Genomic DNA, 112,802 nt, shown 5'->3' with positions numbered 1-112,802 from the left:
AAGCGTGTTTTGATCCCTTATAACCCGATCTGGATAATACCAGCGTGGGGAAGTGCAGATTGACCGGAGCGCAGGGTTTTTCCCCATGCGTTTTCGTTCTGCTGCTGCATATTCCCTCGGATATGCAGTTTTTTATTTTTCATTAAAAAACGGGGGAGGACACCGCAATATGAAACTTACGATCAATCGTCTTTCGTAAAATCAACTCTTTCATACAAACAACTATCCGATAAGAAAGCAGGAGATCACAATGAAAAATTGGAAAATGAGAGAAATTGTCGTCATGTCCGTCATCAGTGTTGTATTTGCTGTCATTTATTTAGTATCAACTCATGCAAGCAATATAGCGGCAGGATTTTTCGGCCGGATGAGTTATGAACCGATTTACGGTATCTGGTTTATCGTCTCGGTGATTGCCGCGTACATTATTCAAAAACCGGGAGCGGCTCTCGTTTCTGAAATCATCGCCGCGTTTGTGGAGTGCTTACTCGGAAATCCGTCAGGACCGATGGTGATTCTGATCGGGATCGCACAGGGAATCGGTGCGGAAGCGGTCTTTTTAGCGACACGCTGGGGGGTGTATACCCTGCCCGTGCTTCTTTTATCCGGTATGGGGTCTTCTGTGACAAGCTTCATTTATGACTTGTTCGTTTCCGGATACTCTGTTTTGAATCCGGGTTTATTAGCCGTCATGCTTCTCATCCGTCTGGTCTCAGGTGCGCTTCTTGCCGGCCTTCTCGGCAAAGCAATCAGTGATGCGCTGGCTTACACAGGAGTGCTGAACGGCATGGCGCTCGGAAAACAATTCAAGAAGAAAAAGAAACAGGTGAACCAAGATGCAGGCATCTGAACCCCTTCTATCGGCCAGCTGTCTTACCTTTTCTTATGATCAGGATGAAAAGCCGATTTTTCAAAACGTGTCCTTTCAGCTCCGCAAAGGAGAGCGGGCTTTATTGCTCGGGCCGAGCGGATGCGGCAAAAGCTCGCTCGCTCTCTGTTTAAACGGTCTGTACCCGGAAGCATGCGATGGGGTTCAATCGGGAACCGTTTCTTTATACGGAACACCTCTTTCACATCTGACAGAACCCGCCGCCAGATCCATCGGCGTCGTGTTTCAAGATCCGGACCAGCAGTTTTGCATGCTGTCGGTTGAAGATGAAATCGCCTTCGGTCTGGAAAATTTGCAATATACAAAAGAAGATATGGACGCGATTATCGATGACGTTTTAGAAAAATTAGAGATCACTCATCTGAAAACGCGAGCGATCGCTTCGCTGTCAGGCGGTTCAAAACAAAAAGTGGCGCTTGCCTGTATTATTGCGATGGAACCGGAACTCATTATTTTGGACGAACCGACGGCACAGCTTGATCCATATTCTGCACGTGAATTAGTGCGGCTGATCAAAGATCTTCAAGCAAAAAAAGGCTTCGGCCTTCTCGTTATCGAACATCAGCTTGATCACTGGGCGCCGTGGATGGACAGGACGATTGTCCTTGACGAAACGGGTCAGAAGGTGATGGACGGAGAGACGGACGTTATCTTTGAAACAAAGATTGAAGAGCTGATGCAGCTCGGCATTGCGATTCCGCGTGTAATCTCATTGCAGGAGCACGTCAGCATTCCTTTTACCTTGTGTAAAGAAAATTTGTTTCACGAACCTGTACCATCACTGCCCCAACCCAGGCCCGTTGCGCTTTCAGCAGAAGACGCGCTGAACGTTCACGGGCTGTCATTCTCAAGAGGAGCTGACGTCATTTTTCAGGATGTGAGCTTTTCCGTAAAAAAAGGGTCAATCACCGCGATTGTCGGCCCTAACGGAACAGGAAAATCCACGCTCCTTTCTGCCGCGGCCAAGCTCATCCGTCCGCTGGGCGGAGACATCAAAATAGGCGGCAGACCGATTGATTCCTATTCTGAAAAAGAGCTGCGGCGACAGATCGGATATGTTTTCCAAAATCCTGAACACCAGTTTGTCACAGATTCCGTCATTCAAGAGCTGATGTTCGGTTTTGAAAGCAACAGAGCCGCAAAGGAGAAAGCTCTTCAGCTGTTAACCCGATTCGGCTTGAGACGCCATGCCTCACAGCATCCGTTTTCTTTAAGCCAAGGACAAAAACGCCGGCTCAGCGTCGCGACGATGCTTATGCACAATGTGAACGTTTTGATGCTTGATGAACCGACTTTCGGACAGGATGCCAAAACGGCGCGGGAGTGTATGCAAATGCTCCGTGAGATTCAAAAGGAAGGAACGGCTGTTTTGATGGTGACACACGATATGGAACTCGTCTCGGATTATGCCGACACGATCCTTGTGCTCTGCGGCACGAAACTGGTATTCCGGGGAACTCCCGACGCTTTGTTTTCTGATAACATCGGGATCGCCGAGCAGGCACATTTGGCTTTGCCGCTGCGGTATGAATGGATGAAACACGACAGGAGGCGGAGAAATGAACTTGCGGCTGGAGGCTGTTAACCCGTCAATAAAGGCGGCGGCTGTATTGTTATGCGTCATTATGCTGTCGTTTATTTATAATCCGTACACCCCTGCTTTGTTTTATATCATCATTGCGGGAGGCGTCCTCTCAGCGGGGCGTGTGCCGCTGAAAAAATGGCTGCTGTTCACGATTCCGTTTGTCATTCTGGCCTTCGGTTCTTTATGGACAGCCGCCGTATTCGGAAACGTCCCGACAACCGGAAGCAATCTGCTGTTTAAGCTCGGGCCGATTGCCGTCAACAGTGATAATGCGGCGCTCGGGATTTCTATCGCGTTTCGTATTTTATGTTTTTCTGCTTTGTCGATGATGTTTCTTTTTACAACCGATCCGATTCTGTTCATGCTCAGTCTGATTCAGCAGTGTAAGCTGCCGCCCAAGCTTGCATACGGCGTTATCGCGGGATTCCGGTTTCTCCCTCTTCTGAAAGATGAAATCCTGATCATCCGGCAGGCGCACAGAATCAGGGGTGCGGCGTCTGATTCCGGGCTGAAAGAAAAGCTCTCCGCCTTCAGGCGCTTCACCATTCCGCTATTGGCAGGCGCAATCAGAAAGGCGGAACGCACGGCGATCGCGATGGAATCTAAAGGCTTTACGGGGAGCCGAAACCGCACGTTTTACAGAACTGTTACTGTGCGCCGCGCCGACTGGTGCTTTTTCCTGCTCGTGCTTCTGTTATTCGGCGCAAGCTGGCTCATTTCATTGTTGTTTGTATAAAAACAGGCCGCCGGAGTGATTCGGCAGCCTGTTTTGTTATGTATGTTATTGATGATAATTGAGAGCCTGAGCGAGATTGGACTTGACCGTAATATCTGAGAAATTAATGCCGAGCTGTACGGCGGTTTGAGCGATTTCCGGCCTGATTCCGGATAAAGTGGACGTGACGCCGATCAATTTCAGCGCCTCAATTAATTTAAAAATCTGATGCGCCACCATCGTATCGACAACCACTACACCCGACAGGTCAATTAACAGATGTTCAATCAGCCGTTTTGCACATGTGCTCAGCGTATTCTCAAGAATGAATTTGGCGCGCTCCGTGTCAATATCGCCGACAAGCGGCAGCAGCGCCGTCCGTTTGCTCAGCGTGATAACCGGCGAGCTTAACTCCAAAATCATTTCTCTTTGCGCATTCAGCTGCATTTTTGAGTTATGCTCAGCATGATCGACAAACGTGTAAATCGTAAAATCAAATACTTGTGCAATTAAATTCTCCCATTTCTTCCTTTCTCCCTGAGCAAACGAAGATTCATGTTTATCGGCAAACGCATCATAATAACTGATGTATAGTCTCCGGTTTCTCATGAATTCACGGACCACATACTGGACGGGAGTATCCAGATGCTTCTGGTCTTTCGCAAGCTCAATCACCCACCGCTCGAACTCTTCTAAAAATTCTTTTTCCGGCATGATATACATTTTATTAATATGCCGGTAAAATTCTTTATCCTGCTCCGTCAGTTCTTCTGTGATGACGGGATTTGTCAAAGAATAAATCGAATTAGGATCCGAATCTTCCATCGTTTCGATCCACTCTTTCGCAATTTGATCCACTTGTTCTGAAAAATAGCTGTATAATGCTTCACTTATCTTCATATCTCTTCTCCTTTCCCATTTCCAATTATAGCGTCAGCGGGTCATGAATGAAAATGAAAGCTGTTAAACTATCCATTTATTTGAAATTTTTTAGTACGATAGATTACGCCTTTTTTATGAAAATGCTTCAAATGACTCTTTCCGGCCGGCATGCTCTGCCATAAAATAGTAGCAACACCCTTGTATCCACTCGCAAGCATAAAAAAGGAGGGCTTTTTTATGAATGGTGAAATGCATTTGATTCCTTATGTCACGGATGAACAGATCATGGATGTGAACGAGCTTCCTGAGGGGATTAAAGTGATTAAGGCGCCAAAGTTGTGGGCAAAAGGGTTTAAAGGCAAGGATATTAAAATCGCGGTGCTTGACACAGGCTGCGACATCAATCATCCTGATTTGAAAGACCGGATTGTCGGCGGGAAAAACTTCACCGATGATGACGGAGGCAAAGAAGACGTGATTTCCGATTACAACGGACACGGGACACACGTTTCCGGAACGATTGCCGCCAATGATTCAAACGGCGGAATTTCGGGTGTCGCGCCGGAAGCAAGCCTTTTAATCGTTAAAGTTCTCGGCGGTCAAAACGGCAGCGGCAAATACGAATGGATCATTAACGGCATCAACTACGCCGTTGAACAAAAGGCGGACATTATTTCCATGTCACTCGGCGGGCCGAACGATGTGCCTGAATTGAAAGAAGCCGTCACAAATGCGGTAAACAGCGGTGTTCTGGTCGTTTGCGCGGCAGGAAACGAAGGCGACGGAGACGAGCGTACAGAGGAACTGTCATATCCGGCCGCTTACAACGAAGTAATCGCAGTCGGATCAGTCTCAATCGCCCGTAAATCGTCTGAATTTTCAAACGCTAATAAAGAGATTGACCTGGTGGCTCCGGGAGAAAATATTCTCTCCACCCTTCCCAACCATAAATACGGGAAGCTGACGGGCACTTCAATGGCCGCCCCGCATGTGAGCGGTGCGCTTGCCTTAATAAAAGGGCTTGAACAGGACGCGTTTCAGCGGACGCTTTCTGAGGCTGAAGTCTACGCCCAGCTCGTGCGGCGGACCCTTCCTTTGGACATCGCCAAAACATTGGCCGGGAACGGATTTCTGTATTTAGACGCACCTGAAGTGCTGATGGAAAGAGCCGAACAGGCACAGCTGCTGTCTTTCTGATATTTTTCTCGTATAATGATTGATCAGTTTGTCACATCACCAATTTTTAAATTGTGAGATTTTCTATTGACAGTGATCTGAATAAGCTGATAAGATAACCAACAAATGATGTAACTTTTCAAAAAAATTGAAATACTTTCTCTTATCGAGAGTTGGGCGAGGGATTGGCCTTTTGACCCCAACAGCAACCGACCGTAATTCCATTGTGAAATGGGGCGCGTGATTTTTGCGCCGAGACAATTGTCTCATAAGGCACGGTGCTAATTCCATCAGACGTGATCTGAGAGATAAGAGAGGCTTGCATTTTGAAGTTAAAGCCTCTTTCTCTCATGAGAAAGAGGCTTTTTTGTTACATCTCACTTAAAGGAGGAGACTTAATGACAACAATCAAAACTTCGAACCTCGGTTTTCCGAGAATCGGCTTGAACAGAGAATGGAAAAAAGCACTTGAGGCTTATTGGAAAGGAAACACTGATAAAGAAACGTTTCTTAAAGAGCTTGACGGCTTATTCTTATCAGCTGTCAAAACCCAGCTTGACCAACATATCGATATCGTGCCGGTCTCTGATTTCACCCATTATGACCATGTGCTTGATACCGCCGTCAGCTTTAACTGGATTCCGGAGAGATTCCGCAGCATCACGGATCCCGTTGATACATATTTCGCGATTGCCCGCGGTGTAAAAGACGCCGTTTCCAGTGAAATGACGAAATGGTTCAATACCAACTACCATTACATCGTTCCTGAATATGACGAAAGCATTGAATTCCGTCTGACGAGAAACAAACAGCTTGACGACTACCGCCGGATCAAAGAAGAATTCGGAGCGGAAACGAAACCTGTCATCGTCGGTCCGTATACATTCGTCACGCTTGCGAAAGGATACGAAGAATCAGAAGCGAAAGCGATTCAAAAGCGCCTTGTTCCTCTTTATGTGCAGCTGCTGAAAGAGCTTGAAGCAGAAGGCGTCAAATGGGTTCAGATTGATGAGCCTGCCCTTGTGACAGCTTCTTCTGAAGATGTCCGCGCCGCCAAAGACCTCTATGAAGCGATCACAAAAGAGCTTTCAGGACTGAATGTCCTCCTGCAGACATACTTCGATTCGGTTGATGCATATGAAGAACTCGTTTCTTATCCTGTACAAGGAATCGGACTTGATTTCGTGCATGATAAAGGCAGAAACCTTGAGCAATTGAAAAAGCACGGCTTCCCGAAAGATAAAGTGCTGGCAGCCGGTGTGGTCGACGGCCGGAACATTTGGAAAATCGATGTTGAAGAACGCCTTGATGCAGCTTTGGATATCCTCAGCCACGCTGATGTTGAGGAGTTATGGATTCAGCCTTCAAGCAGTCTTCTGCACGTGCCGGTGGCGAAACACCCTGACGAGCATCTTGAAAAGGATTTGCTGAACGGCCTGTCATACGCTAAAGAAAAACTGGCGGAACTCGGCGTCTTAAAAGAAGGGCTTCTGTCCGGCAAAGCGGCCGTCAATGAGCAGATCGAAGAATCAAAAGCGGCACTTAAGGCTTTAAAAGCATTCGCAACAGGAGCGAACTCAGCTCAAAAAGAAGAGCTGAATCAGCTGACGGAAAAAGACTTCTCCCGTCCGGCAAGCTTTGAAGAACGATTGGCGCTGCAGAATGAATCACTCGGTCTTCCTCTTCTGCCGACGACGACAATCGGAAGCTTCCCTCAATCTGCCGAGGTGCGGAGCGCACGGCAAAAATGGCGGAAAAAAGATTGGACGGATGAACAGTACCAAGCCTTTATTAATGCGGAAACGAAGCGCTGGGTTGACATTCAGGAAGAAATCGGCTTAGACGTGCTCGTTCACGGAGAATTTGAGCGGACGGATATGGTCGAATACTTCGGTGAAAAACTGGCCGGATTCGCCTTTACGAAATATGCATGGGTGCAGTCTTACGGTTCACGCTGCGTACGTCCGCCTGTCATTTTCGGAGATGTCGAATTTATCGAACCGATGACGGTAAAAGATACGGTCTACGCCCAATCGCTGACGGAAAAACACATGAAAGGCATGCTGACGGGACCTGTCACCATCTTAAACTGGTCATTCCCGCGTGTGGATATTTCAAGAAAAGAAATCGCCTTCCAGATCGGGCTTGCCCTCAGAAAAGAAGTAAAAGCGCTTGAAGATGCCGGTATTCAGATTATCCAAGTGGATGAACCCGCGCTCCGCGAAGGACTGCCGTTAAAAACGCAGGATTGGGATGAATATTTAACTTGGGCCGCAGAAGCATTCCGGTTAACGACATCTTCTGTGCGAAACGAGACGCAGATTCATACGCATATGTGTTACAGCAACTTTGAAGATATCGTAGATACGATCAATGATCTTGACGCGGATGTCATTACAATCGAACACAGCAGAAGCCACGGAGGATTTTTAGAGTACCTGAAAGAACATCCTTACGTGAAAGGCCTCGGACTCGGTGTATACGACATTCACAGCCCGCGTGTGCCGGCAACTGAAGAAATCTATCAAATTATTGATGACGCGCTTGAAGTGTGTCCGACTGACCGCTTCTGGGTAAACCCGGACTGCGGACTGAAAACAAGACAGCAGGAAGAAACCGTTGCGGCATTAAAAAATATGGTCGACGCCGCGAAACAGGCACGAAAAAAACAAGCTCAGCTTGTATAATGAAAACAGCCATCCGTAATTTGCGGATGGCTGTTTTTTCTGGGCGTGCTACTTATTCTGCAGCGCTTCTGCAAGTTCGTACAATGAATCATACTGCTTCATTTGATAGCCCCGCCCTTCTTTTTGCAAATACCCTTTTTGGCAGAATTGCGTCAGCACATGCAAGAGATGACGGTAAGATACACCCAAATAATCACAGACCGTTACGTGCTTCTCTTTATAAACCCCTTTATAAGCCGTCTGCAAAATAAAATCAGCAAGCCGGTTTTCAAGCGGGAACGCCAGACTTTGTGAATATTTCGAAGCCATAAGCGTTGCCTTAGCACTTAAAAACTTAGCCAGCTCACGCAGGAATTTCGCATCCTGCAGCAATTGCGCGCGGCAGTGGTAAATAGGCAGAGCAAAACAAACAGTCTTCGCTGAGGCTTGAATTCCTTTTGTGTAATACCCTTCATGTAATAGTTCCATCTCTCCGATGTAATCATTTTTGTTGATAAAATTAATTAAAGAAACTTTCCCGTTTTGGTGGGTTACATATATTTTCGCTTTTCCTTCAATCACGTAAAACAGGAAGTCAGGTCTCCTGCCCTCTTGAATAATCCATTCGTCCCGCTCATATTCGCGCACTTCCATAAACTCTTCAGCGGGGAAAGAGAATAAATGCGCGATTGAGTGTTTTTCTAACTGATGCCGCTTTTTCTCGCCTTTATAAATTTCCATCGTCCACCCCAAAAATATGAGATATCTCATATTGTCTTTATGTCCTTACATGATAACATGCCAATGAAAGGAGGAACGGGAATGAAAGCATATCGCTGGATGAGTCTGCATTTTTTTAGTTTTTTTATGACATGGGGTGTTTTTCTGCCCTATTGGACGGGATGGATGGTGCATATAAAAGGGGTTTCCGTATCCGAAGCCAGTTTCATTATGAGTCTGGGCCTGGCGGCAAGAGGGATTTCCACATTATTTTTCTTCCCTTATTTATCAGGAAAATTCAGCAGCAAAGCCTTATTAAACGGCGCCAGAATCGGGACGCTTCTCGCACTTTTATGTTATATTCCCGCTGATTCTTTTCAAAGCCTGCTTCTTGTCACATTAGTGCTGCATGTGTTTTACCCGGCTTTAATGCCTGCTTTAGACAGCGCTTGCGGCGTCCTTGTACAGCATAACGAATTAAAGGCTTATGGGACAAGCCGACAGTGGGGTTCTGCGGGTTTTGTTTCAGCCGGCGTCATCCTGTCCGTCTTTACAGGTATATTCGGAGATCAAGCGATTTTATGGGCACTGCTTTTGGGCGCCCTGATATTCGCATGCCTCAGCTTTATGCATGCGCCAGCTGTTCTTTCAAAACGGCCGGAAACAGACCGTGCAAGAAAAGAGGGCATGTTTGCCTTATTTCGCATCAAATATTTCGGTCTGGTGCTCGCAATCGTTATCTTACTGCAGGCGGCACATGCATCTTACTACAATTACGGTTATCTCTTTTTGCAGGAAATCGATGCACCCGCATATGCCATCGGAATCATCATCAACATCGCCGTTATCGCGGAGATTATCTTCTTTGCAATCGCTGACCGATACTTTCATCAATTTACGGCAGGCTCTTTGCTCGCCCTGGCGGCGCTTGGTGCTACCGTACGCTGGATACTCGTATTTGCCTTCCCGCATGTCATCATTTTCTGTATTGCGCAGACGCTGCATGCCTGTTCATTCGCGATGGGACACTATGCATTTATGAAATACTTAATTAAAAATATTTCACCCGCGCAAATCCCGAAAGCCCAAGGCATATATTCAGCGCTTGCTCTCAGCTGGAGCACTGCGGTATTTACTATTTTCGGAGGTTTTTTATATGAAATTGAACCCCGGTATGCCTTTATCGGAATGATTGTTTGTACGATACCGTCCATGCTTCTCGCCCTTTTATACAGAAAACTTGAAATGAAAAAGAGCGTTTTTGCAGGAAACGCACAAGATATATAGCCATCGCTTTATAGACGATCACATGCCCCGCTGTCATTTTGACCGATTTGCGAATGCTGTACGATGTATTTTCTCTATATTTAAAGTATTTCCTTCATATATGATGAAATCAAAAACAGTGGTATAACCTGCTCAATTGCAGGTTTATTTTTGTATGCTTAATTGGTTTATTAAGGGAATCCATTCAGAAACTTGGACAGAATCAGTGAATATAATGATACAGTACTGCTTACGCTCATTTGGGGGAACTTTGTTCGTAATAAAATGATTTTCAGCCAACTCATAAGGAGGGACATTGTGTCACAGCCTAATTTGCCCAATATCACCCCTGTCGTTACACTTTCCAGAGACGATACCATTAACCTTCTTCTTTCGTCAATTGCCATGGAAGAGCTGGGAATGGCACATATTCTGAATGCGGAAGGGGAAAAAATCCAGTACGCGCTCGGAACGATTCCCGGATTAACAGGACCCCCGTCAAGTCTTGCGGATATTCTTAATCTGAATGAGAGCGTCCGGGATACGCTTGACAGCTTAATGAAACAGGAGCTTCTTCTCGGTTCAAAATTGGACAGTATCTCAAATATCCCTACACTGGCGGGGCCGACTGGTGCCACGGGGCCGACGGGAGCAATCGGCCCGGCCGGAGCGACGGGGCCAACCGGACCGATCGGGCCGACAGGGGTCACCGGTGCGGGTCTTCAAGGGATTGTTGCTTTTAATCCGCTGACCGCCCCTACTTACACGACCGGACAGGTTGTCTTGTATAACGGCAGCTCTTATGTCGCAAACGTAAACAGCCCGTCGGGAACCCCTGAAACCTCAGCTGACTATACACTTTTAGCTGCGGCGGGAAGCACCGGCGCTACTGGCTCCACAGGACCTACCGGAGTCACCGGGGTTACTGGCGGTACTGGATCAACTGGAATTACTGGCGTTACAGGACCGACCGGTGTTACCGGGGCTACCGGCATTACAGGGCCTCCGGGAAGCACCGGAACAAGTCTGACAGCCACTTCCGGCTATGCGAGCAATACGGGCGGCGGTGTTGTCGCAGTTATTAACGGCGGCACGGCCATTTCCTTACCGAATGAACAAAACCTCTCAGCGGATATTACCGCTAATGCCGCAAATACTGTATTCACCGTTGCTCCGGCAGGACGGTACTATATTTCCTACCATATTAATTTAACGGCCGGCCTGCTAGTAAGTTCGCGCATCTTAATCAACGGCACTCCGGCTGCAAGTTCGATTATTGCCCCGGTCGCGTCTTTGGCAAACTTCAATAACTCCTTTATTGTGACTTTGACAGCAGGCAGCACCATTCAGCTCCAGCTGTTCGGATTATTGGGTGCGGCCACATTGCTTGGAGGAAGTGCCGGCGCAGCTTTAAACATTATTCGATTATCTTAATGGAACATGCAAAAAAAGGATCAGGCGTTTGTCCGCTGATCCTTTTTTAATTGAGACAGAAGTTCTTGCGCGGGTTTAAATTGCGGATTGAACTTCACGGATTTTTTGGCGTAAGCGATGGCCGTCATATCATGGTTTAATGCAGCATGGCATTTCGCCATATAATAAAAAGCTCTGAAATCGCCGGCACCTTTTAAAATGAAGTGATCAGCGTTTTCTCCTTCAACCTGCGTTCCGGCTTCAAATGCTTTGATTGCGGCTCTGTACTTTTCCAAATGATATAATACAAGGCCTTTATAATAATGAAGATTGCTGTAATCAGGATAAAGCTTGAGCACTTTTTCAATCCCTTGTTCGGCTTCTTCATATCGCTTGAGCTCAAGCAATATTGTATATTTTAGAAAATACAGAAGAGACGGAGGCATTCGTTTCTCACTTAAAAATTGAAATATCGAGCCGTTGACAAGATGTAATGCTTTTTCATAGTCTTTTATTCTGTAACATTCACTTGCCAAATGATAGACTAGCCACGGATCAGGATTTTCCTCTGAAAGTTCTTCATTTAATATGCTGATATTCCGTTTATGTTTTTGCTTGATTTTTTCTTCCTGCTCCAAGTAGCCGTAGTGATGAATCACACATGGGAGCGTGAAAAAAGCATTGTTTTCTTCCTCATTGGGAGCCGAGATATTCTCGTGAATTCTGCCTTGATACAGAAGGCCTTTATGATTGCGGAACAGTCTCGGCTGCATGCTTTCAAACGCTTCGTTTTCATCGAGCTGCTTCCCCGTATAATTGATGATTTTCAAAAGTCCCCGGCTCGGTAATCCGTCATGAAGCAGCGAAGTTAAAAAACGGCCCGTCTCCTGATCGAGCTCTTCATCCGCGTCAAGCACTAAAATCCAATCCCCTTCGGCATGCTGAAGGGCGTAATTTCTGGCCTTTGCGAAATCATTCTCCCATTCGAAATCAAACACTCTTGCCTGAAAGCTTTTGCATATATCTTTTGTATTATCTTGTGATCCGGTGTCTGCGATGACGATCTCATCAGCGATGTCTTGTACACTTGATAAACAACGGGAGATGTATCTCTCCTCGTTTTTCACAATCATGCAAAGAGTCAGCTTACATTCAGCATTTCCGCTCATTTTCTCACCTTTCCCGATTTTGGAGTTGTTGATTGAACCAAGGCCGTTCAGGAGTGCCGTTCATCGTTATGATGACAGGCCGCACCCATCTGACGGCAGGTTCGGCAGTTGATTCTGCATCCCATTCCTGAAGCTGCCTGACAGCCCGCTTCGTAATGGGATGCGCCCGAAATTCGCGCGGGCTTTCACAAATGAATTTTTTCGTTCGTTCCGTCACTGTCTTCATTTCATGAAAGTGCCGCTCATACATCTGCTTCTGTTCTTCTTCCAAGCTGATCATTAAAAACAGCCGGCCGCCTGTTTCCATCTGCCAGCGGCACAATGCGGAGAACAGCCTGATTTCTTCTTTGTAATTTGAACCCCTTCTTTTATCCACGGTCACAGATAATATATTTAACAGCGCCATCGTGAGACAATGCAAGGCTTCAAAAGATGTCTGTTTCGCTTTTGAGATGCTTTGATACGGCATATGCTTCACCCGTCTTTTTTTATGAACGCTCCCCGCCTTTTTTCTTCCAATCGCATTCCTCACAATCCCCGCACTCACAGCAGCCAATGCGGCCGTAAAACAGGTCGTCACACGGATCTTCCGGATCACTGGGATCGTCCGGATTCCACGGGTCATCAGGATCGCCCGGATCACTCGGATTACTTGGGTCGTCCGGATTCCACGGGTCATCAGGATCACCCGGACCACTCGGATTACTTGGATCATCCGGATTCCACGGGTCATCAGGATCGCCTGGATCACTCGGATTACTTGGATCGTCCGGGTCTATACAGGCTTCAGCATCCTGTAAGTAGATAATGTCTTCAAGCTTCGTCTGCAAAAGGAGTTGTGATTTCATGACGGTGCGCAGGAGCCGTTCAGTGCTTCTATTGATTGATGATAATTCCCCTAAGGAGGGATCGCCGGAAGCGCTGAGAAACATTTGAATCCTTTCCGCTTCCGCCTGCAAAATATGGGATAGTCCGATTTCTTCCATAGCCACGGATGAAAGAAGGAGGTTCAGGGTCTCACATCTGGAGAGTGTAATGTCGGGGGTGATGTTCGGTATGTTTGGAAGAGACATCGATTTCTCCCTCTTTTCTCTTGGTGTCATTATGCAAAAGTGCTATATCGTATTCTTATTCCGGGAGGGAAGAGATCATTACTGATGTTTTCGTTAATAAAATATCCCGGATATGAAATCCGGGATATTCGTTCGTTTCTTTATTTCAATTCAAGTTTGACGTCTACATTTCCTCTTGTTGCTTTTGAATACGGACAGAACTCGTGAGCGGCGTGCACAAGTTTCTCCGCCGTTTCTTTATCAAGATCTTTTGTATCAATGACGAGCGTTACACCGATTTTGTAACCTCCGTCACTCTCATCTTTTAAAAGGCTGACCTGTCCTTCAATTTCAGAGGTCATGTCGATTTTTTGTTTTTGGGCGGCGAGCTCAAGCGCTCCCCCGAAGCAGGCGGCATATCCTGCCGCAAAGAGCTGTTCAGGGTTTGTGCCGGTTTCTCCGTCTTTTTTTGCATTCGGCATGATGATGTCAAAATCCAGCACCCCGTCTTCGGATTTAATATGTCCTGCTCGTCCGCCGACTGCGGTCGCTTTTGAAGTAAATAATGCCATTATTATCAGCCTCCTCATTGTACTTACTGTATATATTGCCCCTGCTCATATTTTTAAACATGATTGCAATAGGAAATGGGCCGTTTTTCGGCTACAATAGGGGTAACGTTAACAAAAAAGAGTTGGTGAAAGAAGTAATGGCAGAAAAAGATTTTGAACATATGAAACTGGAGAATCAGCTATGTTTTTTGCTGTACGCAAGCTCAAGGGAAATGACGAAACGGTACAAACCGCTGCTTGATAAGCTCAACGTAACTTATCCCCAGTATTTGGCGCTGCTTTTATTATGGGAGCACGAAGAACTGAATGTGAAACGGATGGGTGAGCTTTTGCACCTGGATTCCGGAACGCTGACACCGATGCTGAAACGGATGGAGCAGCACGGAATCATCATGAGAAAGCGGTCGGCTGAAGACGAGCGATCCGTGACGATCAGGCTCACAGATGAAGGACGGGCCTTGCAGAATACAGCGGCGGATATCCCCATTGCCATGCTGGAACAGACGGGACTGTCAAAAGAGGAATTAAAGCAGGTAAAACAGTCGCTTTATGAGGTGTTGAAAACGCTGCACGGCAAAAAATAAGGATGCCCCGAATGGGCATCCTTATTTTTATTCTGCTGCCAGAAGCTTCACTTCAATATTTCCCGCTGTCGCTTTTGAATACGGGCACACACCGTGCGCTTTTTGGATAAGGGCTTCAAGCTCCTGTTTCTCAATGCCGGATGCTTTGACCTCAAGGGTGACGCCGAGTTTATATCCTTGGTCGCTTTCATCTTTCAGCAGACTGACATGCGCAGTGACCTCTGTTTCAATACTCAGACGCTCTTTTCTTGCTACGAGTTGAAGAGCGCTGTCAAAGCAGGCTGAATATCCTGCGGCAAACAGCTGTTCAGGGTTTGTGGCTTGTTCGAGCTTTTTTGCTCTTGGCGTTCCCGGCATGGCAACATCAAGATTCAGCACCCCGTCAGAAGACGTGACTTTCCCTTCACGTCCGCCTGCGGCTGAAACGGTTGCAGTAAATAATGGTTTTGTCATATAAATTCACCTCTATTATATTGTGTACAATCTAATTTTACGAAATATAATGGAAACCGTCAATCTTTCCGCATAAAAAAAGCTTACCCTTTTTGAAGGATAAGCTTAAAAGATTATACCCGGATTTGTCCGTTTCCTTTGATGATGATTTTTGTAGATGTTAACGCCGGAAGTCCCATCGGCCCTCTCGCGTGAAGCTTTTGCGTGCTGATGCCGATCTCGGCTCCGTATCCGAATTCAAAACCGTCCGTAAACCGGGTTGAAGCATTATGATACACGGCGGCGGCGTCAACGGCGGTCTGGAAGTAAGCCGCATGCTCGGCGTTCTCCGTCAGAATGGCTTCTGAATGGTTTGTGCCGTACTGCTGAATGTGGCGGATCGCCTCCTGTACGTCCTGCACCGTTTTTACACTGAGAATCGGCGCCAGGTACTCCGCTCCCCAATCGGCTTCTTCTGCTTGTTTCGCTTGGGGCTCCAGTCCGCAAATCACCTGGTCTCCTCGGAGCTCCACCCCTTTTTCTGTCAGCTGATTCAGCAGCTTTCGTCCGTGTTCTTCGGCCCATTTTTCATGAATCAGAAGAGATTCAATCGCGTTGCAGACCGAAGGACGCTGTGTTTTGGCGTTGATGACGACCTCGCTTGCCATAAAGGGATCTGCTGACTCATCTATGTACACGTGGCAATTGCCCGCTCCGGTTTCTAAAACGGGTACGGTTGATTCCCTGACCACAAGGTCAATTAAATTTTTACCGCCGCGCGGGATCAATACATCCAGCCCATCATTTAATGTAAAGAGCTGTTTGGCGGTTTCTTTGCTTGTATCTTCGATGAGCTGAACGGCATCAATCGGAAGCTTTGACAGCCCAAGTGCGCGTTTCATCACACTGACAAGCGCTATGTTGCTGTGGATGGCGGAAGAACTTCCTCTGAGCACAACCGCGTTTCCGGTTTTCAGACAGAGTGTGGCCGCGTCTACGGTAACGTTCGGTCTGGCCTCATAGATCATGCCCACTACTCCGAGGGGCACGCGGATCTTTTCAATAGATAATCCATTCTCTTTTTGAATGGTCTCCAATGATTCACCGACGGGATCTTCAAGACCGATTAGCAGTTCCACGGCGTCCGCGATATCGAGCAGGCGTTTTTCATCAAGCGTCAGCCTGTCAATAATGTCAGGTGTCAATCCTCTTTTCTGTCCTGCTTCAATATCTTTCTGATTCTCTGTTAAAATCAGCTGCCGTTCATTTCTGAGGCCGTCTGCAATACATTGGAGCGCTTCGTTTTTTTCAGCCGTCGTTTTCATGACCATTTCGGCAGCCGCTTCTTTTGCCAAAGCTGCTTTTTGCAATACTTCACTCATTTGTGTTCCCCCTCGTCAAATAAATTCACCCAATCATCTCTGTGAATCACTTCCACCTGCTTCGTTCCTGAAAGCTGGTCGCTCCGCTTCCCTTTGGCTTCTAAAATTTCATCGGATGAGTACTGCGTCTGCCCTTTGCCGATAATGCCGCCGGGCCCTCTGACTTCCACTACGGCTCCTTTCGGAAAACTGCCGCAGACATCGGCGACGCCGGCCGGGAGTAGACTTGACCCGTTATGGATCATCGCCTGCTCCGCTCCCCCGTCAATGATGATTTCCCCTGATATCGGAGAATGAAACATGATCCATTGCCGTGTATTATTCACTGAGGACAGATCTTTATCGCCGATATAAGTGCCGTCGCCTTTTCCGTCTAAAATCACCATCAGTTTTTCACGTCCGGAGCCGGTTCCGATAAACACCTTCACCCCGAGCGACAATGCGGTCTGAGCGGCGAGAAGTTTTGACTTCATGCCTCCGGTGCCGACCTTTGAGCCTGCTGACCCGGCATATCCGAGCAATTCAGGTGTGATGTCATTCAGATAGTCAAACCGCTTTGCGTCCGGGTTTTCATTCGGATTGGCATCGTACAGCCCGTTAATGTCTGTGAGAATCATTAATTGGTCTGCATGAATCAAACCGCTTACAAGCGCCGACAGCATATCGTTATCACCGAACGTCAGCTCTTCGACTGATGTGGAATCATTCTCATTAATAATCGGCACGACGCCGCGCTCCAACAGTTCCATTACGGTGGCATAGGCATTTCTGTACCGCTCTCTTTTTGAGAAATCATTTCTTGTTAATAAAATTTGTGCCGGCGTCAGACCGTATCTTTTTAAATGATCCATATATTCCTGCATTAAAAGCGTCTGGCCGACTGCGGCAGCTGCCTGCTTTCCTTTTATCGTAACGGGTCGCGACGGATAGCCGAGAGCGGAAAAACCCGCTGCCACCGCGCCTGAGGTAATGAGGATCACTTCATGCCCGTTTTCTTTTAATAAAGAAATGGCTTCCGTATGTTCCTTGATTTTTGCTTCATCAATACTTCCGTTACTGTTGGTGAGCGAGCTGCTCCCGATTTTCACAACAATTCTTTGTTTTTTCATCGTTTCTCCTCCGTGGCAATCAATCCAAACCGGCTCTCGTCAATAAAAAAAGCCCATTCCGTCCTGAAAAATAAGGACGAAATGGGCTTTCCGTGGTACCACCTTGTTTGAACGCGTTTTTCACGCGTCCCGCTTTCCTGTAACGCCAGGTATCGCGCCTGAGTTTTCCCCTCAGGACTCCAAGGCAGGTTCGGCAGGTTTCATGCGGCAAAATGTTTCAGCGGGCCATTTTGCTCTCTGTCACAGAAAGTTCTGCGTACTGATCCTCTTCAACGCTCAATGATTTTTTTATATTATGCAAAGAAAACAGGTTCTTGTCAAGACATTTTCATCCATAAAAAACAGCCCGCCTCCCCGGCGGACCGTCATTAATTAAATACGATCGTTTTGTTTCCGTGAACGATGACGCGGTCTTCCAGATGCCATTTTACGGCTCTTGCCAACACGCTCCGCTCAATCGTTCTGCCGATATTCTTCAGATCCTCTGCGTGATCTCTGTGATCGACGCGTTCAATATCCTGTTCAATAATCGGCCCTTCGTCAAGATCGTCCGTCACATAGTGAGAGGTCGCGCCGATTAATTTCACTCCGCGCTCATAAGCCCGTTTATACGGATTAGCGCCGATAAAGGCCGGCAGAAATGAATGGTGGATGTTAATAATCCGATTCGGATGGGCAGATACAAATTCAGACGTCAAAATCTGCATGTAGCGGGCCAGAACGATCACATCAATCTTATACCGCTCCAGCAGCTCAAGCTGGCGCCGCTCCACTTCGGCGCGGATGTCTTTGTTAGCTTTCATGTAATGGAACGGAATATTCAGCGGCTCGACCACTTCTTTCGCCTCTTCGTGGTTGCTGATGACGACCGCAATTTCGGCCATCATATTGCCGCTTTGCCATTCCCAAATGAGTTCATGAAGGCAGTGCAGCTCTTTGGATACAAAGATCGCCACTCGCTTCAGCTCACTTGCCAGAGAGAGGCTCCATGTCATGCCGAATGTCTGGGCGATTGAGGCGAACGCCTGCTTTAAATCCTCTTTTTTCTCACGAATGCCCTTGCAGTCGAATTCGATCCTGAGAAAAAAACGTCCGCCTTCAGGGTCAGTCGTATATTGATTTGATTCAATAATATTCGCGCCGTGTTCAAACAAAAACGCGGACACAGCCGATACAATTCCCGGCTGATCGGGGCAGCTGACAAGCAGGCGCCCTTTTTCCTCATTCCCGCGGCGGTATTCTTTCAGCCGCTGTGTCATATATGAATTCATCTGTTTTAATCCCTCGTATCTTCATAATTCGTAACTTATTATAGATTATACTGAAAATTTGATAAAAATCAATTTACGAAAGAATTTTCAGCCCTACGGCTGCGCACAAAATAAGCGCAATGAAAAAGATGCGCTTCGCATCCTTCTGCTCGCCGTAGAAAAGAATGCCGGCTAAAGCGCCGCCCGCCGTGCCGATACCGGTCCAGATCGCATAGGCCGTGCCCATCGCAATCGTCTCCATCGCATAAGAAAGCAGGGAAAAAGAAGCCGCAAATCCGACGATTATGAAGAGAATCCACTTGAATTTCTTTTCTTTTTGAAATTGATTCATTAAAATGACCCCGAGCATTTCACAAAGACCCGCGGCTATCAGGCTGATCCAATGCATTACGCCTTCTCCTCCTTCGTCTCAGGCTTATCCTGTGTGACCAGCTTTAATCCGATGACACCGATCAGCAAAACGCCGATCAGCAAGATTTTCACCGGATCGGCCTGTTCTTTGAAAAGCAGGATTTCACTGAGCACGGTGCCCGCTGTCCCGAGTCCGGTAAAGACCGCATATACCGTTCCTACGGGCAGGCTGTCCGTCGCCTTGATTAATAGATAAAAACTGATGATGATTCCCGTAATCGTACCGCTCCACGTCAGTGCTGAATCAGCATGTTTCAGGCCGGTGACCCATACCACTTCAAATACGGCCGCTATGACCACTAAACCCCATTTCATGTTCTTCATCCTTTCTGTTTCCGGACAATACAAAAAGCCCGGAATAGTCGTCTCACATGAGATTGACTCTCCCGGGCTTTTTTCCCTCCGTGTGCATATGCGGGATATGTCCGCATATGTGTTTTCTCTCGGACCAGGCCATGTATGAACATGCGGAACCCTAGAAAACATGTCTGTTCGTATCATACTACATTTCGCCGAAACGTTCAACGTCAGATGTGATGTCAAATACCGTTAGCCGCCTCCCCCATTTGGTAACGGTCTCACCGGGCACCATGCCGATTTTTTCCGCGACGCGGACGGAGGCAGCGTTTTCCGGATCAATCAGCGCCGCTATGCGTCCGTATTGCTGCGTATGAAAACCGTAGTCCAGACAGGCGTTCGCCGCCTCTGTCGCATAGCCGCAGCCCCAGCGGCGGCGGGCAAACATATAGCCGATTTCCATCAAAGTGTTTCCGCTTATCGTCTGCGGAACGATTCCGCATTGACCGAGAAATGCGCCCGTCTCTTTATCCTCTGCGATCCAAAGACTGACGCCGTATCCTGCTGACAATCGTTTGTTCCAGGCAATCCATTCCTTCGTTTCCCGTCTGCTTTTAAGAGAAGGATAATATTTCATGACCTCTCTGTCGGTAAACAGCCCGTACAAATTGTCTTCATCGTCATCCCGCATAGTCCGCAGACGGATACGCCCGGTTGTCAGGATGGTGCCGGAAGACTTATGTTTCATCATGCACGCCACGTCTCCTTTCCCTGTAATAAATTATGGACCCGGCAGGAAAAGTCCTTTTTCAGCATAAAAAAACCGCTTTTTAAAAAAGCGGTTTGACGATTACCAAGGCTTATCTGTTCCGAGCGCCTCGGCCAGGGCCTTGCTGTGTTTTAAGCGGTTTTTTCGTTCTCCGGCGCGCTGTACGGCCGTATTGTGAAGCATGATTTCTTCCTCGGTTTCCGGCACGATTCGCGGAACGGGCACCGATTTCCCATTTGAATCGAGCGCGACGAATGTCAGAAACGACGTTGCCGCAAGCTCGCGTTCACCCGTCATCAGATGTTCTTTAATGACTTTGACAAACACTTCCATAGACGATGTGCCGACCCACGTGACGTAAGATTCAAGACATACGGAATCCTGTTGGCCGATCGGGCGCAAAAAATCTACAGAATCCATTGAGGCCGTGACTGTTTCACACCGGCAGTGGCGGGCCGCGGAAATTGAAGCGATATCATCAATATAGCTCATCAGCTTTCCGCCAAACAGCGTATTGTGATTATTCGTATCAAGCGGAAAAACCCTGCTTGTCTTGACAACCCTTGTTTCTTTGCAAAATCTTGATTCTGGCAACTTCATATTATTTAAACTCCCCTTTGGTGTCTGGTCGTTTTGACATTTCATCTGTACCCTATTAAACAATACTTTGATCGTTTTGTCTAAAATTTTAAATATTAAGTTGGTTAGATATTCTATCAGAAATGTTTCATTATTCATCACATCCGGGAATAATAAACGCACATTGAATACCGATAGGAGGATATCACATGGACGTATCCATTCCCAAATCCACGCGGAAACCGGCTTGCCGCAGTGAGTTTGATGCTTTGCAGACAGTCATCTTATGCCGGCCGGAACACATGACCATCAAGGATATTATTAACGGAACGCAGAAACATTTCAAACAAGAAAATATTAACATACCCGTTGCCCTCAAACAGCATAGTGAGTTTATTGACATTTTAAGATCTCATCAGATTGAAGTCGTCCTGCTGCCTGCCGATCCCGCATTGCCTGAGCAGGTATTCACCCGGGATATCGGATTTGTCTTAGGCGAGACGGCGTTTATTTCAAACATGGCGGCTTCAGTCCGGCAGGGAGAAGAAAAAGTGTTTCAAGACCTGCTTGACAATAAGAAAATCCCTTATACGCGACTGAAAAAAGCGAACATTGAAGGCGGCGACATCTTGATCGCAGACGGCACCGTTTACGCCGGGCTGAGCAAGCGCACGGATAAAACGGCTGTCCGGGAGCTGCGGGAGGCGCTGCCGGAGATGAATGTTGTGCCGATCCCTCTCAAGGAGGATTTCTTACATTTGGACTGTGTATTTAATATGATCTCGGAAACGGAAGCGCTATACTGCAAAAATGGCTTGCGGCAGAAAGAAATTGATCTTCTCGCCGAACGTTTTGAGATGATAGAAGTGCCTGAAGAAGAGCAATTCACGCTCGGCCCGAATATCCTGTCTATCGGGAATCAGACAATCATCAGCCTGCCGCAGCACCGTCATACGAACCGCGAGCTCAGAAAAAGAGGTTATACGGTCATCGAAACCGAGTTTTCCGAAATTATCAAATCAGGCGGTTCCTTCCGCTGCTGCACCTTGCCGCTTGTCAGAACATCTTAAACATTTACAAGGCAGTTTCCTTCAAGATACGTTAATATAGAGAAGACAAGACTCTAAAGGGGGAAACCGAATGGCTAAGTACATAGGATACGCGGGAACATATACAAAAGGCGGAAGCGAAGGCATTTATTGTTTTGAACTTGATACAGAAGCGAAAAGGCTCAGCCGGCCGAAGCTGGCAGCAAAGCTCGGCAACCCGACATACGTCACTCCGAATTCTGATAACAGCATGCTGTATTCCATTGAAAAGGCAGACGGAAAAGGCGGCGTCGCAGCCTATCAGATTCATCAGAACAGCGGGGAATTAACGTTTGTAAACCACCAGCTGATTGAAGGCCCTTCTCCATGCCACGTCAGCATTGATGATAAACATGAATATGTGTTAACCGCTAATTACCACAGCGGAAAAGTGCACGCCTTTCCCGTCAATGAGGATGGAAGTCTGCAGGAGCCGGCTGCCGAAGCCGCTCATACGGGAACAGGTCCTCATGAAAGACAAGAGAAACCGCATACCCATTTCGCAGGCTATACACCAGAGCATAACTACATTGCAGCCGTCGATTTAGGGACGGATACGCTGTATACGTACCAAATGAAAAACGGTTCGCTCACAGAGGTGAAAACTCACTCTTTCGCACCGGGTTCAGGGCCGCGCCACATCGTTTTCCATCCGGCGGAAAAATACGCCTATGTCATGACGGAAATCAGCAATGAAGTCATCGCGCTTGAATACAACCCGACCTTAGGTGAATTCAGAGAGCTGCAGGTCATTTCCGCTTTGCCTGAAGGCTTTACGGACAAATCGCAAGGCAGCGCAATCCGCATATCTAAAGACGGCAGATTTCTTTATGCCGCCAACCGCGGACATGACAGCATCGCCATCTTTAAGATCAACCAATATTCCGGTGAATTGTCTCTTATTGAATGGGTGCCGACAGAAGGCAACTGGCCGCGTGATTTCGCGTTTGACCCTTCCGAGACATTCCTTGTCGCGTCAAACGAAGAAACGGGAAATCTGGTTTTGTTTGAACGCGATCCGGAAACAGGCAAATTGACTCTGCTTCAATCTGACATTCCGGTTCCGTATCCGGTCTGCGTGTCATTTCTGCATCAGGTTTAATCAAAAAGAAAGCTGACATTATATTGTCAGCTTTCTTTTTTGTATAAATGGCAGGCGACAAAACGCCCCGCCTTCACTTCTTCAAGCTCAGGCGTTATCTTACCGCAGAGCTCCATCGCTTCAGGACACCGCGTCCTGAATACACAGCCGCTCGGCGGGTTAAGGGGGCTCGGCAGCTCCCCTTTCAGAATAATCCGTTCACGCTTGTCCTCAAGAAGCGGATCAGGAATCGGGATTGAGGATAAAAGCGCCTTCGTATAAGGGTGAAGCGGTTCCCGGTAAAGCGCAGCGCTTTCTGTAATTTCCATCATGCGGCCCAAATACATCACGCCGATCCGGTCGCTGATATGCTTGACCATTGATAAATCGTGGGCGATGAATAAAAATGTCAGCCCTTTCTCTTTCTGAAGCCTTTTTAATAGGTTGACGACCTGAGCCTGTACCGACACATCCAGCGCGGAAATCGGCTCATCCGCCACGATAAATTCGGGATGCAGAGAGAGCGCTCTGGCAATTCCGATTCTCTGCCTCTGTCCGCCGCTGAATTCGTGGGGATACCGGCTGCCGAAATCCGGGTGGAGCCCGACAGCTTCAAGCAGTTCATCCGCCATCATCAGACGGGCTTTTCTTGTATTGTAAAGATTGTGGATTTCCATCGGCTCTAAAATAATTTCCCTTACGGTCAGGCGCGGATTTAACGAGGCGTAAGGGTCTTGGAAAATCATCTGCAGCTTGCGGAAGAAGACCGACCGCTGTTCTGCCGCGGCACGGTGTATATCCGTCCCTTCATATGATACCGAACCGGCCGTCGGGTCATACAGACGGAGAATAACTCTTCCGAGCGTCGATTTACCGCATCCCGATTCTCCGACAAGTCCGAATGTTTCCCCTCTTTTAATGTGAAAACTGACACCGTCGACTGCTTTTACGGCTTTCTTTCTTCCTGCGTCAAAATGCATTTTCAACCCGCTGACTTCAAGGAGCGGAGATGCCGTCATTTTCTATTCCCCCTTTTCGCTTATACAGCGGCGTACGGTGCATAATTCTTTTTCATAGACGGTTCCTTCCAAAGACAGCACTTCGATTGTTTTTCCCGTTTTCGGGGAGTGCAGCATTCGGCCGTCTCCCAGCGCCAATCCGACATGGTGAATCGCGCCTTTTCCTTCTCCATAGGCGAAAAACAAAAGGTCAGCCGGCCGGATATCGTTTACCGCCGCGCCGCACCCGGCTTTTGCTTGGTCCTTTGCATCACGGGGAAGGGTATAGCCGTTTGCTTTAAATATCGAATACATAAACCCGGAACAGTCAAACCCGAAACCGCTCAGTCCTCCCCATAAATACGGAAGCCCGAGAAACATCATGCCCGTTTCGATGACATCGGCTGCCCGTCCTTCCGTATGCCGGCACTCGTCTGCGTCAGCTTCATTTACGAACCGTTCTCCGAGAGGCGTCACAACCCGTAAAAAGCCTTTCTCACGTCCTGATGCCGGAAGACGCGTTAAGAAACTTACTTCCAAGTCCGGTTCGCCGTTTGTGTGATATAAAAAAGCTGTCGGTTTGGTCATCCATACGGCGGGGGAAGATGTATAAAAGCCGTCTTTTGAAAGCTGGCTTTTTTTCATCCAGCCCGGATATCCGCGCGCATCCTTGTTTGAAGGCTGGCCGGGAACGGCAACAAAAACCCATTCCCCTTCCTCTTTGAGAATGATCACCTCTTCCCCGAAAAGCGCTTGCGTTTGGACAAGGTTGTCTGTACATAATTGCAGCCGCTCTTCATATCCCATAGACGCTAACCATTTTCTGATCTGCGGCGGGTTTTCAAGCATCGGCGCATCATACGAACGGGGAGATGACGGCAGCGTCCATACGTTGGCTGCCGCCGCTGTAACGGCTGCTCTCATCTTTTCGCCTCCTCTTGTTTCGACACCCCGGTAATGCCGAGACCCGGTTCATCGGGAATCGTAATCTGACTGCCGCTGTATGTGATGCCGCCTTTAATCAAATCATCTTTCAGCATAAGCGGCGCATCAAAATCAAACCTTGTCACATTCCGTTTGCCCGCGGCAAAATGAGCCGCGGCGGTGATGCCGAGCTTGGTCTCAATCATGCTGCCGACCATGCATTCCACGCCGCATGTTTCGGCCATCGCATTGATTGTTTCCGCCTGCTTTATGCCGCCCGCTTTCATCAGCTTAATATTGATTAAATCGGCGCTTCTCGTCTGCAGCACGCAAAAGGCCTGACGGGGGGTAAAGACGCTCTCATCCGCCATAATCGGCGTGTCTACGGCATCGGTGACCTGCTTCAGCCCGGCGATATCGTCTTTATGAACAGGCTGCTCGACCAGCTCAATGCCGAGGCCGGCGTCTTCCATCTTTCGGATCGCAGTCACGGCTTCTTTCGGCGTCCAGCCTTGGTTGGCGTCCAATCTCAGTTTGACGTTTCCGCCGACACGTGATCTGATCGCCTGAATCCGGGCAACATCGTCCGATATGTCACCTATGCCGACTTTTATCTTTAAAATATGAAATCCTTTTTTCACATAACGGTCTGCATCCCCCGCCATCTCCTCAGGAGAATTGACGCTGACGGTAAAATCTGTTTCCAGTGTATTCCGATAGCCGCCGAGAAGCCGGTAAAGCGGCTGTCCGTGCATTTGCGCCCATCCGTCATATACAGCCATATCCACCGCGGCTTTTGCGCTTTGATTTCTTTCCAACAGCCGGCTGATATCATACAAAACAGCTTCCATGCCGGAAAGGCTCCGCCCCAAGAGAGCGGGCTTCAGCACATCGCGGACGGCGCTTTCAATACCGTCCGTGCTGTCGCCTGTAATGACAACCGTCGGCGGCGCCTCGCCCCAGCCGGTCAGACCGTTGTCAAAAGTGAGCTTCACAATGACCGATTCAGCATTGTAAACCGTGCGCAACGCAGTCTTAAACGGCTTTTTCAGCGGCACGGACATCCGTCCCGTTTGAATATCTGTAATCCTCACGCCTGATCACTCCCTTCCGGAAACCCCCGATTCAATCGTTACCGCTTTGGCCGCCGTATCCATAACTGCGCGGGCTCCGATCGGAACGGCGAAGCTCGGTGAACAATGGCCGATTTTAAAGCCTTTAAGCGCGGGCTTCCCTGATTTGACAATGTAATCGTTCAGCACTTGCTCTAAAGTAAGCGACTTTTCTTTATGCTTCGGTTCGCATTGGTGAAAATCACAGACCAGTATTCCGGCTGCGTCTGACAGTTTTCCGGCCATCTTTAATTGATTCAGCATCCTGTCGATTTGGTACGGCTCCTCATCAATATCCTCGATAAACAGCAATTTGTCTTTCGTATCAATTTCAAACGGCGTGCCGAGTGTGGATGTAATGAGCGACAGATTGCCGCCCGCAAGCTCTCCCTCGGCCCTTCCGCCTGTCAGCACCTCCAGCGGAGAAATGTCCTCCGTATAGGTGAATTCCGTTTCTGTAAAAAGCTGATGATACGATGCTTTTGTCAGGGGATCAGCATCTTCAAGCCCGACATCCGTGCTCAGCATCGGGCCGTGAAATGTGACGAGCCCCGTATTTTGATGAATGGCGGTATGTAAAAACGTAATATCGCTGTATCCCCAGAAAATTTTCGGATTGCGGCGGATTAAGCCGAAATCGATGTCGGCGGCAATGCGGCCCGTGCCGAATCCTCCGCACGCGCATATCACCGCTTTGACATTCTGATCACTAAACATGTCATGGAGATCATCGAGGCGCGCCCGATCTTCTCCCGCCAAATAGCCGTGACGGGTCTTCAGCGCCTGGCCGAGTTTCACTTGAAGGCCAAGCTCATTCTCTAAAAACAGCAGCGCGGTTTGCAGCGTCCCGCTCTCAGGCGGGCTTGCGGGCGCAATCACACCGACCGTGTCGCCTTTTTGCAGTGCTTTCGGTTTATGGTTCATGACTTTTTCAATCTCCTTTCCGGATTGAAAAGTGAAACACGCCGCTCCTTTAACGGCAAAAGAGCGGCATATGTTTCCGCTGTAAGATCAAGACTTTTCCGCCCATTTCAGATCAATGTACCCGACGGGGTGCCGGACAATGCCCTTCACGCCGCTGTTCTGCAGATGCACCTGATTGTAAAAGTAAATCGGAATGATCGGAACCTCGTTCATGAGCAGCTTTTCCGCTTTATGCATGAGCGCAAAACGTTTTTTGGCATCGGCTTCCTGTTTTGCCTGCTTGATGCAGCCGTCGTATGCCGCGCTGCCCCAGCCGGTGCGGTTCATGGAATTATCCGTTTGGAAAGCCTCAAGAAAACTGATCGGATCTGCGTAATCCGGCAAAAATGAGCTTTGAGAGAACTGGAACTTCAGTCCTTTCTGCTCTTCTAAAAAGACGTTCCATTCCATATTGGCGAGCTTAACGTCTATACCGAGCACACTTTTGAGCTTCTGCTGAATCGCTTCCGCTATTTTCTTATGCTCCGGTTTTGTGCTGTATGTCAATGTAACGGCGGGCAGCTTGTCATAATGCTCTTCTGCCATGCCTTTTTCCAGCAGTTTTTTGGCTTCTGATTCATCCGGAGTTAGTAAACTGCCGCCCGCTTCGCGGAAATCTTTCCCGTCAGGCTGAGTAAATCCCGGGGATACAAAGGCATGTGCCGGCTTTTCACTGTTTTTGGTCACATAATCCGTGATTTCTTTCTGATCAATCGCTGCAGCGAACGCTTTTCTGATCTTTTCATTTTGAAACGGCTCCATTTTAACGTTAAAACGATAGAAATAGAGTCCGGCCTGATCCCACGTGCGGACATTTTTTCCTCCCATCAGCTGCTCGCTCAGCTCTGCCGGCACAAAGGCGGTATCCAAATCCCCCGACTGGAACATCTGATAGTCGGTATTCCGGTCACTGACCATCGCCCATGTCACTTTATCCAGTTTCACCGTCTTTTTATCCCAATACGTCTCGTTTTTGACCATCGTCATGTTGTCGTCATGCTTCCATTCCGTCAGTTTGAACGGCCCGTTGCCGACAAAAGTTTTTGCTTCAGTGAACCATTTCGGATCAGCCTTGGCGACCTTCTCATTAATCGGGAAATACGCCGGATTGGACACGACGCTCAAAAAATAATCCTGCGGGGCCGCCAATGTGACGACAAGCGTTTTTTTATCCTTTGCCGTGACTTTCACGTCTTCTCGTTTGCCTTTTCCGCTGTTAAATTCTTCTCCGCCTTTGATCATGTAGCCGAGAAAAGCGGAAGATGCGCCCGTTTTCGGATCGAGCATCCGCTTCCAGGCGTACACGAAGTCTTCCGCCGTGACGGGATCGCCATTTGTCCATTCGGCGTTATCACGGATATTGAAGGTATATGTCAGCTTATCAGCGGACACCTCCCAGCTTTCCGCCATGGCCGGTTCAGGCTTATTATCTTTTCCGAGCCTCGTCAATCCTTCCATGATGTTATTCAGCGGCTGCCAGGAAACATTATTAAATCCGATCGGCGGATCAAGTGAGGTCGGCTCATTTTCGTTATTGAGCCGCAGCACCGTCTCACCCTCCTGTTCTTTTGCTTTGCCGGGTTCTGTCCCCGCCTGTTCATTGGCTGTACAGCCCATCAGAGCAAACGAAACAACAGCAATCACACCGATCGCCCATCTCTTTTTCATTTCAATCCCCCTTTTTCCTCTGTTGCCGTCAGCTGCTGCTTCAGCCGCTCTGCACGGTGATCCTGAAGCCAGCAGTTGACGATATGGCTTTTGGATTTCACGGTTGTTGCCGGGTATACCTTTTCACAGACGATCATCCTGTCCGGGCAGCGGGCGGCAAACGGGCAGCCCGCCGGCGGATCGAATAAATCAGGCGGCGTCCCGTCAATCGGCGAAAGCTCACTATCCTCCATATCCAGCCGCGGCACTGAACGAAGCAGCCCCTTTGTGTATGGATGAGCCGGACGGTAAAAAATATCATGCCTCGTGCCGATTTCGGCGATTTTCCCCGCATACATGACGGCAACTCTGTCGGCGGTCTGAGCGACGACGCCGAGATCATGGGTGATCAGAATAATAGACACGCCTGTTTTTCTTTGAATCTTCTTAAATAATTCAAGGATTTGTGCTTGAATTGTCACATCAAGAGCCGTTGTCGGTTCATCCGCGATCATAATTTCCGGCTCGCAGATCAGAGCCATCGCGATCACGATCCGCTGCCGCATGCCCCCGCTTAATTGGTGGGGGTACTGCTTCAGGCGGGATTTCGAGTCCGGGATACCGACCAGATCCAACATGGCGAGAACCTCGGATTCAGCTTGTTTTCTTGTCATGGCGCGGTGTTCCAACAGCGCTTCTGAAAGCTGATCCCCTATGGTCAAAGTCGGATTGAGCGCCGTCATCGGGTCCTGAAAAATCATAGAAATATCGCGCCCCCGGATTCCCCGCATTTCCCGATCCGACATTCGGCAAAGGTCTTTCTGTTTAAATTGTATGCTTCCGGATTCAATCTTTGCCGAATGTTTCGGAAGAAGACCCATCACGGCTTGTGACGTCACGCTTTTTCCGCATCCCGATTCACCGACGATCGCAAACGTTTCACCTTTATATAAATCGAAGCTGACGCCTCTTACGGCTTTTACAGTGCCTCCGTATGTTGAAAAAGTAACATGCAGATTTTGAACGGAAAGAACTTGCTGCGCCATTTTTCCTACCTCCTCAGTTTCGGGTCTAACGCGTCCTGCAAGCCGTCTCCAAGCACGTTAAACGCGTACATCGTTAAGGAAATGAAAAAAGCGGGAAAAAACAGCCGCCACCAATGGCCTGATAAAATCGCCGGCAGCCCGTCATTTGCCATAACTCCCCAGCTTGCAAACGGCGCCTGAATCCCGAGTCCGAGAAAACTTAAAAATGATTCCGCAAAAATCGCCGCCGGCACCGTCAGCGTCATTTGGACAATAATGGCTCCCATCGTATTCGGCAGCAGATTTTTCTTAATGATCCGAAATGTTTTCGCTCCAAATGTTTTCGATGCCAATACGTGTTCATCATGCTTCATCCTCAGCACCTGCCCTCTCACAATCCGCGCCATGCCGACCCATCCCGTCACTGTCAGAGCGACGATAATGGAACTGAGCCCCGGCCCCATCAGCACCATTAACAAAATGACAACGAGCAGATAAGGCAAACCGTAGAGAACCTCGATGATTCTCATCATGGCGCTGTCTGTCCGGCCCCCTTTGTAGCCGGCGACGCCTCCGTAGATAACGCCGATCAAAAAGTCGATCAGTGCCGCCATCACACCGACAAATAAAGAGATTCTCGCTCCGTACCACGTTCTTGTAAACACGTCCCGGCCAAGTTCATCGGTTCCGAACCAGTGTGAAAAAGACGGCGGAAGATTCTGCTCGGCGAGCGTCTGCCTTGTCACGCTGTGCGGTGATATCAGCGGGCCGAACACAGCCGCTAGAAACAGGCAGCATAATATCACAAGTCCGGCCATCGCCAATTTGTTCTTTTTAAGCCGCCGCCACGCATCCTGACTGTAAGACAGGCTCGGACGCTTGACCGACTCGGTTTCACCCTTTCTTTCCGCGCCCGGCTGAAACCAGTCATCAGGCACTTCTGTGTGTTTTACCGTTTCTTGCGGGAGATTCATCAGGATCACCCTTTCTTATGAAGTTTTATGCGCGGGTCTAACAGGCCGTATGCTAAATCAACCAGAAACAGCAGGACGATCAGAATCACACTGTAAAATACGGTCGTTCCCATGATGACCGGGTAATCACGCTGATTGATGCTTTCTACGAAATATTTGCCCATTCCCGGTATGGCAAAAATTTTCTCGATGACGAAACTGCCCGTTAAAATACTTGCGGCAAGCGTCCCGAGCACTGTCACAACAGGCATAAGAGCGTTTTTCAATGCGTGTTTGATCACAATTTTGACGGGAGAAAGCCCCTTTGCTTTTGCCGTGCGGATGTAATCCTGAGTCAGCACTTCGGCCATGCTTGATCTTGTCAGCCGCGCGATAATGGCCATGGGACCGACGGCAAGCGCAACAGTCGGCAGAACCATGTGAACGGGACTCGTCCAGGTAGCTGCCGGAAACCACTTCAGATGAACCGCAAATTGCTGAATCAGCAGCGTAGCCATAATAAAATTCGGAATGGAAATCCCGAGCACCGCAAGGCTCATGGCCGCATAATCGAGAAAGCCGCCGCGCCTGAGAGCGGCCGTTATGCCGAGCGCGAGTCCGGAAATCACAGCGATGATGATCGCCGTTATCCCAAGCTCGAAGGAGACGGGAAATCCGCGTTCAAGCATGGCGTTTACACTGTCTGACGGTTTTTTGATTGAAGGACCGAAATCAAAGGTAAGAATGGATTTTAGATAGATGGCGTATTGAGTGATAAGAGGTTCGTTCAGATGGTAGTAGGATTCGAGATTTCGCTGGACCGCTTCGTTTGTGCCCCGCTCTTCGTTAAAAGGCGAGCCGGGTATCACTTTCATCATGACAAATGTCAGAGTGGTGATGACGAGGACGGTCATAATCATGGCGATAAAACGTTTGATAAAATACCGCAGCAATGCCGTTCACCCCTTTAAGAGAATGTTGTTCTCATGGCGAGTTCTGTCATGACGAGCATGGCCTGATAGGCTTCCGGCATGTCTTTTGCCTGAAATTGAACGATTGTCGTTCCCGGGATGATTTCTGTGCCCGGCATTAAATGGGCCCATTCAGCCTGTCCGTAATTGGCAAATTCAATGCCTAATACAGGTCTTTCAGGCGGAGTCAGCGGTTTGACCTTATCTTTATTTTTGAGCGCATAGGCTGTTTTTTCCGCCAGGAGCCGTCCGGCTTTTTGAGGAGACAGGCATTTGACCGCAGTTCTTGAAATGGTTTGTTTGACGGCGGCAGTCGTCACATTTGGGATCAGCTCCTCCGCCTCTTTTGCGGCGCAATCATCTCCGGCAGCCATGATGACCGGGACATCGTAAAATCCGGCGAGATAGGCATTTAACCCCAGTTCACCGACCGGCTTATCATTTATGTAAAAGTGGCGGACGCCGAATATCATGCTGTGCGACATGACGCCCGGCATCGACGCTCTCGCATGATAGCCGATAAACATCACACCTGAATACGATTCATCAAGCCCCTGCATCATGGAAAACGGCTTGACATCCCCCGTAATCAGCTCTGCCTCAGGGTGAAGTTTTTCCGCGAGCAGATTATTCATCTTTGAGTGGCTGTCATTCACGGTCACTTCCGTGCATCCGTTATTAAACGCTTCTGCGATGCACCAGTTTGCTTCTTCGGTCATCAGAACCCTGCCGCGCTCATAATTGTGCATGCGGGAATTGACAAATGTTTCATCAGGCAGTCCGGAAATCCCTTCCATATCCACAGATAGATACAGTTTCATGTAATGCCTCCTTTTTTACTTAAAATTTCGATATTAAATTATGAATATTCTAACAAATTATATTAAAAAAGGATGAAACATGCAATATACCATTCTGCCATTATAGGAAAAAACAAACCCTTTTCACCGGGAAAAGGGTTTGCTGATAGAAAAAGTTACATACCGTTTTTGTTGATAGGGTGACCCCGAAACTGTCTGACCGCACTTCTGTATTCGCGATCGGGAATGACCTGATGCCTGATCGGTCCAGGAGCCTGCGGCGAAGGCTCTTCAGCCGCCTGCTTACGGACGGCATGCGGTTTATGCGCCAGCTTATGTCCCATGCCGGTCGCATTCATGACAAATGATAAACACACTAAAAGCAAGCTTAAGATGAAAGCAATAAGAAACAAATCGCTGTATGTCCCCATCAGCAGGTCATGCGGCGATTGTGTGCCGCGCGCGCCCCGAAGCATGCCGGAAGCATCTCTTTTCGTAAAATACCCTATTAAAACAGGTGCGCCCATATAAATGAACAGCCTCAAAAACTGAACGGCCGTCATGCGTTTCACCAGTTCCGGAAGCGGTCCGCCCAACGCGGCTCCCATCAGTCCGGCTGCCACGATAAGCCCTGTCCCGGCCGCCAGCATCACGAAAAGCCCCGCAAATAGAATAAGGGGTATATGATGATCCGCCGTCATCCATTGGAAATTCACGAACACCAGTATAACAGAGCCTGTTATGCCGAGCATGCCCGGACCGACTTTATCATATGCTAATGCACTGATAACAGCGGCGATGGCCACGCCTCCCAAAAGGCTCGCATAAAGGAATATCTGTTGAGTTTGTGACATGTGATATGCGGTCTGAAGCTCCCCGTGAAATGCAGAAAGACTGACCGCTATGGAAATACTGCCCGCAGCGATCATGAAAACACCCAAAATCGGCTTTGGAATCAGCATAAGTTTAATCGAAATCAGCGCATGTTCGTTTCTGTACTGCATAATCAGCAAGATCAGAAGAATGACGATGCTTCCTCCAAATCCCGCCAATGTCTGCCATGATGAAAAGCCCCATTTCGGCAGATGAATAAATGTATAGGCGGTCAGCACAGCTGATACACCCGCTAACAGAAAACCGATGCCGTCAAATGGAGATTTTTCAGCATTTTTATGAACGTCATCCCTCAGCCACATATAACTGAAAATGAGGCCGAAAAAAGACAGCAGGCCAAAAATGCCGAACAGCCAATGCCAATGGCCGGCGCTTGCCGCCGCCGTGCCTAAAACGGTCCCCATAATGACGGACCCGTAAAATCCGCCGATTAACACAAATAATGCGTAATTCCGGCGTTCAATCGGAAACGAAAGCACCAGCATCGGAATCATAATCATCAGCATAGTGCCCGCCGCAGCTCCCTGTAAAAAACGGCCCGCGGCGAGCGGATAAATATCATTTGTCACAGCAGCAAGCAGCGCTCCGATGACACCCGCGGCCATCGAAATCATATAGACAGGCCGGGAGCCGAATCTTTTTCTTAAATACGGCCCCGCCGGCACGAATAAGGCAAATGCCATATTACCGATAATAATCGGATGAAGAGAGTCAAAGTTTTCCCCGCCGACCGTCTGCCGGACAAGGCTTTGGACAGCCGAAAGAGCGGTATTCGACATCAGCCCCGGCCCGACCGCCAGCACAGCAAGCAGAGAAATGATCCAGTGATGTTTTTCTTTCATTTGACAGCTCCTTTCTTACTATTTGACAAAGTGAAAAAGCTAACAGATTTCCCCCATTAGCTTAACAGAATTTTTCATATCTTTTCATGTGAAGGATTGAACATAATATCTCATTTATTATTTCAAATCCGATGGAAATTGTCAATATAAAGCGCCGCCGTCCGATTTCGTCTTTTTCACAATTTCCCACAATCTTTTCATTATTATCCCACACTTTTTGTTTAAGATGGAGTCAGTAATAATAGGCAAATCATGCTATGATGAAATAGAGAAACGGAGTGAACATGATGGATAACTATCGTGATGAAAATCGGACAGACCAAAAAGAACAGGAAGTCCTTTTAGTAAAAGAAAACCCGCAGCCGGCCGGATATTCCGCGCCGGACGAGGACAAGAAAAAACGAAGCTTCGGCTGGTTCAGACCGCTTCTCGGTGGAGTGATCGGCGGAGGGCTCGCCCTCGGCATCTATACATTTACGCCGCTTGGAGACCATCAGACTCAAGATACTTCCAATCCGGCTCCCGCTCAGGAAACGTCATCGGTAACCGCTAAGCAGACATCTTCTGAATCCGGCAGCGGCAAATCGGCAAACAGCTCATCGGCAAATTCAAGCAGCATTTCGAATATGGTGGAAGACATTTCACCGGCGATCGTCGGAATCACTAATCTGCAAAAGCAGCAAAGCAGTTCCGATTTATTCGGATTCGGATCAAGCTCAGATTCAAACTCTAATTCATCGGGTGATGATGCGGAAACGGGATCGGGTTCAGGCGTTATTTTTAAGAAAGCAAACGGCAAAGCGTATATCATTACGAATAACCACGTGGTCGAAGGCGCCTCTTCCCTTAAAGTGTCATTATATGACGGCACCGATGTAACAGCTAAACTCGTCGGCAGCGACTCTCTGACAGACTTGGCCGTTTTAGAAATCAGTGATAAACACGTAACAAAAACGGCAAGCTTCGGCAGCTCATCCGCTCTCAGAACGGGTGAATCCGTCATCGCCATAGGTGATCCGCTCGGAAAAGACCTTTCCCGCACCGTCACACAGGGCATCGTGAGCGGCTTAAACAGAACCGTCTCGATCTCCACGTCAGCCGGTGAGTCAAGCATCAACGTCATCCAAACCGATGCCGCCATCAATCCCGGAAACAGCGGCGGACCGCTCTTGAATACAGACGGCAAAATCATCGGCATCAACAGCATGAAAATCAGCGAAAATGATGTAGAAGGCATCGGCTTTGCCATTCCGAGCAACGATGTAAAACCGATCGCCGAAGAGCTTCTCACGAAAGGACAGGTGGAGCGCCCTTATATCGGCGTGAGCATGATCGACTTGGAACAAGTGCCGCAAAACTATCAGGAAGGCACACTCGGCCTCTTCGGCAAACAGCTGAATAAAGGGGTTTACATTCGCGAAGTGGCGCAGGGATCCCCTGCTGCCAAAGCCGGATTAAAAGCAGAAGACATCATTATCAGCTTAAAAGGGAAAGAAACTGACACGGGCAGCGAACTTCGCAATATTCTCTACAAGAATACGAAAGTCGGCAGCACCGTTGACGTGAAGATTATCAGAAACGGCAAGGAAATGACGAAAAAAATGAAACTGACTCAAAAAGAAGAAACATCTTCTTAACAAAAATCCAAGGCAGCCGCCTTGGATTTTTTTATATACAGCTGAAACTTTAGGCCTGGATCAGCCGTATGACTCAGTGTACAAAGGAGGATACATACACATGAAACAAACCGGACTTTTGCTGGTCGTTACCGGCCTGATCTTGCTGCAGCTGAGCATTCAGCTTCCTCAGCAAAACGCTGCTTGGGGAATGACGCTTGGTGCAAGCATTTTACTGAACCTTTCGGGAACCGGACTGATCATGCGCTCTCTGCACACGCAGACCGGCCGCAGATGAATGAAAAAAGCCGCGGGACATTCTGTCATCCCGCGGCTTTTATTTTACATAAAAGCACCCTGTCCGCCGGCCGGACAGGGTGTTTGTTAAGACATATGCTGGTCCCGATAAATCTTTTCGTTTTTCATACCGTACGCTTTTTGCACGATATAGAGCGGACGGTCTTTTGCTTCGTCATAAATCCTTCCGATATATTCGCCGATCATTCCGAGCATTAATAGAACGATGCCGCTGAATAACAGCTGTATCACAATCAGAGAGGACCAGCCCGTAATGGTGCTGTCTGTAAAAAGCTTCATGTATAAAACGATAAACATATAGAGAAAACCCGCTCCGGACATGAGCATTCCCGCATAGCTTGCCGCCTTGAGCGGTTTATGAGAGAACGTTGTGATCCCGTCCATGGAAAGCTTCAGCATTTTTTTAAGCGGGTATTTCGTTTCCCCCGCAAGCCGCTCATCTCGTTCATATTCTACAGCAGTCTGCTTAAAGCCGACCCAGCTGACGAGTCCTCTGACAAAAGGGTTTTTTTCTTTTAATCTTTTCATCTCATCACAGACTTTTCTGTCCAGCAGGCGGAAATCTCCGGTGTCGAGCGGAATATCAATATCAGTCACGCTCCGCAGCAGCCGGTAAAACAGAGAAGCCGTCTGTTTCTTGAAAAAGGTTTCTCCCTTTCGTTTCGTTCTGACGGCGTACACCACATCGTAGCCTTCTTTCCACTGCTCAATCATATCAAGGATTAATTCCGGAGGATCCTGCAAATCGGCGTCAATGACGGCGATTGCATTCCCCTCTGCATAATCCATGCCCGCTGTGATCGCGATCTGATGTCCGAAGTTTCTGGAAAAATCAATAATTTTCACTCTCGGATCAATCAGACTTTGCTCTCTTAAAATCTCAATACTGCGGTCTTTGCTCCCATCATTGACAAAGATCAATTCATAATGCTCTTTTGTTTGATCCATGACTTCTTTCAGGCGCTGATAGGTTGTCTGAATGACGAGTTCCTCGTTATAAACCGGGACGACTATTGAATATTGAATATGTCTGCTCATGTTTTTTCCTCCTATTCATCAGATTGCAGTTCGTATAGTGAAGCTGACTGATTCATTCCGCCCGGCCCGCCGCTCATCCGGCTGTTTTTACCCGCAGCCTTGCTGCTTTTTGTATCAGCTGCATCATGATTTTTCGTTTTCTGATCTGTGCTTGATTGCCATTTGTCTGAAGATACTTTCTTTCCGTTTTTCTCAACCCATTCAACAATATCGTTGTTTCCGCCTTTGCCCATTCCGGATGTTAAGAAGTATTTTACTTTCCCTTCTTTTACGAGCTTTTTAAATTGAGTCAGCGTAATGGCCGGGTCAGACCCGCTGAATCCGCCGATCGCCATGACCGCTTTTTTCGTTTTTATAATGTAAGGCGCCGCTGTGTTGGAATCGGTTGTAGCAAATAGATAGTCTGCTCCGGCGTTATGTTTCTCTAAATAGTTGATCAGTTTTGTATTGACAGATGCGTTATCCATTCCCATGCCTTTTCCGCTTGCTGACGCAAGCTGAGGGCCTGTTTCAGGCAATGAGCTGTTGCCTCCGTACAGAAGCGGTGTGCTCGCCCAATAAATCGGCATCACCATCAAGACGAGAAGGGCTGCAAGTGAAACATAGTAACTGAGCGGTTTTTGACGCTGTTTGAACACGAACAGGGCGATTGCAGCCACTGCGCCGATAACACCTGCTCCGATGCTCCAGCCCGCGCCGATTTGATCATTGTAGTTTCTGAGGATAAACAGCTCAAATCCGGTTGTCACAAAAATAGCGGCCGGCAGAAGCCAAGTTTTCCAGCCTGTCTGCTCGCGGTACAGATGAACGAGGGCGACCCATCCCGCACCGGTAAGAGCAGCAATCGGAGGCGCCAGCATAATGAGATAATAATGGTGGAAAAATTCCGCCACACTGAAGAATCCGGCAATCGGCACAAGCCACGCTGCCCAAAAGATCGTTTCCTTCTGTTCTGCTGATAATCTTCTTCTTTCTCTCGCCCCGGCGATCAATAAACCGGCCAATCCAAAAATCGCAAACGGCAGGAGCCAGCTGATCTGATCTGATAATTCTTGTTGGAAGAGTCTCAGCGGACCGGGTGTTCCCGTACCGAACATTCCTGAACCTGACTGCATTTTCGAGCCGGTGCCTGTACCGCTTTTTCCTCCGCCAGGACCGCCATTGCCGCCATCTCCGCCGCTTGGAGGGCCTCCTTGACCGCCGCTTGGCATTTGGCCGTTAGATGGAGGTGCCGTCATACTGCCGGTTTGTGATTTGTCTCCGCTTGCTGACTGGCCGGGCGGTTTTTGCATTTGTGAAGAACCGCCGGAAGAAGACATCTCTTTCGATGCGTTTCCGTCGGGCCCGCCCTGGCCGCCGGAACTTTGCCCCGTCAGCCGCTGAATCCCGTTATATCCGAAAGCCAATTCCAATACGGAGTTTGTCTGGCTGCTTCCGACATATGGCCTTTTGTCTGTAGGAATATTGTCAACAATGAGCGGCCATGACAATGAAACGGCTGCTAATACGGCCAGCGCGCTTACCAGTGAAATGATTTTTTTCTTAATCGTGGTATTTGCCGCCATCATATAGAACAGCAAGAAGGCCGGTAAGATCATATAAGCCTGAAGCATTTTTGTGTTAAAGCCTACTCCGACGACAAAAAATGCCGCCAAAAGCCAGATCAGTTTTCCTTTTCGAATCGCTTTAAAGAGAAGCCATGTGGCGAACAAGAGGAAAAAGACCAGTAACGCATCGACATTGTTTGTGCGCGCTACGGCTACAGCAATCGGCGTACACGCCATGACAAACGAAGCGATGCGCGCCGCCGTTTTTCCGAACGTCGGCTTTATTAATAAGTACATGAATAGAACTGAACCTACCCCCGCCAATGCCTGAGGCAGGATGACGCTCCACCCGTGCATACCGAATATCAGCGCGCTGATCGTTTGAATCTGGTATGTAACAGGCGGTTTATCTACCGTGATAAATCCGGCTGCGTCAAATGAAGCGTAAAAGAAATTATGAAAGCTTTGAAGCATACTCGTTACCGCTGCGGTGTAATAAGGATTCACCGTATCGTCATTCCAGATGTTGTACATATTCAAGAATGCGGAAGCGAGTAAAATGAGGATTAAGACCGCGTCTATCTCGCGTTTTTTCATTTTCACCTGTGTTTTCACTCCTTTTGTTTAACTTTGAACAAGTGTAACAACCAAATGTGAAAAATTTATTAATAAACAAAGACAATTATTTTGCCGTTTACAAATAGGTAAAAAGAATGACAAAACGGGTAAAAAAGCAAAAAAAAGATGCCCCCGTCAAGCCGGAAGGCATCTTTCATTATTTCTGATTTACTGAATCGGTTTCAGCCGCGCTTCTATTTCAGAACGGCGGTGTTCGAGATAAGGCGGGAGCGCAACCGTTTTGCCTAGCTCTTCAGGTTTTTCATCAACCATAAATCCCGGACCGTCCGTTGACAATTCAAACAGAATTCCATTCGGTTCCCGGAAGTACAGCGCTTTGAAATAATAACGCTCTACAATGCCTGAGTTGCTGAAACCTTCTTTCGTAATGATGCGGTGCCATAAAGCAAGCTCCTCCTCATTCTGAACACGGAAGGCCACATGGTGCACGCTGCCTTTTCCCGGACGCTCGCGCGGAAGATCGTTTCTTTCAATGAGATGGACTTCTGTACGCGCGCCACCGTTTCCGGATTCGAGCACCGTAACCGTGCCCCGGTCTTCATGTGTTTCTTTCCCGATTTCAGTGAAGCCCAGCACATCGGTTAACACACGCAGCGTCGGTTCTGCGTACGGGACGGTTAATTCAACGGGACCAAGACCGCGGAAAGAATATTCTTCCGGTATGCCGCTTTGCTTCACCGCTTCACCGATGTCTTTTCCTTTTTCGTCAGCTGTCAGCACAAGCCGCTGTCCTTCATGATCCTGAAAAGCGAGTGTGTCCCTGCCCGCTATTTTCACGATCTCACTGTGAGAGACCTGATGCTCTTCAAATCGTTTTTTCCAATATTGAAGCGCTTGTGCATCCGGAACACGCAGGCCGATTGAAGAAATACTGTTTGTCCCCGCATGGAACGGCGCGATCCGCGGAATCTCGAAAAACGTCAATTCCGATCCCGGATTGGCTGATTCATCACCGTAAAATAAGTGATACATCGTCGGTTCATCCTGGTTTACCGATTTTTTCACAAGCTTCAGCCCCAGGATATTTCGATAAAAATCTAAATTTTTCTGCGCATCAGCCGTCAATGCTGATACATGGTGTATTCCATTAACTTTCATTATATTATCCTCCAGTCAATTATCTCGATTTCGAGATATTTTATATATACAATTTATGTTATCCGGATCGTAAAGTCAACCCATCTGCTTCACAGACGGTCTGCAGACTGCCGCTCTCAAAATAACGAACTTTTGAAATTAAAAAACCATTAATGTTCGCTTTTAAAACCGGATTTTTTCCTTCTCAAAAGCAGAAACCTCTCTCTTTTAGGCAAAAAACTAAAATCAGAAAATTTATTTTATTCGTGTTTCAGCAATTAGGGTTTACAATATGGAAAATAGTTTTTTCAGCATGACGATTTTACATCTGGAGGGAAAGGATATGCAGATTGAAGAGAACGGACTTAAAAAAGAGATCGGCCTTACCATCGCCCTCTCACTTGTTATCGGCACCATCATCGGTTCCGGCGTATTTATGAAACCAGGCGCCGTGCTTGCCTACTCCGGTGATGCGAAAACCGCGCTTATCGCGTGGCTGTTAGGAGGCATTTTGACGCTTGCCGGCGGCTTGACCGTTGCGGAAATCGGCACTCAGATTCCGAAAACGGGCGGACTTTATACATATCTCGAAGAAGTGTACGGCGAATTTTGGGGCTTTTTGTGCGGATGGGTTCAAATTATCATTTACGGCCCCGCCATTATCGGAGCAATCGGCTTGTATTTCGGCTCTTTGATGGCGCACTTGTTCAATTGGGATTCCGGCTGGTCTAAATTGATCGGGATTTCAGCCGTTTTGTTTTTAAGCATCATTAACATTATCGGAACGAAATATGGCGGCATCGTACAAGGAATTACGACTGTCGGCAAATTGATTCCGATTATCTGCATGATTGTGTTCGGCCTTTGGAAAGGCGATCAGCATATTTTCACAGCTGTCACAAGCAGCATGTCGGAAATGAATTTCGGCGCTGCCATACTGGCCACCTTGTTTGCTTATGACGGATGGATTCTGCTTGCGGCACTCGGCGGCGAAATGAAAAATCCGGAAAAGCTGCTCCCGAGAGCGATGACGGGCGGACTTTTGGTCGTCACCGCCATTTATCTTTTCATTAACTTTGCGCTGCTGCACATTCTTCCTGCGACCGACATCGTCAAACTCGGTGAAAATGCGACCGGCACCGCTGCCGGAATGCTGTTTGGCGACATCGGGGGAAAATTGATCAGCGTCGGAATCATCGTCAGCATCTTCGGCTGTTTAAACGGAAAGATTCTCGCTTTTCCGCGTGTCTCGTTTGCAATGGCGGAACGGAAACAGCTGCCGTTTGCCGGACAGATTTCGCGGGTGCATCCGACGTTCCGCACTCCGTGGATTGCCGTGTCATTTCAGATCGCGCTGGCCATTATTTTCATGATCGCCAGCAATCCCGATAAGCTGTCTGAAATCTCTATTTTCATGATTTATATTTTTTACGTCATGGCTTTTTTCGCCGTGTTTATTCTCAGAAAAAAAAGCGGCGGAAAACCGCGCGCCTACAGCGTGCCTTTGTATCCGATCATTCCTGTTTTGGCCATCGCGGGTTCACTGTTTGTGCTGATCAGTACGATCATTACAGATACACTCAGCTGCGCGCTGTCCCTCTTGATCGGCCTCGCCGGGCTGCCGCTTTATTTTTGGCTGAAAAACGGCAGAAAAAACTGATAAAAACGGTTCCTTTTACGGGAGCCGTTTTTTTTCTGGCAAAATCACGTGCAAAAGTTGACAGCAAATTCACATCTTTTGTTATACTTTTTAAGCAAGATGTCTGAATTCGAAGTATGTTACGTTTTTTTGGCGAAGTGGGTAACATAAGAAAAACAGGATGAGACACGTTTTTACGAAAAAATCAAGAGGCGTTTTTTTCGACTTTATCTGTTTTTTTTCGACAAAAGGCTATATAATAATTTGATGTGTGCATTGTCTCATTCAAACAATGGAGGGTTTTTAATGATAAAAAGAAAAAAAGATAAGTTCTCACTCCTTTTAACAGAAATCGCAAAAAACATAGACGAAACCGCAGAATACTTTGTCAACTTTAAAGTGACGAACCAGACGACTTTAAAGGAATTTGCCGATACGTTAAAAGAGTTTGAAACAAAAGGAGATAATCATGTTCATGTCATGATTAAAGAGCTGAACAAAGCTTTTATCACTCCCATTGAACGTGAAGACATCCTTGAGCTGACAAACAGCCTCGATGACGTGCTTGACGGAATCGAACATTTTTCTGCAATGATGGAGATTTTCTCGATCACTTCTTCAGATGAGCATATCGATAAGTTCAGCGGATACATCAGAGAGTGCGCGAAGGAAATTTTAATCACGATTGAGCTGCTTGCAGAAAACCGATTGAAGGACATTCACCCTCACGCCATTAAAATTAAGGAATACGAGCACAGCTGTGATAACCTGCACCGTAAATCATTAAAAAATCTGTTCGGCACAGAAACCGATCCGATTAAAGTGATTCAGTACCGCGAGATTTACGAAACGCTTGAGGAAATTGCCGACTCTTGCCAAAGCGTTGCCAATAACCTTGAAACCATTATTATGAAAAACGCGTAACGAGGGGTTATAATGGATACTCTATTACTTTTAACGATATTAATTGTCATATGCGCTTTGGTATTTGACTTCATTAACGGATTTCACGATACCGCAAACGCAATCGCCACCTCAGTTTCGACAAAAGCGCTGAAGCCGCGGCACGCAATCGTCATGGCCGCCATCATGAACTTTCTCGGAGCGATGACATTTACCGGTGTGGCGAAAACCATTACGAAGGACATTGTGAATCCTTATACATTAGACAACGGGTCAGTTGTCATTCTGGCGGCTCTACTCGCCGCAATCGCCTGGAACTTGATCACATGGTATTTCGGCATTCCGAGCAGCTCTTCACATGCGATTATCGGAGCGATCGCCGGAGCGGCCATTGCAGCGTCAGGTTTTGCGACGCTTAATTATAAAGGGTTCATTAAGATTATCGAAGCACTTATTTTATCGCCGATTATCGCCTTTGTTCTCGGCTTTATCGTATATTCGATCGTGAAGCTGATTTTTAAAGACAGCAATCTGGCGAAAACAAATAAACGCTTCCGCAGAGTGCAGATTTTGACGGCTGCCATTCAGTCCTATACACACGGAACGAACGACGCGCAAAAAGCGATGGGTATCATTACGATGGCGCTTATGACGGCCAATTTACATAAAAGTGATGCCATTCCTTTTTGGGTGCAGCTCTCTTGTGCCCTGGCAATGGGTCTCGGCACATCCATCGGCGGCTGGAAAATCATTAAAACCGTCGGCGGAAAAATTATGAAAATCCGTCCGGTAAACGGCGTATCTGCCGACTTAACCGGCGCAGCCATTATTTTCGGGGCCACGTTTATTCATCTCCCTGTCAGCACGACGCACGTCATTTCGTCTTCCATTCTCGGTGTGGGCGCTTCCCACCGCGTAAAAGGCGTAAACTGGGGAACGGCTAAACGGATGCTCATTACATGGGTCATCACCCTGCCGATTGCAGGTACACTCGGCGCCATCGCCTTTTTCATCTTAGATCTCTTTTTCTGATGACATCCGCTTCTTTACAGAAGCGGTTTTTTTTGTGACAGGAAAATGATGTCATGACATAGAATGAACATAGCAGACCATTTTTCGAATTGTGAGGGATGCTCATGCTTTTGTTTTTTCAGATCATGGTGTGGACGATGGCGGCCGCACTCATTTTATATGTGTACGCATCCTGGCGGTATGAGGCAAAGGTAAAAGAAAAAATGTTTGCCATCCGTAAAACGTGGTATTTACTATTTGTAGTAGGCGCCATGGTCTATTGGACATATGATCCCGAATCGCTCTTTGCCGCATGGAGACAATATTTGATTGTTGCCGTCTGCTTTGCCCTTATTGATGCGTTTATCTTTTTGAGCGCGTATATCAAAAAGCTCGCCGGCAATGAATTAGAGACGGATACGCGGGAAATTTTAGAAGAAAATAACGAAATGCTTCACTCCTATCTTGAAAAACTGAAAACCTATCAATATCTGTTGAAAAATGAACCGATCCATGTATATTATGGAAGTACAGAAGCTTATGCGGAAGGCATCAGCAGACTGCTGGCCGCTTATGGAGAAAAAATGAATGTCACGGCTTCCTTGTGCGACTATTCCGCACAATCGGATAAGGACCGCTTGACGGAGCATATGCCTGATGCGGCGGACGTTCAGTCCCGTCTTAACCGTAAAGACGTCTACTATGATCAAAAAGGCAGGCTTGTGCTTATTCCGTTTACAGTCCAGAACCGCCATTACGTGATCAAACTCACGTCGGAAAACCTGTTGACGGAATTCGATTATTTGCTTTTCACATCGCTAACGAGCATTTATGATTTAATGCTGCCAATAGAAGAGGAAGGTGACGGTTAAATGGAGCAGGCATTTCAAAACGGGCAGCCGGAACAAAGAGCGAAACCGTTCAAAATGTTTAAAAAACGTTCAATGACAAGTATCGCAAGTTACCAGGTCAGCCCTCATACCGCCAGAATTTTCAAAGAAAACGAGCGGCTGATTGACAAGTATAAACAAAAAAAAGCTTGATTACACTAAGGACAGGAGACACGGCTCTTGTCCTTATTCCTTTTTTCCTTATCTTTCATATAATAAAACCAACAAAGAGATGCGACAGGTGATGATGTGAAGAAAATTGTCAGGCGTGTAAAGTTTGTGGATTACGGACGCTTCGGGCTTTCCGCTTATTCGCTGAGGATGCGGGCGAGGAATCTCGGGCTATTGAACCGGTTAAAAAAGAAAAAAGGCTGAATCCCGCAATGTGAACGGGTCTCAGCCTTTTTTGTTAAAGCTGCATCAGAATTTTCGCTTTTACAGCGGGACCGTAGACGCCGTCAGACGTCAGTCCGTTTACAGATTGGAAGCGGGCCACGGCATCTGCCGTTTTCGGACCGTAGATACCGTCAATGCCGTTATTGACAGCTCCTTTTTCAGGATAGAAATAAAGCGCTGCGAGCGCGTTTTGCACCTGGTATACCTTTTCACCGGACGTGTACGGCTCTGTCAGCTTGATCACCTCGTCCGGAAGAGAATACAGTGCTTCAACCGGCGGGCTGACGATCAGCACTTGTCCGACTTTAATCAAGTTCGGGTCAGCGATGTTATTCCATTTCTGCAGATCGGCCACGCTGACGCCGAATTTCCGCGCGATCGCCGACAGCGTATCTCCTTTTTGGACGGTATACGTCTGTCTTTCCTCAGAACCGATTCCCGCTTTAAACTCATCCCATGTATCCAGCAGTCTTCTCGGACAAAGCTTTCCTGACCAATGCTTGTGCGCAACGACATTCGCAAGCGGGATGCCGTGCGACGTCATTAATGTGCGGATGAGCCATTGGGCGTTTGCCACGGCCTGTGAAAAGTTGCCGTCTGCGTTTTCACAAATTTCAATACCGATGGATTTACGGTTGCCGTCCCCGTTTCCGTCACCGGCATGCCAGCCGTTTTCGTTCAGCGGAAGATGCTGATAAATTTCCGTATCATCGACTGTGAAATGCCAGCTTGTCGGTGTATCGGGATTTTTCACATAGCTTGCGTGACTTTTGGCGTTAGCTCCGACTGCGGTATTGGCTGTATTGTGCACCGTAATGTAAATCGGTGTCATTGCATAGCCTGGGCGGTTATTGTTTCCTGCCGGGATAAAATCCTGTGTGATTTTTACCATATTCTCATCTCTCCTATTTCGATAAATTGTTTATTTTTAATAAAGCCTGCTGTTTTTTCCCTTTTGCTGTAACATAATTGTTTTTAAACCAGGCGGCGGCAGTCGTTATGATTGTAAAAACGGCCGACCCGGCGGCATACAGCGTATCTGCAAGCTGGCTGACCTGGTCCTCCTGAATATTCAGCGGCGATTTGCCGAACATCAGCAAAGTTTGATTCAATAAAGCAAGCAAAAGAAGCACCGTCCTGACGACCGTGCCTTTGTCCGCGAATTTCATATCGGTTTCCCCCTTACTTTTGCAGCAGATTGTACATGATGGCGATGGCTCCGCCAATGACGCCCGTGCAGATTGCTGTCACGATCGCTCCTGTAATGGTCCGCTTAATCCATGTTGTGTTTTCGTCAATTTTGTTCAGTTTTTCATTCAGCGTCATGATTTGCTGACCCTGCCGGTCTGATACCCGCTCTAATACGGCTACCCGCTGTTCAAGCACCTTTTGTTCACCTTTGATGCCTGCGAATTCTTTTTGCACCGCTTGTTCATCCAGAAGCACTTCCGCTCCCCCCTCTTACATTGTTCTCACCTCCCTTCGGAAGCTTCATTCTTAAGAAAATGCCGTGCCTTTGACAGAAAGGCTCCCGCCGGAAATGCTTTTGATTTCCATGAGGATTTCCTTAAAGCCGGCAATATCAAATGACCACACTTCTTCTGTGCCTGACGTACCGGCGGCTGATGTCCCGTCATCAGACCTGATTCCTCTGATCGGCACATTTTTTCCCGAGATGGATCTCCCCCAAAACGCGACATGGCCCGACTCAGCCGTGCCGGTGATTTCGACGAGAAGTTTTTTCCAAGCGCCCGCTGAGAAGATGCTTCCCTCGCCCGCCTCTGCTGCATTTTCATGAAAAATCACGTCTGTATATGAAAACGCCATATCACCGCCCGAACCGACAGATTGGTATAAAACAAATTCGGACTGTTTTTGATTTCCATTTTCAAAACGGAACCGGTAATATCTTTTTGTCAGGCAGACCCACCCCGAAGCGGTCAGCACTCCGCCTTTTACTGCGACAGAATGTGAAGCTGTCCACGAATTGTTATCCTCGCTCTCTTCGATAAAAAGAGTTCCGCTGCGGTCCGAATAAGCCCACCCCTGTGCTCTGTCTATTAAGACGGCTCCTAAACGGTCTTGTCCGAATTGGCTGTAGACTTCAATCGCTTCTAGCGGCGTATTGGTAAGAAGCTCTGCCATTCCGGACAAATCAGCAATCGGTGTGACATAATCGTTTTTGTTACCGCGATAAGCTTTTACGGCGCCGGGCCTGCCAAGTTGATCGGCGGGAAATTCAAATGAATGCTTTTTCATCGGCCGTCCTCCTTTTCTCATTTATTAAAAATGACAAATAAAAAAAGCCGTTTGGCTTATGACACAGCATTTTTATAGTTTTCGTATGTTTCACCCGTTATTTCTTGAAATTCCTCAGGCGTGATATACTTCGCGGCCACACCTTCAGCCAGATCTTCGGCAGAGCAGTCATCATAGCCCATAGCCTGTTTTACCATTTCTGTTGAGGCCCACTCATAAAACAAGGCGTAAACCCAAAAGTTAAGCTTTTTCATTTTTTCATTCTCCTTTTACGTGTAAGAGTTCCAGTTTTAAAGACGCTAATTGCCTGCCGAGTGACTGCTGCGCTTGTTCGGCTGCTTTTCTGGCCAATTTCTCATTCGCCAGCTGTCCGCCGAGGCCCGCAAGCTGGTTTGAATCGGGAGCCGTATCTTTTTTTAAGCTCTCTTTATATGCTTCGTCAGCGGTTTCCACCCATTCATGTTTCTCTTCATCAAAAAATGGGCGCCACATGCCTTCGCCGTTTATTTCCGGCGGAAAGTCCGCAGCGTTAGGCGGCATCATATAATCTCCTGTCTCAGAATCCGGATAAAGCTCAACCGGAGTGCCTGTATAAATGTTGTCATTGTCATACGGAAATATTAATTTCATATTCTCGCTCCTTTACGTGAGTGCCAAAACAAGGTCAATATAATAGCCGTTCACGTTATTTTCTATATTGGCCATAATTCCCGTCAGCTTCATATCTCCATTAGAATAGATAATAAATTTGCTGTAACCGGTGGTGCCGCTGGCTGCAACCATAGTCACAACGCCTTTGGCCGGCGCACAAGAGGACGGCACACTCCCGAACACCACTTCTCTGTCCGTAAGAACGTGTCCGTTCAGGTGAAGGGTGTTTCCCACTTTGCGGTATTGAAGCGGCCTGTCTCCTGATTTAGCCCCATTTTTATAAGGAACATTTATCCAAGGTACATTCTCAGTATCAAGTTCGGTAACGAGGCGACGCCAGCCCTGCCAGCCCAAGTTCAAATCCAAATAGTTCGTGAACATATTATTTTTATAATCGACGGCAAGGACATACCCAAACGTTCCTTTCCCCTCACTGTCAAGAGAGGTAAAATGAAACATGCCGCGGGTTGAAGCGTTGCTCGGACTGTTTGCCGCTTTGCCGGTTGAATAAAAGGTGCCGAACGCCCTGCCGTTTTTAACGATTTTTTCAAGAAAGTTATCATCATCACCAATTGTCAGAAGATAGCCGCCGTTATCGTTTGTTATTTTCGAAAGCTGTGCGCCGTTCCACATATCTTTATCCGCCTGTGTGACATGAATATCTTTTTTATTGGCGTGAGCGTCTACTTTTGCTTGAGAGCCTGAATCTGTTTCTTGTTGGCTCCATTCCGACCATACGCCTTTAGTGCTGAAACTTCGGACGTATATGGGATTTCCGGCGGCCACTGTGTCTATAAACATTTGGACAAAAGTCGGTGATGCTCCGCGGGTTCTTTGCATGACAATTAATTGTCCGTATTCCGCAGGCTTATTTTCCGTATGCTGAACTGATATATAGTAGATGCCGGACGTTTTTATATTGTCTAAGTTTGTTTCCGTTACCGTTTTAGCATTCCCGTCATTGTCAGTCAGATTGAATAACTGCCCTGCATTCCATTTGTCTTTGTCAGATTTGGTTACATGAAGATCTGTTTTGTCGGCATGCTCATTTACTTTTGCTTGTGCTCCGGCAGCTGTTTCAAATGGCATCCATTCCGTCCAGATGCCGTTTTTCAGCGTTTTTCTCCAAAATCCCCCGTCATCTGAGAAAGCGACCGCCTCTCCGTTATTCTTTGAAGAATAAAGGTATATACCCTCTGACGGTTTAGGCGGGGTATTTATTCCAGTTGCAGCTGCCGAGAAAGTAAAGGTCTTATTCTGGCTGGCAGCGGTCTGATGAAAATCCTGTCCGTCAGAGATATTAATAAAAGCGGAGCCATTATCTTTTGTGATTTTAGAAAGCTGAGCACCGTTCCAAACAGCCCGCTCTTCTTTCGTCACATGCCGGTCCAGATCTTGATTGTGCTGGTCGAAATCTTTTTTTGCTGCCTGCTGGACGTTGTCCACGTTTCCGAGGCCGATTTGCGCCTTTGTCGTTTTGTGCGGGTTGTTCATGTCGTTTTTATGGGCCGCCAGATCCGTGTGGGCGTCTTTTATGCCTTTTTCCCAGCGGTTGACATCATCTTCATTAATCGGATCGTCCGGAAGCCAGTCTGTTTTTTCTTCGTAAGCCATCGTTACACCACCTCAAAGGTAAATCTTAAATCAAGCGTTCTGTTATTGCTGAGATCTAAATTTGTTTTTCGTTCTGTAATGACGCTTCCTGTTTCGTCAAGCATCTGCACGGTTTCAATGTGTTTGACGTCTTCTTCCCTGCGTGTGAGAACGGTGACTGCGGCATCTTTTACGGAAATGTCCGCAATCGGAGTTTCTTTGCCGTTTAACAGCACTTTTGTGATCCTGTTTTTCAGATCGGCTGCGGCACGCTGTCTGTAAGCGGCTGATATCATGGTAAGACCACCTCGTTATTGTTGAGTGTGACGGAATAACCGACCTTCAGTTCACTGACTTTTCGGTATCTCCGATTGTTGAGAATGACCCGGTCTTTGATTTCCAGTGTTTCGTTTAATGCGGCTCTCAGTGTATACGCCAAATGAGCGGGTTTGATTTTTTCAAGCGTTTCAATCAGCTCGTTCATGTGCTGCAGGTCATCAAGCCCGATATCGGCATAAAAACGATACTGCCCCGGGAACATCCGAACATAAGCTGACGGATGTTTTAAAAAACGGTTTAGCGCCTGCTCGATCGCTTGATGGGTGATGGGCGGAATATTCGACATCTTCGAAATCAGCCTGAGCCGTCTCATATCCTCCGTGTCACCTGATTCCCGCGGTATTTTTAATATTTTTTCCCAGCGGTCAAGCCCCCATGTCGCCGTCGTGATAAAGAGCTGATCGGTCAAATCGAAAATATCGTTATTCTGCCGCTCAAACTCAGGAGCTTCCGCCTCAAGCAGTTGTGCCATCTCTTTTAATCGGGTTAAAAACGGCGGGAGGTACGCCGTCATCTCATCGAGTCTGCTCAAGGATTCTCACCTCTTTGAGTTTAGGAATTTCCACGTCACTGAGCACGAGGTTTTCCGCCGCACCGTTCATTTTGATATCGGCGTAGTCACTGACGGATGCCGAGTTATAAACGATGTTGTTAATTTGTGATAAACGGACGGTGTTTTCTTCGAAGGCCATTTTCTTAAATAAATTCAGGACGCCTTTTTCAATCTCCGCTTTTACGTCATCGATCGAGCTGTTCAGCTCAGGCAGCACGGAAGCGGAGATTTCGATTTCTTTCCATACGGCGCTTTCCACCGTTACTGCCGCTCCGATCGGCGCCTGTCCTTCTCCCTGCCCTTCGTCCGGATCAATATAATCCTTTACTTTTTTGATCAGAATATCTGATGCCGGTTCCAAATTCGCATTTGTGATGACAACTTTCACCGTTCCGTCTCCGTTCCAAAGCGGGAAGATTTTCGCCCTGCCGACGCCGTCAACCTCTTCGGCCCATTGTTTATAATGCTGTTTATTTGCGCTGACTGCTTCCCGGCGGACACGGGTAAAATAGCGCGCCCTTAAGCTGTTGTCGTCTTCTTCCTCACGGCCGGGAATCAATATATCGCGCACGACTGCTTTCTCAAGCCCGGGTATCGTATCAAGCGGCAGCAGGTTTTGCCCTGAAATGCCGGCATTGCCCGCTTCACCGGCTGTTTCACATTCAAGCGTTCCATCCCCCGTATATTGAAAATACAGGTTATCAACGAAGAAACGGGAGCCTGGCGGAATGGTGATGCCCGCTGTGAATTCTCCGGCTCTGACCGCTTTTGTGGCAGGTGTTCGTTCAATTCCCGCTTCAGCAGCACGCCTGTCCAGAAATTCTCCCTGAGCCGTATCGGAAAACACGAGCTCCAGCACGGTATCCAGCCAAATATAAGACTTTGCGAGCTCAGCGGCCGCAGGCGCGAGCGCATTGTAAATGACGCTGCCTTCTCTCGTATCAATGTCCGCCGTAACGCGCGCCAGCATTCTGTCCATAATGTCGTCAAACGTCTGAGCTTCAAACATCCTCACCCAGCACCTCCTCTATCTCAAGCATGCCCTCATCAGTTTCAACGGTAAAAGAGACGGTGAAGGCATCATCTTTTTTCTCAATCTCAAAATTGGTAACGGCCAAAATCCGGTCATCATACAGCAAGGCTTCTTCTATCAGTCTTGGAATCTCCATTTTTTTATAAGCATCCGTCGTGTTCTGATCTGAAAGCACTTCCTGAAGTTCGTTTCCGATATCATGGCTGAAAACCGAATATGAATACCGTTCTGTGTGAAGAGCGATATAGACGAATTGTCTGATTGCGTCCAGTCCGTTAATCAGTTCATTGGTAATCCGGTTGTTTTCAAAATCAATTCGGTAGGTTTGTGAAGTCTCAACGGCCTCACTCGCATCCTCCAAATCTTCAAATTCGATTTCCGGTGTCAGGGCCATTGCACCCGCTCCTTTTAGATTTGTTCATGTAAAAAAGCCCTCTTCGGCAGATGAAGCGGCTTTAATAGGCTGATATTCTCGTATATCTCCGTCCGGATGACGGTTAAATTTTGTCCAGTACAAAGAAAGACTGTCCTCCTGTTAAAGCGGCGGTCATCACCCGATCACCCGCCTGGAGCTGATCCTCTCCCCCGGCTCTCAGCCGCTTCGGCACAATGAGTGCATCAGACGGAATCAAAAGTTTGTCGTGATCTTTCAGTTTCAGCTCGAGCGGCGAAACGGAGGTCACTTCGGCCGGCATCAGCTCCACCGGCGCTTCAGCGTCAACCGCTCCGACGGCTAAATGTTTAATGGCATCACTTAATCTCATCAGGCTGTCCCCTCCGGAAGTGAATTTTTCTCCGTGACGTCAATCGTCATGGTATGTTTTGTTCCTTGGAATTCATGGCGGTCCGTATCTACATAATAGGTTTTCTTCAGCCCGATTTCCGGAATTGAAATATAGACGGGCAATCCGCTTTCCAACCCAGGAATACCGATCGCCTGTATATTTTTCAGCTCTTTCTTAATGCCTTTTTTCTCAGCCTGCTTCACTTTTGCGCGCTGTTTCAGCTGGGCTTCGTTAATGTCGTCAGAAACTGTTTCGGTATACTGCAAAACGCCGAATGTTTTCATGCCGGCGCTGTCTGAGGCAGAAGCCTTTATCGTTTTATTGTCTTTTTGCAGCCGCATGACGACACGGGTTGCGGTGTCATCAATTGAGGTGCTGTATTGATACCCTGTAATATTAACTCCTGTTTCCAGCACCCATATGTCAGACGGCTCCGGCCATTCACGCAAGCCGAGCCTGCCTTTTTCTGAATAGAGCTGATAATTGCGCCCCGTCTGGCTTTTTGTCTGCTTTAACGCTTTTATCATCATATCGTAAAGGCTTGTATCATTTTTAAAAACGAGTGATTTAATGGTATGGCCTGTGTTGGCAATGGATGTGACGGGAATTTGAAAATCGCTGGCGATCCTTTTTAATATTTGATCGGCGCGCTTGTTGGAAAACACGTAAACGTCCTGGTTTTTCACAAGGTATTGGAGCATATCGTATGCGGTGAAGGCGACGGTATGCTCATCGGGCGTTCTTGCAAAAACAATGCCGCGGAACAGCTCTTTTCCGTTCCATTTGAACAAAACCGTATCCCCTTCTGATACGCCGTAATACGTCTGGCTGCCCTGCTTTACGACAATCGTCGCTTCGATGGAGCGGGGCGCCTGATATCTGTGTCCTTCCAGCGTTACGCTTTCTGTGACAAGCTCAAGCCACTCCGTTTCTTTTATGACAAATAGTTCAATCATCTTTTCACCCGTTTCATTGCGGTATCTTCAGCTTCTGCCCCGGGAAGATCCAATGCCCAGGCTGCCGGATATTCCGTTTGCTGCGCTTAATCATGGCGGTTTTATTCGCGTTCCAGATTTTCCGCCACTCTGTGTGTTTTCCGTAAAACCTGCCGGCGATGTCCCAAAGCGTATCCCCTTTTTTGACGGTATATGTTTTGGGTGAAGCTTTGGACGGGCGCTTCGCTTTCGTTTTTTTCTTTTGTTTGATTTTTCTTGGCGAAGCGGTTTTATATTCTTTCAGTACGATATCAAAATTCCGGTCGCCGATTGCATTGTCACCTTCGCTGTAATTAAAGCTTTCAATACTGCATGTGACATTGATTTTTGTCCCTGTAATCAAAAACTGAACGGGTTTTTTCGCTTTCATCCATGCTTCAATGGCTGAAATGGCTTTTTCCGGTGAAGGAATGCTTTGATATTCGACAATCGGGCTGTACCGTTTCGGAAAAAAAGAAGAGAACGAAATTTCTTTCGCTCCCGGTTCTTCGATAAACGTCACCTCTCCAAGTCCGGTGACTTTCACGGAATCATTCTGCACGCTGTTTGCGATATCAATCGCTTCAGGCAGAACGGGAAGCCGGAGCTTGTCCTTCCCCTGAGACAGCCAAAATTCGTAAACAGATTTAGTCAAAAGCAACGGCCCCCTTTGCTCCGGTATAAATGTCTTTTTGCAGTTCATCAATCAGCGCCTGTTTGATTTTGGCGGCGAGGCTGTCGGCGTCCTGTCCGTTATGGAAATGCTGATCGCCGCTGAATTCGATTTTAATTTCTTTTGTTCCCGTTTTTTGAACGGTTTGTCCGCCGCCTTTAACGGCTGCGGATACCGTGCCGGCTGAAAGCGCCGCCGGTTCCGTCTGGGACGGATCGGACACTTCCATGCCGAGCGCCTGAGCCGCTTTTTGCAGCAGATAACGGCCGCGGATGCCCCGCTCTTCAGGGATGATCCACTCCCGTTTGTTCCCTTCGCCGACACGGGCGATCTGCTCCTTGGTAATCAGACCCCCATTGGCATAACCGACGTACGGGCCGCCATGAGCCATACTTTTAATCCCGGGGACATTGCTGATCGAGCCGTATCGGCTTTTAATATAGCCGATAGCGGCAGCGGCGTTGTGGATTGGATTTCTGATATCATTCATGCCCGGCGCTTTGTGATCTTCAAAGGTGCTCGGAATCGTCTGCATAAGCCCCTGTGACGGGTGTCCGGCTTTGGCGTTGCTGTCCCATAGATTAATGGAATTAGGGTTGCCGCCTGACTCATGCTGTGCGATCGTCATTAATCCCGGAAGCCAGCTGATCGGCGTATTGGTTGCTTTCATTGCGGCCAAAAGCCATTCTTTGACGCTTCCTCCCGCTGCACCCATGCCGGAAAAGGCTGCTGCAAGCGAGCCTGCCTGTTTTTCGGCGTATTTTTTCACGTCAACTGAGCTGAGGCCTTTGACGACGCCGACTGAAGCAAAGCGTCCGAGACTCATCATGACACGGGAAGGAGAGTGAATATCAAGCTCTTCCCTGAATGCGTCCTCGACTTTTTTGGCCATATTTTTGGCCGCCTGTTTGACTTCGCTTCCTTTTGCAGTCATCCCTGATACGAAGTGTCCGATCAGGCCTGACCCCCAGCCGTTCGCGGAATCTCTTGATTGCACAAACGGTTCATTGATATGTGTGCTTACGTATTGCGACGTTCCCGTATCTTTTGCATTCTGTCCGGCCGAATATCCTTTCACTGTGGCGGCGCCCCATGATGACGATTGATTAACCGCCGATTGATAAGGTGTTTTCACCTTTGTTTTTAAAAATGAATCGGTGCCCGTCTGTGACGTATTCTGACCTTTGGCATAGCCCGCAGCGACTTGCTTTCCGTAATCGGGCGAAGACGAAATAAGGGCGTTAAACGGCGTACCGATGTTTTTCTCTTTCCAGCCGTCCATATCCACCGCTTTATTGCTGATTCCGCTGTCAAAGCCTTCATTAAACTGTTTGCCGAGTGATGAAGCCGTCCCGCCTAGTCCGGATGCCTCTACAGACGCTGCGGCCGATACAGATGCAGAAGAAGAAACACCGCCCGCTCCCGCCGGCACAGCGGAAGACTGAGCCGAAGCCGCACCCATATCATCGACAACACGCATGCCGAGCTTAGACGCAGCTTGTGAAAGCAGCATCTTTCCGCGTCCGCGATTGTTGTCGACGGGGATGACAAATTCTTTTCCGGCTTCACCGATCCAGGAAATGGTCGGCTTTGTAATGTAGCCGCCCGTGGCGTTTTTGTCCGGTTTTTTCTTTTTATCTCCGCCGCCTGTGACGAAGTCCATTACGCCTGAAATCAATTTGCCGCCGGTTTTATCCCAAATCTTTTTCACCCAGTCGAATGCTGCAGAAAAAGCATCTGATATGGCTGTTCCCACTTTGACAAGAGGTTCTTTTATATGTTTCTCAAACCAGCCGCTTAACCCTTTCCATATATCCTTTACCGTATCTAAAGCAGTCGTGAAAGCGTCTGATATTCCTTTTCCGACTTTTTCCACCATGTTTTTCACCGGGTTCCAGACAATATCCATGAACCAGCCGGATACCGTACTGAAAACAGATTTAATTTTATCCCAAGCTCCTGTGATTTTACTCCAAATGGACGTCGCCACTCCGACGACAGCCGATTTTACGGGCTCCCAGACAGTGCTCATAAACCAGCCGGATACTGTGCTGAAGACACCTTGAATCGTCGTCCACGCATTCACGATATTTGACCAGATGCTTGTCGCCGCTCCGACGACAGCCGTTGAAACCGGCGTCCATACATTCTCCATGAACCAGGATGACACCGTGCTGAAAATCCCTTGAATCGTCGTCCACGCATTCACGATATTTGACCAGATGCTTGTCGCCACTCCGGCGACAGCCGATGAAACCGGCGTCCATACATTTTCCATGAACCAGGATGAAACGCTTCCCCAAGTATCTTGTATTGTTGTCCAAGCACTTTGCGCCGCTTCGGAAATATCATTCCATGTGTCTTTCAAAGCCCCTGAATCAAAGGCCTCTCCCAAGCTGGAACCGCCTAGACTGCCGGCGATGCTGCCTACCGCGCCGCCGATTAATGTGCCCACTCCGGGAACAACGCTGCCGATTGCCGCTCCGGCCGCGGCTCCTGCAAGACCGCCGCCTGCTGAGCCGACCTTCTCTCCTGCATTATCTTTATTGATGCCGGCTAAATCAGTAAGTGATAACAATTCACCTATGCCGGGAATTCCTTTAGCGGCACCTTTTAACCCTTTCATACCGCCTTTCAGCGCCTTTGAATTCCCTAAGCCTTTCAAAAGCCCGCCGATGCCTTTACCTGCCCCTTTTGTTTTCGGCGTGTTTACGGATGCCTGTTTGCTTTCCTTTACGGAGGAACCTCTTTTCGAAGATTTATTCCGCCCTTCGACTTTACTGCTTTTGCCCCTCGTCACTCCGGTACAGCAGCAGCCGCCCCCCAAAGCCCCGCCTGTTTTTTTGGCTGACCTTCCTGAAGATTTCGGTGATGGTCCCGTGCGCTGCGGACCCTTTGTCAGATCAGGACGCTTCGGGCTGTTGGTGCCGCCGGCAGAAAGGCTCCCCTTACTCTTTTCTTTTTTCGTGCCGCCTCCTAATAATCCGCCGACATTGAGTTTGCCTAATTTTTCAGCGATTCCTGAAAATATTTTTTCTATTAATTCCCCGGCTTTTTCGATGATTTTGTCCGGGCTGAATTTCTCAAATTTCTTGGCAATCTTGCTGACAATTTTATCAACAAATGCCTCAGCTTTTTCGATGATCGCATCAGGACTGAATTTGCCGAACTTTTTATCAATGCCTCCGAACAGTGAGGAAGTAAACTGCTCCACTTTTTCCAAAATCTTATCCGGATTGAGAAAATCGAATTTCTCAGAAATTCGGTCAATCGTGTCATTTACAAATTGTTCAGCACGGTCGATTAGCTTATCAGGACTGAATTTACCGACAACGTCGTCGACTTTCTTCATAAACGAATCAGTAAAATGATCCAGCTCTTTCAATATGGTCTCCGGACTGAATTTGCTGACAACGTCATCAACCTTTTTCATAAATGAATCAGTGAATTTATCCAGTTCTTTCAATATGGCTTCCGGACTGAATTTACTCACGACCCCGTCTACCTTTTTCATAAATGAATCAGTGAATTTATCCAGTTCTTTCAATATGGCTTCCGGACTGAATTTACTCACGACCCCGTCTACCTTTTTCATAAACGAATCAGCGAATTTGTCCAGCTCTGCTAATATCGTCTCCGGGCTGAATTTGCTCGCAATCTCGTCCACTTTTCCCATGAATGAGGTCGTGAACTTATCCAGCTCTGCTAATATCGTCTCCGGGCTGAATTTGCTTGCGATTTCATCCACTTTCCCCATGAATGAGGTCGTGAACTTGTCCAGTTCGGCTAATATCGTTGCCGGGCTGAATTTGCTTGCAATCTCGTCCACTTTTCCCATGAATGAGGTTGTGAACTTGTCCAGCTCGGCTAATATCGTTGCCGGGCTGAATTTGCTCGCGATTTCATCCACTTTCCCCATGAATGAGGTCGTGAACTTGTCCAGTTCGGCTAATATCGTTGCCGGGCTGAATTTGCTTGCAATCTCGTCCACTTTCCCCATGAATGACGTCGTGAACTTGTCCAGCTCGGCTAATATCGTCTCCGGGCTGAATTTGCTTGCAATTTCGTCCGCTTTTCCCATGAATGAGGTCGTGAACTTGTCCAGCTCGGCTAATATCGTTGCCGGGCTGAATTTGCTCGCAATCTCGTCCACTTTTCCCATGAATGAGGTCGTGAACTTATCCAGCTCTGCTAATATCGTCTCCGGGCTGAATTTGCTTGCGATTTCATCCACTTTCCCCATGAATGAGGTCGTGAACTTGTCCAGTTCGGCTAATATCGTTGCCGGGCTGAATTTGCTTGCAATCTCGTCCACTTTTCCCATGAATGAGGTTGTGAACTTGTCCAGCTCGGCTAATATCGTTGCCGGGCTGAATTTGCTCGCGATTTCATCCACTTTCCCCATGAATGAGGTCGTGAACTTGTCCAGTTCGGCTAATATCGTTGCCGGGCTGAATTTGCTTGCAATCTCGTCCACTTTCCCCATGAATGACGTCGTGAACTTGTCCAGCTCGGCTAATATCGTCTCCGGGCTGAATTTGCTTGCAATCTCGTCCACTTTTCCCATGAATGACGTCGTGAACTTGTCCAGTTCGGCTAATATCGTTGCCGGGCTGAATTTGCTTGCGATTTCATCCACTTTCCCCATGAATGAGGTCGTGAACTTATCCAGCTCTGCTAATATTGTCTCCGGGCTGAATTTGCTTGCGATTTCGTCCGCTTTCTTCATAAAGCTTGCAGCGAATTTATCCAGTTCCGCTATGATTGTTTCCGGATAAAATTTGGATGCGATGTCATTGACTTTTTTCATGAAGGTGTCTGCAATGGAGTCAAGCATTGAAAAATCATTTTTCGGCGAAGCAGGAGCAGCAGATGCAGAAGCTTTTCCGACGTCCGGCATATTCTTTTGCATTGCAGCCAGCTGTGCTGTCACCTTTTCGTTTAACGATAATTGAATGACATTGTTTTTCCCCGTCAGCGAATCCATCCCCGCTGAAATTCGGCCGACTGTTTTCATGACGTGATCTATGACGCGTATAGTGACAGAGTACCCGTTCTTTAACGCAGATTGCATGTAGCGTTTGATACGTTCCATGGCAGGAGTCACTTCGTCTGACGCATACAGTGAAACGGTAAATCCTTTAAAACCGGCAGCCAGATCCCGCAATCTCTCAAATGCCGCTGTCGCGCTGTCTTTTGCTCCTATTTTAACGGTTAAAGACGCAGGCAGACCCGCTAATTGGGCTTGCACCTTTTGAATGACGGCACTGGCTCCGTCTTCAGCTGAAATAGAGATCATTTGTGCGCCCAGCTTTCTTTTCATAGAGCGCTGGATGCGGTCAATTGTTCTTAAAACAGATTTACTCTCTTTGCGTATATCAATTTCACTTTGGCGTTTTGTCATTTTCCTGTATTTCTCAAACGCTCTGAAGCCATTTTGGATTTTCCTTATTTTCTTTGAAACCCGATCTTCCAATTCAAAACGGGCGGTCAGCTTTGCCATGATGTCGCTCCCCCTTTCTTCGCTTGTTTTTCAAGAATGTCCAGCTTGTAACCGATTAAACCGTACAACAGCGCCTTAAAATGTCTCGGTGCTTCATATAACTCTTTCAGTTCTGATGGAGAATAATGAAGCTCATGCATCGCGTAATAGAGATACACGGCTTCCTTATTCCCATCTTTTATCAGTTTTTTGCTTCTTGCTCCAGATCTTCTAATTCATCTTCAAAACCGTTGATCTCAATCGCTTTATTCAGCCAATTTGCATACTCACCGCCGACTGAAAGAACGCGTTTTGCCACTTCGACCGGATCTGCCGTTTTGTAAGCGTCGCGGAGCTCCTTAGACCGGAAATCAGGGTAAATCGTAGATTCAACCGCGATCCGCGCATAGAAGCGCTGGCTGTCTAAGTCTTTTACGCGGCCTCTGCCCTTCACATTTTTATATGTCGTGCTTTCCTTCTCCAGTTCGTCAATGCGCTCAGTCGTAATGGCTTTAAAAATAAAAGGCACGATGTTTCCTTTTTTATCGACAAAACGCTTTGAAAGCGGAACCCGAATCTCCTCAGCCTCGACTGTTTTACCCGGCATAAAGAATGACAGATCATATACTTGTTCGTTTTTTTCGCTCATGATGAAAACTCCCTTACTCTTTTTTTTATAAAAAAACAGGCCTGTTAAAGGCCTGTTTCACTCATAATGATTCTGATTAAAACGTTTCAGAAAGCTTTTCCGGCACATCGAAATCTTCAAAGGTAAACGGCACTTCTTCTTCGAGGGCTTCTGAGTCTACGTCCAGTCCGGCGATTTTTGCAGAATCAAAGTTGACGTCATACAGGGTGACGCGTTCTGTTCCGCGGCCTGATGATTTGTCGTCAAGAACGGCTTGCAGCGTAAAATACGGGTCGCTGCCTTTTTTGACGTAATCCATCATAAGGACGGCGAATTTGGATGTGACCTTATAGAATGTTGCCGTGCCCGTTCCGTTGGCGCCTGTTGTTTTATGTCCCGTCATACGGCGGCCCATGATGTTTACTTCTGATTTGTTTTTTTCCACGTTTGCTTCAAAGGTTTTAATATGCGCCATCTCTTCTCCGTCGAGAAATAAACGGCCTTCTTTTCCTGAAATCGTGTTTTGCGCTTTTAATGCCATCTTAGTTTACCTCCACATTAAAGTAGAATTTTTCTGCCGCATCCACAGGCTGTACGGCGAGATCGATTAAAAAGCCGTCGCGGTCTTCATTCAGCCCGATTGTAATGTCTTTGTCTGAATCAAAGTTAGCGATGCCGCCCGCATCCTGGAGCGTTGTCAAATATTGAATAATCATCGTTTTGACGAATTGAAGGCCGTCATTTGTCGCAGGAAGATCGCTTCCGGTGCCTTTTTTCGATTTAATTAAGGCTTTCAGTTCACGTGTCAAATCGTTATTCACCGCATCAAGCACACGGACGATTTTGTTTTTCGCGAACTTTTTGTTTTTCTCTGCCGTAAATGTCACCAATGAGTTGATATCTTTTTCAACGCTGACTGACTTATCACGGGCATCGTAAGAGAAAAGGAATTCACCTTTGGAAAGACGTTCGATCACTTCATCATGAGTCAAGCGGTGCAGCACATCGACGGCGCCTTCGTATTCAACGAATGTTAAGGATTGATTAAATGCGGCGCTGGCACTTGCGCCTGCCACCCAGGCGGTCGCATCTTCAGCTTTAATCTCAGTTCCGTCTTCCAGCAGCACACCTTCAGTCACATTGATAATGCCTTCATAATCCCCGCTGTAATGGGCGGTCACCCCTTGCACTTTCTGTCCCTGCCCATCGCGAAGGCGTTTAATGAATGCGGCAAATGTCGCTTTCAGCTGATCGTTTTCCGCGACAGGAAGAGCGATGACATCGAAATTCTCCGTTTCAGCCGCAGCTAAAAAATCCGTATAGTCTGAGTTGACCGGTGCTTTATCAGTTCCTCCCGCGAGACGGATGCCTGCCTGCGGGTTTAACGTTTCCCCGGATTCTTCCTCAGTGCCTGTCAGCGGGATGGAAGCCGACAGTTCGCCCGTTCCCGTAAATGTGACATAGCCGTTTGCTTTTAATTCTTCGGCTTTTTTCACCGTTTGTTTGTCAACTTCCGCTTCATCCATGTAAGTGGTCACATCGAAAGCGGTCTGATCAAGGACGTTTTCACTGATGCGGATGATGATGTCATTTCCTTTTGAACCCCCGTACAAAGCGGTTGCTTTAACCCCTTGCGAAAGATCTGCGCTCGCTCTGATTCCCTCTGTCAGACGGTACATCAAAACGGTTTTTGCTTTCTTTTTCGCCTCACGAAGCAGAATCAGTGACGGATCTTCAATACTGAGCCCCACTTTTTTATTCAAATCTTCAATGCTTGAAATGGAAACGAATGTTTTCGCTTCCCCCCAGCCGGATGCGACGGGAAGGGCGACAATCCCGCGTTCACCGATCGATACCCGCTCCTGGGCGGTTGTTTTAAAGTTAAAATAGATTCCGGCACGTTCTTTTTCTTTTCCTTGCGTAAATGTTCCGCCGTTCATTATTGCATGACCTCCTTGGTTAAAAATGCTTCAATGTAAGACTTGGCTTGCGCTTTTGTCATTTGTTTTTGCTTCACGCCGAATAAAGCCCCCTGGAGAATCTCGGGTTTTACGCCGAAAAGCTCCTTCGCGTGCTTTGTTAAATCCGCCGTGTCATAAAGAACCGCTCGTTCCGCAGTTGCGGCGTTTTTCTTTTTATATTGTTTCACTTTTCTTTCACCCCGCTGTTAATGTCCACATCCCGCAGTGCGGGAGATGTTTGTTTCTGATAGTAGTAGCGGCTCGTCCAGCGGATGGTGATCACTGCCTCGCCTTTGTCTCCGACTCTTGTTTCGATACGGCTGATGCGGACGAAATCACCGGTATCCTCCCCTGATTCCGTAAGCAGCGGGATCAGCTGTCTTGATTCTCTCACCGCATCGGCGATCCGGTCGGCTGCATAGAGCGCCTGCACCGAGTCGGCATGGAACAGCTTCACATTCAGACTGTATGTCTTCTTAAAGGTGGAGACTGTGTCATTCTCGTCAAAAGCGTACGGGGGCGGGATGTAAAGTGACGGCACCTGAAATTGTTCAGGCAGTTCATTTTCATATACGGGCACGCCGCATTGCTGATACAAAAAAGCGGCGATTGAACCGGTTTCGCGATTCATCCGATATCTCCCCCCAACGTGTTAAGCCACTGATTGAAACACTTGTCCAGCGATTCGGCGAAGAGTGTTTCATACAAAAGAAGGGCTTTGTCCCAAAACCCATTTCCGCTGATCCACTGTTTTTTGAGCGCCATTCCCGTTGAAGCTGACGGATCATAGATGAACCGGGAGCCTTGAAAATACCCGGGCACCCATCTGACATTTTCATCTGAGACGGTCCAATGTCCGTCATTTATGAATGAGGCATACTCTACATTGGTGCCGATTTCAAGGGTCAGTCCCCCGTTTTCAATGATCCATACGTGATCCTGCGCTCCTTTTCGGAAAGAAGACAGCAGGCTTTCTGTATCAATCCCGCCCGAATGAATAAGCTCCTCCCGTACCAAGTCGAGAAAATCCTCTCCTGACTGTTCCAGCCATTCGCCTGCCTGACGGGCAAATTCTCCGGATGACGCCTTTTGCAGCGACCGATTCCATTGTTCAAGGTTTTTTATGTTCATAGTCTGTCATCTCTCACAGCAATAACCTCCCAATGGTGCTGTCTTGCTTTCTTCGGCATTTCCAGAATATACGCCTGTCCTTCCCAAATGATTTTGTCATTGACACGCACAACGGCCTCTTTCGGAAAATGAACGAGAAACCGCTGATATACCTTATGATCAGGCTCAAGCTGAATAAGCTGCTGCTGTTTTTCAACAAACAGACACGGCACGTCTTCAGCATCGGGCACTTCCGGATAAGAAAAGACAGGCTGGAGCTTTTCGGCGGGAATCCCGAAGCGTCCGGCCTTCGGAACTGACACCGTCTCATGATAAATATCGCATCTGTCAGTGAGCAGCCGTTCGTAGCTCATAAAGGTCTCACCTTTGCGTGTGCAGAAACCGGGGAATAACCCGGCGCGATATATTCACAGAGCAGATGGTGCACCGCCGGTTTTCTGATTCCGCCTTCACCTGCCACCGTATACGAGTAGTCGCCTATCTTTTCAGATTGATAGGCGGAAGCGGCTGCTTCATTCTGGTTGATCAGCGCAAAATATTGAGAAAGCTTTAATAACGCAAGCTTAATCTTTTCGGGAAGCGGTGAGTAAACAGGGTCAGTGAACGAATGCCCCGCCATTCTGGCCGCTTCCGCCTCCGCCTCCAGAATGTCCTGTATAAGAAGCTGCTCCGGCCTGTTTTTGACTTGATCATAAACTGAATATGAAACAACGTCAGACGGCTGAATTAACATAACTGCCACCCCCGTCTTATTCTTTAACGTTTACGATTTTGGCGCTTGCATCTTCTTCTTCAAATTTGCTGTCAAGTTTAGCCGTCAGTACGATAATAAATTTGCGGCTGCGAATATCTTTATCTACTTCGATTCGGATATTCCGTGAAAAACCGAGAATGATATTTTTCGGGTGAGTCAGAATGATGTCAGACGCATCGTACTGGGAATCACCTTCTCCGACTGAGTACGGCTGCAGATTGGACACTCCTTTGACCGGAACGCCGAATGCTGAAGACAAACCGCCCTGCACCGCAAGATCTCCCAGATTGGTCTGACGGTCAGCCACACGGTCTTTCCATTCAATCTCCATGCCTTGAGATGTGTAAAATCTGAATTCCTGAGGCAGGCGCAAATATTTTGCCGGAATGGCTTTTAAGCCTTTTTTAAATGTCGCTCTGGACAGCTCTTCCCCGTTTCCGTCAATGACGTGAGATACAGTCTGCTTACGGATTCCGTCAAGCTGTGCCAAGTACGGATCAGAAGAAGATGTATCGCCGTTTACGACAAGCTCCTCAATATCGACTGCCGCCCGCTCCGCCAAAATCTGCATGATCGTCTGCTGCAGGCCGTCTTTTTCAATATTGTTTTCAAGCGTGTCATAGGTGATATTAATTTCCGCAATGACTTCTTTCGTATTCAGCTGCACCGTACTTGTTGCCGGGACGGTCAGCTGATCGTCAGTTAAGGCTTTTCCTTCCTCAGCGGCACGCAGAATACGCTGGCCGAAACCGATTTTTTCAAATTTCTGCGAGTCATTTTCCATTTGAATCACACGCGATTCGCTGAAAATGGTCGGCGTGTTCTGCACCATGCGGATAAATGCTGAAGCTTGTGCGGGGTTCATTAAACCGCCGCTTTTTAAAGCGGAAAGTGACATTTCCGCCTTTCTGATGATATCTTGATTTCTCACTCTACAGTTCCTCCTTCTGACTGGGCTTAAAGCAGTCCGCTCCAAATGGATTTTTTAACAGGCTCTTGGCCGCCCGTCTCTTCTTCCGGCTGCTTTGATGCGCCTCTTACTTTTTCAAGCGCTTCAATGCGTTTAATAATCGGCGCCAGCATGTCCTCAACAAGCGTTTTCAGCTTTTCTTCATCAGACGGCGCAGCCGCCCCGTCTTTGTCTTCCGTGTTCTGGTCCAAACTGTCAAGCCGCTTTAAAAGCGGGTGCAGCGCGTGTTCAATCGATTCTCTTACGTCTTCTTTTCTCATCTTGTTCAAGTCCTCTCCCTTGCGGTTTCTTGATTTGCGGTCACGGTCGAGAAATTGCTTGACCGCGCCGAATAAGCCGGCTTGCTTTTCTGCCGGCTCTTCGTAAACGTCAGCGGTTCCCGCCATGCTGTAGCCCGTAATGATACCGGCTTTAATCTGATCCCATACTTCATCGGAAGCTTTGGTGACAAGCACCCAAGATCCTTTCCGGATCACAGCATTCCCGATTTCAAAGTCATCCGGGGCGACGTACGACTCCACCACCTCGCCGGTCCCGCCTTCAAAGTTATGATTTGTATCGATGTTGCGGGCGTCCGCCAAAAAACCGTGAGCGGCCTTTTCAATCTCTTCAGCCGTCATATAATCGCCATGTGCATCGGGGACATCCGGCTCGTAAACGATGCCGTAAACAAGCTTCTGCTCATCCGATTCGTTTTTTGTAAACACCTGCACCTTTTTTTCAAATGACGGAAGGCCTCCGGCTGATTTTGTAAAAAAGAATTCCGTTTGGTTCGCCGCCTTATCGACATAGCTCACAAAACTGATGACGGCATTTCTCAATTCTCTCGGCACGAGATGTTTTCACCCCCTTTCAGGATTGCTCCTTTTTCCCTTTCAGCACCGGCCTGCTGTAGTACTCTTCAGGCCATTCCTCAAGCGTCTTGCCGAGCACTCTTCCCGCCAGATCACGGAGGTCATTAGGAGAGACCGCGCCGGCGGAAATAAATGGCGTAAGCACCTTCGCAATTTCAAGCGGATCGCGAAAATCAGGCCCTTTTAATGTGAGCTGTACATCGTGGAGACCCAGTTCAGGCAAAAATAACGTGTTGAGCTTATTAATCAGCGTTTTCCGCTCGGGCTGAAACACCTGCTCCTCCGTGATTTTCCGTGCCGTATCGGCTGTGGCTTTGTTGTATTCCTGCGCCTCTCCCGTATAAAGCGGCGGGAGACGGAAAGCGGAACGGAGTTTATTTCTGCTTTTGTCGTCATATTCAAGAAACAGCGCATCATCCTGCAGAATTTCCGCAAGTGATTTAATTTCCACAGACACGGGCGTAATGTCTTCGCCTCCGTGAAGGTCTTTTTCCTTCGCAATGCCTTCCGCCTCAATCAGCAGAAATTTGTGGGCGTTTTCCACCCCTTCCAGGTCATTCATATAATCCTGAAGCTCTTTGTACGAGGTTTCTGACAGCATGCCGTTTTCAACCGTAATGGCGGCCGGCACATGACGGCCCTGCTTGAAATACATAAAATTCAGTTCTTCCGCTTTCCGGGCGCCGTACAGATTGACGATATTGCCGACCCAGCGCGGAATGCCGTAAGTGCCGCTGCCGATTTTTAAGTGAATGGCTTCATTTGCCCGGTATTCTTCAGACAGGGTCTTTACGTATTCGCCGGTTCTCATGTCCATCATGCGGGGATCGCCGTATTCCTTAAAAAACACTTTCCGACCGTTCAGCATCTGAACATATTTACGGAACCGTTTTTGCCTTTTAATCGTTTTGGATGCGCCGTTTTCTTCATATGAAAATGTAACTTCAACGGGATCAGTCACACCGCAGACGCGCATATGTTTTACATCCAGATATTCAATCCCCGCCGGTTTTCCCGCGCCGTCCCGAAGCACTTCGAGGAAACCGTTGCCCGTTTTTTCGCGGTCTTCTATCGCATATCCGAGGACCGTCTCGGCCGATTCATCAAAATGAAGACATTTGTAAAAGCTCTCCAGCTTCATCCAGTTTTTTTCGGCCCGGGCCTTTTTAGACGGTGAGCAATCTGGGCTATTTACATCAAAGGTATATTCCACATCGAACCCAAAACCCGTAATATTGACCCGATACGCGTCAATGCACTGCTGAAGAATCGTCGAGTATTCGGCGATTGTTTTCAGTTCAATGAGATTATAGGGCGGTGAAATGATGTCTTCGCCGTACAGATCGGCAAATTGATCTTCGTTCATCTGCCTTGCCTGCGGCGCGGCCATTTTTGATTTAAAGACGGTGGCTCTAACGTTTTGATAGTTAGGCAACGCCTATCTCCTCCTTTCCCGATTCGGACGTCTCCGTTTTTGTGATGCATCTTTCAGATCCGCCGCGTCATAGTCATCCAGCGCATACCAAATGGCTGAAAGTGTGTGGGGATCAATTGAAAACTCATCTTCCGGCAGAACGCCGTTTTTGTTTTTTGCGTACGTTAAGTTCTGCAATTCGCGGATCGTATTTTCACAGCTGTCTGAGCAATAGATATGTTTGAACCGTTTCAGCTTTTTTGTATACTGAAGTCTTGAGCCCGGAAACTTTTTGGCCGCGACCATGCAAAATCCCTGCCTGCGGAAATATTGGATGCTTTTCGGCTCAGCCGAATCCGCTTTGATCAGCTCTTTTTGATCCGCCAATTCTTGAAGCTCCTCAGCTGTCTGATCATCGGTCATTTTGTTTTTGTAATACTCCCAGAAAATATAAAGCTCTTTTTGATCCGGATCGACGGCAAGCCGGATGACCGCATTGTATGACTCTTCAAAACCGAAATCCATGCCCGTCCGAAACAGGGGGCGCCTGATGGACGCAATCCGCTCCGTTACTTCGTTGTGCTCCATGACCTGAAACTGCGGAAACACGCGGATGCCGTTGACGCCGAACTGTCCTTTGCGGGCGATCCGGTATAAATCGGGATCGTAATGCCGTAAGCTGTCCAGCTGCTTAATATAGCTTTTCGGCAAAAACAGATTATCGCACGCTGTGGAATGGTGGTAATACGTATCTCCCTTAACGACGGTGCCTTTTTCATACAGCGTCTGATCATCCAATACGAACCGTTTTTTTTGCTCATCACGAAAAAAATGCCGATACGTCCAATTGGAGGTGCCGACGGGATTTGTGGTGCATATCATATGCAGCGAAAGCTCGGGATGACGCAGACGGCCGATCAGCTCCTTAAAGCCTTCATACTTCACTTCAGAGCATTCTTCAATCCAAATCAGTGAAATATGATGAATGGATTTCAATTTGGCCGGGTTGTCCATCCCTTTAAACATAATCCGGCTTCCGTTTGAAAATCTCAGCTGCATCGGCGAAGAAACGGCCTTTACGGCATGTCCCAGCTCAAGCTCCCCGATAATGTCTTCAAACAAGGCAAAAGTAGAATCCCTGTGCGTATCGAATACTTCTCGCACGACAAGGGCCGTCCGCTTTTCACGAAGCAGCTTCAGGATGATTTTCAGCGCGGTATGATAGCTTTTTGACGAGCCGTAGCCTCCAACGAGAAATTGGTACGTTTCATTCCAATTGAACAAATAATCTTCAAAGCGCGGGTTGACCGCTTTTTCAATCATGTCCGTTCCTCTTTCCGCGTAATGACAATGTCAATCGGCTTTTGGCTGTCTTCTGTTTTTTCCATCTTCTGCTGAGCCAGCTTTAATTTTTCATTTTCGATTTTTTGTTTAAATTGATCGGGGAAAAGATCAAAGTACAAGGACAGCTTTTCAAGAGCCTTCATCTTGTCGGCAAGTTTTATTGCAATGCCTTCTTTCCCGAGTTTTGCTTCCGTGACGATGGTTCCGTCCAGAAGGTGCGAATCTTTAACGTCAACGTAGCTGATCTCCTGCATAATCGGATTATCATTTTCGTCAAAGAGCGGCCCTGATTTTCCGAAGGCCTGAACCTCTTTTTTTCCGAAGGTTACATAATCGGTAATGTCGGCGAAAGCGATTTTCACATAGACTTGAAGAACGTCCATCGCTTCGACAAACACTTTATTGACCATTTCCTTTTTCATGCGGCTGATTTCTTTAGCGACTTTTTCGTTTTTTAACAGCCTGCTTCCCGTCACATGCGCGCTTTCCGGTGAATACCCGGCTTTTATCGCAGATTGGGTGGCGTTAAAGCTTTTCACATAATAAAGACAAAACAGCCGCTGGCGTTCGTTTAACTCATCACCTTCGCCCGGGGTGTTTTTTCCGCCGCTTTCCGCGTTCTTATTAAGCGCCTCGTCCCAGCGCCCTTCTTTTTTCCATCTGCCGATCGTTCTTGCGGATACGCCTGATTTGCCGGCAAGGGCGCGATTTGTGATGCAGCCTTTATGAGACTGATAGATTGTAAATGCCTGTTCTCTTTTTGCGTTTTTCATGCTACGGCATCACCGCCACCTCCGACATGATTGTCTATAATAAAAAGCGGCTTCTAATCGGGCCGCTTTTTGTGATCGTCTGTTCACTTCTAGGTGGCAAACGTATGACAACTTATGAAGCAGGCGATTGATTTCTTTGTTCCTGCTGTTTTTGAATTTTCAGAAGCGCCCGTTTGACCGTCGTCTGTACGGTTGATTTCTTTACATTCAGCAAGGCGGCGATCCGTTCATACGAAAAGCATTCCGCTTTGTGGAGCAGCAGCATTTCTTTTTCTCTATCCGTTAAAACGGCTAATGCGTCCCACAGTCTGATTCTGTCTTCTTCAGTCACATTTGCGGACGGTTCAAACATCAGCGCCTGCGAATAGGTTTCTATGATTCTCGGATCTTTAATGAGCATTCTCTGATAAGCGTCTCTGCGGTCTATCGCTCTTCTTATGCCGGGCTGCCGGCCTTTTTCAAGCCATTCGATGACATACTCCAAATCTGTAATAATCGTTCTGATGATTTTTTTATCTTTCAGTTCTTCTGAAGTAAGCACCGTTTCATCGGCTGCCTCCAGCTGCTTGTACCACTTTTTCGTCTCTTTCAGCGTGCGTTTATATTCAAATAGTAAGTCTTCCATGTAGATCCTCCTCTTTTTCGGAACAAAAAAAGGACACCAACCAATGCGCAGCATGTGCGCGATTGATCAGTGTCCGCAGGCTTTCCGTCTTGGACGTATTCTGTTTTTTTCGATTAATTCAATTTAAAGCCGATTTCATATTCGACCCGGGCCAGATCCCCTTTTCGCGTTTCGACAAGCGTTTTGCCGTGCTCCGGCGCTTCGGCGAGCCATGCTTCCTTCTTCAGTCCGTCTACTATAATCACCCGAACCTTGCCTTCTTCCAGCTGGCTTTTTAATGTTGTATGTTCAATGTCAGTCAGTTTTTTAGGATTCATGTTTTACGTCCTCCGTCTTTTTCAAAATGTTCACTTCATGTATGAGGCTTCCGAGCTTATTTATGAACGCTTCTTTTTCTTCAGAACTTTCTCCCCGGAGCAGGCGGAGAGCCGTTTCGGCCGCCTCAAAGAGTTCCGGGGCTTTCGCCATCAATGCCGCGTTGATCTGCTGTGAGTATGAACTTAAGTTGAAAACGGCCGCGATGAGCCTTCCGTTTGAATAAGGGAACTTCTCTTTATCCGCTTCGCTGTAAGCGGAATAAATGTAAATGGGTTTTTCTTCTCCGCTGTGTACGGCCCGCCATGGAGCGGGGCTGTGTTTTTCTTGCAATGGTGATCCTCACTTTCCATCAGCCTCATGCCATGCTTCAATTTGCTTTTCTATCCGTTTCGCCCTGAACAGCAGGCAAAAAAGCCATTTGATATATTTACACACGTGCATCAAGCCTCGCTTTTGCGTCTTGAACCATTCGTTCAAGCCGTTTAATGACCGGCGTTAAATCAGTGCCTGTTTTGCAGTTCGGGCAAGGGTGAAAGACAGCGCCGAAATCCGTTTCCGTTACAATGACCTTCTTCGGCCCGCACAGCTTACACATTATCTCGCCCCCTCTAATCTGTGGTTTACGTCAAATGAATTGCCATTAATGATGACTAAATAATCGCTGCACATCTCATAAATTCTTGTGCCCAAGGCTTCATCAACCTGCACCAATCCGTCACAGGCCAGCTCGCTCGAGATAAGAACCGGCTTATGATTTAAATAGCGGTAATTCACGACGGCGTACATTTGTTCAATCTGCCAATCGGTCGCCCGGGGTTTTCCGTTCAGCGGTTTGAACAGATCGTCAATAAAAAGCACATCCGCCTGTTTCATACGGCCAAGCTTTGCATCGAGCAGATCAAAATCATTTTTTAAATCCGTAAAGCCCTCCACAAAAGGAAAATACAGCACCGGTGTCTGCTTCTGTCTCATGACATAATTGCTGAGAGCGGTCAAAAGATGGGTTTTTCCCGATCCCGGACGCCCTAAAAGGGCAATGCTGTTTTTCCGGCAGTTTTTCATCTTGTCGAAGTTCTCAACATATTCAAGGGCGCACTCATATGCGTCGACGACTGCCTGAGGCTTGCCCCGCGTGATAAATCCTTTGAAATCCAGCTTCCGAAAGGCATCTGTAATCTCACTTGCGCCGAGAATGCGTTCTACTTTCCGTTCGGCGGCGCAGCGGCACTTAACCCACACTTCCATTCCCAGCTGGTTTTTGAGATAACCGCCCTGATCTTTACAGAGCGGGCAGTCAAAGCGGCTTTTGTCTGATTCTTCCGGTCTGTCCGCCAGTAATGGACGTTTTCCGTTTTTCAGGTCTGCAAGAATCTGCTCGATCGTTCGTTTTGTCATGTATCGTATTCCTCTCTTTTTTTGTTGTGATTGTCCTTCCCGCAATTCGTGCATTCAAGCGGTCTTCCATAAACTTGGCGCAATAGCTGAAAGCCTTGATCGTTTCAGCTGAAGAGGTGCGCCGCTGTTCAAAAGCGGTAAAGCATTCGCCGAGCCATTTGATTGCTTCTTGTGCTGATGCACCGAGGGAAACAATACGGGCGATGGCCTGATAATCCCGGGGCGACGGGTATACGCTCCGCCCCTCCTGTGCAGACCTTAATCTGATAAAATGGGCGGCAATGTCGTTAATCGCTTCTTCAGCAGTATGATTTTTTGTTATATCTATTTCTCTCCGGACATTTTTGTCCCGATGATCCGCCGATATTGTCCGGTCAGTTGCTTCCGGGCGGGTCAATGTCTTTTTCGGCGTGAATCTTTTCGAGTGCTTTACGGAGACGATGAGTCCGTAAGGGGCGCGGACGGTTTTGATATACTCATGCTGTTCCAAACTCTCAAGCCACCGCCTGACGGTTTTTTCACTTACCGCGAATACATCGGCCATTTCTCTTGCTTTTACGGGCTTATGTCCGAGGACGATCCCCCACTTTACGCCGTCTTTTACATGTTCCTTTGTCGTTGAGCTGATGAACCATAAAAACAGCCAAATGGCGGACCCTATTTTGTCATAATGTTCTGAATTCAATAATCCGGAATAGATGAAAAACGGGCAGCTTTTACGATTCATAAGGGACATCTCCATTTTTCTTCAGACCTATATAGCGTTCATACTGCAATCGGTTATCAAATCGGAATACCGGTAGTCCGCAAGCGGTAAAAGATATCGAACCGCCTGCTTTTCCTAAACATCTCTGGTCAGCCGGATTGCTGCTGAAACGGATGATTATCGGCTGCATCTCTCACCCTCCTGATCAATTTCTTATCGCATTTTGATACATTTTGTATCTCTATGATGTTGATTATATACGATACATTTCGTATCATCAAGACCTTTTTGATACTTTTTTTATCATCTCTTTCTTTTGATACATTTTGTATCTATAATCATAAGTAACTTAGGGTGTTGAAAAAAGAGAGGTCATTTCGGATGATAGGCGGAAGATTAAAGAGTCTCAGAGGTAAGAAAACGCAGGAAGAAGTCGCAAATCATATCGGTGTCTCGCGCGCCAGATATTCTCATTATGAAAACGGCCGATCTGAACCCGATTACGACACGCTGCAAAAGCTTGCGGATTATTTCAAAGTGTCGACTGATTATTTGTTAACCGGAAAAGAACCTTCAGATGAAGACATGTTTGCCGATCCCGACCTGCAGATCGCATATCGGGACATGCAGGACTTTTCCCCGGAAAGCAAGCAGCAGGCCATTGAATTCATTAATTATTTAAAAGAAAAAGAGAAAAACCGCAGGCCGAAACATAAATAATCCGCTCTTTTCCTTTAAACTGCTTAACGTTCAGCCGATATAAAAGCTGAATGTTTATTTTTAAAAGAAAAGGGAATTGATTCAAAGTCCGATCAGGGCTTTTCTTTCTCGCTTAAAAAAGAACATACGTTCGAAAGGGTGTATTCAATTGGGCGATTTTTTAACACATCTTGAGGAATACGTCAAAAACTTATATTGCCGCATGGGAATGACCGCCCCTCTCCATATTGATATGCAGATGATTGCCAAGGAGCTTGACATTTGGATTCATTTTGAAGATACGCACAGTATGATGCTGAAGCGGGACGGCATGTACAGCATCGTCCTGAATCAAAAAAAGTCACCCGAAGAGCAATGGCAGGATTTTGCGCACGAACTGTGCCATGTGCTGAAGCATACCGGGAACCATTTTCATATGAACAAGCTGTTCAGGGAACTGCAGGAATTTCAGGCCAACCATTTTATGTACCACTTCTGTGTGCCGACCTTTATGCTGTTAAACATGGAGCTGCCCCAGCGGAGGAGCCACGCCGTTATTTTAATCGCAGCCGCTTTCCGGGTGACGGCATCATTTGCGGAAAAAAGGCTCGAGCTGTTTGAACGGCGTAAAGCAGGTATTCAATTTCAGAAGCGGCTCGCTTGTCTGTTATCCGACAAGCGGCCGAATGTGTATTATGGAAGCGGACAGACACACTTGCATGCCGCTGAAGAAAAAACGCCGTATTTTATTGAAAATTAGCGATTCTCCGCCGGCTTAGAACACAGCCGGCAGAATGTCATCATTTTGACATCGGAGAAAAGGTTTTTGCATCATGACGCTGTAATCACCGTGCTGCCCGCCAAGCACTTCATGCGCCGCATAGCTCCAGTGAATGTAAGAACGGGCCCCCTGTTCATTTATCATAAAAACCGGCCTTCACGGTTTCTACATACCGAAAAAACAGATCGGTTGGCGTGTATTTTTCTCCCCGGCAGCCAAAATTGCTGAACAGCGCGTGTCTCTGCGCCGTGCTCACTTCCAATTGCAGCCCCACTTTCCTTTTTGTCCGATTGACAATGTTGCCGGGATTTACACCTGCCAGCCGATCATTCTTCTCTGTCAGCTCGGCATCAAATCCCGCTTCACGCAGCAGATCACAAATCAGTCTTGCTTTTTCCAGATCCGCGCCCCCGACGAGTGTATTTGCCTTTTTCAGATCATGATACCCGTGAAAAGCCAATGCGTAATGATGGGCGGTCACTTTTTCTAAAGCCAGAGGCTCGTCAAAGCGTGTGCTTGTCAAGTGGAGAGAACGGTTATCGCACCGCTTCATCCCTTCAAATATATAAATTGAGCTTGAGTCAGAAAATGCCTGCACCAGCTCACTGACACCCGGCTCAATCCTGCCGCCGTGGGGTGCGAGGACGATACATTTACTTCCCTCTTTTTCTTCATAAATAATTCTGTATTCCGATTCAGCAGCAGAAAGGGCTGCGAAATTGTCATATCTGTCTTTCATGTGTAACATGCTCTCCTTTTCCAGTCAGCACCAGTTTACTCTACTCATCTGGGAATGGAAACCTTTTTATAGTATGATTTGATAGAATACGTATCAGGGGGAGATATTATGGGGTTCATCAACGGATTGCTGGGCAATGCGTCGACAATATCGACGGCTGAAGCAAAAGCAGAACTGGCCCGTATTTTGCTGGAAGGCGAGAATGTCAACGCCGCATTTAAGCTTGTCCGAGATATCATTGTCTTTACGGATAAGCGTCTTATTCTTGTTGATAAACAGGGACTAACGGGGAAGAAAACGGAGATTCAATCCATTCCGTACAAGAGCATTTCCAGATTCAGCGTAGAAACCGCCGGCCGCTTTGACCTTGATTCAGAGCTGAAAATTTGGATTTCAGGCGCGGAACTTCCCGCTGTCTCAAAGCAGTTTAAAAAAGATGAAAGCATTTATGATATTCAAAAGGCCCTTGCCGCAGTTTGTATGTAAGAAGAAAACGGAAGCCCGGGGAGCTTCCGTTTTCTTGATTACAGTTTTTCTTCAATTTTCGCCTTCGTTTTCGGGCCGTAAATTCCGTCTGCCGTTAATCCGCTGACGGATTGAAAACGTTTTACGGCATTTGCCGTTTTCGGGCCGTAAACGCCGTCCGCCCCATGATTTTTTGCTCCTTTATCGGGATAAAAATAAAGAGCGGATAAAGCGTTTTGCACTTGTTTTACGTTTGTCCCTTTCGTCAGCGGTTTCGTCACTTTGATCACACCGGATGGAAGCGGATAGGAAGACACAGCCTGACTTTTTGAAGAAGAACCCGTCTGAGCGAGCTTGATCACTTGTCCGACTGTAATGTGATTCGGATCGGTGATATGGTTGATGCTTTGCAGCGATTTTACGCTGACACCGTGCGATGCGGCGATTTCCGATAAGGTGTCGCCTTTTTTCACATGGTACTCAGACGCGGAAGAAGAAATAGAGGCTTTTTTCGCCGGCATACTTCCGCTTAATTTCTTTTCAATCTTCGCCTTCACTTCATCCCAGCGGCCTTCAGACAAAATGCGGTGCGGGCAGTACTTTCCGTTCCAGTCCTGATGCTTTCTGATTCTGTCAATCCCCCAGCCCCGTTCTTTCAAAAGCTGCGCCGCAAACGCAATCGCCAGTTCTTCTGCGGCTCTGTACCGTTCGCCGCCTGACTTGCTGTAACAGATTTCTATAGCAATCGACTTTCGGTTTCCGGTGCCGTTCGTGCCGTCTCCCGAATGCCAGGCATTCCGGTCCAACGGAATTCCCTGGATCACTTCTTTGTCATCAACCGCAAAATGATAGCTCGTTGATTCGCTGTTTCCCGTCATATAGCTGATTTCATTAGCGGCGGATGCGTCGTTTGCCGTGTTATGAATGGTAATATACTCCGGCGTCATCGGATTCGGACATTTTAACGCATATTTATCAGCCGATACGAGCCGTTTTTTCACTTCAATCCCCACTCTTCATCTCTCCTTATGCCTTTTTCATCAATAGGTGGCATTCGTAGGACAGATAACTGAGTATATAGACCCTGCATTCGGATAAAAATGGAATGGATACGCATGCAAAAAATAAGACCCTTCCAAAGAAGGGTCTTTATGTTATGTTTGGTTGCGCGCGGCAATATGGAATGTGCCGTCCGCTTGGTTTTCCAAATGGCTTTCATGGCCGATCACCTGTGTAAAGCTGAACCCGACAGCAACAAGCAGCAATCCTGACAATAGTTTAGATTTCATATAGACAATCTCCTCTCTGGATTTGTTTTTGGGCGTGCACCATTTTTTCATAAAACGTGAGCGCTTTTTCAGGCTGTCCGTGTTTCATGTAAAATTTGGCAGCGTCATGCGCCAATTCTTCCACATACGGATACAGCATGTGTTCTTCCAGAAAATCAAACGTGTGCCTGACGGATGCGTTATCCATTTCCTTGCCGTATAACGCATGCAAAAATTGGAACAGATTGACAAACAATTCATCATTGTATTCGCGGGCGATACTGAGCCCGAGGCGATATTGCTTCTCTGCTTCGGCTGTAGTGTTCTGTTTATAAAGAACCTGTGTTAATGAGTAAATAGAATGCGGAAGATTATCGAACTTTTCTGACCTGCAAATGGAAACGGATGTCTCAAAATATTCGGCTGCTTTAGAGAGGTCTCCCATTTTTTCGTAACAGTTTCCGAGATTATATAAGGCTGAACTGATAAGACGGGGATTGCCTTCTTGTTTTGCAAGATCTAAAGCAAGTTCTAAGTGGGGCAATGCTCTTTCTGGATACTGCATGTCATCATAATTCCCTGCAATAACGAATTCACATTGGATTCTGCGGACGTTGTACGTCTCATACGATTGGTACGTTTCAAGGGCTTGAACGGCATAACTCATGGAGACGTAGGTTTGTTTCAGGTTGTAAAAAATCTCGGCCATTTTAAAAGCAAACTCAGCTTTCTCGATGTCATCAGAAACGAGTGCAAGGTTTTTTTCAGCCCGTTTGTAATACATCATGGCGTTTAGGAACATTTTCTGTTTAAATTCGTACATTCCTCGAAAAAAATTAAAGTAGTAATCAAGCAGTCCTGTCAGTTTATACTGGTTGCCTTCAATGTCTTCCAATAATTCTGAAAACTCAGGCTGAGAAGGGTCCTCCTTTAAGGGCTTGATGTAATCCAGCATGACGCGGTGTCTGAATTCCATTAATGAATAATACAGCAGCAGATCCTGATCTTCTTCCATATCCTCAATCTCTCTCTCTACTTCACGTTTGACGCGCTCCGCCTCAAGGACGTGAAACTGCCGGATATGGGTATACCATTCATTAATTTTGAGCCCGACAAAAGAGGACGGAATAGTCTGCTTCATCCTCAATAAATCCCCCCTTTTGGAATGACCGAGATATGTCATATTTTATCATAATTGCTAGAAAAAGAAGAACGCAAAAAGACCGCAATTGTCGAATTTCGGATATCCGCAACGATTTATCTTCATCACAAGCTTATTGCTTGTTTCTTCCGTGCCGTTGATATAGCATATCCTTGCAGCTTTTATTCTGTATTAAATGGGGGTTTTCACATGACAGCACAAAATCAATTGGTCAGCCACTTTCTGTCACATCGAAACGTGACGATTGAGCTGGCGGAAAAAATCAGCCGCGAGCATTACGACTACAAGCCGGCGGAGACATCAATGTCCGCTCAGGAACTTGTAAAACACATCGTTTATTCTTTTCTTATGTTTGCAAACGTCATTAACGACGGAAACGGATCAGCTATCCAGAACAAACCGAAAGAAGAAGCGGAAACAGACCTCGTCAAACTGGCTGAAGCATGTACTGAAAAAACGACAAACATCCTGTCACAGCTGACTGAAGAGCAGCTGAACCGCGAAATTGACCTGACTGCCTCTTTCGGCAGAAAAATAACCGGCGCGGCTCTCCTTCAGCTTGCCATGGAGCATGAAATTCATCATAAAGGCAATCTTTTCGTGTATGTCAGAGAAATGGGCCACACGGAACTTCCGTTTTATCAGCAAAAATCATAATCCGGCCATCATCCGCCGATCTGCGAAATAACAGCAGGCAGGCGGATTTTTTTGTTCTGTATAAAATTTTCCGAAAATTTAATTGATTACCGCCTCTTAATCATATATAATCTGATAAAAATAGTAGGATTATTCAGGAGGCACACAGATGACTGTAAGCATTGTGTTTATGGGTTTCTTTGTCGGAACGCTGGTCGGATTGACGGGTGTGGGAGGAGCGGCGCTTTTGACTCCTTTACTGATCGTTTTAGGGATCAACCCCTCAATCGCCGTCGGCACTGACCTTTTATATAATTCCATCACCAAACTGTTCGGTGTCGTTTCTCATTGGAAACAGCGCACCGTTCAATTTAAACTTGTCGGCTACTTGGCGCTCGGGAGCATTCCCAGCGCAACAGCCGCCATCGGTATTCTTCACTTGTTTCCCGCTTTTCACCAGCATCAGGAGCAGATTATCAAACAGGCGCTCGGCTACGTGCTGACCCTTGTCGCTATTTCCATTATCGCCCGCCTTTTTTTCGATAAAAAACTGCGGCCGAACCGCTGGCAGCAAAAAACACTTGAAGAAAAGCGGACACTCATGATACTGATCGGCGTCATTTTCGGCTTCATCGTCGGCCTGACATCTATTGGGTCCGGCTCATTATTTGCGATCGCCATGTTATACCTGTTCAGAATGAAAACGGCAGAAGTGGTGGGAACGGATATCGCACATGCCTTTCTGCTCGTAACTGTTGCCGGTCTGTTAAACGCAAGCTTCGGAAGCGTCGATTACCTGCTTGTATTGAATCTGTTGATCGGCTCTGTGCCGGGTGTGCTTCTCGGCAGCTTCTTTTCGCCGAAATTCTCACCGCGCCCGCTGCAGTTTGTGATGGCGGCGATTATTTTAATCAGCGGGATAAAATTAATCTAAAAAAGGCGGTCTGTTGTCAGATCGCCTTTTCCCTTATAACGTCACACCGGACTTAAAGATTGCAAGCTCCCGAAAATCGTTTTTTTCGTTATTGACGAATTGTCCGCTTGCAACGTTAATAATGTATTGAATAAAATCTCTTACAATGTGATCTTCTGTTGTTTCGTCTTCCGCCAATCTCCCCGCGTTGTAATCAATCCAATGCGGTTTTGATTGAAATAAATCGGTATTTGTTGATACTTTCACAGTCGGGACAAATGTGCCGAACGGCGTGCCTCTTCCGGTTGTAAACAACACGATGTGACAGCCAGCCGCGGCGAGCGCTGAAGAAGCGATTAAATCATTGCCGGGCGCACTGAGCAGTGTCAATCCCTTTGTTTTCAGTGTTTCACCGTATGTCAGCACATCAGAAACCGGTGCAAGACCGGCTTTTTGGGTGCAGCCGAGCGACTTGTCTTCGAGCGTTGAAATGCCGCCTTCCTTATTCCCTGGTGACGGGTTTTCATAAATCGGCTGCTCGTGCTTCATAAAATATTGCTTGAAATCATTGATCAATCGGACTGTTTTATGAAACACTTCTTCACTCGCCGCACGCTGCATGAGAATCGTCTCAGCGCCGAACATCTCAGGCACCTCCGTTAAGACCGTGCTCCCTCCCTGTGCAATCAAGTAATCTGAAAATCTCCCTAATAAAGGGTTTGCGGTGATGCCGGAAAAACCGTCCGACCCGCCGCATTTCAATCCGATGCTCAATTCTGACAGCGGAATCTCCTCACGTTTATCTCCCTTTGCCGCAAGGTGTATCTCTTTAAGAAGCGCTGTCCCCGCTTCAATTTCATCTGTGACAGCCTGTGATTCGAGAAATTTCACCCGATCTCCGTTCACTTCAGAAAGCGTTTCCTTAATTGCCGCCAGCTCATTATTTTCACAGCCCAGCCCTAAAACCAGCACACCGCCCGCATTTGGATGGCGAATGGCGTTAATCAGTATTTGTTTCGTATTCTCATGATCATCGCCAAGCTGGGAGCAGCCGTATTGGTGTTTTAAAACCAGCACATTGTCAAAGGGGGCAATGTCTTTCGCCTCTTTTACGAAGCGCTGCAGGATTTTCTCAGCGACGCCGTTTACGCAGCCGACTGTAGGCACGATCCACAGTTCATTCCGGACGCCGGATGTACCGTTTTCTCTTTTGTAGCCTTGAAATGTCCGGTTCTCATTTGTAAAAGGATTGTCCTCGAAGCGCGGTGAATACGTGTATTCTTGCACATCGGATAAATTCGTTTGCAGATTATGGGTATGAATATGCTCGCCGGCCGAAATCCGCCTTATCGCACGCCCGATCGAAAAACCGTATTTAATGATGCTGCCGTTTTCTTCAATGGTTTGCAGCGCGATTTTATGCCCCCGCTTTACAAGGTCCTTCACTTCAATCGTCAGTCCGTCTGTATGCAGCCGCTCCCCTTTGTTAAAATGGCGCATAGCGAGAAGCACGTTATCGTTTTTATGGATTTTTATGACCTCTTTCATTTCACTTCCCCCTTATTGCCGCAGCATTCATGTAACGCATGCTTCATCCCCCGCTTATGAATGACAGAGAGAAAAAAAGCCGTTCGTTCAGTCAGCCCCGGAAGATGGTTCAGATTCTTTCCCCACAATCGCTCTTCTCCTAATATAGAAAATGCCGCTTGAAACATATCATCTTTGCAACGGGACCGCGCCATTTGAAAACGGTTCAGAACCTCCTCGCCATCTGCCGGTTTGTTCAGCCCGTTCCAGTATGAATAGATCATGGCGCTGAATGAAAATACCAGCCTCTCAGGAAGCCGGCCCTCCTGTTCGATATAAGCCTTCAGCGTCGGCAGGTTTCTTGTTTTGAATTTCGCGGCGGCGTTAAGGCTGATGCTTTGCAGATAATGTTGGATATAAGGGTTTTTAAACCGGTGTAACACATCTGCCGCATACTGGGTGACACCCTCCATTTGCAGCACGGGAAGGATTTCTTCATTGATCAGCTCTTCGATGAATCTGCCCGTCACCTCGTGCTCAGCCGCTTCCCGGACGGTTTGCAGTCCGTATAATAAAGCCACTGGCGCCAATGCCGTATGAGCGCCGTTTAAGATTCTCACCTTTTTTGTCCTGTAAGGCGTAAGGTCAGACGTGATCAGTGCGTTCAGCCCGGCATCAGCAAAAGGAAGCTCATTCTGAAGCTGTTCCGGCCCTTCTATCACCCACAAATAATAATGCTCACCGACCACAAGCAGACGGTCTTCGTATCCGAGAAAATCGGTAAGTTCTTCCGCGGTATCAACAGGAAATCCGGGAACAATCCGATCCACGAGGGTATTGCAGAAGATGTTCGCATCATGAATCCATTGAGTAAACTCAGGCTCCAGCTCCCACAGCCCGGCATATTGAAGCACGGCCGCCTTCAGTTTCCGTCCGTTTTCTTCGACCAGTTCACATGGAAGCACAATGCACCCTTTCTCGGCGTCACCCGCAAATGCCTTATAGCGGAAATAAAGGAACGCCGCTAATTTCCCAGGGAATGTTTTTTGAGGTCTATCCTCAAGCCGGTCGCCTTTCTCAAACGTAATTCCCGCTTCTGTCGTATTGGAAATGATAAATCGAATATCCTCTTGTGCTGCCAGCCGTTTAAAGGAATCATAGTCAGAAAAAAGATCAATGCCGCGGCTGATGGATTTGACGATCGTGTGTTCTTCAGCCGGTTTTCCATCCTTTATCCCCTGCAAAAAAAGCGTAAACAAACCGTCCTGTTCGTTTAAACGTTTGATTTTCTCAGAGCCTCTCGGCTGTACGGCGACAACGCTTCCGTTAAAATCCGTCAATTGATTCAATTGATCGATCTGCCAGTCAGCGAAGGCCCGCAAAAAGTTGCCTTCGCCGAACTGAAGGACTTTTTCAGGATATTGAATGTATTCACCGCACATCTTTTTATTCAGCTGCCGCAAGCTGTCCGCCTCCTTCTGCATTAATGCACACGTTAACATTTTCCCGTACGAAAACCCGGATATTCAGACTGGCTGTTATGTGAGTTTTTTAATTGAGTCTCTTATCATCACCTCGGTGTTTTCGTATATTTTTTCCGCCGCCGTATCCGGGTCGGTGATAAGCGCCAAAATCTTCTCTGCGCCGAGTATGCTGATTTTTTCAACCGGGCGTTTTACTGTCGAAAGCCTCGGCGTCATGTATTGGGAAATGCCGATGTCATCAAACCCGATAACGGATATATCTTCCGGAACGTTCAGGCCTTTGGCGAAAATGGTATTCATCGCCCCGATTGCCATATCATCGTTTGAACAAAAAACAGCCGTAGGCGGTGATTGAAGCGACAAGAGTTTTTCCATCGCCTGACTGCCGCTTTCCATATCATAGCGGCCTTTTACACTGTATTCATGCTTAATCGGGATAGAATGATCAATTAAAGATGTCAAATAGCCTTCTTTCCGCTGAGAAGTTGACCTGAATCCTTCCTTTCCCTCAATGATCGCGATATCTCTGTGTCCGTTTGCGATCAGGCAGTCGACCGCCTGTCTGGAGCCTTCTTTATCGTTTGACAGGATATTCGTGATGCTCCGGTCATCAATGTCCCGGTTCAGCACGACGAGCGGGATGTTTTTCTCGCGGATATGATAAATAAATGAATTATCACTGTCGCTTTGGCTCATTAAAATGATTCCGTCATATCTCATGGGCGTAATGGTTTCAAAGCTTTTCAGATCGTCAATCGCGCGGACGAACAAATTGTATTCCTCACTGATTGTGCGGTTTACACCTTTGATGGTATCGGAAAAAAAGCTGTGTGAGGTTCCGTTGGTGATGCTTGTAAAAAACAGTCCGATCGTATGGGACTTTTGCATGGCAAGGCTTTTTGCATTTACATTCGGTGTGTAATTCAGCTGTGAAGCGAGCTCTAATATTTTCTGTTTTGTATGCTCTTTAATGTGGGGGCTGCCGTTAAGTGCCCGGGATACGGTTGTGTGGGATACGTTGGCGAGTTTTGCGATATCTTTTATGGTTACCATCGTTTTTCCTTTCTTTCTGTATGCTGGCATTTATTTCTATTGTACCATTAACGGACAGTCCATAAAATCACTAAAGTTGAGGTTTTGCATGATGTAAGTCCTGAACGAGCTCGGCATGCTGCCGGTCCGTCAGTTTATACATTAAACCGATAATCAGCATGGCGCACGCTAAAGCGAAAGCCGGGTACAGCAGCAGAAGCCCTTTAATCCCGATTAACGTGCCTTTTGTCTGAGAGGCATTCGGGATATAGCCGATAACGCTCAGCCCGATGCCTGAAAGAAAACCTGATAAAGATTGGGCGAGTTTTCTGGAGAAGTTAAAAAGCGAATATGTCGTCGCCTCCTTCCGTTCACCCGTCTTCCACTCTCCGTAATCAATAATGTCCGACACAAGCGCCCACGTAATGCCGTTTGGTATGCTGATCCCGATAAAAGCAATGCTCGCTAACGCCGTAAAGATATATACATTTGACGGGAGACAGAAATTCAGCGCATCAGCCGCGGCGCTGACGGCAAAACCGATCATCACCGTTTGCTTTTTTCCGAAGCGTTTGACGAGTTTCGGCATAAACAACACACCTAAAAATGAAGAGCCGATGATGATAAAACTCATGTAGGACATCAGCTCCGCATTGTTGAGATTGTATTGGGCGAAGTAAACAAGCATAGCGGATTTAATGTTGTATGCCGATATTGAGAAAATCGTCATGAAAACGACAGTCAGAAGCGGTTTGTTGCCGATAAAGCATTTGAAAACCGACATGACGGACAGCTTTTCTTTCGGCGCTTCACGGACGATAATTCTTTCTATGCAGTTTCGGTAGCAGATCATAAATCCCGCGATTCCGATTACGGCCATCATTCCCATAACTGCCGGGTAGCCGATGTGAACGTTATCAAAATGAACGAGAATCGGGATGACGATGACACTTGTAATGAGCAGCGCGCCGAGAGAGCCGATCTGGCGGAATGCGGAAAGCGCCGTTCTGTCCTCCGCATCCTGTGTAATGGCTGCACCGAGGGAGCCGTACGGAATATTGACGAAAGAATAAGCGACCCCCCACAGCATGTAAGAAGCATAGGCGTACACAAGCTTCCAGGTGACACTCACGTCCGGTGACACAAAAATCAATACGGTCATGACCGCAAGAATAATACTTCCGAATAATAAGTACGGCCTGAATTTCCCCCGGGGTCCGATCTTTTTTCTGTAGTCAATGGCCGAGCCGACAATCGGATCAGTCAAAGCCGCAAACAGCTTGCTGACCAAAAAAATACTGCCGGCGAACGCTGCCGGAATGCCTGCGACATCTGTGAAAAACTTCAGCAAATAGATCTGCCCGAGATCAAACATAAATCCGTTCCCAAAATCTCCGAAACCATAGGATACTTTTTCTTTCAGACTCAGCTTATGCTCCTTCACTTTTGCGGCAGGTGCTGTCACGACAGGCACATTACTCATAGGCCACCTCTTTCATTCCATTTTTTAAAAGCGGAAATATTCCTCAGCATTCCGGTAACAAATTCCCTCGACAATCCTCCCTAAAAGCTCCATATCGCAGGGCGCTTCGCCTTGTTCCGCCCAGCCGCCGATCAGCGTGCAGACAAGCCGCCTGAAGTATTCATGGCGGGGATAGGACAGGAAACTTCTTGAATCCGTCAGCATCCCGATAAAACGGCTGAACAGGCCTGTATTTGATAACGCTTTCATTTGTTGAAGCATTCCATCTTTCGTGTCATTGAACCACCAGGCTGTGCCGAATTGAATTTTCCCCGGTGTTTTCCCATCCTGAAAGCTGTTGATCATGCTGGCGATAATATAGTTGTCATTCGGATTCAGAGAATACAAAATCGTTTTAGGCAATTGCCGCTTTTTTTCGGCGGAATCTAACAGCCGGGCAAGCGGTTTTGCGATACGTTCATCATTAATCGAGTCATATCCCGTATCAGGACCGAGGCTGCTGAACTTATTTGTATTGGTATTTCTTAACGCGTTAATATGGAACTGCATCGCCCAGTCCAGTTCGGCGTAAAGACCGCAAAGATATTGCAGCGTCCGTGTTTTGAATTTCTTTTCATCTTCAAAAGACACATGCTCTCCGCTTAATCCGGCGGCAAAAATCCGGGCCGCTTCCTCTTCGGTCGTCTCGGCATAAACCATTTGATCTAATGCGTGATCCGCCACTCTTCCCCCGGCACTGTGAAAGAAGCGGACGCGGGATTCCAACGCACCCAAATACGATTGGTAGGTGGTGACAGCCATTCCGGAAGCGCTCTCCAGCGACCGGACCCAATCGGCAAAACCCGGGCTGCTGATGTCCAGTCCTTTGTCAGGCCGAAATCCGGGCAGCACTTGAACCGGAAAATCACTTTCTTTCAACAGTTCGTGGTATGTCAGCGCATCGGCAGGATCGTCCGTTGTGCAAATGACTTTGACATTTGATTTCAGAATGAGATCCCTTGCGCCAAACCCGTCTCCCTGCAAGAGCTCATTCGTTTTTTTCCAAATTGCCGCGACCGTTTTTTCATTCAATACGTCATAAATGCCGAACCAGCGCTGCAGCTCTAAATGCGTCCAGCTGTACAGCGGATTGCCTATCGCCATCGGCACCGTTTTTGCCCAGGCGAAAAACTTCTCTTCATCTGAAGCGTTTCCGGTAATGCAGCGCTCTTCAATGCCGTTGGCCCTCATGATCCGCCACTTGTAGTGGTCACCGTAAAGCCATGCCTCCGTAATGGTTGCGAAGGTTTTATTTTCATAGATTTCCTTTGGGCTTAAGTGACAGTGATAATCAATGATCGGCGTGTTTTCAGCGTATTCCCGGTACAGCTTTACGGCCGTTTTACTATCCAGTAAAAAGTCATCACCCATAAAAGCTTTCACACTTTCATCCTCCCTCTTATAAAATGTTAACGTTAACAAAATGGTTCTTTTTTATTTTAGCTTCCTCTTTCTCACATATCAATCATTTTTATTTTATTTTTCAGAAAATTGCATCCGTTAACATTTTCATGCAAAAAAGACATTGCCGAGAAAAGTCCGGCAATGTCTTCTGTGTGATCTTAAGGATTAGTAAGCGAGGCTGAATAATCCTTTGATATGTGTTAAATAACGTACGTTACTTGCTTCTTTCATTAAAGATGCCGGAAGGCCTTTCAGCGGAGTAGAGTTCGCTCCGATGATGGCAACTGCGTCTTTACGTCCAAGGCTTGCAAGCGTACCAGAGTTTACAGGCTTGAATGTTTCAAGCGTTTTTCCTTCTAAGTAAGCGAACAGGTTGTAACCGACAAGTTCACCCATCTGCCAAGCGATTTGCGCTGTCGGCGGGTACGGACGGCCGTCCGGCGCAAAGTATACAGCGCTGTCTCCGACAACGAATACATCTTCGTGAGAAGTAGATTGTAAGAAATCGTTAACCGTCGCACGGCCGCGGTTCACTTCAAGGCCGGATTCGCCGACTAACGGGTTGCCTTGTACGCCGCCTGTCCATACAAATGTGTTGGCAACGACTTTTGAACCGTCTTTCAGATCAATAACGTTTCCTTCAACATTTGTAACAGGAAGACCTGTTAAGAACTCAACGCCGCGTTTTTCAAGGCTTTTTGTCGCGCGTTCGATAAGGTCATCAGGAAGAACAGGAAGAATTTTCGGACCTGCTTCTACTAATTTCAGTTTGATTTCTTTCGGATCTACGCCGTATTTTTTCGTAAGGTTCGGCATGATGTCAGCAAGCTCACCGACAAGCTCGACGCCTGTTAAGCCGCCGCCGCCGATAAGGATCGTTGCATCAGCTTCGTTTTTCGTTTTAGAGTATTCACGCACACGGTCTTCCACGTGTTTGTATACTTTGTTGGCATCAGCAGCAGATTTCAGCACCATGCTGTTTTCTTCAAGTCCAGGAATGCCGAAATAAGCCGTAACAGAACCAAGTCCGACAACAAGCGCGTCATAAGTCAGCTTAGAACCGTCAGAAAGGGCAACTTCTTTCTTATCAACTGAGAAAGAATTGACTTCTGCGATTTTAATGTCGACGTCTTTTCCTTTCAGAAGTTTTTCAAGCGGCATAGCAACAGCCTGTTCAGACACGTTGCCGGCTGCAAGGCGGTGCAGTTCCGTAATGATTTGGTGAGTCGGGTATTTGTTCACAACGGTTACGCGTGCTTCATCTTTACTGTAATGTTTGCGAACGGTTAAAGCAGAAAGAACTCCGCCGTAACCAGCGCCTAAAATGACAATATGTTTTGACATCGTATATCCTCCGTCCTTTATATCAATTTGAATCTGAGATTATTTTTGTTTTTCGTTCATGATTTCAAGATAGCTGTTAGCAAAACGGAACAGCTTTTGAGCTTGAGGATCTTTCAGCATGCGCAGCAGGCCGAAAAGTCCGATCGTTTCATTGCTTGCATCCGCGCGGTCTTTTGCTTCGATCGCAGTAGCCGCAACTTCTTTCGCTGTTTCTTTCACCGGCTCAAGAATTTCTGTAAGCGCACCCACTGTATCGCTCTTCAATACTTCGTCTGTCGCTACAGACTGTGCAAAATCATAAGACTTCGTTAAAATATTTACTAACTCAGTCAGTTTTGGAAGCTGATCCACTAAAACAGTCAGTGATTCTTGAACTTCAGGTTTTAGCAGCTGATCAATAAGATCGCGTTGGCCTTGGCTGACAGATGCATTTGTTTGATCGATTGTTTCTGGCATATCCGATTCTCCTTTACTATAAGCAGTATGCTGATTTTTTTTGGAAAGGGTAGCCTTTCCCCCTTCATGCAGAAAAGCATGAAAAAGCAAGATTGTGAATTCATGCACAATCATTTACAAAAATAAATGTTTACTACCCAGTTTTTCACTTTGCCATATCCAGTATTATTTTTATATCAACAAAAACAATTGAATAAGTCAAAATTTCTTTTTCCTCTCTGAAAATAGCAAACATAAAAAACCCCAATTTGATTTACTCTTATATAATAACACTTTTTGAACAAAATTTGAACGTGAATTGTTTCGTTTATGAAATTATTTATATGGCGGGGGTGTAATAACGTTTCTTTTAGGCTATTTTTTTACAGACCGTCCGCTTTTCCCCTGTCATTTTTCCCACAGTTTTAAAAGCGGGCCCGTTTTTCCCGTAAAGGGGTCACATTCCGGGAGCGGGACACGGCTGATTTCTTCTGAAGTTCTATCATTTTTCTCCGTTTTTGTATCGTACTGCCGGCCGCCCGGATAAGCTCCGATCACGGTAAAATCAGAACTGCCCGACAGTTTTTTATGTCCGGTGCCGGCCGGAATGACCGCTGCGTCTCCCGTTTGAAGAACGGCGTCCGCCCCTTGTTCCCCGCCGAACCTCAAAACCGCGGTTCCTTTTACCGCGACAAGAACTTCGTGCGTGGTGCTGTGAAAATGATGATACGGAAATACTCCGCCCGTCCAGCTGTTCGACCAATCGTGCCGGCTGAGGACGGACTCTGCTTTCTGTACCGTTTCTTCATTAAATACCGCTTTATAAATAACAAGCGGAAGATTCGGGTTATTCGGAATGCGGCCGTCATCTTCGAAATAAAGCACTTGAATATCCTCTTTCTGCATTGTGTTCACCTCCGTATATGTCTGTTTCCCATTCATCATTTATTAAAACGCTATTTTCTCATATTCCATTGCGAAGCCTGCCGGTGAATAGTATAGTATAAAAAAAATATGTGTCAAAATGAGGGATTTAATGAAAGCCATCGTGATCGGAATATTGGCATCTCTGTTTTTTGCAGTCACATTTATTTTAAACAGGGCGATGGAGCTTTCCGGCGGAAGCTGGATGTGGAGCTCTTCCCTGCGTTTTCTTTTTATGATTCCGTTTTTATTTTTGATCGTTTATGCGAAAGGAAAATGGGCGCCGCTCTGGCATGAAATCCGGAAAAAACCGTTTTTTTGGCTGAAGTGGAGTTTTACCGGGTTCGTGCTTTTTTATGCCCCGATTACGTTTGCGGCGGCATATGGGCCTGGCTGGCTGATCGCCGGCACGTGGCAGATTACAATTGTCGCGGGTGTGCTTCTGTCGCCGTTTTTCTATGAAACAAAAAATTCACCGGCGGGCCCGGTTTCCGTCAGACAAAAGATCCCGCTGATTTCGCTGGTTACTTCCGTCATCATCCTGATCGGAGCCGGGCTGATTCAGCTTCAGCATGCGGGTTCTCTGTCCGGCCGCACGATACTATTCAGCGTGGCGCCGGTCGTCATCGCGGCGTTTGCCTATCCGCTCGGCAACCGCAAAATGCTGGAACAATACGGCGGAAAACTCGATACGTTTCAGCGGGTGCTCGGCATGACGCTCGCAAGCCTTCCGTTTTGGCTTTTGATCGCCGCTTTCGGCTGGCATAGAGACGGGCTTCCCTCAATGGGACAGACATTCCAATCCTTTATCGTCGCACTCAGCTCGGGCGTTATCGCAACAGTATTATTTTTCCGCGCCACCGATATGGTGAGGAATGAGCCGCAGAAGCTCGCTGCTGTTGAAGCGACACAGTCCGGAGAGGTTCTTTTTGCACTGATCGGCGAAATCGTCTTTTTATCCGCAGCGTTTCCGTCACTTCTTTCATTTGCCGGACTGTTCATTATTATTGGGGGAATGGTCATGCATACATTCGCTTCCCGGCAGACAGACCAGAAAACGGCGGAGCAAACGTCAGCCAATCTCACCGGTTCCTGATTTTTTACGAAAGGTGTCATCCCATATGAAAGAAGAAATTCCGGCAATATCTTTTCTGTCAGCCGGCAAACGCTTTGAACAAAACAATACGTCCTTTGATGTCCTGAGCCGTGTAACCGGACATATTCAAAAAGGTTCTATCACGGCGTTGATAGGGCCTTCCGGCGCGGGAAAAAGCACGTTGCTGTCACTTTGCAATCTGATGAATACACCTGATGAAGGGGAAGTGCTTGTATTCGGAAAAGAAATAAGGCGCTGGGATATCAGGGAGCTCAGAAAAACCGCGGGCCTTGCATTTCAATCAGCTCCCGTCACGGAGGGCACGGTGCGGGACAACCTTCTGCTCGCAGAAAAACTCCACGGGGCGCAGCACTATACCCCTGAAGAGCTCGCAGATTTTACAGACCTTCCGCGCGGGCTTCTGGATCGGAATGCAAAGGAATTATCCGGAGGTCAGCGGCAGAAGCTCTCATTAGCGCGAACTCTCGCCGGACTGCCGTCCATCCTGCTGCTGGATGAAATCACCTCGGCGCTCGACCCCTCATCCGTTCTCACCATTGAGAAACTGATTACGAAACTCCATCGGCAAAAACAGCTGACAATCCTGTGGATCACCCATAACCTTGAACAAGCGGAACGATTATCCGATACGGTATGGTTTATGGCTGAGGGACGGCTTTTAGAGACCGCGGAAACGAAAACGTTCTTTAAGGAACCGAAACACGAAAAGGCCCGGGCGCTTTTACAAGGGAGCGGGTGCTGATATGAATGATCTTTCACTGTTACTAACAAGTATATTTGTCATTATCGCTTTATTCCTGTCTAAATCTTTTAAAGCCGGCGTCGAAAAGGATATGATCGTCGCAACCGTCAGGGCCGTCATTCAGCTTCTCATCATCGGCTATGTGCTGTCGCTGATTTTTCGCGGTGATCACCCGATATTTATCATATTAATGGTGCTTCTCATGCTCACGGCCGCTTCGCACAATGTCGCCAAACGGAAAAAAATGCGGATCGGCTCATTTTGGCGCGTTTTTCTGACACTGGCGATCTCGGAAACCGTGACGCAGGGACTTTTACTGACCCTTCACATCATTCCGTTCACTTCAAGATATGTCATTCCGATAAGCGGCATGGTCATCGGAAACTCCATGGTGCTCTCAAGCCTGTTTTTAAGCCGGATCAGTTCGGAAGCAGACCTGCGGAAAGAAGAAATCCTGCTGATTCTCTCTCTTGGAGGAACGCCTAAGCAGGCCGTCCGGCAGATATTGACGTCCAGTATGAAGCTCAGTATGATCCCGACGCTTGAAAGCCAGAAAACATTGGGTCTCGTTCAGCTTCCCGGCATGATGACGGGGCAGATTTTAGCGGGGGCTGATCCGATACAGGCGGTGCGCTTTCAGCTGCTGATCGTTTTTACAACGATGGCCTCCGCTCTTCTTACATGTATCATACTCAGCGCCTTGACATATCCTTCCCTTTTCACGGAACACTGGCAATTAAAAAAATTCAGCAGGGAAGCGTAAGCTTTTTCCCTGCTGAATGGTGGTTCATGACAAGGTCAGAGATTCATAGTAACGGGATAATTCAATAATCATCGCTCCCATCCGCTCAATGTCCGGAGCAAGGACCCTCTTTACCCCTTCATCCCGGATCGCTTCAGCCGTCACTTTGCCGACTGCGGCGGCAAGCACGTGTTTTTCGAATGCCTGCTGCAATTCCTTTGCGGATCCTTTTTCTTTTGCATAATCAAAGAGAGAGCGCACTTGAATGGCTGTCGTAAAACATACGGCATCGACCTCTCCGTTTAACAGCTCTCCCAGCAGTTTATCGACCGTCTCTCTTTCAGGCGGAATATGCTGATACGGCAGAACAGGGAATACCTCCGCTCCGTTTTTCTCAAGGAACTCCGTTAAAACCGGCGCTTTCTCGCCATGAAGCTGTATCATGACTTTTTTATCTTTAAAGTCAAATCGTTCCAAGGAGCGGATCAGCCCTCTTGTTGTACCGTCTTCATCTGAGGCATGCGGTGTGATGCCGAGCTTTTTTAAGGCCGCATATGTTTTATAGCCTCTGCAGCCGATTTTCGCTTCATGAACGGCCGCTAAAAATTCTTCTTTCAGACCGATTTTTTCCGATACCGACAATAACGTTTCCGTACCGATGCCTGTGGTGAATATCACCCAGTCGGCTTTTTGCTCGGCAAATGTTCTTACGTCGGGTTCCATTTGATCCTCCGCCAGGTATACGGTTCCTTGGAGGGAACGGATGACTGCCGTTCCGCCCTGCTTTTCTATTAATTTTGTGATCTCTTCTGTTTTCCTCGAACCGCCGATGGCAATCCGTTTCCCGTTCAATCCTTTTCCCATCGCTGTTTTCTTCTTCCCTTCAGATGCCGGGCGCCCTATGGCAGGCCGTCATTTATTTCTATTATTGTTACGCAATCAGCCGGGAAAATCAAGCTATGCTCCCGTTGAATCCCCCGTGCAGTTGCTGTATCATTAACCGGGCAGAACGATTTGATTCGCGGAGGGACTTTCAATCATGGAAACAAAAAAAGAGTTCGAGACAAAAGGATACGATACTTCGGTCATTTATGAGTTCAATGAATATCCTGATGTTCACAGCGGCCGATGTGACAATTGCGATTACACGCTGTTTAAAAGTTCAGTGAAGGGCGGAAAATTTTTGAGGGAATGCCGGAGATGCGGCATGAAGAAAAATATATAACAAAACAGGCAGCCGTCCGGTGCTGCCTGTTTTCCTAATCAATTTTCGACGGACGCCTTTTCCAAAAATTCTTCAATGGCGCAAACAGCCTGTTTGGGGCCGCCGGTTTCTTTTATTTTCTCCTGCATGCTTTTCACGCGGCTGAGGATGTTTTTATCGCCGTATACGTTCTGAACGTCTTTTTGCAGACGGGCCACAGTGACTTCTTTCGGGGGCAGATGCACGCCAAGCCCCAATTCATCCACACGCTTTGCGGTAACCTCTTGTTCGTGCATTTGCGGAACGACAACGAGCGGAACACCCGCATTCATCGCCTCCATTGTACTGTTCATCCCGCCGTGAGATACGAACAGCTTTGCTTTCTCCAGCACATCAAGCTGCGGAACGTGCTGGCGGATGATAAAGTGATCGGGCACATCCGAAAAACTTTCCGGATCAATTGTTGTGCCGACTGACATAATAACCCGCCAGTCCGAGTCCCGAAACGCGTCAATACACATCCGGTAAAATTCAGGCCAGGCGTTAAACGCCGTTCCCAGTGAGATGAGCATAAGCGGACGGTCATCGGCTGCATCAATTTCCAGACTTCCCGTATTTGTGCGTTCTCCAAGAGACGGACCCGCAAAACAGAATCGTTCATCAAAGGTTTCCTGTTTCGGCTGAAAGGCCCTTGGCATAAAGACGATATTCAATTTTTCAGGCATGAAAAATTCTTCCATTGTCATCCGTTTCACTTGTTCATTTTCAATTTTCTCCTGATATTCTTCTATCGCCTGTTTGGCCGCTTCCATCGTTTCTTCGTCTCTTCCTAATTGAAAATACTCATTCATTGCATAGCTTGGGCAGAACTTTACGGCCGGGATGCCGCCATTATCCGCAAACAATTTTCCGGCAAGCGCTAAAAAATCAAACAGGACGATGTCAGGAAGGTCGTCTTTGTACAGCTCTTCCAGCTGCGGAAGCACTTCAACCGCTTCTTCCAGAAACATTACAAACGCGTCACTTTTATTTACCCGTTCTTTTATCGTCTTCGGGTCCGCCTTTATGCTTGTGCGGTATAAAACGGGAATAGCACCCGTTTTGGCAACGGAAGCTTCAAATTCCTCAGTCGTAGCGAATGTCACTTTATACCCGCGATTGACAAGTTCCTCGGCCACAGGCAGCGTGGGATTGACATGACCGTGAGCGGCCACATTAATAATGGCGATGTGTGTTTTTCTCATCTTTTTTCTTCTCCTTCATTTTCGTTTATCTCCGCTTCTAAAGACTCCAGCCCGTACATGACACTGTTTCGGATCGGCTCAATCCGGACGGGCTCAAGGTGTGAAAAGGTTTTTACAATTCCTTTCAGCGCGGCTTCCGCTTCAAGTCTGGCAAGCGGAGCGCCTAAGCAGAAGTGTACGCCGAATCCGAAGGAAAGGTGCGGATTCGATTGGCGATGAATATCAAATACGCCCGCCTTCTCAAATTTGTTTTCATCACGGTTGGCAGATGCAACATAGCAGAGAACGATCTCCCCGCTTTTCAAGCGGCGTCCGCGCAGCTCAGTGTCGTGCCGGACCGTCCTTCTGACAAACGGAGCGGGAGCGCGAAAACGCAGCGTTTCTTCCACCGTTTGCGCGATGAGAGAAGGGTCCTGTCTCAGCTCTTCATAAAGGCCGGGCGTCTCTAATATGCTGTAAACCGCATTTGAAATGAGATTAGTCGTTGTTTCATTTCCCGCCACTAAAAGCAGATTGCAAAACGGGATCAGATCTTCTGGCGTGAGCTTCTCTCCCTCTTCTTCCTCTTTTATCAAAATAGAAATAATATCTTGGCCGGGCTGTTTTCGTTTGCTTTCTATTATTCCCGCAAAAAACGCCGCCAGCTCCGCCTCACATTGGTCACGTTCCTGCTGATTTTTCTCCGCCGCTTCAGGACTCGCATCTTTCGGCATGCTGACGAGAATATCCGACCATTTTTTAAACTGATCCATACGTTCGGACGGAACGCCTAATAATTCTGAAATCACCATGACCGGCAAAGGGTAAGAGAGATCTTTAACGATATCAATCCGCCCTTTGTTCTTTGCCTGTTTCAGGAGATGATCGGTAATGTCTTTAATTCTCGGCTCCCATTCCTTCAAGACGCGGGGAGTGAAAGCGCGATTGACGGCAGATCTGATTTGGGTATGTTTCGGCGGGTCCATATTCAGCATGGACTTTGCAATCGAGCTTTTCACATCAGTCATGCGGCTTGAGAACGTCTCTTTATCACTGATGACTTTTTTGACATCATCGTATAAAAACACACTCCAAACCTTCGTTTCTTCATCAAAGTATATAGGGCTTTCCCGTCTCATTTTTTCATACCAAGGAAAAGGGTTGTATACGTCCAGGCCGTTTTTTCCTTTCATCAGGGTTCTTTGGATGGCTTGTCTCGTGCTCCTCAGCTTACTCATGTTACATCACTCCTGATTGTTTCATATTTGAATAGTTGACGTACCTTGAATTTTATCCTAGCACATATTTTCAATTTTTTTCTATTCATAACCTTAACTATTAACATAACACAACAAAAGTCATGAATCCGGAGGTGAAATTTCTCCCAAGAAAACAGCAGAAGCGCACAAAAAACCCGAGCCTTCGGCCAGGCTCGGGAGAAATGCTCACTCATTCGTCTGCGGTTTCTGGTGCTGCTTTTGGTCTTCAGGAGGCTGCGTATTTCTTTCCATATCGTCCGTATCAGCGCCCATGCCTTTCAGGAAAGAAAACAGCAGAGTGACGGCCTTGTTGATTTCCGGGTCTTTTAAAGCGCGGACGATATCAAAATACCCCGTCTTCCTGCCGCTGTCTTTTTCTTCGACGGCCTTTGTGACGCCCGCATTGATTTTAACGATAAACGGCTCAAGCTGTTTTACATCGAGCATGCCGAGAACGCCGCTTAACAGCAGGAGATTTTTCAGCATATTGGCCGTTTCCGGCGTATTCGCCTTCTTCACCAGGATATCCATCACTTTGTCTCCTTGGCCGAAGAGCCCGCGCAGAAGCGCCAAAACGCCGCGCTCGTTCATGTGCTGAAGAATGTGCAGAGATTCCAAAATCGCGTCTTTATTTCGTAAAAGAGCCGTCTCGATCTCTTCTAAGTCCTTTTTTCGTTTGTCTTCTTCTGTGACGGTCTGTTTTCGGATGCCGCTGATTGCTTTAGCCATTTTGCTGTTTCCCCCTTTTTACGGCGTCTCCCGGAAATACATAATCTTGACGCGCCCATTTCCGATCAACCCGGACACCGATCTGCGGCTGCGGGTTTCCGTAACGGAAATTGATTTTCGGAAGCGGATTAACGCCTTCTTTTTTCAAAATCTCCATCTTCGCTGATGTTTCTTTATAAGCCGGTGTATCCGTATCCTTATCCGCATAGCTGCTTGTCAAAAGGTTAATGGCGGCGTCTTTTGAATCGTTCATCGGGAGATAGACTTGTTTGCCTTTTACCCTGTCTGTGATGATGCATTTGACTTTCACATTTCCGTACGGTGATGTCAGACGGACAAGCGTTCCGTCTTCCAGCCCTCTTTCTTCGGCGAGTTCGGGCGAGACCTCAAGGAACACACTCGGTGTTTTTTCGGATATTCCTTTTGATCGGTAAGTCAGATTCCCTTCGTGAAAATGCTCGAGCAGCCGCCCGTTATTCACATGGATATCATATTCTTCACCAAATTCTTTCGGCTCGGTCCACTGAACGGGATATAGAATCGCTTTGCCGTCTGAAAACGGGAACTTGTCCGTAAATAAAAGCGGTGAATCGGTTCCGTCCGCTGCAACCGGCCATTGCAGTGAATTGTAGCCTTCGAGACGTTCGTAAGTGACGCCTGCGTAGAGCGGCGAAAGCATTGCCGCTTCTTCCATAATGTCTGCCGGATGTTCATAGCGCCAATCAGCGCCCAGCCGGTTGGCGATGTCCGTAATGATCTGCCAATCAGGCTTTGAATCGCCCAGCGGTTCAAACACTTCGTAAAGGCGCTGCACCCTCCGTTCCGTATTCGTAAACGTTCCTTCTTTTTCAAGGCTCGGGCTTGCCGGGAGCACCACATCGGCGAACTCGGCCGTCCGCGAGAGAAAAATATCCTGCACAACGAAGAAATCAAGCTTTTCAAAGGCGGCATGAACATGGTTGATATTGGAGTCGACAAGCCCCATTTCTTCCCCTTTTACATACATACACTTCAGTTTTCCCGAGTGGATGCCCTCGATCATTTCATGATTTGTCATTCCGATTTCTTTCGGCAGGTCTGTTCCCCAGCCCTGTTCATACTTTTTGCGGGCTTTTTCATCCGTTACTTTTTCATAGCCAGGGAAGCTGTCAGGCATACTGCCGAAATCACTGGCTCCCTGCACGTTATTATGGCCCCGAAGCGGATATGAGCCTGCGCCGGGCTTGCCGTAATTTCCGGTCACAAGAAGCATGTTGGAAATGGCCGTGCTCGTATCACTTCCTCCGATATGCTGGGTGACCCCCATCGCCCACAGTGCGCATACACTTTTGGCTTCATGAATCATCCGGGCCACTTTAATTAAGGTATCCTTGTCCACACCGGTATGTTTTTCCGCATATTCCATCGTATAAGGTTCAAGGCTTTTCACGAATTCATCTAATCCGTTCACTCTCTCCTTCAGAAATGCAGTATCCGCCAAATCGTGATCAAGCAGATATTTCGATACGGCATTCAGCCAGACAATATCTGATCCGGCACGCGGCTGGAAAAACACGTCGGAGCGCTCGGCCATTTCGTGTTTTCGCAAGTCAGCAACGACGAGCTTCTGCCCGTGCAGCTTATGAGAACGTTTAATGCGTGTGGACAGGACGGGGTGAGACTCAGATGTATTTGAACCGATAATCAGCACGAGCTCAGCTTTTTCTATATCTGTAATTGATCCTGAATCGCCGCCGTATCCGACCGTTCTGAACAATCCGGCCGTGGCGGGAGACTGGCAGTAGCGTGAGCAGTTGTCGACATTATTTGTTCCGATAACGGCTCTTGCAAGCTTCTGCATCACGTATGATTCTTCATTCGTGCACTTGGAAGATGTGATAAAAGCAAGCGCGTCCGGGCCGAAATGTTCTTTTATATCGGTAAATTTATCAGCGATCAGCTGCAGCGCTTCATCCCATTCCGCCTCCCGAAACGAGTCTCCTTCCCGGATAAGCGGTTTGGTAAGGCGCTTTTCACTATTGACGAAATCCCAGCCGAATTTCCCTTTCACACACGTCGAAATTCCATTTGCGGGCGCCTCAGCCTGAGGCTCGACCTTTAAAATGTCTCTTCCTTTCGTCCATATATCAAAACTGCAGCCGACACCGCAGTATGTGCATACGGTTTTCGTTTTCTTGATTCTTTCATCCCGCATGGCCGATTCCATATCCGATATGGCTAAAATTGATCCGTATCCGGTTTCGACGCCTTTTGTGATGTCAATCATCGGCCGAAGCGTCTCTTGGTTAATGCCTGTTAAATACCCAGCTTCGCCTTCCATGCCTTTTTCCATCATGGCATTGCACGGACATACCGTCGAACAATGTCCGCAGGAAACACATGATGATTCATTGATCGGCACATCCTGATCCCAAATGACCCGCGGGCGTTTCCGCTCCCAATCAATGCTTAACGTTTCGGTTACCTGTACGTCCTGACAGGCTTCGACGCAGCGTCCGCACAAAATGCACTGATCGGGATCATATCGGTAAAACGGATTTGATTCATCTTTAGGATACGGTTTTTGATCGAACGGAATGCTTTGATGATTGATTTTCATTTCCTTTACGGTATTATGTACTTCGCAGCTCCCATTGTTGTAATCACAGACCGTACAGTACAATTCATGGTTGTGCAAAATGTTGTCCATGCCGATAACCTGCGCTTTTTTTACATCGGACGAAAGCGTATCGATGACATCTCCGTCCTTTATTTGCGCAGAACACGAACGCACCAGTTCCCCGTTAACATTGACGATACAGGTATCGCACGTTTCAATCGGCCCGAGACTCGGGTGATAACACACGTGCGGCACGTCAATTGAACTATTGTTCAAAAGCTGCAAAACGGTTTGGCCGTCCGGCGCTTCCATTTCAACCCCATTGATTGTAACTTTCTTTGTATCAGCCATTTTCTTTTCCCCTTTCTGTACCCCTCTATACATCCTCTATGATTCCCAACCGGCCTTTCACTAAAACATCTCGTTTATCTCAGGAAACATACGGGTATGAGCGGTAAAAAGGAGGCGTTCACATGTTGAAGAAAAAAACACTCGTCACGGGATTGTCGGCAGTGATGCTCACGGGATGCGCTTTCGGAGCAGAAGCATTTTCGGATACACAGCCCGTCCATGCCGCAGCCGCTTCAAAAACGGAAAACCAGCGTGCACAAGAACTGGTGAACAGCCTTTACCAATCGGCATTTAAAGGGGAAATGCCGCAAAATGTGAAAGGCCTGAAAATCAACCAAAGCACAAGACAGGACGTTTACGATAAAATCGGCGAGCCGGAACAAAAAGCAGACAGCCGCAATCCATTTGATTTATACAGCTGGAACATGGGAAACCCCGGCTACGGATTTTCCTATCATAAAAACGGAAAAATCTCGGAAATACGCTATTTCGGAACGGGGGTCGAGCGGCGCTTAAACCTCGGCAGCGTCACACCTGACGTCTTAAGCAAACAAATCGGCAGCGCTGACAAAATCCTGACAGTGCCAAAAACGGGCGAAACAGATTACGTCTACCATACGGGGCAGTATGAGCTCCGCTTCGTCATCGGCAGTGATCAAAAAGCAGATCATGTCAACCTAAAAGCCAGATAACGCAAAAAAAGCGGCCTTCCGGGCCGTTTTTTTCATAGACAGCTTCTCCGTCGTTCCTTACAATACATGGGAGTACAAAAAAAGGGGAACAGTGTGAAGTGAATAGACATCCATTGACATACGGAATATGTACCGTTTTTATCATCGCCCTCGGTTTGCTGTCCAGAACCGCATACATCACCGCCCTATTGCCCGGCATCATAAACGCTTATTTAGGAGATGCCCTGTGGGCGGCCATGATTTTTACAGGATTCGGGCTTTTGTTTCGGCACATCCGGACGGAAACAGCCGCAATTTTGAGCCTCTCGTTTTGCTTTCTGATTGAATGCAGCCAGCTGTATCACGCGCCATGGATTGACGAGATCAGAAGCAGCACGCTCGGCGGGCTGATCCTCGGCTGGCAATTTGTCTGGAGTGACATTTTCGCCTATACCCTCGGGGTATGCGCTTCCGCACTTTTAGAATGGGCCGTAAAAAGAAACCGCCAGCCCTCTTCATAATCAGAGCACGCCGCCGATATGAAGGGATAAGGAGGTGGAAGCTATGGATATCCCTGCGTTATCAATCGCAATGCATCAGGCATCTCTGGCGCAGAATGTAAATATCGCTTTAACAAAAACGGTCATGCAGCATGCACAGGCTGCGGCGGAAGAAACAGTGAAAATGCTGCCGTCCCAGCACCCGACTGCCGGCCATTCAATTGATGTGAAAGTGTAAAAAAAGATGCCGGATGATAACCGGCGTCTTTTTTTTGCCCGTTGTACATACACCGTACCGGGCATACAGGAATAAGGTAAACGGAACCAACATTTGAAAAGGAGGTTTTCCTCTTGTACGATCCTTTCGATCATGAATACACAGCCGAGAGCCACGAACGGGTGCCATATCATTATCCGCGGCCGCCTTATTATTACCCCAGACCATATCCATACTATCCGCGGCCGCCTTATTATTACCCCAGACCATACCCATACTATCCGCGGCCGTATATCCCGTTCTATCCTTGGTATTAATGTTTGAAAAGAAATGACTGCAGACAGGAGGCTTCCCCTGTCTGCTATTCAACTTTGACCGACAGGATATACGGGAGGGCTTGAACTTTCTCCATTACCGCTGCTTTCCCGCTTTTGCTTTTCACCCTTCCCTTCACTTCAAGCACCGCCTTATTCAATTCATAGGACGTAATCAGAATTCCTTTTTCCTCAAGAGAAGTTAAAATATCATGCATGACGGCTTTCTCTTCAATCCTGAAACTGACAGACAAAGAATGCGCCGCCGGTTTAAACAGAAAATTTAACAGTTCAAGCCCGATTAACGCCAAAATCGTGCCGCTGATGCCGATGACATACATACCTGCCCCGATCGTCAGCCCGATCCCCGACGTAGCCCAAATCCCCGCTGCCGTCGTAAGCCCCCGCACGACATGCCGCTGCAAAATAATCGTGCCGGCTCCTAAAAATCCGACACCGCTGACGACCTGCGCCGCCACCCGGCTCGGATCAAAGGACGTATGGCTGTTGGATAACAAATCAAAAAAGCCGTATTTGGAAACGATCATCATCAAGGCGCTGCCGACGGCCACTAAAAAATGCGTCCTCAAACCGGCTTCCTTCGCCCTGAATTCTCTCTCCAATCCAATAAGAGCCCCAAGCAGACCCGCAACCGCCAGACGAATCACAAAATCAAGTTCCATCCGTCTCTCTCCTTTCCTTATCTTCTTACCCGCTTTTTATCCCCCGTATCTTTTTCAATCAGCACAGGACTGCCCTGCTGAAAAAAACTGCATTTGAATATATACTTTGGTTCTTTATCATATTGTCAGTGCTCTTATTTATATGCGGAAGGTATTAAGCTGCCGTTTCTTAAAATAAGGAAAATGACTTATTGAGAGTATATTAAATAAGTTTATTCGTTGAAGCTGCGGCCGCTTGTCTCTTCCAATCTTCTAAAAACAGAACGAATGCCGCTCCCTCATGCTCAAAAATTGCTTTCAATCCGCGAAAATATATCGTAATATAAGATATAATCTTAATAAACGATAAAAGGTGGCTTATGATGTCTAACGAAATTATACGATTAAATGACCTCTGGACAGATATTTACTATCGGCTCCGTTATCAGCACCATGAAAAAATCACTCACCAAGGTGTACGGATTCTGCAAGTCATTCAAAAAGAGAAGGCAGTCGGAATAAAAGACATTGCCGGAGCGATTCAAGTATCGCATAATACCGCTTCGGAACATATAAAGCGGTTACTGAAGAAAAAGTATGTTTATAAAACCAGAAGTGTTGAAGATGAGAGGAAAGTCATTTTAAAACTTACCAGTTTGGGGGCGGATGTCCTTTACCGGCATTCCGGTCTTGATGAAGAAAAGCTTAAACAGCTTCTTTTTGACAACATGAATAATGAAGAACGAACACTTGTCTTAAAAGCATTCAGTTTGATGAAGGAGCGTGCTGAAGATGTTTACGATCGTTAAAATCATTGTCTCCGCTGCTATTATTGGGGTTATCACTGAAATATCAAGAAGAAGCCCGAGTTATGGAGGTATTATAGCGGCTTTACCAATTGTCAGTATGCTGAGCATGATTTGGCTGTACATCCAAGGCGAAACGAAGGAGACATTAAGTCATTTTGCATTCAGCGTGGCTTCCGGCATCCCCTCTACAGTCATTATGCTGGTCATTATCGGCATCGCCCTTCGCCATTCACTGTCTTTCATTGCCGCATCAGGGCTTGGACTTACAGGATGGCTGGTTTTCTTGTATGCTCAGGATTTTATCGTGAAACATATAAACAGTCAGCAATAGGCACCTTGGCGCTTCTTTGGAAGAAATACGAGGAATTAAAAAGACAGGGATATCCCTGTCTTAAAAGTGACTCCGAATAAAAAGCGAAACTCCTTTCTTCACGAGAAGCGCCAAACACAAAAACATCCCGTGTTGCGAACGGAGTCTGCAGCCTGTACAGCCATACCCGCATGAAAACCGGCTGATCTCTCAAACAGAATGTCCGGCAATCACCTCAAAAAACGAGGTGAAATCTGTCAGTATCCCGTCACCCGCCAGCTGTTTTTCTTCAAATAGCGCGCGGTTTTTTCCGAGCGGGTCAATGGCCATAATCTTGCCCGCACCTGCTTTTTTTGCCGCTGTGAGCCCTGAAAAGGCATCTTCAATGACTAAGCATTCTTCAGGTTTGAGGCCTAATTTTTCCGATGCGATGAGAAAAATATCCGGCGCCGGTTTTCCGGGGAAGCTCCCGTCATCAAACGTGACTTTGTCAAAATCAAACCACTGATCCAAATGAAAGACGTCAAAGTAAAACTCGACATTTTCCTTTACCGTAGCCGTGGCGATGGTCATCGGTGTTTCCGATTTTTTCAGATGGTTCAATACGCCGGTCAGTCCCTTCGTCAGCTTTAACTCGTCTTTGTTTTCAAGGCATAATTCTCTGTAGTAGGCTTCTTTTTCAAAAGACAGCTTCTTGATTTCTTCATTTGTTAAATCGCCGGAAATAAAATACGTCAGGATTTCACTGTTTGTTCTCCCGTGAATGTTAACGAAAATGTCTTCATCAGAAATGGTTTTCGGTGCGTATTTTTTCACCATGAAAAACCATGCTTTTTCGTGCAGATGCGAATCTTGAAACATCGTGCCGTTGAAATCAAAAATAACCCCTTTCATCGAACCGCCCGCCTTTTTTTATTTTTTTGCGATTTTGACATCTACATATTGCTCGTAATGAATTTGAACATCTTTCATGACTTTATCATCCGTAATCAGATAGTCCATATCGTGCAAGTTATAGAACACGTAAAAATCTTCCCGGTTGAATTTTTTATTATCCGCCAGCAAAAATTTCGTCCGCGAATTATTCAGCGCGATTTGGTGAGCTTCCCCTTCTTCAATGCTGTAAGAAGAAATCTCATCATTATGTATGCCGTTGGCGCTGATGAAAGCCTTCGTAAAATTGAATTTCTGCAGATTGCCGTTCACGATGGGGCCGACGAAGGCACCGGTATTTTTTCGGAAGTCGCCTCCAATCAGGATGGTATCCGCAATGTCGCCATGTTTCAAAATATCAAATACGGGATAGTTGTTTGTGATAATCCTGATTCGCTTATGCAGCAGGTGTTTGGCTAAAAGTTCAATCGTCGTGCCGGGCCCTAAAAAAACGGTATCGCCGTCATTTACATAGGAAGCTGCGAGTTCCGCGATCTTCCCCTTCTCCTCCATTTGAACACCCAGTTTTTCATTATGCGATAATTCGTGATCAATGGAATAAGATATGCTCTGTGCGCCTCCGTGAATACGTACGATTTTTCCGGCCTTATCCAGCTCGTCCAGGTCTCTTCTCACTGTCATATCAGAAACTTCCAGTTCATCGATAATATCACTCACCGTAATAAACCCCCGCGAGTTTACAATATCGATGATTTTTAAAAGCCGCTCTTTTTTTAACATGTTCAATCATCCCCTCAACTTTACACACAATCTAACATACTGCGGCAATCCGGTCAACAAAAACAAACACTAATAAACAACACAATCAACATAAAAAACAACGACAAACTTACATAACCCCTATAAATACAGATGTTATTTCTTTATGAAGCTATTGACAACAAAAATGTATGCGTTTACTATTAAACAAAAGATAACAATTACAAACATTAATAAACTACAATTCACACATTGGCGAAGGAGGATTCAGTAATGCTCAAATTACCTCATGACTTTATTTTCGGCGGAGCGACTGCGGCATATCAAGCGGAAGGCGCCACAAAAGAAGGCGGCAAAGGGCCTGTGGCCTGGGATGAATTTCTTGAAAAACAGGGAAGATTCAGCCCTGATCCGGCAAGTGATTTTTACCGCCAGTTTCCGGAAGATATTAAACTATGTGAAAAATTCGGAATAAACGGCATCCGCCTTTCTATAGCCTGGACGAGAATTTTCCCTGACGGCACGGGCAAAATCAATCAGGAAGGTGTTGACTACTATCATCGTATTTTCTCAGAGTGCCATAAACGCAACGTCACCCCTTTTGTCACGCTGCATCATTTCGATACACCGAAAGGATTATTTGATCAGGGAGATTTCCTCAACCGCGCTGCAATAGAAGCGTTCGTCAGCTATGCGGAGTTTTGCTTTAAAGAATTCAGCGAAATCAGATATTGGAGCACGTTTAACGAAATTTATCCCACAGCCACCAACCAGTATTTACTCGGGGTTTTCCCGCCATCTGTTAAAAGTGATATCACAAAAGTCATTCAATGCCTCCATCACATGATGGTAGCGCATGCGATGACCGTCAATCTTTTTAAAGACGGCGGTTATCCGGGAGAAATCGGGGTCGTCCATTCATTGGAAACAAAATATCCCGCCAGCGGCACAGAAGAAGACCGCCACGCCTGTTTTCTGGATGACGCGTTATCAGTGAGATTCCTCCTCGATGCCACCTACCTCGGCTATTATTCTGAGGAAACCATGCGTGCTCTGGATGAAATCTGTGAGGCAAACGGCGCTTCATACGAGTTTTCAGACAGTGACTTTGACGTGATGAAAAAAGCCTCAACGCGCAATGATTATCTCGGCATCAATCATTATCAATGCCATTTCGTCAAAGCGTACGACGGAGAAACCGTTATTCACCATAACGGAACGGGCGATAAGGGCACTTCGGTCTATAAAGTAAAAGGAATCGGCGAAAGAATTTACAAAGAAGGCCTGAAGCGGACCGATTGGGATTGGCTCATTTATCCTGAAGGCATGTATGACATGCTGATGCGCATCAAACGGGACTATCCGCAATATAACAAAATTTACATTACCGAAAACGGCATGGGCTATAAAGATGAGTTTGAAGACGGCATCATTATGGATAAGGCAAGAATCGACTATTTAAAAGTATATTTAGAAGCCGTCAGTAAAGCGATTACCGACGGAGTCAATGTAAAGGGGTACTTCTTATGGTCCTTAATGGATTTATTTTCATGGACCAACGGCTACAACAAACGTTACGGTCTTTTTTACGTCGACTTCGACACCCAAAAACGGTATCCGAAAGAATCGGCCTACTGGTACAAACTTGTAAGTGAAACAAAAACAATCATTTAACGATCACACATGGTGAAAAGAATCTCTTTTCATCATGTGTGCCGTCTTTAGGAGGTTTTTTTCATGACAAAGGAAGAATTGCAGATGCTCGGTTTTGAAATCGTCGCCTATGCCGGCGACGCCAGAAGCACTTTATTGAAAGTCCTGAAAGAAGTCCGTGCCGGAAACTTCGAAAACACGGAAGCAGCATTGAAAAGCGCCGATGAAAATTTAACCCTCGCCCACAATGCGCAAACGAAAATGTTAGCTGAAGAAGCTGACGGCAAGGACATGGAATTAGGGTTTATTTTCGTTCACGGTCAGGACCACTTGATGACAACCCTTTTGCTCCGTGATCTTATTCAGGATTTTATAGAACTCTACCGAAGCCGCCGATAAGGAGTGGAAAAATGAACGGTATCATCAAGCAAATCGAAAAGGGAAAACCGTTTTTTGAAAAAATCTCAAGAAACATTTATTTAGGCGCGATCCGCGACGGCTTCTTAACTGCCATGCCGGTTATTTTATTCGCCAGCATTTTCATCCTCACCGCCGCTGTGCCGGAAGTGTTGGGTTTCACTTGGCCTAAAAGTGTTTCTGAATGGCTTTGGAAAGTTTATAACTATTCAATGGGCGCCCTCGGTCTGATCGTTGCAGCAACAAGTGCGAAATGCCTGAGTGAATCAATGAACCGAAAAATGCCGAAAAACAAAGGGATCAACCCCGTTTCAGCGATGCTTGCTTCAGTCGTCGGGTTTCTCATTTTAAGCGTCACTCAAATCGACGGCGGATTCTCCACGGAATATCTCGGCACAAAAGGTCTTTTAGCCGCTTTTGTATCCGCTTTCATAACGGTGAACGTTTACAGATTCTGCGTGCTGAAAAATATTACGATTAAAATGCCTAAAGAAGTGCCGGGTACCATTTCACAAACATTTAAAGATGTTTTTCCGTTCGCTTTTTCCGTTTTGGCCATGGTAATCATTGATTTATTGATCAGGAACACGCTGAACGTATCTTTTGCAGAGGCTCTCTCCTCTCTCTTATCGCCGTTTTTTACCGCCGCAGACGGTTATCTTGGGATTTGTGTCATTTGGGGAATGATGGCGCTGTTCTGGTTTGTCGGCGTTCACGGGCCTTCTATTGTGGAGCCGGCCATAGCAGCTATTATTTACGCAAATGTGGAGGCGAACCTGCAGCTTCATAATGCCGGTGAGCAGGCGTCCAACGTGCTGACCGTCGGACTCGGGAACTTCGTCGGCACAATGGGAGGAACCGGCGCAACCCTTGTTGTTCCGTTTATCTTTCTGCTTTTCGCAAAATCCAAGCAATTGAAAGCAGTCGGAAAAGCATCCGCAGTTCCGGTGTCTTTCGCAGTAAACGAACCTCTTCTCTTTGCTGCGCCGATCATTTTAAATCCTTATTTTTTCATTCCGTTTGTTGTAACGCCGATGGTGAATGTCTGTCTGTTTAAATTTTTCGTGGATGTCATCGGAATGAACAGTTTTATGTATGTTCTTCCGTGGGCCACCCCGGCGCCCGCCGGCTTGATTCTCGGAACCGGCATGGGGCTCTCGGCTTTTGTTCTGACGGCTGTATTAATCATTGTCGATTTCCTGATATACCTGCCATTCTGTAAAGCTTATGACAAAGTATTAGCGGCGGAAGAAACCCAACACACCGAGCCTGAAACCGCGCCGCAAAAATCCCGGGAGATACAGCCCGTAATAGCCGGCGCCTCAGAAGACGCGGCTTCCGTCATCAGCACAAATTTTCAGGAATCCTCATCCGCCTTGGAACACGGCACCAATGTGTTAGTGCTGTGCGCCGGAGCGGGAACGAGCGCCATGCTTGCGAACGCACTGACAGAAGGAGCCGAAGAATACAACGTGCCGATCACCGCCTCAGCAGGCGCCTACGGATCCCATTACGACATCATGAAAGACTTCGATATGATCATTTTGGCTCCGCAAGTCGGCTCTTATTATGATGACATTAAAGAAGATGCGGACCGCCTGCATGTGAAACTCATCGCAACGAAAGGAGCGGAATATATCAGCCTCACCAGAAATTCACAAAAAGCCATTCAGTTCATACTGGAGCATACCCCAAAATAGAATCGGAGGTTTATCATGGATGCCAAACTTTTGAAATCGAGATTCGAAGACATTTTCAAGAGAAGCAACGGAGAACTGTTTTTCGCACCCGGCCGGATCAACCTGATCGGGGAACATACGGATTATATAGGCGGTCACGTTCTTCCCTGCGCGATCACGATCGGAACATATGCCGTATGCGCAAAACGCGAAGATCACCAGATCCGGTTATACTCAGAAAACTTTCCTGACAGCGGCATTGTCTGCCTTGATCTTTCCGCCACAGCATACAAAAAAGAAGACGGCTGGGCCAATTATCCGAAGGGGATGATCCATTACCTTCTTGAAGCCGGCGGTCAAATAGACAGCGGAATGGATATTCTTTTTCACGGTACGATTCCAAACGGAGCCGGTTTAAGCTCCTCTGCTTCCATTGAAATGTTAACCGGTTCCATTTTAAGAAAGTTATTCAGCTTGGATGTTTCCGATACTGAACTGGCGCTTATCGGAAAAAGAGTCGAAAATGAATTTATCGGCGTGAATTCAGGGATTATGGATCAATTCGCAGTGCAAAAAGGCAAAAAGAACATGGCCATTCTTTTAAACTGCGATAAGCTTGAGCACGAAATGATTCCGGCTGCTTTTAACGGATATAAAATCGTCATTATGAATACGAACAAACGCCGGGAGCTGGCGGCTTCAAAGTATAATGAACGCCGCAGCGAATGCGACGCGGCTCTCACGGAACTGCGGCAATATCGGAATATCGCATCACTTGCGGAATTGACGGGAGAAGAATTCAACAAACTCGAACCCCTTCTCTCCTGTGAAACTTTGCGTAAAAGAGCCCGGCACGCGGTCAATGAAAACGAGCGGACCCTCTCAGCGGCGGAAGCTCTTAAATCGAATGATTTGAAAACGTTCGGGGAGCTGATGAATGCGTCCCACCGTTCGTTACGCGATGATTATGAAGTGACCGGTGACGAATTAGACGCGCTCGCTGAAGCAGCCTGGAAAGAAGGAGCACTCGGAGCGCGGATGACGGGCGCGGGGTTCGGCGGCTGCGCCATAGCCATTGTGGAAAGTGAAGAAACCGCCGGCTTTATCCCCGCCGTTTCATCTCAATACCGCAGCAGGACAGGTCTTGAAGCTTCTTTCTACATCGCGGATATAAGCGATGGCGCGGCTGAATGGAGGGAAAAATAAATCATGGCGATTCTCGTTCTCGGCGGTGCCGGCTATATCGGTTCTCATGCGGTTGATCAATTAGTAAACAAAGGATTTAAAACGATAGCTGTGGATAATCTCCAGACAGGCCACCGGAAAGCCGTTCATGAAAAAGCAGTTTTTTACCATGGAGATATACGTGACAAACCGTTTCTTCGCTCTGTGTTTGCGAAGGAGAACGTAACAGGCGTTCTCCATTTTGCCGCTCAATCCCTTGTCGGCGAATCAATGAAAGACCCTCTTTCATATTTCAATAATAATGTGTACGGTACGCAAATTACGCTGGAGGTCATGCAGGAATTCGGGGTGAAACACATTGTGTTTTCTTCATCCGCCGCTGTTTACGGCGAACCTGAAAAAGCGCCCATCACAGAAGACATGCCGGAAAAGCCGGAAAGCGCATACGGCGAATCAAAACTCATGGCAGAAAAAATGCTGAAGTGGTGTGAAACCGCCTGCGGCATAAAATATGTCTCGCTTCGGTATTTTAACGTTGCCGGCGCGAAAACGGACGGTTCCATCGGAGAAGATCATCATCCGGAAACCCACCTTATCCCTATCCTTTTACAAACCGCGCTCGGTCAGCGCGAGGAGGTTTTGATATTCGGCACTGACTATGATACAAAAGACGGCACGTGCATCCGCGATTATGTTCATGTTTCCGATTTAATCGATGCCCATATTCTCGCTCTGGAATATTTGCAAAACGGCGGAGACAGCGGCATTTTCAATTTAGGCTCAAGCAGCGGGTTTTCCGTATCAGAAATGGCGGAAGCGGCCCGGCAAGTGACCGAAAGAGACATAAAAGTAAGAGCGGCTGCAAGAAGACCCGGTGATCCAAGCGCCCTCATCGCTTCCAGCGATAAAGCGCGGAACATTCTCGGCTGGAATCCGAAACAAACGGACATATCGGAAATCATTGCGTCAGCATGGAATTGGCATCGGCATCATCCTAACGGATACAAGGACAAATGAAATGGAGGCGGCGGTCATTGACGTTTTTGAATCAGTGGCAGGGTTTCTGAAAGAAAGCACTGTCTTAGGCGACATAAATGAAACAGATGTGATTTATACAAGAAACAGACTTCTCGATCTGCTCGGACTGACGGATTATGCAGAACCGAAACATATCAAGAAACAAAACAGGCTTCACTATGTGGACGAAATGGTGAAAGACGCGGTAAAACGGTCAATCATAAACGATACGCCTGCTGAAAGAGACATGCTGGGAAGCAGAATCATGGACGTAATCACACCGGCCCCTTCTCTGATCAATGCCGCCTTCAGCGAATTGTTATCAGATTGCCCGAAAAAAGCAACAGATTATTTTTACCGACTGAGCCAAAACAACGACTATATTAAGACGCGGGCCATTCGAAAAAATATCGTGTACCGCTCAATAACACCTTTTGGGGAATTGGACATCACCATTAATCTATCAAAACCAGAAAAAGACCCCAAAGACATCGCCGCGGTAAAAAACAGTCCGGAAAACCGGTATCCGAAATGCCTGCTCTGTATGGAAAACGAGGGGTATGCCGGAACACCGCATCACCCCGCCCGTTCAAACCACCGCATCATCAGGCTTGACTTAGCGGGAGAACAGTGGGGGTTTCAATACTCTCCTTATGCGTATTACAGCGAGCATGCCATCTTTCTTTCAAGCGTGCACAAGCCGATGAACATCAGCCGCGACAGCTTCAGAAGGCTTCTGGCCATTACGGAAATCTTCCCACATTATTTTGCGGGATCAAACGCAGACTTGCCGATCGTAGGAGGTTCCATTCTTTCACACGATCATTATCAAGGCGGCGCCCATGAGTTTCCGATGGCAAAATCGGGTTCCCTCTACCCTTTTCATCTGCGTCATTTTCCAGACGTTCAGGCCGAAGCCGTGAAGTGGCCGGTATCAGTGATCCGCCTTCGCGCAAAAGATCCGGATTTGCTGACAGATGCCGCTGCTTATGTTTTTGAAAAGTGGCGGGAATATTCAGACGAAACCGTCAGCATCATCGCGAAGACAAATGAACCCCATAATACCATCACCCCGATTGCCAGACGCAGGGGAACGGATTTTGAAATCGATCTTGCTCTCAGAAACAACCGCACCTCCGAAGATTATCCGGATGGCATTTTTCACCCGCATCAGGATGTCCATCACATCAAAAAAGAAAATATCGGTCTGATTGAAGTGATGGGACTCGCCGTTTTACCTCCCCGCCTGAAAGATGAGCTGGCAGAAGTGAAAAAGTATTTACTGAATGAACCTCATGACATCAAAGACATTCATCTTCCGTGGGCTGAAAACATCAAAGCGGATAAAGACGTGACACCGGAAAATGCAGCCGCTGTTTTACAAAAAGAAACCGCGAATGTATTTTTACGCGCGCTGACCGATGCAGGCGTTTTTAAAATGACACCCGAAGGAATTCAGGCGTTTCAGCGTTTCACGACATTATTGGAGAATGGCATCTGAAACATTCAGAGTGAAATCAATCAACAATCTTTTTTATCAGGAGGTATTGTGATGTTCAAAAACCGATTGAAACGTGTATTTGTAAACGCAATCTGTCTTTCTCTCATTTTCACCGCTTTTACATTTCTTGAGAAGTCTCCTAAAGCAAAAGCGGATGCCCCGTTTGCCTATGGCGCTGATATAGGATGGCTGAAACAAATGGAGGATGAAGGTGTGCGCTGGCTGGATGACGGCGGGAAACAGAAAGATGCCTTGCAGATTCTTAAAGATCACGGAATAAATGCCGTGAGACTGAGAGTGTTTGTGAATCCGCCAAGCAGCTATTATTGGCTGAAAGACGGCACAACATGGACCATGCTCGGCTATAGTGACAAAGCGGGCGTACTTGCGGGGGCCAAAAGGGCAAAAGCGTTAGGAATGAAAGTAATGGTAGACTTCCATTACAGTGACGTGTTCGCTGATCCCGGCCACCAGATCAAGCCGAACCAATGGACCGGCTATTCAAACAGCCAGCTGCAGGCAGCCGTGTATAACCATACGTACGATGTCATGAAAGAACTTAAAAATCACGGCATCTCCCCTGATTGGGTGCAAGTAGGAAATGAAATGAATTCAGGAATTTTACTGCCCGACGGCAGCACGAGCGATTTCAGCAAATTGACCGGCTTACTGAACAAAGGCTATGACGCCGTGAAATCCGTCAGCCCGGCCACCAAGGTAATCAGCCATTTGGCACACGGCACGGACAACAGCCTATTCAGATGGTGGTTTGATCAATTCTTTAAAAACGGAGGAAAAACCGACATCATCGGCGTTTCGTTCTATCCCTATTGGGAAGGTAAGCCGTACTGGGAGCTCACCGGCCATTTATCATCTAATTTGAATGATATCGCCTCACGCTATAACAAGGAAGTCATGGTGGTTGAACTGGGCGGAGATGAAAATAATCCGAAAGATTCCTACTGGACCATAAAAGACACCATAAAACTGGTGAAAGCCGTTCCGAACGGCAAAGGAACCGGCGTATTTTACTGGGAACCCGAAGCTCACTCCAGCGTTCTGTCAGACGCGTATCCATTAGGCGCAACCGCCAAAGTGTCTAAAAACGTCTTGAAATACACAACCGCAATTGACGCTTTTCATGACGCCGCAACAGGAAAATGATTGATGCAATTCTAAAGCAGGCTCTTTTCGCAGCCTGCTTTTTTGTAAGGCTGCAGAGTTAGCCTGTTATGAAGAGCTAGTAACGAATACGGAAAGAAACATACCCGAAAAAAAACGTTTCGGTTAAAAAACCGCTTTTTAAATAAAAAACTTCTTCTGTTCCCCCTCCTTCTTATTTCTGCGCACTATCTCTCAGTTCCTAAATAATAACTTTACGATTGTT

The 112,802-nt window shown here is 47.3% G+C and carries 123 protein-coding genes, 1 pseudogene, 3 riboswitches and 1 other annotated feature (1 of these 128 cut by a window edge); of the genes and pseudogenes, 40 read left to right on the top strand and 84 right to left on the bottom strand.

Annotated elements, in window-relative coordinates; translation table 11 throughout:
- A riboswitch (TPP riboswitch) is annotated at positions 1 to 68 on the top strand (it extends 46 nt beyond the left edge of the window).
- Positions 69 to 250: 182 nt separating this feature from the next.
- From VP472_RS06590 to VP472_RS06580, 3 genes are read left to right on the top strand one after another with little or no spacing between them, the layout of a single operon-like run.
- Positions 251 to 850, top strand: coding sequence for an ECF transporter S component (locus VP472_RS06590; protein ID WP_146276626.1), 600 nt, complete (start codon positions 251 to 253; stop codon positions 848 to 850).
- Positions 837 to 2,474, top strand: coding sequence for an ABC transporter ATP-binding protein (locus VP472_RS06585; RefSeq protein WP_146276624.1), 1,638 nt, complete (start codon positions 837 to 839; stop codon positions 2,472 to 2,474). Before VP472_RS06590 ends, VP472_RS06585 begins: the two co-directional genes overlap by 14 nt.
- On the top strand, positions 2,449 to 3,210 hold the full coding sequence (locus tag VP472_RS06580) for an energy-coupling factor transporter transmembrane component T family protein (protein WP_146276622.1): 762 nt from the start codon (positions 2,449 to 2,451) through the stop codon (positions 3,208 to 3,210). The genes VP472_RS06585 and VP472_RS06580 overlap by 26 nt, the downstream gene beginning before the upstream one ends.
- 45 nt (positions 3,211 to 3,255) lie before the next feature.
- Here the strand turns inward: VP472_RS06580 and VP472_RS06575 are convergent, their stop codons facing one another.
- On the bottom strand, positions 3,256 to 4,089 hold the full coding sequence (locus VP472_RS06575) for an STAS domain-containing protein (RefSeq protein ID WP_146276620.1): 834 nt from the start codon (positions 4,087 to 4,089) through the stop codon (positions 3,256 to 3,258).
- 219 nt (positions 4,090 to 4,308) lie between these two features.
- Here VP472_RS06575 and VP472_RS06570 point away from each other — a divergent pair, with 219 nt between their 5' ends.
- Together VP472_RS06570 and metE are read left to right on the top strand one after the other, a co-directional pair.
- Complete coding sequence (locus VP472_RS06570; RefSeq protein WP_146276618.1) at positions 4,309 to 5,268, top strand: S8 family peptidase; 960 nt, start codon at positions 4,309 to 4,311, stop codon at positions 5,266 to 5,268.
- A gap of 139 nt (positions 5,269 to 5,407) precedes the next feature.
- Positions 5,408 to 5,562, top strand: a riboswitch (SAM riboswitch).
- A gap of 83 nt (positions 5,563 to 5,645) precedes the next feature.
- Positions 5,646 to 7,934, top strand: coding sequence for a 5-methyltetrahydropteroyltriglutamate--homocysteine S-methyltransferase (gene metE, locus VP472_RS06565; protein ID WP_077722117.1), 2,289 nt, complete (start codon positions 5,646 to 5,648; stop codon positions 7,932 to 7,934).
- A gap of 48 nt (positions 7,935 to 7,982) precedes the next feature.
- Here the strand turns inward: metE and yeiL are convergent, their stop codons facing one another.
- Complete coding sequence (gene yeiL / locus VP472_RS06560; RefSeq protein ID WP_146276616.1) at positions 7,983 to 8,654, bottom strand: transcriptional regulator YeiL; 672 nt, start codon at positions 8,652 to 8,654, stop codon at positions 7,983 to 7,985.
- A gap of 81 nt (positions 8,655 to 8,735) precedes the next feature.
- On the opposite strand from yeiL, the gene VP472_RS06555 reads away from it, so the two are divergent.
- Both VP472_RS06555 and VP472_RS06550 read left to right on the top strand, forming a co-directional pair.
- Entirely contained in the window at positions 8,736 to 9,920 is a 1,185-nt protein-coding gene (locus VP472_RS06555; RefSeq protein WP_146276614.1) for an MFS transporter, read from the top strand.
- Between the two features lie 297 nt (positions 9,921 to 10,217).
- Positions 10,218 to 11,333 (top strand): BclA C-terminal domain-containing protein, encoded by a 1,116-nt coding sequence (locus VP472_RS06550; RefSeq protein WP_077722114.1) that lies wholly within the window; start codon positions 10,218 to 10,220, stop codon positions 11,331 to 11,333.
- Positions 11,334 to 11,353: 20 nt separating this feature from the next.
- On the opposite strand, the gene VP472_RS06545 is transcribed toward VP472_RS06550, so the two are convergent.
- The 4 genes from VP472_RS06545 to VP472_RS06530 all read right to left on the bottom strand — a co-directional run bounded on the left by VP472_RS06545 (position 11,354) and on the right by VP472_RS06530 (position 14,105).
- The gene (locus VP472_RS06545) at positions 11,354 to 12,481 is read right to left on the bottom strand and encodes a glycosyltransferase (protein ID WP_071391940.1); all 1,128 of its coding nucleotides are present in this window, start codon (positions 12,479 to 12,481) and stop codon (positions 11,354 to 11,356) included.
- 4 nt (positions 12,482 to 12,485) lie between these two features.
- Complete coding sequence (locus VP472_RS06540) at positions 12,486 to 12,950, bottom strand: hypothetical protein (RefSeq protein WP_070081701.1); 465 nt, start codon at positions 12,948 to 12,950, stop codon at positions 12,486 to 12,488.
- Between the two features lie 19 nt (positions 12,951 to 12,969).
- Positions 12,970 to 13,554 (bottom strand): alpha-helical endospore appendage domain-containing protein, encoded by a 585-nt coding sequence (locus tag VP472_RS06535; RefSeq protein ID WP_225979747.1) that lies wholly within the window; start codon positions 13,552 to 13,554, stop codon positions 12,970 to 12,972.
- A 140-nt stretch (positions 13,555 to 13,694) separates the two neighbouring features.
- On the bottom strand, positions 13,695 to 14,105 hold the full coding sequence (locus tag VP472_RS06530) for an organic hydroperoxide resistance protein OhrB (RefSeq protein ID WP_003154758.1): 411 nt from the start codon (positions 14,103 to 14,105) through the stop codon (positions 13,695 to 13,697).
- Between the two features lie 137 nt (positions 14,106 to 14,242).
- On the opposite strand from VP472_RS06530, the gene VP472_RS06525 reads away from it, so the two are divergent.
- Positions 14,243 to 14,689 carry a MarR family winged helix-turn-helix transcriptional regulator gene (locus VP472_RS06525; RefSeq protein WP_014304877.1) on the top strand — a complete coding sequence of 149 codons (447 nt, stop codon included), beginning with the start codon at positions 14,243 to 14,245 and terminating at the stop codon, positions 14,687 to 14,689.
- 27 nt (positions 14,690 to 14,716) lie between these two features.
- Here the strand turns inward: VP472_RS06525 and VP472_RS06520 are convergent, their stop codons facing one another.
- The 8 genes from VP472_RS06520 to VP472_RS06485 all read right to left on the bottom strand — a co-directional run bounded on the left by VP472_RS06520 (position 14,717) and on the right by VP472_RS06485 (position 20,960).
- Positions 14,717 to 15,142 carry an organic hydroperoxide resistance protein gene (locus VP472_RS06520; RefSeq protein WP_014304876.1) on the bottom strand — a complete coding sequence of 142 codons (426 nt, stop codon included), beginning with the start codon at positions 15,140 to 15,142 and terminating at the stop codon, positions 14,717 to 14,719.
- Between the two features lie 113 nt (positions 15,143 to 15,255).
- On the bottom strand, positions 15,256 to 16,503 hold the full coding sequence (gene proA / locus VP472_RS06515; RefSeq protein WP_146276612.1) for a glutamate-5-semialdehyde dehydrogenase: 1,248 nt from the start codon (positions 16,501 to 16,503) through the stop codon (positions 15,256 to 15,258).
- Positions 16,500 to 17,612: a glutamate 5-kinase gene (proB, locus tag VP472_RS06510; protein ID WP_146276610.1), complete on the bottom strand. Its 1,113-nt coding sequence runs from the start codon at positions 17,610 to 17,612 to the stop codon at positions 16,500 to 16,502. Before proB ends, proA begins: the two co-directional genes overlap by 4 nt.
- A 69-nt stretch (positions 17,613 to 17,681) precedes the next feature.
- Positions 17,682 to 17,894, bottom strand: a binding site (T-box leader).
- Positions 17,895 to 17,980: 86 nt separating this feature from the next.
- Positions 17,981 to 18,883: a formyltetrahydrofolate deformylase gene (purU, locus tag VP472_RS06505; protein ID WP_146276608.1), complete on the bottom strand. Its 903-nt coding sequence runs from the start codon at positions 18,881 to 18,883 to the stop codon at positions 17,981 to 17,983.
- A 73-nt stretch (positions 18,884 to 18,956) separates the two neighbouring features.
- The gene (locus tag VP472_RS06500; RefSeq protein ID WP_032874649.1) at positions 18,957 to 19,271 is read right to left on the bottom strand and encodes a DMT family transporter; all 315 of its coding nucleotides are present in this window, start codon (positions 19,269 to 19,271) and stop codon (positions 18,957 to 18,959) included.
- Positions 19,271 to 19,609 carry a DMT family transporter gene (locus VP472_RS06495; protein WP_070081695.1) on the bottom strand — a complete coding sequence of 113 codons (339 nt, stop codon included), beginning with the start codon at positions 19,607 to 19,609 and terminating at the stop codon, positions 19,271 to 19,273. Before VP472_RS06495 ends, VP472_RS06500 begins: the two co-directional genes overlap by 1 nt.
- A gap of 66 nt (positions 19,610 to 19,675) precedes the next feature.
- A riboswitch (guanidine-I (ykkC/yxkD leader) is annotated at positions 19,676 to 19,784 on the bottom strand.
- 12 nt (positions 19,785 to 19,796) lie between these two features.
- Complete coding sequence (locus VP472_RS06490) at positions 19,797 to 20,342, bottom strand: GNAT family N-acetyltransferase (protein WP_070081694.1); 546 nt, start codon at positions 20,340 to 20,342, stop codon at positions 19,797 to 19,799.
- A gap of 99 nt (positions 20,343 to 20,441) precedes the next feature.
- The gene (locus tag VP472_RS06485) at positions 20,442 to 20,960 is read right to left on the bottom strand and encodes an acyl-CoA thioesterase (protein WP_003154772.1); all 519 of its coding nucleotides are present in this window, start codon (positions 20,958 to 20,960) and stop codon (positions 20,442 to 20,444) included.
- A gap of 188 nt (positions 20,961 to 21,148) precedes the next feature.
- Between VP472_RS06485 and VP472_RS06480 the strand changes: the two genes are divergently transcribed.
- Together VP472_RS06480 and VP472_RS06475 are read left to right on the top strand one after the other, a co-directional pair.
- Positions 21,149 to 22,009, top strand: a complete 861-nt coding sequence (locus tag VP472_RS06480; protein ID WP_146276605.1) for a dimethylarginine dimethylaminohydrolase family protein — start codon at positions 21,149 to 21,151, stop codon at positions 22,007 to 22,009.
- A 70-nt stretch (positions 22,010 to 22,079) separates the two neighbouring features.
- Positions 22,080 to 23,129 carry a lactonase family protein gene (locus VP472_RS06475; protein ID WP_024085204.1) on the top strand — a complete coding sequence of 350 codons (1,050 nt, stop codon included), beginning with the start codon at positions 22,080 to 22,082 and terminating at the stop codon, positions 23,127 to 23,129.
- Positions 23,130 to 23,155: 26 nt separating this feature from the next.
- Here the strand turns inward: VP472_RS06475 and VP472_RS06470 are convergent, their stop codons facing one another.
- The 10 genes from VP472_RS06470 to VP472_RS06425 form a co-directional block, all read right to left on the bottom strand.
- Positions 23,156 to 24,127 (bottom strand): ABC transporter ATP-binding protein, encoded by a 972-nt coding sequence (locus VP472_RS06470; protein ID WP_071391950.1) that lies wholly within the window; start codon positions 24,125 to 24,127, stop codon positions 23,156 to 23,158.
- Between the two features lie 3 nt (positions 24,128 to 24,130).
- A complete protein-coding gene (locus tag VP472_RS06465) occupies positions 24,131 to 25,030 on the bottom strand; it encodes a C40 family peptidase (RefSeq protein WP_146276603.1) in 900 nt (299 codons plus the stop codon).
- Entirely contained in the window at positions 25,027 to 26,094 is a 1,068-nt protein-coding gene (locus VP472_RS06460; protein ID WP_246879681.1) for a dipeptide epimerase, read from the bottom strand. Before VP472_RS06460 ends, VP472_RS06465 begins: the two co-directional genes overlap by 4 nt.
- A gap of 36 nt (positions 26,095 to 26,130) precedes the next feature.
- On the bottom strand, positions 26,131 to 27,066 hold the full coding sequence (locus VP472_RS06455; RefSeq protein WP_146276599.1) for a S66 peptidase family protein: 936 nt from the start codon (positions 27,064 to 27,066) through the stop codon (positions 26,131 to 26,133).
- A gap of 87 nt (positions 27,067 to 27,153) precedes the next feature.
- Positions 27,154 to 28,773 (bottom strand): peptide ABC transporter substrate-binding protein, encoded by a 1,620-nt coding sequence (locus VP472_RS06450; protein ID WP_146276597.1) that lies wholly within the window; start codon positions 28,771 to 28,773, stop codon positions 27,154 to 27,156.
- A complete protein-coding gene (locus VP472_RS06445; RefSeq protein ID WP_146276595.1) occupies positions 28,770 to 29,798 on the bottom strand; it encodes an ABC transporter ATP-binding protein in 1,029 nt (342 codons plus the stop codon). The genes VP472_RS06450 and VP472_RS06445 overlap by 4 nt, the downstream gene beginning before the upstream one ends.
- A 5-nt stretch (positions 29,799 to 29,803) precedes the next feature.
- Positions 29,804 to 30,751: an ABC transporter permease gene (locus VP472_RS06440; RefSeq protein WP_024085201.1), complete on the bottom strand. Its 948-nt coding sequence runs from the start codon at positions 30,749 to 30,751 to the stop codon at positions 29,804 to 29,806.
- A gap of 5 nt (positions 30,752 to 30,756) precedes the next feature.
- Complete coding sequence (locus VP472_RS06435; RefSeq protein ID WP_044053133.1) at positions 30,757 to 31,683, bottom strand: ABC transporter permease; 927 nt, start codon at positions 31,681 to 31,683, stop codon at positions 30,757 to 30,759.
- Positions 31,684 to 31,697: 14 nt separating this feature from the next.
- Positions 31,698 to 32,522: a M55 family metallopeptidase gene (locus VP472_RS06430; RefSeq protein WP_146276593.1), complete on the bottom strand. Its 825-nt coding sequence runs from the start codon at positions 32,520 to 32,522 to the stop codon at positions 31,698 to 31,700.
- 155 nt (positions 32,523 to 32,677) lie between these two features.
- Positions 32,678 to 34,237: an MFS transporter gene (locus VP472_RS06425; protein ID WP_146276591.1), complete on the bottom strand. Its 1,560-nt coding sequence runs from the start codon at positions 34,235 to 34,237 to the stop codon at positions 32,678 to 32,680.
- A gap of 287 nt (positions 34,238 to 34,524) precedes the next feature.
- Between VP472_RS06425 and htrA the strand changes: the two genes are divergently transcribed.
- Together htrA and VP472_RS06415 are read left to right on the top strand one after the other, a co-directional pair.
- Positions 34,525 to 35,874 (top strand): serine protease HtrA, encoded by a 1,350-nt coding sequence (htrA, locus tag VP472_RS06420; RefSeq protein ID WP_152036128.1) that lies wholly within the window; start codon positions 34,525 to 34,527, stop codon positions 35,872 to 35,874.
- 100 nt (positions 35,875 to 35,974) lie between these two features.
- Complete coding sequence (locus tag VP472_RS06415; RefSeq protein WP_014417532.1) at positions 35,975 to 36,151, top strand: hypothetical protein; 177 nt, start codon at positions 35,975 to 35,977, stop codon at positions 36,149 to 36,151.
- An 86-nt stretch (positions 36,152 to 36,237) separates the two neighbouring features.
- Here the strand turns inward: VP472_RS06415 and VP472_RS06410 are convergent, their stop codons facing one another.
- From VP472_RS06410 to VP472_RS06400, 3 genes are all read right to left on the bottom strand, one after another.
- Complete coding sequence (locus VP472_RS06410; RefSeq protein WP_003154790.1) at positions 36,238 to 37,209, bottom strand: glycosyltransferase family 2 protein; 972 nt, start codon at positions 37,207 to 37,209, stop codon at positions 36,238 to 36,240.
- Between the two features lie 11 nt (positions 37,210 to 37,220).
- Positions 37,221 to 39,359 carry a glycosyltransferase family 39 protein gene (locus tag VP472_RS06405; protein WP_077722103.1) on the bottom strand — a complete coding sequence of 713 codons (2,139 nt, stop codon included), beginning with the start codon at positions 39,357 to 39,359 and terminating at the stop codon, positions 37,221 to 37,223.
- 183 nt (positions 39,360 to 39,542) lie between these two features.
- Positions 39,543 to 40,493 (bottom strand): ring-cleaving dioxygenase, encoded by a 951-nt coding sequence (locus tag VP472_RS06400; protein WP_077722102.1) that lies wholly within the window; start codon positions 40,491 to 40,493, stop codon positions 39,543 to 39,545.
- A 322-nt stretch (positions 40,494 to 40,815) separates the two neighbouring features.
- Here VP472_RS06400 and VP472_RS06395 point away from each other — a divergent pair, with 322 nt between their 5' ends.
- The 6 genes from VP472_RS06395 to VP472_RS06370 all read left to right on the top strand — a co-directional run bounded on the left by VP472_RS06395 (position 40,816) and on the right by VP472_RS06370 (position 45,290).
- Positions 40,816 to 42,132, top strand: a complete 1,317-nt coding sequence (locus tag VP472_RS06395) for an APC family permease (RefSeq protein WP_003154801.1) — start codon at positions 40,816 to 40,818, stop codon at positions 42,130 to 42,132.
- A gap of 285 nt (positions 42,133 to 42,417) precedes the next feature.
- Entirely contained in the window at positions 42,418 to 43,035 is a 618-nt protein-coding gene (locus VP472_RS06390; RefSeq protein ID WP_003154804.1) for a DUF47 domain-containing protein, read from the top strand.
- Between the two features lie 12 nt (positions 43,036 to 43,047).
- On the top strand, positions 43,048 to 44,046 hold the full coding sequence (locus VP472_RS06385; RefSeq protein ID WP_003154805.1) for an inorganic phosphate transporter: 999 nt from the start codon (positions 43,048 to 43,050) through the stop codon (positions 44,044 to 44,046).
- A gap of 104 nt (positions 44,047 to 44,150) precedes the next feature.
- Complete coding sequence (locus VP472_RS06380; RefSeq protein WP_057079950.1) at positions 44,151 to 44,897, top strand: type II toxin-antitoxin system SpoIISA family toxin; 747 nt, start codon at positions 44,151 to 44,153, stop codon at positions 44,895 to 44,897.
- Positions 44,898 to 45,068, top strand: coding sequence for a type II toxin-antitoxin system SpoIISB family antitoxin (locus VP472_RS06375; protein ID WP_003154807.1), 171 nt, complete (start codon positions 44,898 to 44,900; stop codon positions 45,066 to 45,068).
- A 96-nt stretch (positions 45,069 to 45,164) separates the two neighbouring features.
- Positions 45,165 to 45,290 carry a hypothetical protein gene (locus tag VP472_RS06370; RefSeq protein WP_003154809.1) on the top strand — a complete coding sequence of 42 codons (126 nt, stop codon included), beginning with the start codon at positions 45,165 to 45,167 and terminating at the stop codon, positions 45,288 to 45,290.
- Between the two features lie 34 nt (positions 45,291 to 45,324).
- Here the strand turns inward: VP472_RS06370 and VP472_RS06365 are convergent, their stop codons facing one another.
- From VP472_RS06365 to VP472_RS06190, 36 genes are all read right to left on the bottom strand, one after another.
- Positions 45,325 to 46,203, bottom strand: a complete 879-nt coding sequence (locus VP472_RS06365) for an N-acetylmuramoyl-L-alanine amidase (RefSeq protein WP_024085195.1) — start codon at positions 46,201 to 46,203, stop codon at positions 45,325 to 45,327.
- A gap of 13 nt (positions 46,204 to 46,216) precedes the next feature.
- Positions 46,217 to 46,480: a phage holin gene (locus tag VP472_RS06360; RefSeq protein WP_003154813.1), complete on the bottom strand. Its 264-nt coding sequence runs from the start codon at positions 46,478 to 46,480 to the stop codon at positions 46,217 to 46,219.
- 13 nt (positions 46,481 to 46,493) lie between these two features.
- Complete coding sequence (locus VP472_RS06355; RefSeq protein WP_146276589.1) at positions 46,494 to 46,757, bottom strand: hemolysin XhlA family protein; 264 nt, start codon at positions 46,755 to 46,757, stop codon at positions 46,494 to 46,496.
- A 51-nt stretch (positions 46,758 to 46,808) separates the two neighbouring features.
- A complete protein-coding gene (locus VP472_RS06350; RefSeq protein WP_146276587.1) occupies positions 46,809 to 47,570 on the bottom strand; it encodes a phage portal protein in 762 nt (253 codons plus the stop codon).
- Between the two features lie 56 nt (positions 47,571 to 47,626).
- Positions 47,627 to 47,824, bottom strand: coding sequence for an XkdX family protein (locus VP472_RS06345; protein ID WP_003154819.1), 198 nt, complete (start codon positions 47,822 to 47,824; stop codon positions 47,627 to 47,629).
- Positions 47,825 to 47,828: 4 nt separating this feature from the next.
- Positions 47,829 to 48,200, bottom strand: a complete 372-nt coding sequence (locus VP472_RS06340) for an XkdW family protein (protein WP_070081681.1) — start codon at positions 48,198 to 48,200, stop codon at positions 47,829 to 47,831.
- 12 nt (positions 48,201 to 48,212) lie between these two features.
- Complete coding sequence (locus VP472_RS06335; protein ID WP_146276585.1) at positions 48,213 to 49,835, bottom strand: pyocin knob domain-containing protein; 1,623 nt, start codon at positions 49,833 to 49,835, stop codon at positions 48,213 to 48,215.
- A 2-nt stretch (positions 49,836 to 49,837) separates the two neighbouring features.
- Entirely contained in the window at positions 49,838 to 50,110 is a 273-nt protein-coding gene (locus tag VP472_RS06330) for a hypothetical protein (protein WP_003154822.1), read from the bottom strand.
- Positions 50,107 to 50,685: a YmfQ family protein gene (locus VP472_RS06325; protein ID WP_007407262.1), complete on the bottom strand. Its 579-nt coding sequence runs from the start codon at positions 50,683 to 50,685 to the stop codon at positions 50,107 to 50,109. The genes VP472_RS06330 and VP472_RS06325 overlap by 4 nt, the downstream gene beginning before the upstream one ends.
- Positions 50,669 to 51,715 (bottom strand): baseplate J/gp47 family protein, encoded by a 1,047-nt coding sequence (locus VP472_RS06320; protein ID WP_070081679.1) that lies wholly within the window; start codon positions 51,713 to 51,715, stop codon positions 50,669 to 50,671. The genes VP472_RS06325 and VP472_RS06320 overlap by 17 nt, the downstream gene beginning before the upstream one ends.
- Positions 51,708 to 52,133: a DUF2634 domain-containing protein gene (locus VP472_RS06315; RefSeq protein WP_020955689.1), complete on the bottom strand. Its 426-nt coding sequence runs from the start codon at positions 52,131 to 52,133 to the stop codon at positions 51,708 to 51,710. The genes VP472_RS06320 and VP472_RS06315 overlap by 8 nt, the downstream gene beginning before the upstream one ends.
- A 103-nt stretch (positions 52,134 to 52,236) precedes the next feature.
- Positions 52,237 to 52,503 (bottom strand): DUF2577 family protein, encoded by a 267-nt coding sequence (locus tag VP472_RS06310; protein WP_146276583.1) that lies wholly within the window; start codon positions 52,501 to 52,503, stop codon positions 52,237 to 52,239.
- Entirely contained in the window at positions 52,503 to 53,480 is a 978-nt protein-coding gene (locus tag VP472_RS06305; protein ID WP_146276581.1) for an XkdQ/YqbQ family protein, read from the bottom strand. Before VP472_RS06305 ends, VP472_RS06310 begins: the two co-directional genes overlap by 1 nt.
- Positions 53,481 to 53,493: 13 nt before the next feature.
- Positions 53,494 to 54,153 (bottom strand): LysM peptidoglycan-binding domain-containing protein, encoded by a 660-nt coding sequence (locus tag VP472_RS06300; protein ID WP_077722098.1) that lies wholly within the window; start codon positions 54,151 to 54,153, stop codon positions 53,494 to 53,496.
- Complete coding sequence (locus VP472_RS06295) at positions 54,146 to 59,674, bottom strand: transglycosylase SLT domain-containing protein (RefSeq protein ID WP_146276579.1); 5,529 nt, start codon at positions 59,672 to 59,674, stop codon at positions 54,146 to 54,148. The genes VP472_RS06300 and VP472_RS06295 overlap by 8 nt, the downstream gene beginning before the upstream one ends.
- The gene (locus VP472_RS06290; RefSeq protein WP_015239684.1) at positions 59,662 to 59,814 is read right to left on the bottom strand and encodes a hypothetical protein; all 153 of its coding nucleotides are present in this window, start codon (positions 59,812 to 59,814) and stop codon (positions 59,662 to 59,664) included. Before VP472_RS06290 ends, VP472_RS06295 begins: the two co-directional genes overlap by 13 nt.
- A 41-nt stretch (positions 59,815 to 59,855) precedes the next feature.
- Positions 59,856 to 60,302, bottom strand: coding sequence for a phage tail assembly chaperone (locus tag VP472_RS06285; RefSeq protein ID WP_003154836.1), 447 nt, complete (start codon positions 60,300 to 60,302; stop codon positions 59,856 to 59,858).
- Positions 60,303 to 60,378: 76 nt separating this feature from the next.
- Positions 60,379 to 60,822, bottom strand: coding sequence for a phage tail tube protein (locus tag VP472_RS06280; protein WP_003154837.1), 444 nt, complete (start codon positions 60,820 to 60,822; stop codon positions 60,379 to 60,381).
- Between the two features lies 1 nt (position 60,823).
- A complete protein-coding gene (locus VP472_RS06275; protein ID WP_146276577.1) occupies positions 60,824 to 62,221 on the bottom strand; it encodes a phage tail sheath family protein in 1,398 nt (465 codons plus the stop codon).
- A complete protein-coding gene (locus tag VP472_RS06270) occupies positions 62,221 to 62,430 on the bottom strand; it encodes a YqzN/YkzM domain-containing protein (protein WP_003154839.1) in 210 nt (69 codons plus the stop codon). Before VP472_RS06270 ends, VP472_RS06275 begins: the two co-directional genes overlap by 1 nt.
- Positions 62,427 to 62,873: a phage portal protein gene (locus VP472_RS06265; protein ID WP_069473357.1), complete on the bottom strand. Its 447-nt coding sequence runs from the start codon at positions 62,871 to 62,873 to the stop codon at positions 62,427 to 62,429. Before VP472_RS06265 ends, VP472_RS06270 begins: the two co-directional genes overlap by 4 nt.
- Positions 62,870 to 63,373 carry an HK97 gp10 family phage protein gene (locus tag VP472_RS06260; RefSeq protein WP_146276575.1) on the bottom strand — a complete coding sequence of 168 codons (504 nt, stop codon included), beginning with the start codon at positions 63,371 to 63,373 and terminating at the stop codon, positions 62,870 to 62,872. The genes VP472_RS06265 and VP472_RS06260 overlap by 4 nt, the downstream gene beginning before the upstream one ends.
- A complete protein-coding gene (locus VP472_RS06255; protein ID WP_007610806.1) occupies positions 63,370 to 63,726 on the bottom strand; it encodes a DUF3599 family protein in 357 nt (118 codons plus the stop codon). Before VP472_RS06255 ends, VP472_RS06260 begins: the two co-directional genes overlap by 4 nt.
- Positions 63,723 to 64,106 carry a protein YqbG gene (gene yqbG, locus VP472_RS06250; protein WP_146276573.1) on the bottom strand — a complete coding sequence of 128 codons (384 nt, stop codon included), beginning with the start codon at positions 64,104 to 64,106 and terminating at the stop codon, positions 63,723 to 63,725. Before yqbG ends, VP472_RS06255 begins: the two co-directional genes overlap by 4 nt.
- A gap of 16 nt (positions 64,107 to 64,122) precedes the next feature.
- Positions 64,123 to 65,058, bottom strand: a complete 936-nt coding sequence (locus VP472_RS06245; RefSeq protein WP_007407274.1) for a phage major capsid protein — start codon at positions 65,056 to 65,058, stop codon at positions 64,123 to 64,125.
- 26 nt (positions 65,059 to 65,084) lie between these two features.
- Positions 65,085 to 65,930, bottom strand: a complete 846-nt coding sequence (locus VP472_RS06240) for an XkdF-like putative serine protease domain-containing protein (RefSeq protein ID WP_015417286.1) — start codon at positions 65,928 to 65,930, stop codon at positions 65,085 to 65,087.
- A 19-nt stretch (positions 65,931 to 65,949) separates the two neighbouring features.
- Complete coding sequence (locus VP472_RS06235; RefSeq protein WP_088005490.1) at positions 65,950 to 67,341, bottom strand: phage portal protein; 1,392 nt, start codon at positions 67,339 to 67,341, stop codon at positions 65,950 to 65,952.
- A gap of 48 nt (positions 67,342 to 67,389) precedes the next feature.
- The gene (locus tag VP472_RS06230; RefSeq protein ID WP_146276571.1) at positions 67,390 to 68,688 is read right to left on the bottom strand and encodes a PBSX family phage terminase large subunit; all 1,299 of its coding nucleotides are present in this window, start codon (positions 68,686 to 68,688) and stop codon (positions 67,390 to 67,392) included.
- Positions 68,685 to 69,482, bottom strand: a complete 798-nt coding sequence (locus tag VP472_RS06225) for a terminase small subunit (protein ID WP_146276569.1) — start codon at positions 69,480 to 69,482, stop codon at positions 68,685 to 68,687. Before VP472_RS06225 ends, VP472_RS06230 begins: the two co-directional genes overlap by 4 nt.
- A 112-nt stretch (positions 69,483 to 69,594) precedes the next feature.
- Complete coding sequence (locus VP472_RS06220; RefSeq protein ID WP_146276567.1) at positions 69,595 to 70,107, bottom strand: sigma-70 family RNA polymerase sigma factor; 513 nt, start codon at positions 70,105 to 70,107, stop codon at positions 69,595 to 69,597.
- A 113-nt stretch (positions 70,108 to 70,220) separates the two neighbouring features.
- Positions 70,221 to 70,424 (bottom strand): XtrA/YqaO family protein, encoded by a 204-nt coding sequence (locus tag VP472_RS06215; RefSeq protein ID WP_003154859.1) that lies wholly within the window; start codon positions 70,422 to 70,424, stop codon positions 70,221 to 70,223.
- A complete protein-coding gene (locus VP472_RS06210; RefSeq protein WP_039251797.1) occupies positions 70,414 to 70,755 on the bottom strand; it encodes a hypothetical protein in 342 nt (113 codons plus the stop codon). Before VP472_RS06210 ends, VP472_RS06215 begins: the two co-directional genes overlap by 11 nt.
- A 97-nt stretch (positions 70,756 to 70,852) precedes the next feature.
- Entirely contained in the window at positions 70,853 to 71,020 is a 168-nt protein-coding gene (locus tag VP472_RS06205) for a hypothetical protein (protein ID WP_165698137.1), read from the bottom strand.
- The gene (locus tag VP472_RS06200) at positions 71,020 to 71,820 is read right to left on the bottom strand and encodes an ATP-binding protein (RefSeq protein ID WP_063174228.1); all 801 of its coding nucleotides are present in this window, start codon (positions 71,818 to 71,820) and stop codon (positions 71,020 to 71,022) included. The genes VP472_RS06205 and VP472_RS06200 overlap by 1 nt, the downstream gene beginning before the upstream one ends.
- The gene (locus VP472_RS06195) at positions 71,720 to 72,547 is read right to left on the bottom strand and encodes a phage portal protein (RefSeq protein WP_039251804.1); all 828 of its coding nucleotides are present in this window, start codon (positions 72,545 to 72,547) and stop codon (positions 71,720 to 71,722) included. The genes VP472_RS06200 and VP472_RS06195 overlap by 101 nt, the downstream gene beginning before the upstream one ends.
- Entirely contained in the window at positions 72,537 to 72,716 is a 180-nt protein-coding gene (locus tag VP472_RS06190; RefSeq protein WP_033574556.1) for a hypothetical protein, read from the bottom strand. The genes VP472_RS06195 and VP472_RS06190 overlap by 11 nt, the downstream gene beginning before the upstream one ends.
- Positions 72,717 to 72,907: 191 nt before the next feature.
- Here VP472_RS06190 and xre point away from each other — a divergent pair, with 191 nt between their 5' ends.
- Both xre and VP472_RS06180 read left to right on the top strand, forming a co-directional pair.
- Complete coding sequence (gene xre, locus VP472_RS06185) at positions 72,908 to 73,246, top strand: HTH-type transcriptional regulator Xre (RefSeq protein ID WP_003154871.1); 339 nt, start codon at positions 72,908 to 72,910, stop codon at positions 73,244 to 73,246.
- Positions 73,247 to 73,394: 148 nt separating this feature from the next.
- Positions 73,395 to 73,985, top strand: a complete 591-nt coding sequence (locus tag VP472_RS06180) for an ImmA/IrrE family metallo-endopeptidase (protein WP_003154873.1) — start codon at positions 73,395 to 73,397, stop codon at positions 73,983 to 73,985.
- A 15-nt stretch (positions 73,986 to 74,000) separates the two neighbouring features.
- On the opposite strand, the gene VP472_RS06175 is transcribed toward VP472_RS06180, so the two are convergent.
- Positions 74,001 to 74,150 (bottom strand): hypothetical protein, encoded by a 150-nt coding sequence (locus VP472_RS06175; RefSeq protein ID WP_162885922.1) that lies wholly within the window; start codon positions 74,148 to 74,150, stop codon positions 74,001 to 74,003.
- A complete protein-coding gene (locus tag VP472_RS06170; RefSeq protein WP_146276565.1) occupies positions 74,140 to 74,745 on the bottom strand; it encodes a poly-gamma-glutamate hydrolase family protein in 606 nt (201 codons plus the stop codon). Before VP472_RS06170 ends, VP472_RS06175 begins: the two co-directional genes overlap by 11 nt.
- 108 nt (positions 74,746 to 74,853) lie before the next feature.
- Between VP472_RS06170 and VP472_RS06165 the strand changes: the two genes are divergently transcribed.
- Positions 74,854 to 75,231 carry a PH domain-containing protein gene (locus VP472_RS06165; RefSeq protein ID WP_007610770.1) on the top strand — a complete coding sequence of 126 codons (378 nt, stop codon included), beginning with the start codon at positions 74,854 to 74,856 and terminating at the stop codon, positions 75,229 to 75,231.
- A 38-nt stretch (positions 75,232 to 75,269) separates the two neighbouring features.
- Here VP472_RS06165 and VP472_RS06160 read toward each other — a convergent pair whose 3' ends face one another.
- The 3 genes from VP472_RS06160 to VP472_RS06150 form a co-directional block, all read right to left on the bottom strand.
- A complete protein-coding gene (locus tag VP472_RS06160) occupies positions 75,270 to 76,223 on the bottom strand; it encodes an N-acetylmuramoyl-L-alanine amidase (protein WP_003154880.1) in 954 nt (317 codons plus the stop codon).
- A gap of 141 nt (positions 76,224 to 76,364) precedes the next feature.
- The gene (locus tag VP472_RS06155; RefSeq protein ID WP_003154881.1) at positions 76,365 to 76,499 is read right to left on the bottom strand and encodes a PhrA family phosphatase inhibitor; all 135 of its coding nucleotides are present in this window, start codon (positions 76,497 to 76,499) and stop codon (positions 76,365 to 76,367) included.
- Positions 76,489 to 77,625 carry a Rap family tetratricopeptide repeat protein gene (locus VP472_RS06150; RefSeq protein WP_087920760.1) on the bottom strand — a complete coding sequence of 379 codons (1,137 nt, stop codon included), beginning with the start codon at positions 77,623 to 77,625 and terminating at the stop codon, positions 76,489 to 76,491. The genes VP472_RS06155 and VP472_RS06150 overlap by 11 nt, the downstream gene beginning before the upstream one ends.
- A gap of 204 nt (positions 77,626 to 77,829) precedes the next feature.
- Here VP472_RS06150 and VP472_RS06145 point away from each other — a divergent pair, with 204 nt between their 5' ends.
- Positions 77,830 to 78,297 (top strand): DinB family protein, encoded by a 468-nt coding sequence (locus tag VP472_RS06145; protein WP_017417598.1) that lies wholly within the window; start codon positions 77,830 to 77,832, stop codon positions 78,295 to 78,297.
- Positions 78,298 to 78,445: 148 nt separating this feature from the next.
- Entirely contained in the window at positions 78,446 to 79,210 is a 765-nt protein-coding gene (locus tag VP472_RS06140) for a sulfite exporter TauE/SafE family protein (RefSeq protein ID WP_015388360.1), read from the top strand.
- Positions 79,211 to 79,243: 33 nt separating this feature from the next.
- On the opposite strand, the gene VP472_RS06135 is transcribed toward VP472_RS06140, so the two are convergent.
- The 8 genes from VP472_RS06135 to VP472_RS06100 all read right to left on the bottom strand — a co-directional run bounded on the left by VP472_RS06135 (position 79,244) and on the right by VP472_RS06100 (position 88,843).
- The gene (locus tag VP472_RS06135) at positions 79,244 to 80,737 is read right to left on the bottom strand and encodes a UxaA family hydrolase (RefSeq protein ID WP_102421811.1); all 1,494 of its coding nucleotides are present in this window, start codon (positions 80,735 to 80,737) and stop codon (positions 79,244 to 79,246) included.
- A complete protein-coding gene (locus VP472_RS06130) occupies positions 80,734 to 82,179 on the bottom strand; it encodes a tagaturonate reductase (RefSeq protein ID WP_146276563.1) in 1,446 nt (481 codons plus the stop codon). Before VP472_RS06130 ends, VP472_RS06135 begins: the two co-directional genes overlap by 4 nt.
- A gap of 75 nt (positions 82,180 to 82,254) precedes the next feature.
- On the bottom strand, positions 82,255 to 83,253 hold the full coding sequence (locus VP472_RS06125) for a LacI family DNA-binding transcriptional regulator (RefSeq protein WP_146276561.1): 999 nt from the start codon (positions 83,251 to 83,253) through the stop codon (positions 82,255 to 82,257).
- Positions 83,254 to 83,323: 70 nt separating this feature from the next.
- Positions 83,324 to 84,715: an MFS transporter gene (locus VP472_RS06120; protein WP_128574765.1), complete on the bottom strand. Its 1,392-nt coding sequence runs from the start codon at positions 84,713 to 84,715 to the stop codon at positions 83,324 to 83,326.
- A gap of 24 nt (positions 84,716 to 84,739) precedes the next feature.
- Entirely contained in the window at positions 84,740 to 86,137 is a 1,398-nt protein-coding gene (gene uxaC, locus VP472_RS06115) for a glucuronate isomerase (RefSeq protein WP_146276556.1), read from the bottom strand.
- A 186-nt stretch (positions 86,138 to 86,323) separates the two neighbouring features.
- Positions 86,324 to 87,502, bottom strand: coding sequence for an NAD(P)/FAD-dependent oxidoreductase (locus tag VP472_RS06110; RefSeq protein ID WP_003154907.1), 1,179 nt, complete (start codon positions 87,500 to 87,502; stop codon positions 86,324 to 86,326).
- Between the two features lie 39 nt (positions 87,503 to 87,541).
- Positions 87,542 to 87,958, bottom strand: coding sequence for a DUF1641 domain-containing protein (locus VP472_RS06105; protein WP_003154908.1), 417 nt, complete (start codon positions 87,956 to 87,958; stop codon positions 87,542 to 87,544).
- A 387-nt stretch (positions 87,959 to 88,345) separates the two neighbouring features.
- Positions 88,346 to 88,843, bottom strand: coding sequence for a cupin domain-containing protein (locus tag VP472_RS06100; protein WP_024085183.1), 498 nt, complete (start codon positions 88,841 to 88,843; stop codon positions 88,346 to 88,348).
- 130 nt (positions 88,844 to 88,973) lie between these two features.
- Here VP472_RS06100 and VP472_RS06095 point away from each other — a divergent pair, with 130 nt between their 5' ends.
- From VP472_RS06095 to VP472_RS06085, 3 genes are read left to right on the top strand one after another with little or no spacing between them, the layout of a single operon-like run.
- On the top strand, positions 88,974 to 89,957 hold the full coding sequence (locus tag VP472_RS06095) for a DMT family transporter (RefSeq protein ID WP_070081663.1): 984 nt from the start codon (positions 88,974 to 88,976) through the stop codon (positions 89,955 to 89,957).
- A 25-nt stretch (positions 89,958 to 89,982) separates the two neighbouring features.
- The gene (locus tag VP472_RS06090; protein ID WP_003154913.1) at positions 89,983 to 90,720 is read left to right on the top strand and encodes an ABC transporter ATP-binding protein; all 738 of its coding nucleotides are present in this window, start codon (positions 89,983 to 89,985) and stop codon (positions 90,718 to 90,720) included.
- A 1-nt stretch (position 90,721) separates the two neighbouring features.
- Positions 90,722 to 91,483 carry an ABC transporter permease gene (locus tag VP472_RS06085; RefSeq protein ID WP_146276554.1) on the top strand — a complete coding sequence of 254 codons (762 nt, stop codon included), beginning with the start codon at positions 90,722 to 90,724 and terminating at the stop codon, positions 91,481 to 91,483.
- Between the two features lie 24 nt (positions 91,484 to 91,507).
- Here VP472_RS06085 and VP472_RS06080 read toward each other — a convergent pair whose 3' ends face one another.
- On the bottom strand, positions 91,508 to 92,326 hold the full coding sequence (locus VP472_RS06080) for a uroporphyrinogen-III synthase (protein ID WP_063636823.1): 819 nt from the start codon (positions 92,324 to 92,326) through the stop codon (positions 91,508 to 91,510).
- Between the two features lie 175 nt (positions 92,327 to 92,501).
- On the opposite strand from VP472_RS06080, the gene VP472_RS06075 reads away from it, so the two are divergent.
- The gene (locus VP472_RS06075) at positions 92,502 to 92,687 is read left to right on the top strand and encodes a DUF8096 family protein (protein WP_003154919.1); all 186 of its coding nucleotides are present in this window, start codon (positions 92,502 to 92,504) and stop codon (positions 92,685 to 92,687) included.
- A gap of 38 nt (positions 92,688 to 92,725) precedes the next feature.
- Here VP472_RS06075 and VP472_RS06070 read toward each other — a convergent pair whose 3' ends face one another.
- The 4 genes from VP472_RS06070 to fdhF all read right to left on the bottom strand — a co-directional run bounded on the left by VP472_RS06070 (position 92,726) and on the right by fdhF (position 98,827).
- Entirely contained in the window at positions 92,726 to 93,910 is a 1,185-nt protein-coding gene (locus VP472_RS06070; protein WP_063636824.1) for a macrolide family glycosyltransferase, read from the bottom strand.
- A complete protein-coding gene (locus tag VP472_RS06065) occupies positions 93,907 to 95,127 on the bottom strand; it encodes a cytochrome P450 (protein WP_063636825.1) in 1,221 nt (406 codons plus the stop codon). Before VP472_RS06065 ends, VP472_RS06070 begins: the two co-directional genes overlap by 4 nt.
- A gap of 207 nt (positions 95,128 to 95,334) precedes the next feature.
- Complete coding sequence (locus VP472_RS06060) at positions 95,335 to 95,877, bottom strand: helical membrane plugin domain-containing protein (RefSeq protein WP_012117344.1); 543 nt, start codon at positions 95,875 to 95,877, stop codon at positions 95,335 to 95,337.
- Positions 95,870 to 98,827, bottom strand: coding sequence for a formate dehydrogenase subunit alpha (gene fdhF, locus VP472_RS06055; protein WP_146276552.1), 2,958 nt, complete (start codon positions 98,825 to 98,827; stop codon positions 95,870 to 95,872). The genes VP472_RS06060 and fdhF overlap by 8 nt, the downstream gene beginning before the upstream one ends.
- Before the next feature lie 122 nt (positions 98,828 to 98,949).
- Here fdhF and VP472_RS06050 point away from each other — a divergent pair, with 122 nt between their 5' ends.
- The 4 genes from VP472_RS06050 to VP472_RS20085 all read left to right on the top strand — a co-directional run bounded on the left by VP472_RS06050 (position 98,950) and on the right by VP472_RS20085 (position 100,532).
- Entirely contained in the window at positions 98,950 to 99,519 is a 570-nt protein-coding gene (locus VP472_RS06050; protein ID WP_071391972.1) for a YjgB family protein, read from the top strand.
- A 98-nt stretch (positions 99,520 to 99,617) separates the two neighbouring features.
- On the top strand, positions 99,618 to 100,019 hold the full coding sequence (locus VP472_RS06045) for a ribosomal maturation YjgA family protein (protein WP_146276550.1): 402 nt from the start codon (positions 99,618 to 99,620) through the stop codon (positions 100,017 to 100,019).
- A 43-nt stretch (positions 100,020 to 100,062) separates the two neighbouring features.
- Positions 100,063 to 100,236 (top strand): YjfB family protein, encoded by a 174-nt coding sequence (locus tag VP472_RS06040; protein WP_012117340.1) that lies wholly within the window; start codon positions 100,063 to 100,065, stop codon positions 100,234 to 100,236.
- Between the two features lie 113 nt (positions 100,237 to 100,349).
- Positions 100,350 to 100,532, top strand: a complete 183-nt coding sequence (locus VP472_RS20085; RefSeq protein ID WP_071543315.1) for a hypothetical protein — start codon at positions 100,350 to 100,352, stop codon at positions 100,530 to 100,532.
- 283 nt (positions 100,533 to 100,815) lie between these two features.
- On the opposite strand, the pseudogene VP472_RS20080 reads toward VP472_RS20085, so the two are convergent.
- Positions 100,816 to 101,212: pseudogene (locus VP472_RS20080) on the bottom strand (MgtC/SapB family protein); the annotation flags it as partial.
- Between the two features lie 362 nt (positions 101,213 to 101,574).
- Here VP472_RS20080 and VP472_RS06030 point away from each other — a divergent pair.
- Positions 101,575 to 102,000, top strand: coding sequence for a MarR family winged helix-turn-helix transcriptional regulator (locus VP472_RS06030; protein WP_063636830.1), 426 nt, complete (start codon positions 101,575 to 101,577; stop codon positions 101,998 to 102,000).
- Positions 101,984 to 102,331, top strand: a complete 348-nt coding sequence (locus VP472_RS06025) for a DUF3147 family protein (protein ID WP_015388376.1) — start codon at positions 101,984 to 101,986, stop codon at positions 102,329 to 102,331. Before VP472_RS06030 ends, VP472_RS06025 begins: the two co-directional genes overlap by 17 nt.
- Before the next feature lie 189 nt (positions 102,332 to 102,520).
- Here VP472_RS06025 and VP472_RS06020 read toward each other — a convergent pair whose 3' ends face one another.
- Both VP472_RS06020 and VP472_RS06015 read right to left on the bottom strand, forming a co-directional pair.
- Positions 102,521 to 103,204, bottom strand: coding sequence for an HAD family hydrolase (locus VP472_RS06020; RefSeq protein ID WP_070081657.1), 684 nt, complete (start codon positions 103,202 to 103,204; stop codon positions 102,521 to 102,523).
- Between the two features lie 18 nt (positions 103,205 to 103,222).
- Positions 103,223 to 103,984 carry a DeoR/GlpR family DNA-binding transcription regulator gene (locus VP472_RS06015; RefSeq protein WP_017417571.1) on the bottom strand — a complete coding sequence of 254 codons (762 nt, stop codon included), beginning with the start codon at positions 103,982 to 103,984 and terminating at the stop codon, positions 103,223 to 103,225.
- A 252-nt stretch (positions 103,985 to 104,236) separates the two neighbouring features.
- Here VP472_RS06015 and lacG point away from each other — a divergent pair, with 252 nt between their 5' ends.
- From lacG to VP472_RS05980, 7 genes are all read left to right on the top strand, one after another.
- On the top strand, positions 104,237 to 105,637 hold the full coding sequence (lacG, locus tag VP472_RS06010) for a 6-phospho-beta-galactosidase (protein ID WP_003154938.1): 1,401 nt from the start codon (positions 104,237 to 104,239) through the stop codon (positions 105,635 to 105,637).
- A gap of 63 nt (positions 105,638 to 105,700) precedes the next feature.
- Complete coding sequence (locus VP472_RS06005) at positions 105,701 to 106,015, top strand: PTS sugar transporter subunit IIA (RefSeq protein ID WP_007407323.1); 315 nt, start codon at positions 105,701 to 105,703, stop codon at positions 106,013 to 106,015.
- 11 nt (positions 106,016 to 106,026) lie between these two features.
- Positions 106,027 to 107,733, top strand: a complete 1,707-nt coding sequence (locus VP472_RS06000; RefSeq protein WP_146276548.1) for a PTS lactose transporter subunit IIBC — start codon at positions 106,027 to 106,029, stop codon at positions 107,731 to 107,733.
- 15 nt (positions 107,734 to 107,748) lie between these two features.
- Positions 107,749 to 108,918, top strand: coding sequence for a galactokinase (locus VP472_RS05995; protein WP_146276546.1), 1,170 nt, complete (start codon positions 107,749 to 107,751; stop codon positions 108,916 to 108,918).
- Positions 108,919 to 108,921: 3 nt separating this feature from the next.
- On the top strand, positions 108,922 to 109,914 hold the full coding sequence (galE, locus tag VP472_RS05990; RefSeq protein ID WP_146276544.1) for a UDP-glucose 4-epimerase GalE: 993 nt from the start codon (positions 108,922 to 108,924) through the stop codon (positions 109,912 to 109,914).
- Position 109,915: 1 nt separating this feature from the next.
- Positions 109,916 to 111,415, top strand: coding sequence for a UDP-glucose--hexose-1-phosphate uridylyltransferase (gene galT, locus VP472_RS05985; RefSeq protein ID WP_146276542.1), 1,500 nt, complete (start codon positions 109,916 to 109,918; stop codon positions 111,413 to 111,415).
- Between the two features lie 51 nt (positions 111,416 to 111,466).
- Entirely contained in the window at positions 111,467 to 112,579 is a 1,113-nt protein-coding gene (locus VP472_RS05980) for a glycoside hydrolase family 53 protein (protein WP_077722078.1), read from the top strand.
- The last annotated feature ends 223 nt before the right edge of the window (positions 112,580 to 112,802 follow it).

This window comes from Bacillus sp. MT(2024), from assembly GCF_036362845.1.
Taxonomy (GTDB): domain Bacteria; phylum Bacillota; class Bacilli; order Bacillales; family Bacillaceae; genus Bacillus; species Bacillus velezensis.
This window is presented reverse-complemented; position numbering and strand designations above follow the sequence as displayed.

Coding starts and splice junctions, on each gene's coding strand:
- VP472_RS06215 (WP_003154859.1), bottom strand. CDS start 70,424: ATGAATCCTAAAAAACTGACTGACATTGAACATACAACATTAAAAAGC.
- yeiL (WP_146276616.1), bottom strand. CDS start 8,654: ATGGAAATTTATAAAGGCGAGAAAAAGCGGCATCAGTTAGAAAAACAC.
- VP472_RS06195 (WP_039251804.1), bottom strand. CDS start 72,547: ATGAATCGTAAAAGCTGCCCGTTTTTCATCTATTCCGGATTATTGAAT.
- VP472_RS06315 (WP_020955689.1), bottom strand. CDS start 52,133: ATGGCCCTGACACCGGAAATCGAATTTGAAGATTTGGAGGATGCGAGT.
- VP472_RS06290 (WP_015239684.1), bottom strand. CDS start 59,814: ATGCATGAGCTTCATTATTCTCCATCAGAACTGAAAGAGTTATATGAA.
- VP472_RS06490 (WP_070081694.1), bottom strand. CDS start 20,342: ATGATGAAACATAAGTCTTCCGGCACCATCCTGACAACCGGGCGTATC.
- VP472_RS06385 (WP_003154805.1), top strand. CDS start 43,048: ATGGATACTCTATTACTTTTAACGATATTAATTGTCATATGCGCTTTG.
- VP472_RS06275 (WP_146276577.1), bottom strand. CDS start 62,221: ATGAACGGCGGAACATTTACGCAAGGAAAAGAAAAAGAACGTGCCGGA.
- VP472_RS06410 (WP_003154790.1), bottom strand. CDS start 37,209: ATGAGCAGACATATTCAATATTCAATAGTCGTCCCGGTTTATAACGAG.
- VP472_RS06580 (WP_146276622.1), top strand. CDS start 2,449: ATGAACTTGCGGCTGGAGGCTGTTAACCCGTCAATAAAGGCGGCGGCT.
- VP472_RS06365 (WP_024085195.1), bottom strand. CDS start 46,203: ATGGTAAAAATCACACAGGATTTTATCCCGGCAGGAAACAATAACCGC.
- xre (WP_003154871.1), top strand. CDS start 72,908: ATGATAGGCGGAAGATTAAAGAGTCTCAGAGGTAAGAAAACGCAGGAA.
- VP472_RS06460 (WP_246879681.1), bottom strand. CDS start 26,094: ATGTCCGTGCCGCTGAAAAAGCCGTTTAAGACTGCGTTGCGCACGGTT.
- VP472_RS06495 (WP_070081695.1), bottom strand. CDS start 19,609: ATGAAATGGGGTTTAGTGGTCATAGCGGCCGTATTTGAAGTGGTATGG.
- VP472_RS06120 (WP_128574765.1), bottom strand. CDS start 84,715: ATGAGTAATGTGCCTGTCGTGACAGCACCTGCCGCAAAAGTGAAGGAG.
- VP472_RS06430 (WP_146276593.1), bottom strand. CDS start 32,522: ATGAAACTGTATCTATCTGTGGATATGGAAGGGATTTCCGGACTGCCT.
- VP472_RS06400 (WP_077722102.1), bottom strand. CDS start 40,493: ATGAAAGTTAATGGAATACACCATGTATCAGCATTGACGGCTGATGCG.
- VP472_RS06305 (WP_146276581.1), bottom strand. CDS start 53,480: ATGATTGAACTATTTGTCATAAAAGAAACGGAGTGGCTTGAGCTTGTC.
- VP472_RS06575 (WP_146276620.1), bottom strand. CDS start 4,089: ATGAAGATAAGTGAAGCATTATACAGCTATTTTTCAGAACAAGTGGAT.
- VP472_RS06135 (WP_102421811.1), bottom strand. CDS start 80,737: ATGAAAGAGGTCATAAAAATCCATAAAAACGATAACGTGCTTCTCGCT.
- metE (WP_077722117.1), top strand. CDS start 5,646: ATGACAACAATCAAAACTTCGAACCTCGGTTTTCCGAGAATCGGCTTG.
- VP472_RS06030 (WP_063636830.1), top strand. CDS start 101,575: ATGTCTAACGAAATTATACGATTAAATGACCTCTGGACAGATATTTAC.
- VP472_RS06070 (WP_063636824.1), bottom strand. CDS start 93,910: ATGAGAAAAACACACATCGCCATTATTAATGTGGCCGCTCACGGTCAT.
- VP472_RS06520 (WP_014304876.1), bottom strand. CDS start 15,142: ATGACAAAACCATTATTTACTGCAACCGTTTCAGCCGCAGGCGGACGT.
- VP472_RS06415 (WP_014417532.1), top strand. CDS start 35,975: ATGAAACAAACCGGACTTTTGCTGGTCGTTACCGGCCTGATCTTGCTG.
- VP472_RS06255 (WP_007610806.1), bottom strand. CDS start 63,726: ATGAGCTACGAACGGCTGCTCACTGACAGATGCGATATTTATCATGAG.
- VP472_RS06540 (WP_070081701.1), bottom strand. CDS start 12,950: ATGCCGTATCAAAGCATCTCAAAAGCGAAACAGACATCTTTTGAAGCC.
- VP472_RS06530 (WP_003154758.1), bottom strand. CDS start 14,105: ATGGCATTATTTACTTCAAAAGCGACCGCAGTCGGCGGACGAGCAGGA.
- VP472_RS06345 (WP_003154819.1), bottom strand. CDS start 47,824: ATGAAAAAGCTTAACTTTTGGGTTTACGCCTTGTTTTATGAGTGGGCC.
- VP472_RS06175 (WP_162885922.1), bottom strand. CDS start 74,150: ATGATAAATGAACAGGGGGCCCGTTCTTACATTCACTGGAGCTATGCG.
- VP472_RS06280 (WP_003154837.1), bottom strand. CDS start 60,822: ATGGCATTAAAAGCGCAAAACACGATTTCAGGAAAAGAAGGCCGTTTA.
- VP472_RS06380 (WP_057079950.1), top strand. CDS start 44,151: ATGCTTTTGTTTTTTCAGATCATGGTGTGGACGATGGCGGCCGCACTC.
- VP472_RS06200 (WP_063174228.1), bottom strand. CDS start 71,820: ATGACAAAACGAACGATCGAGCAGATTCTTGCAGACCTGAAAAACGGA.
- VP472_RS06265 (WP_069473357.1), bottom strand. CDS start 62,873: ATGAATCGCGAAACCGGTTCAATCGCCGCTTTTTTGTATCAGCAATGC.
- galE (WP_146276544.1), top strand. CDS start 108,922: ATGGCGATTCTCGTTCTCGGCGGTGCCGGCTATATCGGTTCTCATGCG.
- yqbG (WP_146276573.1), bottom strand. CDS start 64,106: ATGTTAATTCAGCCGTCTGACGTTGTTTCATATTCAGTTTATGATCAA.
- VP472_RS06585 (WP_146276624.1), top strand. CDS start 837: ATGCAGGCATCTGAACCCCTTCTATCGGCCAGCTGTCTTACCTTTTCT.
- VP472_RS06525 (WP_014304877.1), top strand. CDS start 14,243: ATGGCAGAAAAAGATTTTGAACATATGAAACTGGAGAATCAGCTATGT.
- VP472_RS06220 (WP_146276567.1), bottom strand. CDS start 70,107: ATGGAAGACTTACTATTTGAATATAAACGCACGCTGAAAGAGACGAAA.
- VP472_RS06065 (WP_063636825.1), bottom strand. CDS start 95,127: ATGAGTAAGCTGAGGAGCACGAGACAAGCCATCCAAAGAACCCTGATG.
- VP472_RS06125 (WP_146276561.1), bottom strand. CDS start 83,253: ATGGTAACCATAAAAGATATCGCAAAACTCGCCAACGTATCCCACACA.
- VP472_RS06155 (WP_003154881.1), bottom strand. CDS start 76,499: ATGAAATCTAAACTATTGTCAGGATTGCTGCTTGTTGCTGTCGGGTTC.
- VP472_RS06015 (WP_017417571.1), bottom strand. CDS start 103,984: ATGTTAAAAAAAGAGCGGCTTTTAAAAATCATCGATATTGTAAACTCG.
- VP472_RS06360 (WP_003154813.1), bottom strand. CDS start 46,480: ATGAAATTCGCGGACAAAGGCACGGTCGTCAGGACGGTGCTTCTTTTG.
- VP472_RS06110 (WP_003154907.1), bottom strand. CDS start 87,502: ATGTCAAAACATATTGTCATTTTAGGCGCTGGTTACGGCGGAGTTCTT.
- VP472_RS06450 (WP_146276597.1), bottom strand. CDS start 28,773: ATGAAAAAGAGATGGGCGATCGGTGTGATTGCTGTTGTTTCGTTTGCT.
- VP472_RS05980 (WP_077722078.1), top strand. CDS start 111,467: ATGTTCAAAAACCGATTGAAACGTGTATTTGTAAACGCAATCTGTCTT.
- VP472_RS06285 (WP_003154836.1), bottom strand. CDS start 60,302: ATGAGCGAAAAAAACGAACAAGTATATGATCTGTCATTCTTTATGCCG.
- VP472_RS06085 (WP_146276554.1), top strand. CDS start 90,722: ATGAATGATCTTTCACTGTTACTAACAAGTATATTTGTCATTATCGCT.
- VP472_RS06205 (WP_165698137.1), bottom strand. CDS start 71,020: ATGTGTAAGCTGTGCGGGCCGAAGAAGGTCATTGTAACGGAAACGGAT.
- VP472_RS06375 (WP_003154807.1), top strand. CDS start 44,898: ATGGAGCAGGCATTTCAAAACGGGCAGCCGGAACAAAGAGCGAAACCG.
- VP472_RS05995 (WP_146276546.1), top strand. CDS start 107,749: ATGGATGCCAAACTTTTGAAATCGAGATTCGAAGACATTTTCAAGAGA.
- VP472_RS06445 (WP_146276595.1), bottom strand. CDS start 29,798: ATGGCGCAGCAAGTTCTTTCCGTTCAAAATCTGCATGTTACTTTTTCA.
- VP472_RS06020 (WP_070081657.1), bottom strand. CDS start 103,204: ATGAAAGGGGTTATTTTTGATTTCAACGGCACGATGTTTCAAGATTCG.
- lacG (WP_003154938.1), top strand. CDS start 104,237: ATGCTCAAATTACCTCATGACTTTATTTTCGGCGGAGCGACTGCGGCA.
- VP472_RS06500 (WP_032874649.1), bottom strand. CDS start 19,271: ATGCATTGGATCAGCCTGATAGCCGCGGGTCTTTGTGAAATGCTCGGG.
- VP472_RS06105 (WP_003154908.1), bottom strand. CDS start 87,958: ATGCCAGAAACAATCGATCAAACAAATGCATCTGTCAGCCAAGGCCAA.
- VP472_RS06060 (WP_012117344.1), bottom strand. CDS start 95,877: ATGGCTAAAGCAATCAGCGGCATCCGAAAACAGACCGTCACAGAAGAA.
- VP472_RS06535 (WP_225979747.1), bottom strand. CDS start 13,554: ATGTCTCTTCCAAACATACCGAACATCACCCCCGACATTACACTCTCC.
- VP472_RS06395 (WP_003154801.1), top strand. CDS start 40,816: ATGCAGATTGAAGAGAACGGACTTAAAAAAGAGATCGGCCTTACCATC.
- VP472_RS06465 (WP_146276603.1), bottom strand. CDS start 25,030: ATGAGAGCAGCCGTTACAGCGGCGGCAGCCAACGTATGGACGCTGCCG.
- VP472_RS06140 (WP_015388360.1), top strand. CDS start 78,446: ATGACTGTAAGCATTGTGTTTATGGGTTTCTTTGTCGGAACGCTGGTC.
- VP472_RS06570 (WP_146276618.1), top strand. CDS start 4,309: ATGAATGGTGAAATGCATTTGATTCCTTATGTCACGGATGAACAGATC.
- VP472_RS06075 (WP_003154919.1), top strand. CDS start 92,502: ATGGAAACAAAAAAAGAGTTCGAGACAAAAGGATACGATACTTCGGTC.
- VP472_RS06480 (WP_146276605.1), top strand. CDS start 21,149: ATGGACGTATCCATTCCCAAATCCACGCGGAAACCGGCTTGCCGCAGT.
- VP472_RS06390 (WP_003154804.1), top strand. CDS start 42,418: ATGATAAAAAGAAAAAAAGATAAGTTCTCACTCCTTTTAACAGAAATC.
- VP472_RS06590 (WP_146276626.1), top strand. CDS start 251: ATGAAAAATTGGAAAATGAGAGAAATTGTCGTCATGTCCGTCATCAGT.
- fdhF (WP_146276552.1), bottom strand. CDS start 98,827: ATGGCTGATACAAAGAAAGTTACAATCAATGGGGTTGAAATGGAAGCG.
- proA (WP_146276612.1), bottom strand. CDS start 16,503: ATGAGTGAAGTATTGCAAAAAGCAGCTTTGGCAAAAGAAGCGGCTGCC.
- VP472_RS06025 (WP_015388376.1), top strand. CDS start 101,984: ATGTTTACGATCGTTAAAATCATTGTCTCCGCTGCTATTATTGGGGTT.
- VP472_RS06225 (WP_146276569.1), bottom strand. CDS start 69,482: ATGAAAAACGCAAAAAGAGAACAGGCATTTACAATCTATCAGTCTCAT.
- VP472_RS06485 (WP_003154772.1), bottom strand. CDS start 20,960: ATGAAGTTGCCAGAATCAAGATTTTGCAAAGAAACAAGGGTTGTCAAG.
- VP472_RS06230 (WP_146276571.1), bottom strand. CDS start 68,688: ATGATTGAAAAAGCGGTCAACCCGCGCTTTGAAGATTATTTGTTCAAT.
- VP472_RS06340 (WP_070081681.1), bottom strand. CDS start 48,200: ATGAAATTAATATTTCCGTATGACAATGACAACATTTATACAGGCACT.
- VP472_RS06350 (WP_146276587.1), bottom strand. CDS start 47,570: ATGAAAAAGCATTCATTTGAATTTCCCGCCGATCAACTTGGCAGGCCC.
- VP472_RS06005 (WP_007407323.1), top strand. CDS start 105,701: ATGACAAAGGAAGAATTGCAGATGCTCGGTTTTGAAATCGTCGCCTAT.
- VP472_RS06330 (WP_003154822.1), bottom strand. CDS start 50,110: ATGATATCAGCCGCTTACAGACAGCGTGCCGCAGCCGATCTGAAAAAC.
- VP472_RS06000 (WP_146276548.1), top strand. CDS start 106,027: ATGAACGGTATCATCAAGCAAATCGAAAAGGGAAAACCGTTTTTTGAA.
- VP472_RS06050 (WP_071391972.1), top strand. CDS start 98,950: ATGTTGAAGAAAAAAACACTCGTCACGGGATTGTCGGCAGTGATGCTC.
- galT (WP_146276542.1), top strand. CDS start 109,916: ATGGAGGCGGCGGTCATTGACGTTTTTGAATCAGTGGCAGGGTTTCTG.
- VP472_RS06145 (WP_017417598.1), top strand. CDS start 77,830: ATGACAGCACAAAATCAATTGGTCAGCCACTTTCTGTCACATCGAAAC.
- purU (WP_146276608.1), bottom strand. CDS start 18,883: ATGAATTCATATATGACACAGCGGCTGAAAGAATACCGCCGCGGGAAT.
- VP472_RS06475 (WP_024085204.1), top strand. CDS start 22,080: ATGGCTAAGTACATAGGATACGCGGGAACATATACAAAAGGCGGAAGC.
- VP472_RS06455 (WP_146276599.1), bottom strand. CDS start 27,066: ATGAACCATAAACCGAAAGCACTGCAAAAAGGCGACACGGTCGGTGTG.
- VP472_RS06170 (WP_146276565.1), bottom strand. CDS start 74,745: ATGAAAGACAGATATGACAATTTCGCAGCCCTTTCTGCTGCTGAATCG.
- VP472_RS06090 (WP_003154913.1), top strand. CDS start 89,983: ATGAAAGAAGAAATTCCGGCAATATCTTTTCTGTCAGCCGGCAAACGC.
- VP472_RS06190 (WP_033574556.1), bottom strand. CDS start 72,716: ATGCAGCCGATAATCATCCGTTTCAGCAGCAATCCGGCTGACCAGAGA.
- VP472_RS06440 (WP_024085201.1), bottom strand. CDS start 30,751: ATGAATCTCCCGCAAGAAACGGTAAAACACACAGAAGTGCCTGATGAC.
- VP472_RS06470 (WP_071391950.1), bottom strand. CDS start 24,127: ATGACGGCATCTCCGCTCCTTGAAGTCAGCGGGTTGAAAATGCATTTT.
- VP472_RS06100 (WP_024085183.1), bottom strand. CDS start 88,843: ATGCAGAAAGAGGATATTCAAGTGCTTTATTTCGAAGATGACGGCCGC.
- VP472_RS06165 (WP_007610770.1), top strand. CDS start 74,854: ATGGGGTTCATCAACGGATTGCTGGGCAATGCGTCGACAATATCGACG.
- VP472_RS06040 (WP_012117340.1), top strand. CDS start 100,063: ATGGATATCCCTGCGTTATCAATCGCAATGCATCAGGCATCTCTGGCG.
- htrA (WP_152036128.1), top strand. CDS start 34,525: ATGGATAACTATCGTGATGAAAATCGGACAGACCAAAAAGAACAGGAA.
- VP472_RS06310 (WP_146276583.1), bottom strand. CDS start 52,503: ATGAGATTAAGTGATGCCATTAAACATTTAGCCGTCGGAGCGGTTGAC.
- VP472_RS06425 (WP_146276591.1), bottom strand. CDS start 34,237: ATGAAAGAAAAACATCACTGGATCATTTCTCTGCTTGCTGTGCTGGCG.
- VP472_RS06260 (WP_146276575.1), bottom strand. CDS start 63,373: ATGAACATAAAAAACCTTGAACAATGGAATCGGTCGCTGCAAAAGGCG.
- VP472_RS06320 (WP_070081679.1), bottom strand. CDS start 51,715: ATGTTTGAAGCTCAGACGTTTGACGACATTATGGACAGAATGCTGGCG.
- VP472_RS06295 (WP_146276579.1), bottom strand. CDS start 59,674: ATGGCAAAGCTGACCGCCCGTTTTGAATTGGAAGATCGGGTTTCAAAG.
- VP472_RS06545 (WP_071391940.1), bottom strand. CDS start 12,481: ATGAGCGGAAATGCTGAATGTAAGCTGACTCTTTGCATGATTGTGAAA.
- VP472_RS06555 (WP_146276614.1), top strand. CDS start 8,736: ATGAAAGCATATCGCTGGATGAGTCTGCATTTTTTTAGTTTTTTTATG.
- VP472_RS06235 (WP_088005490.1), bottom strand. CDS start 67,341: ATGGCCGCGCCGCAGGCAAGGCAGATGAACGAAGATCAATTTGCCGAT.
- VP472_RS06335 (WP_146276585.1), bottom strand. CDS start 49,835: ATGGCTTACGAAGAAAAAACAGACTGGCTTCCGGACGATCCGATTAAT.
- proB (WP_146276610.1), bottom strand. CDS start 17,612: ATGAAAAAACAAAGAATTGTTGTGAAAATCGGGAGCAGCTCGCTCACC.
- VP472_RS06080 (WP_063636823.1), bottom strand. CDS start 92,326: ATGGGAAAAGGATTGAACGGGAAACGGATTGCCATCGGCGGTTCGAGG.
- VP472_RS06095 (WP_070081663.1), top strand. CDS start 88,974: ATGAAAGCCATCGTGATCGGAATATTGGCATCTCTGTTTTTTGCAGTC.